A 111,366-nucleotide genomic window follows, 5' to 3' on the forward strand; every position below is an offset into this window, starting at 1 on the left:
CCGAGGTGCGTCTGCGCTACAAGCTGCCGGACAAGGACAGCAGCGAGCTCATCACCCGCCCGATTCTGGCCAGCAGCCTGCAGACCACGCCGAGTGAGTCGTTGCGCTTTGCCTCGGCAGTGGCCGGCTTTGCCGACGCCCTGCGCGGTGGTGAACGCATGCCCGGCTGGAGTTGGGAGCAGATAGAGGCAACGGCGCGCGGCGCACGTGGTGACGATCCCGAAGGCGAGCGTGCGCAGTTCATCCAGTTGCTGCGTGCGGGGCAGGCGATGATTGCGCCGGCCAAGCCGTCCGGCAACACGACGGATTGACGCCAACGGCGAGTGTCCATTGAGCGAGGAGCGCGGTTGGGTCAGCACTCTCACGTTTGGCCGAAGCGTGGCACCCAACCCGGCCGCGCGAAGCCCGTTCACAGCAGTACCGCTGGTCCCGGCGGTCGTCCACACGACACGCGACAAGCAGGGATGGCGGCCCTTCGTTCGACGGAGCAGGTGGCATGGAAATGGCGTTCCCTAGAGGACTGGCGTGGATGCTGTGGGTGGCGATGTGTGGCGTGGCTTCTTTACCCGCTGCGGCCGAACCGGGGCAGCTACTCAGCGCCAGACCTATGAACGATGCACCGGCGGGCGCAAACGCATGGCGCATCCGTTACGAAACCACCGACGTTGACGGCGACCGCACGCAATCCAGTGGCGTGCTGGTGGTACCGGAGGGCGCAGCGCCACCGGGCGGGCGCGAGGTGGTGGCATGGGCGCACGGCACCGTTGGCATTGATTCGTCCTGCACGCCCATCCGCACACTGGATCAGATTCCCGGTTTGGCCGACATGCTGGCGCGCGGCTGGGTGGTGGTGGCGACCGACTACCCTGGCCTCGGCACACGCGGCCCGCACGCGTATCTGGTGGGCGATGCAGCGGCGGCTGCGGTGTTGGATTCAGTTCGTGCGGCGCGCAACTTCGCCCAAGCACATGCCGGGCAGCGCTTTGTTGCCTGGGGTCATTCGCAGGGTGCCCACGCCGCGTTGTTCAGTGGGCGCCGCGCACTGGCCTATGCGCCTGAACTGCAGATCCTTGGCATCGCTGCGGTTTCGCCGCCGACCGAGCTGGCCGAGAACATGAAGCAGGCCGACGTCACCGTGCGCGCGGTGCTTACCGCCTTCACCGCCGAAAGCTGGTCGAAGGTGTATGGCGCTGATCTCTCCACCATTGCCGATCGCACCACACAAGGTGTGATCGAACGTGCCACCCGTGCTTGTGAAGGTGACCGCCTTTCGGCTGCCGCGTTGCTACGGGTGCTGCGCCTGCGTTTGCGGCTAGGCAATCTCGACCTCAGCGGACATGCGCCGTGGGATGCGTTGATGGCACGCAATTCGTTGAATGCACTGGACGCAGCCAGCCCACCATTGCTGATCGTCCAATCCGATGGCGACAAACTGGTGACCTCGCCGGTGACGCGCGGCTTCTTCGAGCGTAGTTGTCAGCGCGGTGCGGTCGCGCGCTATGTGTCATTGCCAGACACCGGCCATGCAACCACGGCCATCGCCTCGGCCAACGATGCGATTGGATGGATCGCGCAGCGCTTCTCCGCGCAGCCCATGCAGAATGATTGCCCCGATCCCATCTGATCGCTCGCCGCCCCGGTTGCACGGCCTGCGCCCTGACGTTACAACGGTCGCCGCCGGGGCGTGCATGCCCCAGGAGTCAAGCCATGTCGCTGGCGTTCTATGGTCACCCGTTTTCCTCGTACACGCAGAAAGTGCTGATTGCGTTGTATGAAAATGACATCCCCTTTGAGTTCCGCTGTCTGGGACCAGACACGCCGGAACATGCTGCCGAGTGGTTGCGGCGGTGGCCGGTAGGCAAGTTCCCGTTGCTGCTGGATGGCGACACTGCGGTGGTGGAGACCAGCATCATCATCGAGTACCTGCAGCAGACACGCCCCGGTGCCGTGCGGTTGCTGCCCGATGATGCGCGGCAGGCACTGGACGCGCGCTTCCTTGATCGCTTCTTCGACCTGCATGTGATGAGCCCGGTGCAGCATGCGGTGGGCGGCGCCTTGAGTGGCGATGCGGACAAGGCGCGGGACGCATTGGCACATGCTCGCGACAAATTGGAACTGAGCTACGCCTGGGCAGAGACCCAGTTGCCAGGGCGCAGCTGGGCCTGCGGTGATGCGTTCAGCCTTGCCGATTGCGCTGCTGCTCCGTCGCTGTTCTACGCCGATTGGGTGCACCGCATTGGCCCGGCCTATCCGCTGCTGCGCGCATATCGCCAACGCCTGCTGGCGCGGCCGTCGTTTGCGCGCGCCGTGGAAGAGGCGCGCCCTTATCGTCCGCTGTTTCCCTTGGGTGCACCTGATCGGGATTGATAGGCCGTTGCCATACCGCGAATCAGGTGTGCATCCCCTGCCAGTGCGCTACTTCGTCAGATCAAGCAGTGGCACGAAGCCGCCGTAGATCAGGCGTTTTCCATCGAACGGCATGGGATTGGTGGCTGGATCCATGCGTGGATCCTCCATCATCTTCTGCATGCCGACATCGCGCGTGGCTTTGTCGGGCCATTCAATCCAGGAGAACACCACCGTCTCGTCCTCTTTGGCCAGCACCGCGCGGAAGAAATCCGTGAGCTGGCCATGTGTCACGTCGTCGCCCCAACATTCCACGACACGCAAGGCGCCGAACTCAATGAACACTGCATCGCCGGTACGTGCATGGGCGAGAAACTTCTCTTTGTTGGCCGTGGGTACGGCGGCAATGAAACCATCAACATAAGACATGGAAAACCTCCGCTGGGGTGAATGGCAAACACGGCTTTCAGGCCCGCAGCGCTGGAAGTGCCGGGGCGGACAATGTCCTCCTTGGGGCGTTGTGAAAGTGTCGAGAGGATGCGAAGAATTGAAGCTGTCTGTGCGGCGGTGCCGATTCATGTTGCACCTGCGGATTACCATCAGGGCCACGTCCAATCACGTAGGGAGCACGTATGGAAATCATGAATCCGTATCGGCAGGGGCTGTTGGCAATGGCCTGTTTGCTGAGCCTGGCCGCCTGTGGCGGCGCCGCGCCGGCGCCGCAAACCGCCGCATCGCCGGACGTACCGGAAGCCACTGCACCGGCGGCAAGCCCGGGCAGCGTCGTACACACACCAGTAGCGCCCGTTGCCGCCACGCATGCCTGCATGATTGCCGGTGAATTCACGCTCATGGGCAGAACCATCCGCTCACGCGATTGCGTGCAGACCACCGCCGGATCCAGTGAGGCCGAGTTGCAGCGCATGTGTAGCGGGCTGGCGCAGACGTCCGCACAGATGGGCGGCAAGGCCGGTGAGGTCGATTACATGGACGCCTGCCCGTCACCGTCGCAGGGCAGCTGCAAGAAGTTGTTCGGTGGCAAGTTTGATGGCTACTACTACGAGCGCACATCGCAAGACCTTGTAGACCTGCCGGCAAGCTGCGCGCAGGGCGGCGGCACCTGGGTGGCGGGCTGATACCTCCCGGCAGTCGCTCAGCTGGGCTGCAGTTTGGCCCAGCGCCCACCGTGCTGCAGCTCCACTTCGAACCGCGCCCATTGGCGTAGATCGTCCGCAGTGGCATGGCCGATATTGCCAATACCGTTGCCGGCCACCACCGCGTACACCAGCCGCTGGGGGGTTGGTCCGTTGAGCGCCGGTGTCACTGACACACGGCGCACGCTCCATGCACGGCCCAGGCGGCCGTTGCTGTAGTAGCGGCCGGGCGCGATCAACGCCGGATGCAGCGCATCGCGTTCGGCATGCTGCTTGGCCAGCTCCAACAACTCGGTGAGGTTATCGTCGGTGATGTCCACGAACGAGTTGAGCTGGCTGATGGCGGCGTGGAAATCTTCCTGGGTGAGGTCAACGCTGCGCTGTGCCGACGCGACGGGCGCGGTTTGTTGCCGCCGTCGATGCAGGTGCACCGGGTAGCGGCGCCAGGCAAAGCAGGCGTTGAACAGCACCGCTGCGGTCAGGATGGCAGCGACATTGATCAACACCGGCGTCAGCAGATACTGGTAACCCAATGCGTGCACGTCACTGCCACCAATCACTGCTGCCAGCGCGGTCGCGCCACCAGGGGGATGGATGCAGCGCAGGTAATGCATGGCGCCCACTGCCAGACCCACCGCCAACGCGCCGGTCCAGACTTGATCGGGGGCCAGTTTCTGGCAGCTCACGCCGATGAAGGCCGAGACCAGATGGCCGGCCATCACCGACCACGGTTGTGACAACGCACCGTGTGGCACCGCAAATACCAACACCGCCGAGGCGCCCATCGAGGCCAGCAGGATCGCGCTACCGGGCGTGTCACCAAAGCCATGCGGGAAGCACCAGTGGGTCAACTGATAGACCACGGTGATGCCGATCAACGCCCCCAGTGCCGATATCCACTTCTCGCCATGGTTGGTCTGGTTGCGCTCGATGCTCAACCAGTTGCGCAGCGATTGCAGGAGCGAAGACAGGAACGTCATCAGCGTGGGTGAAGGGAGGGCGGGCCATTTTGCCGTTGAATCCGGCCGCCGTAATGTACTTTTGCGGGCCAATTGCAGATGCGCTGATACCGATCGGTTTGCTCGATATGGCGCCAGTGGATAAGCCGTATGCCGCAGGCAAGAGGCGCCTGCCTGGCCCAAGCCCGGCACGTATCACCGTAGTGCAATCGGCCATGCATCGGGCCGGTGCAGATGCCGCATGTGGTCGCTATCTGCAGGCTCGTGGTCCACGAGGCCGAGCCAGGTGGGTATCCGCGCGATTGAACGCGGTCCATTTTTACGCAGATTTGATAGTGCGACGCTCGCATCGCCATCGCCGGTTTATGGGCAGTGACGACATCATTTCCACAGGGCCGCGCAGGGTGCGTGGCCACTTTGGAAAACCGATGAAAGCCTTTCACTATTCCCAACGCCTGCTGCGCCGTAGCCGCGTTCTGTTGATCCTGCTGGCCGCCACGGGTGGTGCCGCCGCTCATGACGTCAGTGGCAGCGCCACCCTCACCAGTGATTATGTCTGGCGCGGCGCTACCCAAAGCCAGGGTGATGCCGCTGTGCAGGCAGGCTTCAAGGTCGCAGGCCAGAGCGGCTTTTATGCCTCGGCATGGGGCTCCAGCGTCGAATTCGTGCCACAAACCCACGCCAGCAGCGAGCTGGACTTCAGTGTGGGCTGGGGAAAACAGCTGAGCGAGCACTGGGCGCTGGATGCCAACGTGCTGCATTACCGCTATCCATCCACTGCGGTTGATCTGAACTGGACCGAGCTCAACACCACGCTGACCTGGAAGAACACCTATTGGTTGTCATTGGCGTGGTCCCCGGAGGCCCTGGGCACCACGCAGGACGGCCTGTACAGCCAGATCGGCGCGCGCGTACCGATTAATGAGCACCTGCGCATGGAGATGATGGCCGGCTACTACACGCTGCAGGACGCAGCCGGTGGCGGTTACGCACATGGGCAGTTGAGTGCGATCTGGGCGATCACCGCGCCGCTGGAACTGCGCGTCAGTACGCATGCCACCAACCATCATGCGCGTGAGCTGTTTGGCGATGACTTCGCCGGTAGCCGCTGGGAGGTGGCGCTGCAGGGCAGCTTCTGAGCACCGCGTGACGTTGTTTCGCTTTTACATCAAGGGTGGCCCGGTGCATTGCGATGCCCGGGCTGTTCGCCGTAGGCCGCATGCCGTCCGCCAAGCGGCCCCGCCGATACCCGGTGGGTACCACGCGTTGACCAGGGCAAGCTTCTGCTGTCTGCCGGAAGCTCACTGCGGTCCTCCGGAAGGGCGCCGGACACACCAGCCGGTGCGAGACCCTTCTCGTTCATCTTCGTCGTCACGCCTATGACGGACAAAGCGCCTATGCTGCAAAGACATTGAGTACTCCTTGTACTCAGGATGTGACGTATGAACTATGAAGAAGCTCGCGCTGACCTGGATGAACTGGCGCTTGAGATGGTCACATCCACGCACACGTGGTCGTATTCGCAACGATTGGACAAGCTTCGGTCGCTGGCAATTCTTACCAGACGTGCGTTGCAAGCCACTTCCGGTTCACCCAATGAAAGCGCACATCGCAGTAGTATCGATTCACTGCTTGATCGGATAGGCGGCATGATGGCCACCGCAGCGCAGCTTGAAGAACTGCAAGAGAGTTACAAGCACAGCTGATTCCGAAGTGACAGCGATAGCGCAAGGGAAGTACTTCCGGGCAAACCGGAATGGACCGCCGCACGAGGCCCCTCATCGACAATGCAGCTACTGTGCGTGAGCTGGCGGCATCAGGACACACACATGAATGGCTTGAGAGACCGTGACTTCGTCAATGTGGTCAGCGAACTGTCTTACTGGCAGGAGCGCTTCGACAGCGGATCAATGGTGGGCGACTCCTTCCGCAATGATTGCGCACCCGTGATCAAGCTTGCGTGCGACATCTACTTGCGGGACCCGCATGGCTCGCACCGTGCACGGCTTGCTGACCTGCAGGCACATCTTCCCCTGGCACAGACAGAGAACAGCGCTGAGGTCTCTGCCCAGATCGCGCAGCTCTGTTGGGACCGTCTCGGCGAAAATTCGAATCCGCCCTGCTTCGAACTCCAATAACGCCTGCGCGGAGACGACGAAGCGGGCTCACCATGAACCCGCGTGGCGGGGTGGGGTGAGCATGCAGGTCTCAATGCGTATCACCTCGCACAGGCTTGTACAGCTCAATCCAGCATCAATGCACGGCGGACGTGTGGCGATCCAGTCATCGATGTGAGCAAAGAGGAACAGGCTGACGACCGATGAGCTGCAACAGAAGTGATGCGGTCCGCAGTCTCGGTCGCCGTGCACTCAGGAGGCTGCAGGGTGAGTACGGCGAAGAGAGTGGCGAATATGAGGTTGAATCGCCGGCCAACTGCGCCCGCTTGACGCCGCGATGGTGGGTCCGTGCAGGGGGTGCGAAAGGAGCATTCCAGGCGGCGTGGTCGAGGTGCGAGCTGCACGGATGTTCGCACTCGCTGAAGCCGGTGTTTGTCCATATGGAGTCGATCTTTTCATCGCCTCCAGATTCATGCGTTTGAATTTCCCGGCAAAACTGCCGGACGTAACAGATATCTCCCGCATGACGGATCTCGTGTTGTTGTTTCAACACACGCCGGCCCTGCGGCTTTTTACGCTGTTATCCCAATGGCGTACAGGAAGAACGAGTGACCTATTGCTCGTCGTGACCACACAGGATCATCAATGACTCAAACCTTGGGTAGCTCCAATCAGTGGCTACGTGCCCTCGGACGCTTGTGGCGCTGGAACGGCTCTGCACGCATCAGTTCCAGCCATGCCGAGGCGCCACTCCGCGCGCAACTATTCAACGTGGACCAGATGGAAGTGCACGGACGTGCATTGGCGCGCGCACATAGCGTGCATGCCGTGTCAGGCCGTGAATATCTGCTTGGCCGTCTCGCTGAGAATGAACGTCTGCTGGATGATGCCTATTCGCTGCTCACCGGGCTGACGCGCGACGGTATGCGGGTCGCGCCTGCGGGCGAGTGGTTGCTGGACAACTACTACCTTGTTGAAGAGCAGATCCACACCGCGCGCATGCATCTGCCCACCGGTTACAGCCGTCAGCTTCCGTCCTTGAGCGTGGGCCCTTCGGCGGAGCTGCCGCGTGTGTACGACCTGTCTCTGGAGGCGATCGCGCATGGCGATGGTCGCATCGACGGGGAAACCATCAGCCGCTTCATCGCTGCCTACCAGTCCATCACGCCGTTGATGCTGGGCGAGCTTTGGGCGATACCGATCATGCTGCGGCTGGCCTTGATCGACAATCTGCGGCGCATGGCCGTGCGTGTGATGCATGACGGCACCGATCGCCGGCTGGCGAACGAATGGGCCGAGCGGTTGAACCAGACGGCAGCAGAAAGTCCGAAAGATGTAGTACTGGTGATCGCTGACCTGGCACGCTCGGGCCCACCGCTGTCGGGTGCTTTCGTTTCCGAGCTGGCGCGTGGGCTGCAGGGTCGCGGCGGTGTGTTCTCGATGCCGATCACCTGGCTTGAACAGTGGGTTGCTGCCGATGGCCATCGCATCGAAGAACTGGTGCATCTTGAGAGTCAGCAACAGGCCGCAGATCAGGTTTCGATCAGCAACAGCTTCAGCAGTCTACGTTTCCTGACCAACATGGATTGGCGCGAGTTCGTCGAAAGCATGAGCGAAGTCGAACGCATCCTGCGTCAGGATCCATCCTGCACCTATGCGTTGATGGACTTCAGTACACGTGACAGCTACCGCCATGTGGTGGAGAAGGTCGCGCGCCTGGCCAACGTCAGTGAGAGCGATGTTGCCGGCATGGCGCTGCGGTTGACGCAAGCCGCTGCCAAAGACGATCCACGCGGCTACCAGGCGCACGTGGGCTTCTATCTGGTGGACGATGGCGTGGCGCAGATGAAAGCCGCTGTGGGCGCATTGACGCCTTCGGGGCGCCCCGTATCTCTGCGGCCGCAGCGGGTCCCTTTGTTGGTGTATCTGTTGCCGATCGCGACCATCGTCGGGTTGTTCACCTGGGGGTTGATGAACACCGGCCCGCCATTGGACGGTGGGTTGGCGTGGTTGATCGTGGCATTGGCAGTACTGGTGTTCAGCGAGCTGGGTATCGCACTGGTCAACTGGGGCGCGACGCTTCTGGTATCGCCGCGACTGCTGCCACGCATGGATTTCTCCAAAGGCATACCCGCGCAGGCGCGCACACTGGTGGTGATTCCCTGCATGTTGGGAAACGTCGCCGACGTGGATAGCCTGGTGGAAGGGTTGGAAGTCCGCTTCCTTGCCAACCGCGACCCGCATCTGCATTTCGCGTTACTGACCGATTTTCTGGATGCGGACCAGGCGTCGCAGCCAACAGATGCGGCGCTGCTGGAGCGCGCCGTGTACTTGATCGAGCAACTCAACCAGCGCTATGCGCCGGAGCGCATCACTGAACACGGAGGTGATCTGTTCTACCTGTTCCATCGGCCGCGCCAGTGGAACCCCGGTGAGCAGCGGTGGATGGGCCTTGAGCGCAAGCGCGGCAAGCTGGCAGCCTTGAACCGGTTGCTGCGTGACGGCTCCACCGAGGATTTTCTGCAGGTGGTGGGCCGGGTCGCTGCACTGACGAGCGTGCGCTACGTCATTCCCCTGGATACCGATACCCGACTGCCCCGCGATGCCGCACGCGAGTTCGTCGGCACACTGTCGCATCCGCTCAATCGTGCCCACTTCGATGCGCGACGTCGTCGGGTGGTCCGTGGCTACGGCATCCTTCAACCCAGCGTTGGCACCAGCCTGGGCGGACGCCGTAGTTCGCGTTATGCGCGCATGTTCGGCAACGAACCGGGCATTGATCCGTACACACGCACCGTCTCGGATGTGTACCAGGATCTGTTCGGGGAAGGATCCTTCGTGGGCAAAGGCATCTACGATGTGGAAGCGTTCGAACTTGCGCTGGCGAACCGCTTCCCCGACAACCGCATCCTCAGCCATGACTTGCTGGAGGGCTGCTATGCGCGCGCTGGATTGATCAGCGATGTGCGGCTGTTCGAGGACTACCCCACGCGCTATGCCGCAGACGTGAAACGACGCTATCGCTGGATACGCGGCGACTGGCAACTGCTGCCCTGGCTGTTGCCCTGGGTGCCGCGCAATGACGGCGGCCATGAACGCAATCCATTGTCATGGCTATCGCGCGGCAAGCTGTTGGACAACTTGCGGCGAAGCCTTGTGCCGGTGGCCATGACGGCCCTGCTGGTGCTCGGCTGGGTGCTCTCGCCGGCGCCACTCGTATGGACAGCCTGGCTGTTGTGCTTGTGGATGCTGCCGGTGCTGATACCGGCACTGCGTGATGTTTTCTCCATGCCGGTCGACATGCCACTGAAGGCCCATCTGCTCCAGGTGGGTAGATCCACCTTGCGACAGCTGCTGCGCGCCGCGATAAATCTGTCATGCCTGCCTTACGAGGCGTTCTTCAGCGTGGCTGCGATTGCACGTACGTTGTGGCGGCTGTTGATCACGCGCACGCATCTATTGCAGTGGAATCCATCGGCAGAAGTGGAACGCAGTCTGGGCTCCGGCATGAAGGCCGAGTTGCACAGCATGGGGCCGGCCGCTTTGTCCGCCGTCATCGTCGTTGCTGCGTTGTTGGCGGTTGTGCAACCGGCCTCGCTATGGATAGCCATGCCGTTTCTTCTGCTGTGGCTGTCCTCGCCTGTGCTCATGGCGTGGCTGGGGCGGTCAGCACCACCACGCGATGCGAATCTGTCCGCATCCCAGTTGGTGTTTCTTGGCAAGCTGGCGCGCCGCACCTGGGCCTTCTTTGAGACCTATGTGCGCGCTGAAAATCACTGGCTGCCACCGGACAATGTCCAGGAGCATCCTGCACTGGTGGTGGCACGTCGCACGTCGCCGACCAACATCGGCCTGTCGTTGCTGGCCAATCTGTCCGCCTACGATTTTGGCTATCTGCAGGTCGCTGGCGTGCTGGAGCGCACACGGCTTGTGTTCGCCACGTTGGACGCGTTGCCGCGTCACCGCGGGCATTTCTACAACTGGTACGACACCGAAACACTGCAGTCCCTGCCGCCGGCCTATGTTTCCACCGTCGATAGCGGCAACCTGGCGGGGCACCTGCTGACCCTGCGTCAGGGCCTGTTGGCGCTGGCTGATGCGCCGGTACTTGCACCAGGTACCTTCGTGGGATTGGCTGACACGTTGGGCGTGCTGGAAGATTCACGCCTGACAATGCAGTTGAACGACAAGGAGCTGTCGAAGTCACTGGCCGATTTCCGCAGCACGCTTGCGCCGGCGCTGGAAGAATTGCCGGCCGGGGCGCGCGATGCAGAACGTATCCTGATGGCGTTGGTGGTGCATGCAGGTGATATCGCAGCCCGCTGGTCCGCGTCCGTGCCACCGGCTATACACGCGCTGCATTGGCCGACGGCGTTGCTTGATGCCTGCCAGTACGCACTGGCGGAGCTACGGTTATTTGTTGCCGGCCTGTCGCCAGTGGTGGCGTTTGACGGTGCCGTGGAAGACGAGCGCATCCCCACGTTGCGCGAGGTACTCACGCGGTCCACCAACCTGCTGGCGAAAGAGCATGCCCGTGAACGCATCCTTCAGCTTGAACAGCTGGCGCATCGGGCTGGGCAGTTCTCGCTGATGGACTATGAATTTCTCTATGACCCGGCGCGCCATCTGCTGGCCATCGGCTACAACCTGGACGAACATCGCCTGGATAGCGGCTTCTATGACCTGTTGGCCTCCGAAGCGCGCTTGTGCAGCTTCGTGGCCATTGCGCAGGGGAAGCTGCCACAGGAAACCTGGTTCGCATTGGGGCGGCTGCTGACCGAGGTCAACGGGGATGCGACGCTGTTGTCATGGAGCGGCTCGATGTTCGAGTACCTCATGCCGCAACTGGTGATGCCGAGTTACCCGGACACCCTGTTGGACCAGACATCACAGCACGCCGTGGAGGCGCAGATTGCCTACGGCGCCCTGCACAACGTTCCGTGGGGGATATCCGAGTCCGGCTACAACACGGTAGACGCTCGCATGAACTACCAATACCGCGCATTCGGTGTGCCCGGTTTGGGCCTGAAGCGCGGGTTGGGCCAGGACCTGGTGATTGCACCGTACGCCAGCATGATGGCGTTGATGGTGGCCCCTGAAGCTGCCTGCAAGAACCTGCAACGTCTGGATGCGCTGGGCTTCAATGGCGACTTCGGTTTCTACGAAGCTATTGATTACACGCCCACCCGTGTGCCACCGGGACAGGATCACGTGGTGGTGCGTTCCTTCATGGCCCATCACCAGGGCATGGGGTTTCTGTCGCTGGTTCATCTGCTCCGGCAGCAGCCGATGCAGCAACGTTTCGTGGCAGATGCCGAGTTCCAGGCGACCTTGCTGCTGTTGCAGGAGCGTATACCGCATACCGGCGTGTTCCATCCGCATGAAGCAGAAACCCCGGGGGCGCGCGCGGCCTCCACCGAACCTGAAACGCAGCTGCGGATATTCCGTAATCCCAGTACGTCACGCCCCGCCGTGCAGCTGCTGTCAAACGGCCGTTACCACAGCCTGTTGACCAGCGCCGGTGGTGGTTACAGCCGTCAGCGCGATATGTCCATCACACGCTGGCGCGAGGATGGCACCCGCGACCACTGGGGTAATTTCTGCTATCTGCGTGATGTCGACAGCGGTGAGTTCTGGTCCACGTCCCTGCAACCCACCGGTGTGCCGGTCGAGCAGTACGAAGCCATCTTCTCCGACGCAAAGGCCGAGTTCCGTGGACGTAAACGTGGCTACGAAAGCCATCTTGAAATCGCCATCTCCGCCGAAGACGACATCGAGCTGCGCCGGTTGCGGTTGAGCAACCGCAGCCGACATGCACGGACCATCGAGATCACCACCTATGCCGAAGTGGTGTTGGCGGCGCCCATCGTGGACGAGCTGCATCCGGCATTCAGCAATCTGTTCGTGCAGTCGGAGATCGTGCCCGAAAGGCAGGCCCTGCTGTGTACGCGTCGGCCGCGTTCGCACGACGAAGTGTCGCCATGGATGTTCCACCTGGTTGCGGTCCACGATGCCGATATCAGCGCGATCTCGTACGAGACAGACCGGGCCCGCTTCCTTGGCCGTGGTTGCACACCGCGTGCGCCACAGGCGCTTTCGAGCGACGAGGTTCTCTCCAACAGCGAAGGCTCGGTGTTGGATCCGATTGTGGCAATCCGTTGCCGTATCGAACTTGCGCCGGGACAGAGCGTGATGGTCGATATGGTGTACGGCGTCGGCGTGGACCGCGATGCGTGCCTTGGGCTGGTCGACAAGTACCGTGACCGTCGACTGGCGGACCGGGTGTTCGATCTTGCCTGGACCCACAGCCAGGTGGTGCGGCGCCAGATCAATGCATCACAGGCCGATGCACAACTGTATGAGCGGCTGGCGGGATTGATTGTCTACGCGCATCCGTTGCTGCGCGCCGACCCCGAGGTGCTGCTGCAGAACCAGCGTGGCCAGTCAGGACTCTGGGGGCATGCAATCTCGGGTGATCTGCCGATCGTGCTGCTGCAGGTTTCTGACGTCGACAATATCGAGCTGGTCCGGCAGATGGTGCAGGCGCATGCGTACTGGCGGCTGAAAGGCCTGCGTGCGGATCTGGTGATCTGGAACGAAAGCCAGGTGGGTTATCGGCAACAGTTGCAGGACCAGATACTGGGCATGATCTCGGCAGATCCGGAAGCCAATGTACTGGACCGCCCCGGCGGCATCTTCGTGCGGCCGGGTCACCAGATGTCACAGGAGGACCGCATTCTGCTGCAGTCGGTGGCCCGGGTGATCATCAGTGATCAGCAAGGCACGCTGGCCGCACAGATCGGCCGGCATGAACCTGCCGAGCGGGCGATCCCGGCGCTGCTACCTGAAGGGTCAGCGGACGATCATCAGCACGCTGCACCATTGGAGCTGTTCACCGGGCTGCCACCGGATCACGAGGCAACAGCGGCGGATGACACGAGCCCCTTCACTGAGGTGGCAAGCGACTTTATCCACGACAACGGCACCGGCGCTTTCGCTGCGGATGGTCGCGAGTACGTGATCGTTACGCGCGAGGGCATGCCGACACCGGCGCCTTGGTCCAACGTGTTGGCGAATGAAACGTTGGGTACGGTCGTCAGCGAGAGCATGCCCGGCTATACCTGGTTCGAGAACGCCCATGAGTTCAGGCTGACGCCGTGGCACAACGACCCGGTCAGTGACAGTGGTGGCGAGGCGTTCTACCTGCGGGATGAAGACAGCGGAAAGGTGTGGTCACCCACAGCGTTGCCCTGCCGAGGACGCGGTGCTTACCGTACGCGCCACGGCTTCGGCTACAGCGCGTATGAGCACGAGGAAGATGGCATCGCCAGCGAACTGTGGATCTATGTGGCGGTCGAGGACGCGGTCAAGTTCTCGGTGCTGAAGCTGCGCAATATTTCCGGGCGTGCTCGGCGGGTATCGGCAACCGGCTACGTGGAATGGGTGCTGGGTGACCTGCGGGTCAAATCGCAGATGCATATCGTGTGCGAGCAGGATGCTGCCAGCGGCGTGTTCACGGCACGTAATCCCTACAACACGGAATTCAACGGACGCGTGGCCTTCTTTGATACGGATGCCAGCGAGCGCAGTTTCACTGCCAGCCGAACAGAGTTCCTGGGCCGCAACGGTGGGTTGGACGATCCGGCGGCAATGCACCGCGAACGTCTGTCCGGGCGGTTGGGCGTGGCGCTGGACCCATGCACCGCCATCCAGGTTCCGTTGGTGCTGGCCGCCGGCGAAACACAGGAGGTGGTGTTCCGTCTTGGCATGGGCAAGGACCATGACGACGCCCTGCGGTTGGCCCGCAAAGTACAGGGCTCGCAGGCCGCCCGCGATGCGCTGAGCGCACTCCATCTGCATTGGCGTGGATTGCTGGACGTAATGCGGGTCGAGACGCCCGACCCCAGCGTTGATGCGCTGGTGAACGGCTGGCTGATGTATCAGACACTGGCCTGCCGCTGCGTGGCGCGCAGCGGTTATTACCAATCGGGCGGCGCATTTGGCTTCCGCGATCAGCTGCAGGACACCATGGCCAGCGTGCACGCGGCACCGCTGCGGACCCGCGCGCATCTGCTGCTCTGCGCAGCCCAGCAGTTTCCGCAAGGCGATGTTCTGCATTGGTGGCATCCGCCGCAAGGCCGCGGGGTGCGCACCCGCTGTTCGGACGATTACCTGTGGCTGCCGTTGGCTACCTGCCGTTACCTGGAGGTGACGGGCGATGTCAGTGTGCTGGAGGAAGACGTCCGCTTCATTGAAGGGCGCGCCGTCAATTCAGACGAGGAATCCTATTACGACATACCGATGCAGTCCCATCTTCGCCAGTCGTTCTATCAGCACTGCGTGCTGGCGCTGCGACGCGGGTGCGAGCTGCTCGGTGCGCGCGGATTACCCTTGATCGGCACCGGTGACTGGAACGATGGCATGAACCGCGTCGGGGAGGGCGGGCGTGGCGAAAGCGTATGGCTGGGCTTCTTCCTTTTCGACACACTGCAACGCTTCATGGCAGTGGCACGTGCACGTGGCGATGAGGCGTTTGCCAGCTATTGCGCCGATCAGGCGCAGCGCCTTCAGAAGAACCTCGAAACGCATGCCTGGGACGGACAGTGGTACCGCCGTGCCTGGTTCGATGACGGCACGCCGTTGGGCTCCACCGAGAGCGACGAATGCAGGATCGACTCCATCTCGCAGAGCTGGTCGGTGCTGTCGGGCGCCGCAGAACCCCTGCGCGCGGCGCGGGCCATGGCATCGCTGGATCAGCATCTGGTGGAACGTGAAGCGGGCTTGGTAAAGCTGCTGGATCCGCCGTTCGACAAGACGTTGAAGGATCCGGGGTACATCCGTGGCTACGTGCCCGGCGTACGTGAGAACGGCGGGCAGTACACCCATGCGGCGGTATGGGCGGCGATGGCGTTCGCCAAACAAGGCAACGCGGAGAAGGCATGGGAGCTTGCTCGCATGATCAACCCCATCCATCACGCTACAGATGGCGATGCGATGGCGATCTACAAAGCGGAGCCTTATGTCATGGCAGCCGATGTCTACGGCGTGGCACCGCACGTCGGACGTGGTGGCTGGACGTGGTACACCGGCTCGGCGGGCTGGATGTACCGGTTGCTGACCGAGTCGTTGCTGGGGCTGCAGCGCATTGCGGACAGTCTTGAGCTGTCCCCCTGCCTGCCACATGCGTGGCCTGGTTATGCGATGCGCTACCAGTTCGGAAGCAGCGTCTACGTGATTCGTGTTGACCAGCACGACGCGGGGCCTTGCAGGCTTACGTTGGACGGCATTGAGCAGGAGCAACGACGGATACCACTCGTGGACGATGGCAATGTCCATCACGTCAGTTTGGCTTGGTTGCGAGTGGAGCCATGAAACCGCGCGTAGAGCTGGATGCCGCGTTGGACCACCTCGGCGCGGAGCTTAATCACTGGCTGTGCAGAGTCAGGCACGAGGCGCAGTTCTGGCCCCAGTTCACGGCACTGTCCAGGACGATTCTGGATGAAGCGGAAACCTGGGACAGGCTGCATGTCCTGTACCGCTTGGACACGATGCTTGAACGCCACGGCAAGGTGCCGGTGATGCGTCCCCGCCGCTCTGGGTCGTTCAACCGTAGCGGTTGACGGGTGTTGTTTCGGAGGTCCGTGCAGGGGCGCGGGCCGAGGCTGTCGCCCTGTGGAAGCCCGGTCCCCTGCGGGCCGGGGATGATGAGCCACGCATGACCGAATGCCGCCGGCGCTGCTTAATTCGTCACAGGCAACTGTCTAGACTTGTCGCCTGTCTCGTGATGGCCGGCTGGGCTGGTCCGCACGGGTTTCCCGTTCTGCCCGTTACAGGATGCTGCCCATGAAAACCCTCGGTTATGCCGCTTTCGATACCACTTCGCCGTTGGCTGCCTATGCCTTCGAGCGCCGCGAACTGCGTGGCAACGATGTGGCGATGGAAATCCTTTACTGCGGCGTCTGCCATTCAGACCTGCATACCGCACGCAATGACTGGGGCTGGAGTTACTACCCGATCGTGCCGGGCCACGAAATTGTCGGCCGGGTGATCGCTACGGGCCCGCAGGTCAGCCGCTACAAGGTGGGAGACCATGTCGCAGTGGGTTGCATGGTCGACAGCTGCATGGAATGCGACCAGTGCCACAAGGGGGAAGAGCAGTTGTGCCGCGAAGGCAATACCGGCACCTACGCAGGCGCGGACCGCATCACCGGTGAGCACACCCAAGGGGGTTATTCCAAGCATCTGGTGGTACGCGAGGACTTCTGTCTGCGCATGCCTGCAGGGTTGGACCTGGCGCGCGCTGCGCCGCTGCTATGCGCTGGCATCACCACCTGGTCGCCCCTGCGTACCTGGAACGTGGGCCCGGGCAGCCGCGTTGGCGTGATCGGACTGGGCGGGCTGGGTCACATGGCGGTCAAGCTGGCGGTGGGCCTGGGCGCCGAAGTCACGGTACTGAGCCGCAGCCCGAACAAGCAGGAGGATGCCCTCGCGCTGGGTGCGGATCGCCTGCTGGTTTCCAGTGACGAGGCCGCGATGAAGCAGGCGCGGTCGGCGTTCGATCTGATCATCGACACCGTACCGGTCAAACACGAGCTTGGCCCCTACCTGCCACTGCTGGACGTGGATGGCACCTTGGTGATCGTTGGCCAGGTCGGCCCGATGGATGAGTTCAACAGTGTGCCGCTGCTGCTTGGCCGCCGCCGCATTGCCGGCTCGCCGATTGGCGGTATCCGCGAGACACAGGAAATGCTGGATTTCTGTGCCGAGAAAAACATCCTGCCGGACTGCGAAATGATCCGCATGGACGAGATCAACCATGCCTACGAGCGCATGGAAAAATCGGACGTGCGTTATCGCTTCGTCATCGACATGGCGTCACTGCCGGCGCAGCAATAAGAGGGCATCGCAATGCAGAAGCGCGTACTGGGAAACAGCGGGCTGGAAGTATCGGCACTGGGTCTGGGCTGCATGGGGTTGAGCCATGCGTACGGCCAGCCGCCGGACAAGGCCGATGGCATCGCGTTGATTCGCGCGGCGTTCGAACGTGGCGTGACGTTCTTCGATACGGCGGAAGTCTATGGCCCGTTCACCAACGAGGAACTGCTGGGTGAAGCACTACAGCCGATCCGCGACCAAGTGATCATCGCCACCAAATTTGGCTTCCGTGAAGGTGACGCCAGCAAGGGCGTGGACAGTCGTCCGGAGAACATCCGCGCGGTCGCCGAAGCCTCACTCAAGCGCCTGCGTACCGACCGTATCGACCTGTTCTACCAGCACCGCGTGGACCCTGCGGTACCGATGGAGGAGGTGGCCGGTACCGTGCGTGAGCTGATCGCCGAAGGCAAGGTCAAGCACTTTGGTTTGTCGGAAGCCGGGGTTGATTCAATCCGTCGCGCGCATGCGGTGCAGCCGGTGACCGCATTGCAGAGTGAGTACTCGTTGTGGTGGCGCGAGCCGGAAACCGAAATCCTGCCGCTGCTGGAAGAACTGGGTATCGGCTTTGTCCCGTTCAGCCCATTGGGGCGCGGTTTTTTGACCGGCGCGATGGATGCGAACACTGCGTTCGATGCCAATGATTTCCGCAACGGGCTGCCGCGATTTTCCGAAGAGAACCGTCGCGCGAATGCGGGATTGCTGGAGGTGATCGGCACGCTGGCCGACGCCAAAGGTGTGAGCCGTGCGCAGATCGCCCTGGCCTGGCTGTTGGCCCGCAAACCGTGGATTGTGCCGATTCCGGGCACTACCAAGCGGCATCGGCTGGATGAAAACATCGGTGCGATGGCCATAACGCTGGATGCACAGGACATGGCCGGCATTACCGCCGCACTGGATGCGATCACGGTGGTTGGCGAACGCTATCCGGCACAGCTGCAGCGGACGACCGGGCGCTGAACCCGCAGGCAGGACGGTGGCATCAACTGCCACCGTCCACTTGTCCGGTGCTGCGCTGAAAGCTGCGTTCCAACGACGGCAGCCGCGATCGTGCGAAGGCCGTGATGACGGCATGCGTACAGACCATGAGAAACAGGACCAACGCATCGAGGCCGCTGCTGGCCAGCCACGACATCAGCAAGAACATGAAGCTCAGCACCGCGAGTGCATCGAACGCCAAGCGGCTGAAGAAGCCGATAGCCAACAGCGCCATGAAGTAGAGCGCTGCGGGCAGTGCAACTATCGAGATCAGGACGTTCAGGATATCCATCGGGGGGCTCGGTGCGAAGGCGGGCGGCTTGCGCGGCATATGCCTGAAGTTACGGGCGCTCTGTGAGCTTTCGATGGGCCGACTGTGAAGTGGATGGGAAGTGGTGACACGGCTTCCATTGCTCGCACACCACCGTGGCGGGGCGACGGTTTGGCCTGCTAGTTTCAGCAACTGTCAGGTATCCGTAGGGCATGCAGTGAGTAAATCAGTGTCGTCGCGACTGGGAATTTTTGTCGTACTGGTGTTGGTGATCGTGTCCGGCGCATGGCTATGGCAACAGCCATTTGCCGTGGTGGCGCGAATGAGCTGGAAAATGATGCAACTCCCGGCGCCCACCGCGATCAGTGTGCCGGTACAGGGCATACGCCCGCGCCAGATCGGCGATACCTTCGGCGCACCGCGTGGCCGGGATCGCACGCACCATGGTGTGGATATTTTCGCCAAACGGGGCACCCCGGTGCGTGCCGCCACGCAGGGCGTGGTGGTCGCGGTTCGCGACAAAGGGCTGGGGGGAAAACAGGTATGGGTGATGGGCCCGGCCGGGCAGCGGCATTACTACGCGCATCTGGACGACTGGGCGCCCGGCCTGGCGATGGGCAGCCTGCTGCAGCCCGGTGACCTGCTGGGCACCGTCGGTGACACAGGCAATGCCAAGGGCACACCGCCGCACCTGCATTACGGCATCTACGGCCGCGACGGGCCGTTCGATCCCCTGCCGCTGATGCATGCAGCCAGCCCCGGCAAGCGGTAAGGTACCGCCCCTGCAAGCCGCCCATTCCGCGGTGTGATTGATGAACGATGTTGATTGATTCCTTCGACCAGGAGCACCTCTGGCACCCGTACAGCGCGCTGGGCAGTTCTGTGCCAGTGCTCAAGGTGGCGCGTGCCGATGGCGTGCTGCTGCAGCTGGAAGACGGCCCGCAGCTGATCGACGGTATGGCCTCGTGGTGGTGCGCCATCCACGGCTATAACCATCCGCTGCTGAATCAGGCGGCCATCGACCAGCTCGGGCGCATGTCGCATGTGATGTTCGGCGGTTTGACCCATGAGCCGGCCATCGCCCTGGGCAAGCTGCTGCTGGAGATCGTGCCCAAACCGCTGGATGCGATCTTCTATGCCGACTCCGGATCGGTGTCGGTCGAAGTGGCGCTGAAAATGGCCATTCAATACCAAGCCGCACGGGGTTTGCCGCGCAAGAACAACATCGCCACCACGCGCTCCGGCTACCACGGTGATACCTGGAACGCGATGTCGGTGTGCGACCCGGTCAATGGCATGCACGGTTTGTTTGGTGCGTCGCTGCCTTCGCGGTGTTTCGTGCCGGCGCCACAGACGCCCTTCGACGGCGAATGGGATGCGGCGGATATCGCGCCGGTGGAACAGTTGTTCGCTGAGCGTAGCGATGAGCTGGCTGCCTTCATCATCGAACCGATCGTGCAGGGCGCAGGCGGCATGCGCTTCTATCACCCGCAGTACCTGCGTGAGCTGGCGCGGCTGTGTCGCGAACACGCTGTGCTGTTGATCTGCGATGAAATCGCCACCGGCTTCGGCCGAAGTGGACGCCTGTTCGGTTGTGAACATGCCGGGGTCACGCCGGACATCTTATGCATCGGCAAAGCGTTGACCGGCGGCTACATGACCATGGCCGCGACGATCACGCGGCGCGACATCGCCGATGTGATTGCCGCCGGTGAGCCGGGTGTGTTCATGCACGGCCCGACCTTCATGGGCAACCCGTTGGCCTGCGCGGTGGCGTTGGCGTCGACGCAGCTGCTGCTGTCGCAGGACTGGCAGGGCCGAGTGGCGTCCATCGAACAGACCTTGCACGCGCGGTTGGCGCCCGCACGCGCGTTGCCGCAGGTGGCCGATGTGCGGGTGCTCGGTGCGATTGGCGTGATCGAGCTGACAGCATCGCTGCGGCTGGACCGCATCCAGCAACGCATGCTGGAGCAGGGCATCTGGATTCGTCCGTTCGGCCGACTGGTTTACGTGATGCCGCCGTACGTGATCAACGATGCACAGCTGCAGCAGCTGTGCGATGGCATGGTCGCGCTGGTGGCAAGCCTGGAAGAAGAGGATATGCGCGCATGAGCGGGCAGGTGATATTCGTCAGCGGCATCGACACAGAAATCGGCAAGACCGTGGTGACCGGCTGGTTGGCGCGGCAATGGGTAGAGCAGGGCGAGCACGTCATCACCCAGAAACTGGTGCAGACCGGTTGTGTGGGTGCGTCCGATGACATCCTGCTGCACCGTCGCATCATGGGCACGGGCTTGTTCGACGAAGACCGCGATGGCACCACGATGCCGGCCTTGTTCGCCTATCCGGCCTCGCCGCATCTGTCGGCACGACTGGAAGGACGCACGCTGGATTTTGCCGCCATCGAACAAGCGACGGCGCGGCTGTGCGAGCGCTATGAAAAAGTGCTGCTGGAAGGTGCCGGCGGCCTGATGGTGCCGTTGACTGAGCAGCGGTTGACGATTGATTACGTCGCCCAGCACGGTTGGCCATTGTTGCTGGTAACGTCCGGGCGCCTGGGCAGCATCAATCACACCTTGCTGTCGTTGGAGGCGATAGCCGCGCGCGGCATTGCGCTGCATGGCGTGGCATGGAACAGCCGCGATGACAGCACTGATGAAGTGATTGCCGCAGACAGCCGCAACTTCATCCGTGAGTGGGTAATGCAGCGCTTCCCGTTGGCACAGTGGTACGACGTGCCACAGATGGATCTGGGCTGACCCTGGGGTAAGGGGCGTGGCGAGGTTGCTGGCGAAACGCAGGCCTCACCAAGCCTCCCCTTCGTCGTGCGAAAGGGAGGCTTGCTCGCGGTTTCGCGGCTACTTCTTCAGCGTATACGCCAGCACATAGTCGCCCGCCTTGGTCCCGGTGGAGCCATGCCCACCGGCCACCAGCAGCACCATCTGCTCACCCTGGGTGTTGAGGTAGGTCATCGGTGTGGCCTGCCCGCCGGCGGGGATGCGCACGTCCCACAGCACCTTGCCGTTGGCCAGGTCATAGGCGCGGAAGTTGTTGTCAGTGGCCGCACTCATGAAGGCCACGCCGCTGGCGGTCAGCAACGGTCCGCCAATGCCCGGTACGCCGATACGGATGGGCAGTGGCAGTGGCGAAAGATCGCGGATGGTGCCGTTGCGGTGCTGGTAGGCAATCTTGCCAGTGCGCAGGTCCGCCGCCGCCACCGTGCCCCACGGTGGGACATGACAGGGCACGCCCAAGGGAGACATGAAGGGTGCCATTTCCACCGCGTAGTCGGCGCCCTTGTTTTCATTGAGGCCATGCTCGCCCTTGTTCATCTGGCGGCCACTGGCTTCATTCTTTGGCACCAGCTTTGAGACGAAGGCCAAGTAGGTTGGCATGCCGAACATCACCTGCCTGCGCGGGTCCACCGCCACGCTGCCCCAGTTGAAGGTGCCGAAGTTGCCGGGGTAGATAAGGCTGCCCTGCAGGGTTGGCGGGGTGTAACGGCCGTCGTAGCGCAGCGTGCGGAACTGGATGCGGCACAGCATCTGGTCGACCAGACTGGCGCCCCACATGTCGGCCTCACGCAGCGGCTTGGGCTCGAAACTCAATGCCGAGTACGGCTGCGTGGGTGAGGCGGTCTGTCCGGGGATATCCACATGCTGCGAGGCCGGGCGTTCGTTGACTGGCAGCAAGGCGCTGCCATCGCGACGGTCCAGCACATACACATCACCCTGCTTGGTAGGTGCCACCAGCGCGGGCGTGCGGCCTTGTGGCAGGTCCAGATCCACCAGCGTGGGTTGTGCCGGGGTGTCCATATCCCACAGGTCGTGGTGCACAAACTGGTGCACCCAGCGCACCTGGCCGGTGGCCAGGTCCAGTGCCACCACCGACGAGGCGTATTGCTCCTCGGCGGGAGAGCGGTACATGCCCAACTGGTCCGGGGTGCGGTTGCCCATCGGGAAATACGCCAGCCCCAGCGCTTCGTCGGCGCTGGCCACCGCCCAGCTGTTGGGTGAGCTGGCGGTGTAGGTCTGCGCGGCGTTGTTCGGGTCCAGTGGCGCGGTCTGGGTGGGGTTGCCTGAATCCCAGTTCCATACCAACTTGCCGGTGTGCACGTCGTAGGCGCGGATCACGCCGGATGGCGAGTCGATTGCGTAGTCGTCATTGACCGCGCCCGCCACGATCACCTTGCCACCGGCGACCAATGGCGGTGACGTGGAGTAGTAATAGCCGGGCTGCTTGAACGGCATGTTGTGCAGCAGGTCCAGCACGCCGTTGTTGCCGAAGTCCGTGCAGTGCTGGCCGGTCTGGGCATCCAACGCATGCAGTTTGGCGTCGGCGCTGGGCAGGAAGACACGCGAGGCACAGGTAGCGGTTGCTGTTGGCGCAGCCGGCGTCACTGGATCAACGAAGTACGACAGACCACGGCAGGTCTGGTGCTGACGCTGCGGCTCCATGCCTGCAGCCGGATCAAAGCGCCAGCGCTCCTTGCCGGTATCCGCATCCAGGGCGATGGCCAGGCTGTGCGGGGTGCACAAATACAGCGTGTTGCCGATCTTCAGTGGGGTGACTTCATACGTGGTTTCACCCACGTCTTCAGGCAGCCGCATGTCGCCGGTACGCATCTGCCAGGCCAGTTGCAGTTGGCCGACGTTGGCCGGGGTGATCTGCTCCAGTGGCGAGAAGCGTTGGCCGTAGTCACTGCGACCGTAGGCATGCCATTCGCCCGGGGGCGGGGCGTCGTCGCCCAGTGAGGCATCGGCGTTGACGATGTCCATTGGCAGCTGGCCGTCTATTTCATGCAGATGCCGTGGGATACCGGCAAAGGCCACTGCAGCCACCAGCAGGGTACACAGCAGCACCGGCCAGCCAGCCGGGCCGGTATAGCCATGCGGGCTGGAGCGGCGCGACGCCGGCAGTGCGATCAGCAGCCCCAACAACGCCGGCACGCCAAGGCGGGTAGCCAGCGGCCACCAGTACAGGCCGGCTTCCCACAACGACCATGCCAGCAGCACCAACAGCCAACCGGCATACAGCCAGCTCGCCCAGCGCCGGTGCCGCCACAGCCCCCAGGCCACCGCCAACAGCAGCAAGCCACTGAACAGGTAGAACGGGCTGCCCTGCAAGGCCAGCAGCCGCGTACCACCGACCGCCAGGGCAAGCCCGAACAGGGTAGTGAGAAGTAGTGTGAGTATCCGCATGGCGCGCTCCGGCAACCTCGACATTTCCGCCATGCTGCACCGTTGCCTGTATGCGCGGTGTCATCTCGGCGACGTGCAGCCGCTCGACGTAGAATCGGCGCTCTGTCCTCCGGGGAACCGCCATGAGCATTTTGGACTTCATCAAGAAGGAACTGATCGAGATCATCGAATGGACCGATGACTCGCGTGACACCCTGTCTTACCGCTGGCCGGATGACGACCGCCAGATCAAGAACGGCGCGCAGTTGATCGTTCGTGAGTCGCAGATGGTGCAGTTCGTCGCTGCCGGCCAGTACGCCGATCTCTTCGGCCCCGGCAAGCACACCCTCAGCACCCAGAACATCCCGGTGTTGTCGACCATCCTGGGTTGGAAGTACGGCTTTGAATCGCCGTTCAAGTGCGACGTCTATTACCTGAACACACGCCTGTTCACCGGCAACAAGTGGGGCACGTCCAACCCGGTGATGATGCGCGACGCCGATTTCGGCGTGGTGCGCCTGCGTGCGTTCGGCACCTACGATTTCCGCATTGTCGATCCGCCGAAATTCCTCAAGGAAGTCGCTGGCACCGACCAGAATTTCCGCCTGGACGAGTTCGCCGACACCATGCGTTCGCGCATCGTCAGCGTGTTCACCGAGGCGCTGGCCAAGGCTGGCGTGCCTGCGCTGGATGTGGCCACGCGTTACTCGGAACTGGGCGAAGCCCTGCTGCCGATCATCAACCCGGCCATGACCGGCAAGTACGGCATCGAGATCACCAGCTTCATTCTGGAAAACGTGTCCGTGCCGCCGGAAGTGGAACAGGCCATCGACAAGCGTTCCAGCATGACCGCGATTGGCAATCTCAACGATTACGTCAAATACCAGATGGGCCATGGCATGGGCGAGGGCGGCGAAGGTGCCGCAGCGGCTGCAGTGCCGGCACAAATGGCGATGGGCTTTGGCATGGCGCAGGAGATGATGCGCAGCATGCAAGGGGCTGCTCCTGCTGCTGGCGCTGCACCGTCGGGCCCGCCGCCATTGCCGGCGGCCGGTGATGCCGCTGCCACGCTTGATGTACTCACGCCGGAACAGGCAGCGCAGGCGTTGTCGGTATCGGTGGAGGACGTCATGGCTGCCATTGCGGCCGGCGACCTGAAAGCCCGCAAGATCGGCAACGCCACCCGCATTGCCCGTTCCGCACTTGAAGAGTTCCTGCGCGGCTGATGGGCAAAGTGACAGTGGGTAAGCATCCCTGCCCGGAATGCGGCGGGGATCTGCAATGGAATGCGGCCAAGCAGGCCTTGGCCTGCCCGTACTGCGGCACCATCGTGCCGTTGTCAGAGGCGGCCGAAGCCGTGGGCGATGGCAGTGTCGGCGTGGTCGAGCAGGATCTGCTCGACGCGCTTGCGCGCATGCAGGCACAAGACGCGCAACCCCCACCGTTGCCGCCGCAAGATGCGAAGCAGGCAGGTGTGCTGGGCATGCTGCAGAGCATGGCCGCCACCCCGCAGGCACAGCGCGGTTACGGTGCGCAGCCGCGTGAAGTGCAATGCCAGAGTTGCCACGCCATTTCAGTGTTCGTGGACGGCAAGGTGGCCGACCGATGTGAGTTCTGCGGCTCGCCGTCGATCATCGCGCATGAATCACTGGGCGATGCCATCACCCCGCAGAGCCTGTTGCCGTTCCGCATCAGCGACGGTCAGGTGCGCGATGCGATTCGCAAGTGGTATGGCAACCGTTGGTTTGCGCCAAGCCGGCTCAAGACCGCTGCGTTGACCGATACGCTCAAGGGCATGTACCTGCCGTACTGGACATTTGACGCCAACGTCGACGCGCGCTGGACTGCCGAAGCCGGTTACCACTACTACGTCACCGTGAGTTACCGCGACGCACAGGGCAACACGCAAACTCGCCAGGAGCAACGCACGCGCTGGGAACCGGCATCGGGTTCGCTGCAGCACTTCTTCGATGACGAACTGGTGCCGGGCACGGTGGGTGTGCATCCGGAGTTGCTGCAGAAGATCGGCAACTTCCCCACGACAAGCGATCTCAAGCCGTACTCGCCCGAGTTCGTGCGTGGCTGGACGGTGGAGCGCTACCAGGTGGATCTGCGCCAGGCCGCACAGCAGGGCGAAGCGCAGATGCAGTCGCAGACGCGCGCGCTGTGTGCCGAGCAGGTGCCCGGCGACACCTATCGCAACCTGCAGGTGCATGGCGATTACCGCAACCGCACCTTCAAGCACATTCTGGTGCCGGTATGGCTGGTCAGTTACACCTACGGCTCGCGCAGTTTCCAGGTGTTGGGCAACGGCTATACCGGGGAAATTGCCGGTGAACGCCCTTACAGCGCGTGGAAAATATTCTTCGCGGTGTTGTCGGGGGTGTTGGCGTTGTTGGTGCTGCTGTATGTGATGGGCATGCTGCAATAACCGGTTCGTTCAGCTACATGGCTTGAAATCGCGTGTGATGGCCCTCATATCCTGCAGGTTCGTATGGAAAGAAGAGGGAGGCTTATGGAAGCCAACACGACTGGAAGGGTCCAGTGCAACAAATGCAAGGCGGTGTATGAGCCGGTCATCAAGGTGCTGGAACGGGTTTGCCCGCAGTGCCTTTCGATGAAAACCGTCGTACTGCAAGCCCGCCAACAGTTCTGCAGCGCCATCGCCGCCGGCTGAAGCACGCAACAACCCAAAAGTACGAGGCCAGGCATTGCCTGGCCTTTTTTGTTGTTGCGTGACTGAGCGTTGCGACATGCGGTGCTGGCAAGCCTTGCCGCGCTTGGCACGGCACGCTATTGCATCTGCGCCGCCCGTTCGATGTGCCGCCCCGCTGCCAATTGCGTGGCTATTGATCTGGATCAGGGCGGCGGCTGGCAGGCCCTCTGACAATGGGTCAGCTTCAAATGAAAAGATGCAATGGGAAAGTTCTCAAAAGTAGTGCTGGTGATGGTGGTCGGTGCGGCAGCTGCGTATGGCATCGCACGTTCGACGCCATTGTGGTTTGCACCGCCGCAGCGCGCCACGGTGGATATCAATGATCCGCAGTTGATCCAGCGCGGCGAGTATTTGTCACGCGTCGCCGATTGCGCCGCCTGCCACACCGCACCGGGCGGCAAGCCCTATGCCGGTGGTTTGGGCATGCAGACGCCGATGGGCACGATCTATTCGACCAACATCACCCCGGACCGCGCGCAGGGTATCGGCAGCTACAGCTATGCCGATTTTGAGCGTGCGGTGCGTCGCGGCATCCGAGCCGACGGCCAACCGTTGTATCCGGCCATGCCGTACGTGTCGTACATGATCAGTTCCGATGACGAGATCAAGGCGCTCTATGCGTACTTCATGTCATCGGTGCAGCCGGTGGCGCAGGACAACGCCGCGTCAACCATCCCGTGGCCGGCGAGCATGCGTTGGCCGTTGTCGTACTGGCAGTTGATGTTCGCGCGGCCGCGCACTCACACGCCTGATCCGTCGCTGGACGCCAGCGCGCAACGTGGCGCCTACCTGGTGGAAGGCTTCGCGCATTGCGGCGCCTGCCATACGCCGCGTGGCCTGGCATTTCAGGAAAAGGCACTGAGCGATGACGACAGCCGCCACTTCCTGTCCGGCTCGGTACTCGAAGGTTGGTACGCCAAGAATCTGCGCGACGAAGGCACGGGCCTGGCGTCATGGAATGAAGACGAAATCGTGCAGTTTCTGCGTACCGGTCGTACCGAGCGTTCTGCTGCGTTTGGCGGCATGGCCGACGTGGTGGAGCACAGCACCCAGCACATGACGGCCGACGACCTGCAGGCGATGGCGCATTACCTCAAGCAACTGCCGCCACGCGAAGGCCACGCGCAGCAATGGCGGCCCAAGCAGGATCTCACCACCGACGCCTTGCGCAACGGTGACTACCGCGTGCCCGGCGCCTTGGCTTACTCGGAACATTGCCAGGCGTGTCACCGCGCCGACGGCAAGGGGGCGCCGCGTATCTACCCGGCGCTTGCGGGCAACTCCATCGTGTTCGCCGACGACCCCAGCTCGCTGATCCAGGTGACGCTGGCCGGCGGTGCCACACCGCATACGCCGCATGACCGCATGGCCTTCACCATGCCCGGCTTTGCGCATGTATCCAACCAAGAGCTGGCGCAGATCATGACGTTCATCCGCAACGGCTGGGGCAACCATGCCAGTGCGGTCAGTGCTGACGATATCGCGCGCATGCGCCGCGTGGTGGCTGACAAGCCCGTGCATTACCTGCCGGAGGAGGCCGCGCAATGAACGTCAAACTGATGATTGCTGCTGTCGTGGTGGTGTTGGCCGGCAGCGCCGGTGCGGCAGTCTGGTATGCACATGAGCATCCCAATCTGGACGCTCCCGCGCCGGTGTCGATGGACATCCTCGACAAGCAGGGCACGGTGATCGGCCATTACCTCGCGCCCAGCGCCGAGGAGATTGCCGCGCTGGCCAATGCCGAATCCGTGATGCTGGGCCGGCGTCTGCTCAGCGACACTGCCCGCCTGTTGCCGGACAACGTCGGCAATGGCCTGAACTGCAATTCTTGCCACATGGCGCAGGGCAAGTTCGCGCTGCGCAACCACTACATCAACACCGGCAGTAGCTACCCGCGCTACATGCCGCGCCCCGGCAAGGAAATTGACCTGCCCGAGCGCATCAACGGCTGCTTCGTGCGTTCGATGAACGGAACCAAGTTGGCGGTGGATTCGCCGGAAATGCAGGGAATGCTCGCCTACATGCGCTGGCTGGGTACCGGTGTGCCGCAGGGCGCCAAGGTGTCGGGCAAGACCGAAGGGCCCATCGATACCTCGTTGCAGCCGGACATGGCGCGGGGCGAGGTGATCTATGCCGCCCAGTGCGCCAGCTGCCACGGCGACAACGGCGAGGGCATGAAAGATCAGTTCAATGAATACCTCTTCCCGCCGCTATGGGGGGATGCCTCGTTCAACATCGGTGCCGGTATGGCCCGTCTGTACAAGGCTGCCGGGTTCGTCAAACACAACATGCCGCTGGGCGTGAACCGCGAGCCGCCATATGGGCAGGGCGTGATGAGCGACCAGGATGCGGTGGACGTGGCGGAGTACTTCATCAAAAAGCCACGGCCCGACTTCGCGGGCAAGGCCAATGACTGGCCCCGCGACAAGAAACCCAAAGACGCCCGTTACTGATCGCACAACGCCGGCAAAGCGCTGGCTCCAGGAGAGTAGTGATGCAGTTTGTTTCCCGTGGCACGCTGGCCGTCGCATTGGCCGCGGCCTGCCTGCCGGTATTGGTCCACGCCCAAGACGCTGCACCGGCCACCAAGGTGTCGGCGCAGATTTTCGTCAACGCCAGCCAGCTGGATCGCGACGGCGTGCAGACCGCCGACGAAGGCCTGGCGATGGACCTCAAGCGGACCTTCATCACCGTGGACCACCGCTTCAACGCGCGCTGGTCAGCACAGGTGACCACCGACGTGCAGTGGTTGCGCAACAGCGACGCCAGCGACCTGTGGCTGCGCCATGCTTATCTGCAGCGCAGTTTCGGCAAAGGCAGCTGGCTGCGGCTGGGCAACGCGCCGACGCCCTGGATCGCACAGGAATCGGTGCGCGAGGGTTTCCGTTATGTGGATGCCGGCCTGATCGCCCGCACCAAGCTGGGCACGCCTGCCGACTACGGTGTGCACGGCCAATACAGCCGCGGTGATTTCGTCTATGCCGCTTCGGTGGTAACCGGTGGTGGCTTCCAGAAGCCACGGCTGGGCAACCGTGCGGATGTGGAAGCCCGTGTCGGCTGGGCCCCGGCCAAGGGCGTGGAACTGGCGATGGGTGGCTATCGGGGCACCCGCGCGCAGGATTCAGGTGACCTGCCACACGAGCACACCGCGCAGCGCTGGAATGCGATGGCCAGTTGGGTCGGCGAGCGTGCACGGGTGGGCGGGCAGTATTTCCGCGCCGAAGATTGGACCCGCATCACCAAGCCGGGAAGCGACGACCAGCGTGGCTGGTCCGCCTGGAGCAGCTACCAGTTCACCCCGCAGTACGCGGTGTTCGCCCGCGTTGATGAAACCCGCATGAGTCTGGACATCGACCCGCGCACCCGCGAGCGTTATCAGCAGGTTGGCGTGGAGTGGAAGCCGAACAAGCACCTGCGCCTGGCCATGGTCGGTAAGCGCGTGGAGCAGGAAACGGTGAAAAAGAAACTGGAAAGCCATGAAGCCGGCTTGTGGGCTCAGGTAGCGTTCTAACGCAGTTTGAAGCCTTCCGCTTTAAGCCCCTCTTCCGCCTTGCGGGAGAGGGGGGAGGGGCGCCTCAGCTTCAGACGTCGCGATGACGAACGCGTCGCCACGCGCCTTGATGGAGAACCCGCAGCGTCTCCCTCATCCAGCCCTTCGGGCTACCTTCCCCGCGTGGGAGAAGGAATCGAAAGCAACCCTCACTCGCCCTGATACTGCTTCTCTTCCACCAACGCCGAACCCGCTACGCGGTTGATGTCGTTCTTCACCGCCACGCGCTCGCCGTTGGTGCCGTACACGCCGCGTGCCAGGGTGATGAATTCCGCGCCGAAATCCTGCACCGCTTCCTTGTCGCGCAGCCGATCCTGGATGTCCCACATACGCTCGTTGATTGCCTTGAGCTGGTCCTTGAGCGCGCCCAGCGTCGGTCGTGCGGTCTGCTGTTCCAACCACAGCGGCCACAGCCCGTCCAGCTCGGTGCGCACGTTGGCCAGCTTGGCTGCATCGGTGATGCGCTCGGCCTTGATTTCAAGGATGGTGATCTTGTCGATCAGTTCGCCAATCGATACCGGGGTCAGGATGGTCTGCACGTTGCTGCTGCCGTTTCAGGGATGGCGGCAATGATACCGCCCCCATATCGGCCTGCCTGAGCCAAAGGTTGCCGATGTACCGGTGTTGGTCTGCAAACGCGGGCACCACGCACAATGCCGGCTGTTCATCACAACGGAGTTGCCGATGTCATTGCGTGCCTGTCTGAGTGTGCTTGTGTTGGGTGCTGCTGCGTTCTGTGCCCGCGCGGACGAAGCCCCGTCGCTGCAGGGGGCCTGGCAGCTGCAGTCCGGTGAATTCATCAACAAAGAGGGCGTGCCAGTGGCGTACGCCAGCCAGAAACTGGCCGGCACCAAGTTGTTGGCCGATGGCCAGTTCGCCTTCACCACCACCAGTGACGGCAAGTTCTGGGCCGGCGGCTCGGGCACCTATCGCACGGAAGCCGGCCGCTATGTGGAAACGCCGCTGATGGCCTCCTACCCATTGGAAAACGGCGGTAGCTATGAATTTCGTTACACGCTGCAAGGCGATGTATGGACGCTGGAACGTTGGGAAGGCGAGCGCCGCGTAGAGCGTGAAATCTGGAAGCGCGCACCGACGCCGTAAAGCCCTATGCAAGCCGCGACGCTGACGGCCTCGCCCGACGGCGCGGCCAAGCCTCAGCGAGGGTCTGGCCCTCAGTTGCTTTGCGGCTCAGGCCGCTCCTGTCGCTGTAACGTCTGTTTACGGCGAGCCCTGCTGCAACTCGCGCAACTGTTGCTGCGCGCGTGCCAGGGAGCAGCCGGAAAGACTGTCCAGCAGGCGCTGCAGCGCATGTGTTTCAGGTAGGCGCTTCAGTACCCAACGTGCAAACGCGATGCTGCCCAGCATCGCCACCACGCCGAAGCCCAGCGTGCTCACAAACCAGCGTGGCGCCATCGCGTAAAGATCCACGCCCAGCCACTGCACGCCCAGCCACTGCATCGCCAGCAGCCACAGGCAGAACCACGGCAGGCCCAGCGCCAGCTCGGTGAGGGCGGTGAAGCGCCGCAGTTGCGCCAGCCGTGTCAATTGCTTGAGCAGTGGCACGTTGGCGGCGTCTACACGCATCGCCAGCATCGCGCGGGTGATCGACACCCAGATCGCGGCTATGCCATAGACGTGGAAAGCCAGACCGGTCAGCAGCAGTTGCGGCACCTGGCGGTGTTCAATCCAGAAGCCGGCCGCCATCACGGTGACGGCAATCCACACCAGCAGCCACGCCAACTGCACGCCGCTGAACCAGCGCAGCCGGTGACGGATATCGCGCTGGCGCGGTTGCTGCCACGCCTGCAGGGCGACGACTTCCAGCTGGTCGATACGCTGCGCCTGCTGAGCCCAGGCGGCTTTGAGTTGTTCCAGTTCCATCGCATCAACCTCGTGCGTTCGGGGTAGGGTTGGCCTGTTGCCGTAGTTGCTGGCGCAGGCGGTGCAGGCGGGTGGCGGCATTGCTCGCACTGATGCCGAGCACTTCGCCAATCTGTTGATGGCTGTAGTCGTCCAGATGCAGCAACAACAGCGCACGATCCATCGGTGGCAGCGAGTGGATCAGCGCATGCAGCTGGGCAAGCTGTGCGGCATCCTCGGCAGTGTCGGAGGTGGTCGCGAGCTGTTCGATGTAGCCCGGCTCGACATCGGCATGGTGGCGCTGCCGAAGACGCCGGCCGCGCTGCTGGGAGATGGCCACGTTCAACGCCACCCGGTACAGCCAGGTGCTGAACTGTGCTTTCTCCGGCGCAAAGGTGGGAAAGGCGCGCCAGGCCTGCACACTGATCTCCTGGATCAAATCCTGGCGGTCATCAATGTCGCGGGTCCAGGCACGCGCCACCTTGAGCACGATGCCCTGATGCTGGGCCAGCAAGCGCGCAAAGCGTTGCTGCAGGTCGATAGTGGCGTCAGTGGCAGTCACGGGGATGTCCATGCACAAGTGATTCGCACCAGTGCGGGGAATATCACAGTCATGGCTCGATCAATAGAGAAAGGATCGCCCGATCGCTGTAATTCCTCGCATTCCCGGAGCCGGCGCGTTCTGTTGGCAGTAAGTTCAAGGTCCATGGCCTGCGCCAATGGTTCGGGCTGGGAGTTCGCCGTCAGTCAATCTGCGGAAGATCGCTGCGCACTGAGTCATGCATGCCCAGATTCTTCTCGGGGACTCCATTTATCAGATCTTGCCTATGAGCATCCAGAGAATATCCCTATCTACGCATCCCGTAGGGAGCGCATAAGTTGATGTCGCGCCATGCGTTGCGCTTCGCAAAGAGTTGCTCCGCAGGGTGGGTGATTGGCTGGTTTATCCCAGGTCAACCAAATAACAGGGCACACCGGTGAAGACAGGCGTGCATAGCTTTAAAGGAGAGGATTTCAATGAGTCCATTGAGCGCATTTGAGGTGGATCTGGTTACGGGTGGTGTCTCCATGAGTGCAGATGGCAAAAGTTGTACCGATGGTCCGATGGTTGCAGCGATCAATCAGGCCCTCTCTAAGGCTGTCGGTGCGATCAGCTGAGATCGTCACAAGGAGGGGTTGCAACCAAGGGCCAGAGGTTGTGCAAGTTCAAGGAGAAGTGAATGCGTGAATTGACTGGTGGGGAAGTTCAAGCTGTTTATGGGGGAGTAAAGGGTTCCGTATCAGTTTCAAAGACAACGACCACAACTACGACCAATAACCCTGACGGGTCGACGACGACAACGGTGACGAAAGACTGGACTGCTTCGGTAAGCGTAGAGAAGTGATATTCGATGGAGGCTCCGTTGCTCGGGGCCTCCGTTTTCTTTGGAGGAGCTCTCAGTGAAACCAGCAATTCTCTTTGCCCTGATATTGCCTGCATTCAGCCCGGAATGCAGTGCGCAGTGGGCTCGAATCGACAGTGAAACCATCCGGCTTCAAGGCTCGATTGATGGGGATTCCTATGATTCCTATCTCGCCGCATCGCAGGGTGGCTATTCATCGGTGATATTGCAAAGTCCCGGAGGATCGGCCATGCCGGCGTTGATGATCGCCGAGGACATGCGACGCCATCAGCCGAAGGTACGGGTGGAAAGTCACTGTCTTTCTAGCTGTGCGAACTATCTTTTGATCGCATCGCCGGCACCCCAGGTGAATTGTGGCGGGCTTGTGGCATGGCATGGCTCACCGACATTGGATATTGACTCCTCAATCGAGGTTATGTTGATCGAGGATAAGGATCGCGGCCTGATTGAGAAATATGGCGCATGGGGACGGCGGATTCAGAAGATGGAGCGTGAGTTTTATGAAAGTGTGGGAGTGGATCAGGCACTGCTCGCCGATTCACTCGCGGTCATGCGGCGAGAAGGCGTGGGTGGAGTGTCGTCATTCTCTTTCAACGACATGACAGGCGATTATTCCGAGACTGTGTCGGCAGGCGTATGGGTGCCGACCATGGCGATCATGCAGAGGTATGGCATTGATACCCGTAACTTCTGTGAGAGCTACGACACGGACATCTCCGGCGCAGTAAAGCGATTGAAAATGAGCGCGCCATATACCTCAGCAGCTCCCGATTGATGATGTTGGTAGAGCGGTCGATGTTCAGAGATACTTTCGATCAGCGGAGCGATTCGCCACACCGATCAAATAGAATCTCGTAGCGGCCTCGACTTTGGTGCGAAGGAGGCCATCGCTCCAGGGTTGCAGGTTGCTTCCCGTCATCGGCGGAGGACCGGGTCTGAAGTCGAAATGCAGGTGCATTTTTGCCGTGCCGGTGGAATGGCACGGCAGGGCTCTGGAAAGACTCGTGGCAGTGGAGCATCCAGCCGAGGAGAGCCCGCTTTGATCTAGTCAGCGGTGCTTATGCGGTCGCGGCCGGATTCCTTGGCTGCATAGAGGGCGCGATCCGCTCGCTCCAGTAGACCTTCTGAAGACTCATTCGGATGTCGTTGCGCAATGCCCGCGCTGAAGCGCACGTGCACGCGTTGTTCCTCGTGCAGGAACGGGCGTTGAGCGAACGATTCCTGCAGGCGACGTAATAGAGCATTGGCCTGCAGCTGGTGCAGGTTTGGAAAAACCAGAACGAACTCATCACCGCCCAGGCGCGCTATATGGCATTGGCTGCTGAGTTGCATCTGTGTGATGGCCACAAGGTGGCGTAATGCACGGTCTCCACCGGCATGGCCGAACCTGGCGTTGGTCTGGCTGAAGTGGTCCAGGTCCAGCACCGCGACAGTGAGCGGGGCATCTGCATCGCGCATCGTTGTCGTCAACAACTCTTCCAGCCCGCGACGGTTCAAGGCGCCCGTCAATGCATCGGTACGCAGCTGGCTGCCGACGTCTTCCAGCTCGCGCTCTAGCTGCTGCACGCGCTGTTCGGCGGCCCTGGCTTCGGCGCGGGCGTTGGCCAGGTGGTCGCGCGCGCGAGCGGCCTGTGCCTGCACACGTACGGTGTCCTGCAGCACGTCCTGCAGCAGTTGGTTGAGGTCGGCAATGCTGCGTGCCTGGCGCACGGCAATGGCGTAGCTGGCAACGCGGTCGTGGTACTCGCCGGTTTCGATGGCCATGCCATCCACCTGGTCGAGGAAGCTGACCATCAACTGCTTCATCGCTTGCTTGGATTCGGTGATGCCCTGCCGCAGCAGCCCTTGGCGGTAGATCACCTCGCGCAGGTCGTTGCGCGTCTGCTCCAGCGAGCCGGTGTCCAGCGTGCCGGTCAGCAGTTGCCGCACATTGCGGATCTGACCCTGCAGCCAGCTCTCGCCGTCGAGCAGCTCGGTGATGTTCTCCAGCAGCATGTCGAACAGACTCAGCAGCAGGTCGTGTTGTTCCTGCATGCCGTCACTGCGCACGCCCACTTGATGACACAACTCGCGCAGGTGCTGTGCCACCGGTTCCAGCGGTTGGCCGCTGCGCCAGCCGCGCAGCTCCTGACCCATGCGTTGCGCCTGGTGCTCCAGTTCTGGCGAGTGCTGCATGAGCGGGGCCAACACCGCGCCGAGCGTATGCCCCAGCATGTCGCGCAGACGCTCGGCCTCGCTGTTGCCGGTGTTGGGTTGGTCCAGCTCGATGGTGCGGATGTATTTGTCGATCAACTGCCGCAGCAGGCGACCATAGCGGTCCCAGTCCTGGTCGCCATGCGCGCTGTGCAGGCGCTGGCCCATGTCACCCAACTCGCCAGGCAGCGTGCACATGCCTTGGGCGAAGGCATGCAGCAGCGGCTCGGGCGCGTTGCCGCCGACGAACAGGCGTTGCAGCATGGCCATGCCGCCACTCCCCGCCGGTGCCGGTGCTTCCGCCATTACCTGCGGCGCTGCGCGACGGGACAGGATGCGTCCCAGCCCAGCGCTGCCAGAAGGAGGAATGTCGTTGCTGTCGACCATTGCGGGAGGGTCCGGGCGGGAGAGCGGGCGCGCGGCTGCGCGTTCCGGGGCTGGTATCAAGGCTCCATTATCGGCAAGGTGAGGGCCGCCTTGAACTTATATAGAACACAGGAGGGCACATGCGAGTACTTCTGGCCGGATCCACCGGACTGGTGGGGGCACAGGTGTTGCGGCGCTTGCTGGCCGACCCGCGCTGCAGCGCGGTCATCGCCCCGACCCGGCGCGCGCTTACCCAGACCGCACCGAAGCTGCTGAACCCGGTCATGGATTTTGCGGCACTGCCGGCCGGAACCGCGGACTGGCAGGTGGATGCAGCCATCTGTGCATTGGGCTCGACGATGAAGCAGGCCGGGTCGCCAGAGGCATTCCGGCAGGTGGACCAGGGCTACCCGCTGGCGATCGCGCGGGCGGTGAAGGCACAGGGGTGTGACGTGTTCGCACTGAACTCGGCGATGGGCGCCAACGTGCGGTCCTGGTTCTTCTACAACCAGGTGAAGGGCGAGCTTGAACGCGACCTGCGTGCGCTGGGCTTTGCATCACTGGCCTTCGTGCGGCCGGGTTTGATTGGTGGCGAGCGGGCTGAACCCCGGCCGGGTGAGCAGTTGGCCAGCCGTGTGTTGGGGGTCTTGGCGCCGGTGTTGCCTCGTGCGTGGCGGATCAATCCGGCCGCGCGTATTGCCGATGCTTTGGTCGAAGCCGCGTTGAATCCGAAACCGGGTGTGCTGGTGATTGGATCCGCCCAACTGGCGTAGGAGTGGAATCAGACGCAAAGTCATCACGGCTCCCGGCAATGTGTAGCCCGCAATCAACTGATGCGAAATTGCAGTTGTATGCGTGGTTGGACGCACTTTCAGTGTTGCAGCTGACACTGCCCCTGCAGAAACTCAGGTGGGCAGCGATTGCCCACCGTCCACGGCCAGCACCTGCCCGGTGATCCAGCGTGCGGCCGGTGAGCACAGGAACACGGCTGCGCGCGCTACGTCATCAACCTCGCCGAAACCGCCGAACGGAATTTTGGCGCGGATCTGTTCGTACAAAGCCGGCTCCTCGCTGCGCCGTCGGTCCCACAGGCCATTGGGGAATTCGATGGAACCCGGGGCGATGGCGTTGACGCGGATGCGTTCGCGCGCCAGTTCGGTCGCCAGCGATGTTGTGTAGTAATTCAGTGCAGCCTTGGCGGCCGAATATGCCGCCGCGCGCGGTGTTGGCACCAGGGCATTGATCGAACTGATGTTGAGGATGGCCGGCATCGCGCTGTTGCGCAGGTGCGGCAATGCGGCGCGATTGGTGCGCACTGCTGCCATCAAGTCGATATCGAAGCCGGCTTGCCAACTGGCATCGTCGTTGCCGTTGCCATACCCGGAAGCGTTGTTGATGACGATGTCGATACCCCCGAGCGCGCTGGCGGCCGCGTCCACCCAGTGCTGAATCTGTGCGGGGTCGGCAAGGTCGCAGGGCTGCATATGCACGGCGCTTGCGCCGGCGTCTTTCAACGCAATGCCGGCGTGCTGCAATACAAGCGGATCGCGCGCGCAGATGCCAACGTGGGCGCCAGCTTCTGCAAAGGCGCGGGCGATTGCCAGGCCGATGCCGCGGCTGCCACCGGCAACCAGGACGCGCGCCTTGGCGAGGGGAGAGGAAGGCATCGTTGCAACTCCGATTGCAGAGAGATGCCGGCCATTATCCGCCTGCTGGCAGCATTACTCCCAGATGGTGGGCGCAGGACCGCGCTCGGGGTGTTTCATCTGCACGATGCAGAAGCGATGCCCCGTGGGCGCTTCCATCACCCACCAGCGTTTGACGAAGGCGATGCGTTTGGCGCCCAGTGTTTCGAGCCGATTGGCCTCGGCATCGATGTCATCGGCTTCGATATCCAGATGTACGCGCGAAGCGTGGTCGACACGCTGCACTTCAACATGCAAGCCGGCCGGTGCGCCGAGTAGCCCGGTGTACTGTGCGCCGTCTTCTTCTGTGTAGCCCGGCTCAACGGTCAGCCCCAAGGCGGCGGCCCAGAAGGTGGCGGCGCGGTCGCTGTCGGTGTCCTGACAATCAATGATGAAACCGGCCAAACGGCTGCGGTGACTCATGGCGTTGCTCCGGAAGCGTGGAGGTGCAGTTTATTCCGGGGTGAGCGAGCTTGCAGGAGAGGCCAGCCGCCATGCAGTGATGCTCAGCGTGCCATATACCAACCATTCGGCCAGGCGTTGCAGCAGCCCGCGCCAGTCATGCAGCGGCGGTGCGCCCATCAGCACGAACAGCAGCAGCCAGGCGATCGCCAGTGCGATCCACAGCAAGCGGGTGGTGCGTTTCATCTGCGGCGTGGTGGCCAGCAGCAACAAGCCAAGCGTGGTGCCCAGAAAAGTGAATACGCCGAGCAGATTGTGTAGTGCCTGCGACAGACTGCCCACTTGCGGACACCCCAGGTCGCAGGGCGCCAGGGCTGAGCCGACCCATGCCAATGGCTCGCACAGCAGCAACCAATAGCCGGCACGGCTGACTCCGGACACGGGTACGCGTGCAGCCATTGCCCACAGCAGCAACGCGGCCAGCACGCCAACTGGAATGAAGCCGCCGATGCTGATCAACCGCGCATGCGCGCTGCCGGTAGCGCCGAGTTCGCTGATGTACTGGGATAGTGCCGAGTAGCCCGGCTTCAGTGCTGCGCCGCCAAACAGCATGACGACGTAGACGAGCACGAACAACACGATGAGCCGGCGTGGGTTACGCATCGTCAGTAGGGTGTGCGGGAAAGGAACAACTCAACCTTGCCACAGGAGGCACAGGCATACAGGTCGAATGCTTCACCATGGACGAACAGTTCGCCCAGATCACCGAGCAGGAACGGCATCGCCTGTGTGTCCTCTTGGAGACGACGGCGTCCGATGAAATCCATCGTCGTGCCTGGACAGCGCGAGCATTCCATTTGCCGCGTTGATGGGCCGTTGCGCGTCTGTTGGTTCGCTTCGGGAGCGGCAGGGGAGCCATCCGCCTGCGTACTGCAACGCCAGCACTGGCGCGCGTCGGCCCCATTGCGTTCACCGCATTGCGTACAGATCCAGGCGTTCATGGGGATTCACCCAATCCTGTTTGTGGCCGGCCGGCGTAGGGTAACGCCGGCCGTTGCAAATGGCCGTGACAAACAGGGTAGTGCCGAGGGTGGAACGCCCGGTCCTGCCGCGGGCTGCTGGTGTATCAGTCGATGGGGGGCGCGTGCAGTTCGGTGAACAGCACGTTCTGCGCCTTGCGGGCCATCGAGCGCGGCACTTTGGCAACGAAGGTGCTGCCGCTCAGCGCCATGTCGCCCTTGATGATCAGGCCGTTGATGCGGGTGTAACTGCGGAACGTATAGCGATTAGCGTCACGAGTGACTTCCAGGAACATCGGCGACGTCAGGAAGCCCTTGCCCTTGCGATACCGCAGGGTCTGGCCGGTTTCGTTGTCCAGGTAATACCCGTTGGTCTGTGCCCATGCGGCGACCTTGCCCAGCACATCTTCATCGCTGGTCAGCGTTGTCTGGTCGAACGGCCGGCCACTGTTTTTGGCCATCAATGCCATCACGTTCAATGCACCCAGGCCGATAACCGCGCCGACCACCATCCCTGTCACCATCCCCATGCGTACTTCCTGTGTGTTGTGTTGTTAAGTGCGCAAGCATGCCAGCGGAATTGTTCGTTCGCGATGAATCGCTCGTATCGGTGCTCTTGAAAGTGATGCAGTCGACATAAAAAAAGCCCGCATTGCTGCGGGCTCATGTCTTGCTTCAAAACGGTTCGCTCAGTTCGCGCGTGCCAGATCGTCGATCAGCGCGCGCAGGAAGCGGGCGGCATCGCCGCCGGTGCAGGCGCGGTGGTCGAAAGTGACCGACAGCGGGATGACCTTGTGTGTTTCCACGCCGCCCATCACTGGGGTGAGCTGGAAACGCGCGCGGCCGGCAGCGACGATCGCCACGCACGGCGGTACGACGACCGGCGTTGCATAGCGGCCGGCGAACATGCCGAAGTTGGACAGCGAGATGGTATAGCCGCTCAACTCGGACGGGGCGATGGAGCGATCCTCGACTTGTTGACGCAGACGATTGATGCCTTCGCGCACGCCGCGTGCATCGAGCATGTCGGCATTGCGCAATGCCGGTACGAACAGACCGTCGTCGGTGTCCACGGCAATGCCGATATCGACCTGCGCATGCAGGGTGCGGGTGAGGTTGTCGCCGTCGAACCAGGCATTCATGGCCGGCACGGTCTGGCAGGCGACGACGATGGCACGCACCAGGCGCGAGGTCATGTCATTGCCCGGTGCCCAGGCATGGATGTCGGCATCGTCGTTCAGCGTGGTCGGTACAACCTTGCTGTGCGCGTCGGCCATCACCCGCGCCATATTGCGACGCACGCCTTTCAGTGGTTCCGGCTGGCCCTTGGCGACCACGCCCGGAGGCGCGGTACGCATCGGCTTGCCGGCAGCGGAGAGCGGGGTGCGGGTGGCTTCGGCGCGCGCAACCGGTGCCGGTGCGTTGACCGCCTGCGGTACGGCAGCGGGAGCGCTGCCAACCTTCGCGGTGCCAGCTTCGGCAGCCTGCTTCACATCATTCATCGTCACCGCGCCTTCGGCGCCGGTGGCGCGCACGCGGGTCAGATCAACGCCCAGCTTGCGTGCCATCGCACGCACCGCCGGCATCGCTTTGACGCCACCGACGGCCACGGCCTGTTCGGTGTGCACGGCGTTGGAACTGACCATTGCGCCTACCACGGTGCCTTCGTCGGCGCGTTCGGCAGCAGTAGCTGGCGCCGGTGTTGCAGCCGGTGCCGGCGCCGGGGCGGCCGGTGCCGGTGCGCCGTGGTGATGGCCGGTGTCCTGGCCTTCGGCACGCTGCGGCAGGTTCGGGTCGATCTCGAAGTGCGCCAGCATGTGGCCGGTCACCACGATGTCACCGGGCGCGCCCGCCAGTTTCAGTATCTTGCCGGACACCGGCGAAGGCACTTCCACCACCGCTTTGGCGGTCTCCATCGACACCAGCGGCTCGTCCAGCTTGATTACATCGCCTTCCTTGACGAACCACTCCACGATGGTGGCGTCCGGCAGGCCTTCGCCCAGGTCGGGCAGGTTGAAGCTTTTGGTCTGGCTCATGTGCAGTTCTCTTCCAGCAATTCAAGTTCGCGTGCCGGTACCCAGCCCTGCGCGCCATCGGCGCGTTCGGACCACCACCAGCCGCCATGTTCGTGATGCAGCCGCACCTGTTCGCCGCTATCCACATCCAGTTCCCGGGCACTGTAATCGCGCAGGGCTTCGGCGCGACCATCATCCAATGGTTGCAGCCATGCCACGGGTGCCCAGCCAGCGCTGCCTTCGTCGGTTTTCACCCAGGCGAAGGCAGGCCATTCTTCATCGCGCACGCCAAGTTCAACAATCTGCCCGGCGTGGAACTTCAGTGGATTTGGATATTGGCTGCGGTGGCTGCCATGCAGGCGTGCCAGCATGTCAGCCCGCCGCTACCGAACGTTTGGCCGCCGCCACAATCCGCTCAACGCTGGGCAGGTACTTCATCTCCAGGCGGAACAGCGGGATGTGGGTGTCATAGCCGGTAACGCGCTCAACCGGAGCCAGCAGGTCGTACATCGACTCTTCGGCCAGGCGTGCGGCGATCTCCGCACCAAAGCCCGCGGTCTTCGGGGCTTCCTGCACGATCACGCAGCGGCCGGTCTTGGCCACCGACTCGGCGATGGTGGCGAAGTCGAGCGGACGCAGCGTAGCCACGTCGATGACTTCGGCACTGATGCCTTCGCCGGCCAGTTTGTCGGCCGCTTCCAATGCTTCCTTCACCTGTGCGCCCCAGGTCACCAGGGTTACGTCGGTGCCGTCACGCAGCACGAAGCACACGTCCAGCGGCAGCGCTTCGCCGTCGTTGGCGACCACTTCCTTGTACTGGCGATAGATGCGCTTGGGCTCCATGTAGATCACCGGATCCGGATCGCGGATCGCGGCCAGCAGCAGGCCGTAGGCACGCTGCGGGCTGGATGGCAGTACCACGCGCAGGCCCGGCACGTTGGTGAAGATGGCTTCGTTGGCTTCGCTGTGGTGCTCCGGTGCACGGATACCGCCACCCCACGGCACGCGCAGCACCATCGGGCAATGCAGACGGCCGCGGGTACGGTTACGCAGGCGTGCGGCGTGGCAGATGATGTGGTCGACCATCGGGTAAACGAAGCCATCGAACTGCGCTTCGGCCACCGGCTTCATGCCCTGTGCGGCCAGGCCGACGGTGAGGCCGGCGATGGTGGTTTCGTCCAGCGGTGTATCCAGCACGCGCTGCGCACCGAACTGCTGCTGCAGGCCGGCGGTGGCGCGGAACACGCCGCCGTTCACGCCCACGTCCTCGCCCAGCACCAGCACCGAGGAGTCATGTTCCATTTCCCATGCCAACGCCTGTGTGACGGCTTCGATAAGGGTGATGGGAGTGGCGGTCATGGTGGTTTCTCCGCTGTTGCTCGCCGCACTGTGGGCGGTGCCGTGGTCATGGCTGACCGAAGTGCCGGGAACGGCGCGCTTGATGTCATCCATGACGCTGCTCCAGGGCGATGGCAGAAGCACGCTGGGCCAGCAGATCCGGCGGCGGATCGGCGTACAGGAAATCGAACATGGCTTCGACCGGCTGCACCGGGCAGTTGAGATAGGCGTTGACCTCCTCGTCCACACGGGTGCCGCATTCGGTGATCCAGTTCTTTTCTTCCTCTTCGCTCCACACGCCGTGTGCGGTGAGGTACTTGCGCAGGCGGATCAGCGGCTCGTTCAGCCAGGCTGCCTTCACTTCGGCATCGTCGCGGTAGCGGCGTGCGTCGTCGGCGGTGGTGTGGTCGGACAGGCGGTAGGTGAGGAACTCCAGCACCGTGCCACCTTCGCCGGACAGTGCACGCTCGCGTGCCTGCTCCATTGCGGCGAGTACGGCGATCAGGTCGTTGCCGTCCACCTGCAGGCAGAACAGGCCGCCAGCCAGGCCCTTCTGGGCCAGCGTCTCAGCGCCGGTCTGGGCCGAACGTGGTACCGAAATGGCCCAGCCGTTGTTGACGATGCACAGGATCAGCGGGAGCTTGTAGGCGCCGGCGGAATTGAGCGCAGCGTAGAAGTCGGTCTTGGAGCTGCCGCCGTCACCGCAGACGGTCACTGCCACCTGCGGCATGCCGCGCAGCTTGAACGACAGTGCCGAGCCGGCCGCGTGCAGGCACTGGGTCGAGATCGGCACGCAGATCGGGAAATCGCGCACGGCATCGCTGTCGCGGTCGTAGTCGCTGCCACGCTCGTCGCCGCCCCAGTACATCAGGACGTCACGCGGACGCACGCCGCGCATGAACATGGCGCCGTACTCGCGGTAGCTGGGAGCGAACACGTCACCGGTCTTCATCGACGCGCCGATGCCGACGTGGGCCGCTTCGTGGCCCAGGCAGGAGGCAAAGGTGCCGAGCTTGCCGGTGCGCTGCAGCGCCACGGCCTTGGTGTCGAACACCCGCGTGGCCAGCATCTGCCGGAACATCGGCAGCAGCGCACGGGGGTCGCGCAGCGACTCGGGGAGGTCATTGCGTACAAGGGCGCCGTCGGCATCCAGATACTGCAGGTATTCGATTTGGAACTGGGCGGAAACCGTCATTGCATCAACACCTTGAACAGATGGTTTCAAATGATAGGAATTGCACATGGTAAGGACTCAGTCCGAAAAAGCCGTCCTGCGGCGCAGCACGAATGACCGTACAAGGGTTGGCTTGGTTCCATGGGTCACGCGCTCGCTGAGCAAACACAACGTATTCAGTCAGATTGGGCGTGGCCGGTGCATTGTCGCGCCGGTCGCCGTTGCAAATGTTCTGATTCTGTTTGCGCGGGCGTGGGGTATGGCGGCCGTTCGGATTGGGGCCGGGCAAGCTCTCCGGATTCCGGATTCCGGATTCCGGGTTGCTCGGCTTGGCTCTTCCCCCACCCTCGGTGAAAGAGACGGGTAGGGGCCGGTCATCGAAGGCCATGCACGCCGGTGGCGCAGTGGTTCCGCGCCTTGCCCGGAAAGGGGCCTTCCCAGGGAAGCCATAACGCGGCCGGCTTCCCTTCACTGCATCTGGTTCCCGTGCCGGTATCGGCCTGCGTTACGCTTTGCGCCCCCGCGCAGATGGCAAGGCCGATGACCGTAGAAAAAAACCAGCGTGAGCTCGAAGCAGGTATCCACACTGACCTGCAGGGCCGGCTCACCTACGGCGGCTATCTGCGCCTGGATCAGTTGCTGTCCGCGCAGCAGCCGTTGTCCAACCCGCCGCACCACGACGAAATGCTCTTCATCATCCAGCACCAGACCTCGGAGCTGTGGCTGAAGCTGCTGGCCCACGAACTGCGTGCGGCCATGGCCCACCTGCAGCGCGATGAAGTCTGGCAATGCCGCAAGGTGCTGGCGCGCAGCAAGCAGGTACTGCGTCTGCTGACCGAGCAATGGGCGGTGCTGGAAACCCTCACCCCGTCCGAGTACATGGGCTTTCGGGATGTACTGGGACCGTCCTCGGGCTTCCAGTCGCTGCAATACCGCTATATCGAGTTCCTGCTGGGCAACAAGAACGCGGACATGCTCAACGTCTTCGCTCACGACCCGGACGGGCAGGCGCAACTGCGCCAGGTGCTGGAGGCGCCAAGCCTGTACGAGGAGTTCCTGGCCTACCTGTCGCGCTTCGGCCACCCCATCCCGGCCACATACGAAGGCCACGACTGGACCCAGCCACACGTCAGCGACCCGGCGTTGCGGCAGGTGTTCGAAGGCATCTACCAGGACACTGACCGCTACTGGCGCGAGTACTCGCTGTGCGAGGACATGGTGGACCTGGAAACCCAGTTCCAGCTTTGGCGTTTCCGCCACATGCGTACCGTGATGCGGGTGATCGGTTTCAAGCGCGGCACCGGCGGCTCCAGCGGGGTGGGCTTCCTGCGCCAGGCGTTGGAGTTGACGTTCTTCCCCGAGCTGTTTGAAGTGCGTACCAGCATCCGTACGGATCCCGCAGCGCCTGCAGGAACCTGATAATCAAACGCATTCAGTGCGTTATGTCATGCAATGACCGAATTTGCGGCATTGCAGCATCGCATTTGGCGGGTGTCTGGCCGATTGTGTGTCGATTTGACGTGAAGCCGACGCTTCTGTGATCCTCGCCCGTCGCGCCGGTTCCGGCCGACTTCTTCGTATTTGCCTACTTGCTTTCAGGGGACACCCGCATGAGCGCTGCCGCGCCGAATTCCGCATCAACCCCGGCGCCTGTGCCGGAGTTCAAGACCACCCTTGGTCACCCGCGTCCCTTGTGGATGCTGTTCATGACCGAGTTCTGGGAGCGTTTTGCTTTCTACGGCATCCGCTGGGCGCTGGTGTTGTACATCGTGTCGCAGTTCTACGGCGGCAACGCCTCGGGCGAGGAATCGGCCAGTCACACCTACGGTGCCTACCTGGCGCTGGTGTATGCGGGTGCGATCTTTGGTGGTTACGCGGCTGACCGGATCATTGGTTACCAACGCTCGATCCTGATGGGCGCGGTGATCATGGCCGCTGGCCTGTTCATGATCGCCATCCCCAACCAACAGGTGTTCAACCTGGGCCTGGCCACGATCATCGTGGGCAACGGCCTGTTCAAGCCGAACATCTCCACGATGGTGGGCAAGCTGTACAAGCTGGATGATGAGCGCCGCGACTCGGGCTTCACCATCTTCTACATGGGCATCAACATGGGTGCGATGATCTCGCCGATCCTCACCCAGATCCTGGCCGAGAAGGTATTCGGCACCGATGCGATGCCGGCTTACAAGATGGTGTTCATCGCCTCGGGCATCGGCATGCTGGTGAGCCTGTTGTGGTTCCAGCTTGAGCGCCGCCACCTCAAGGGCATCGGTGCACCGTTGCCGGACAAGCAGGGCAGTGGCCCGGTCATCAAGACCGCCATTGCCTGCCTGGTTGCCATCCCGGTGATGTACGGCCTGCTCAATGCCGGCGCCAACGTGCTGCAAGTGATCCTGACCGTGATGTTCATCGGCCTGGGCATCATGCTGCTGATCGAAGGTGTCCGCGAAGGCAAGGTCGCGCGCAACCGCGTGATCGCGATGCTGATCATCTTTACCTTCAACGTGCTGTTCTGGATGTTCTTCGAGCAGGCTGGCAGCTCCTTCACCTTCCTGGCAGACCGCATCGTCGACCGCCAGTTCGGTGACTGGACCTTCCCGACCGCATGGTTCCAGTCGGTCAACTCGGTGGCCATCATCACCCTGGCGCCGCTCCTGGCCTGGCTGTGGGTGCGCTTGGGCAAGGTCAATCCGTCGATCCCGCGCAAGTTCGGCCTGGGCCTGATCTTCAACGGCCTGGCGTTCCTGCTGCTGATGTTCGCCCTGTCCAGCCTGCTTGACCCGGGCACCAACAAAATCCCGTTCTGGACGCTGTTTGCGGTGTACTGGATCCAGTCCATCGGTGAGCTGTGCCTGTCTCCGATTGGTCTGTCGATGGTGACCAAGCTGGCACCCGTGCGTTTGGTCGGCTTTGCGATGGGCGGTTGGTTCTTGTCCACCGGCATCGGCAACAACCTGGCCGGTCTGTTCGCCGGCCACGTCAGCGGCGCCGGTGGCATGACGGTGCAGTCGGCCCATGCCGGTTACACGATGGGCTTCTGGATCCTGATCGGCGGCGGTGTGTTGCTGTTCCTGATCGCCCCGCTGGTGCAGAAACTGATGCATGGCGTGAAGTGAGGAAGCAATGATGAAAATTCTGTTCGGCGTGATTCCCCTGTTGCTCACCGTGGCACTGGCCGGTTGCAACCCGCCGCCAGCGCCGGCGCCGGAAAAGGTGCAGCCGCTGGATACTTCCGAACAGAAAGCGCCGGTGGCCGATACCAGCCAGCCGGTGGCATCGGGCAATACCCCCACTGCGGCGGACATCGCCGCAGTGGCGGGGCTCAACGCGCAGTTCGACCCAGCCCGTGACCCGGCCGCCGACCTGGAAACGGCCAAGGTCGAGGCCCAGCGCGGCGGCAAGCGGATCATGTTGGACGTGGGTGGCGAGTGGTGCTCGTGGTGCCACCTGCTGGACGCCTTCATGGAAGGCGATTCGGAGATCCGCCGCTTCCGCGATGCCAACTACGTGTGGATGAAGGTCAACTACAGCGAGGACAACGAGAACAGGGCGTTCCTGTCCCGCTTCCCGGCGATCAAGGGCTACCCGCACCTGTTCGTACTGGATGGCGAAGGCCAACTGTTGCACTCGCAGTTCACCGGTGAATTGGAGAAGGGCAAGGGTTACGACCGCACCAAGTTCTTTGCCTTCCTCAAGGAATGGGCGCCGCCGGCGAAGTAAGGCGGCCGTTCTGCAGTAGACAGCGGCGCCTCAGGGCGCCGTTGTTGTGTGCGGCATCGGCATCGGTACCGGCTTCGCTTCCTTGCCTTGCACAAGAGGGCATGAGGCGCTTGATTCGGTGGCCGCTGCACGGCAAAAACTTGCCTGGAACAATGCCGAGGTAGCTTTCAACTTTCGAGCGCTTATCGGGCGGCACACCAGAAGAGCACAAGCAGTTCTCTTCTCACCCACGCCTGCGGCAAAAGAGGATTGCAAACCTTTATTTCCCTGACGCCCGGCCGCTAACGAATCAATCCTTCTGCATCCGGCCAAGGCGTCTTTCACCATGCAGCCCGCTGCCAGCACTGATTCCAGCACTGACGAATCCCTCGTGCACGATCCCGCCGGGGTTAGCCTGCCGACCGTGGATGAATTGCTGGACGACGCTCCCGCCATTGATGACGCATTGCCGGCGCAACCGCATTCACGCCTGCCGCAGGCCGCGGTGCCACCCAACATCATGTTGCAGGCGGCCGTGACGCGGCTGGTGGAGCAGAAGGAACAGGTCGATCAGCTGGCCCGCAACGGCCTGCTGGCCGGGTTGTTGCCGTCGGAATGGAGCGCATCGCCGGGCAATGAGCTGCGCGCCTTTGTTGCCTCGGTGGTGCCGTTCGCCTCGGACAGCGCGCGCGGTGAAACCATCGCAGCGCGAGTACCGCTCAAATTCCTGTTGGGACATTCACAGCGCTGGGGCAGGCACGACGTCGCTGAGCCCAAATCGCTAACGGCCTATCTGGGCAGTGATGATCGCTCGGTCCCCGGCAATGCCGACCTGGCCGAGGTGATGTTGCTGTCACCACTCGGCTTGGCATGGGCGCATGCAGGGCGCGGCAGAGTGGGCTTTCTGCGCGCAATGGGGGCGGAAACCCTGGCCGCGCGCGTCACCGCCTTGCCGTATCCGGCGGCGGAACAGTTGGCGTTGTATCTGGCCGATTGCGATGGCGTGGCGCAAGTCTGGTGTGTACTGGACAAGCGCAAGTTGCGCGCGCTGTCGGTGCCGTCACTGACGCTGCCGCTACTGTCCGCGTATGGCGTGGGCGCGCCAGAACCCTGGCCGTCGAACTGGCCTGAGCCGGCTGAAGTTGGCGCCGAGTTGGCGCGGCTACGCAGCGGAAAGTCCATTGTCGAGGTGGATCTGGTCAGGCTGGTGGACAAAATCGGGCGTGACCGGGCGGGCGAGGCCTGGAGCGGCGCAAGCCTGATGCAGCTGCACACCTGGGTGCCACGCTGGCGCTTTTTCCTGACCTCGTTCATCGGCCTGCCCGCCGCCTTGCTGCTGATCGCGGCGCTGGCGCTGCCCGGCCGCGTGGAAGCGGCGGCAGTCGCGGCAGCGCTGGGCTTTGCCGGTGGCGCCATTGCCGCACTGGCCGCGCCGTGGATCTACGCGCGGCGCAAGCACCTGAGCTGAGCAACGCGCCTTCCGTGGAACCGCGTCAGGCGTGACGCTTCATCGGGATGCTTCGGCGGAGCAAGGCTCCGCACTCCCGGTGATGGGCCAGGGTGCCGGAGTCAGCCTTCAGCCATGCGTGATAGACCCGCTTCGGCCAGGCGTGTGATCAAGCGCTCCAGCACCTGTTCCTCTTCCTCGGTCAGCACCGACATCAAGCGGCGGTCCATCTCGATGACCATCGGCGCGATGGTCTCGTAGACCTCGAACCCGGCCGCCGACAGCGCCAGCACCGAGCGACGGCGGTCGTCCCCGTGTGTCTCGCGTTTGATGAAACCCCGCTCCAGCAGGCGCGCCACCGCGCGGCTGACGGCCACTTTGTCCATCGCCGTGCGCTCGGACACTTCGCTGGCCGAGGAGCCCGGATACAGCGCCAGAATGGTGATTACTCGCCATTCGGGAATGGCAAGGCCATAGCGCTCACCATAGAGCCGGGCGATGTTGCCGCTGACCCGGTTGGACAGGACGCTGATGCGATAGGGCAGGAATTGCTCCAGATCCAACAGGACATTTGAGGCCCGGATGCTGGTGGACTTGCTGTAGTCGGAAGAACTCATGCTGCAGTGCACCTTGATGGTGGTTTCATGTGAAACTATAACCTTCGACACTGATCCGTAAAATTGCGCGGATCTCCCTGTTTTCCTGTCGCCGCCCTTGGGCGACGGTCACGCTCCCGGAGGCAACCCATGAACACTGAAACCCACGCTGCAACCCACGCACCCAACCTGGGCATGCAGGTCACCACCTTCGAAAACCCGATGGGTATTGATGGTTTTGAGTTCGTCGAGTTCGCAGCGCCGGCCGGGCAGGCCGCCCAGCTGCATGCGTACTTCCGAAACATGGGATTCACTGCGGTACTTCGCCACCGGCAGCGTGCTATTACCGTCTACCGTCAAGGCGGCGTCAACTTTCTCGTGAACGAGGAGCCGGACTCCTTTGCCGCCGACTTCGCCGGCAAGCACGGCCCGAGTGCCTGCGGCTTCGCCATCCGCTTCCAGAAGCCGGCCGCCGAAGTACTGGCCGCCGCGCTGGGCAATGGTGCCGAGGAAGTCACCCTGCTGGCCGACTCGCGTGCGGTGCCGGCCCCGGTGATCAAGGGCATCGGCGATTGCATGCTTTACCTGGTGGACCGTTACGGCGACAAGGGCAGCATCTATGACGCCGATTACGTGCCGGTGGAAGGTGCCGATCAGAATCCGAAGGGCTTCGGCCTGACCTTCATCGACCACCTCACCCACAACCTCTACCTGGGCAACATGCAGCAGTGGTCGGACTACTACGAGCGTCTGTTCAACTTCCGCGAGATCCGCTACTTCGACATCAAGGGTGCCAAGACCGGCCTGGTGTCCAAGGCAATGACCGCGCCAGACGGCATCGTGCGCATCCCGCTCAATGAGTCGTCCGACCCGAAGAGCCAGATCAACGAATATCTGGACGCGTACAAGGGTGAGGGCATCCAGCACATCGCCTGTTTCACCGACAACATCTACGACACCGTTGAGGCAATGCGCGAGCAGGGCATTGAATTCCTGGACACGCCGGACAGTTATTTCGACGTGGTCGATCTGCGCATTCCAGACAACGGCGAAGACGTGCCGCGCCTGCGTCGGAACAAGATCCTGATTGATGCCGACCCGGAAACCAAACAGCGCAAGCTGCTGCAGATTTTCACCACCAACTGCATTGGCCCGATCTTCTTTGAGATCATCCAGCGCAAGGGCAATGAAGGCTTTGGCGAAGGTAACTTCCAGGCGCTGTTTGAGAGCATCGAGCGCGACCAGATGAAGCGTGGCGTGCTGTAAGACGTAACGGGCTGTAGGACCATGCCCCTCTCCCGCAAGGAGAGGGGCTTTAAAAAGCAAAATACAGGCAGGCAACCAGCATGGTCAGCAACGGTTATCAATCTGGCTTCGGCAATGAGTTCGCGACCGAGGCCGTGCCCGGCACCTTGCCGGTGGGGCGCAACTCGCCGCAACGCGTCGCGCATGGTCTGTATGCCGAGCAGCTGACCGGTACCGCGTTCACCGCGCCGCGCGGTAGCAATCGCCGCAGCTGGCTGTACCGTATTCGTCCGGCGGTGATGCACGGCGAGTTCACGCCGTTCGAGCAACCGCAACTACACAGCAATTTCAGCCACGCCGCAGTGTCGCCCAACCAGCTGCGCTGGGATCCACTGCCGCTGCCCACCGCGCCTACCGATTTCATCGAAGGCCTGTACACCATGGGCGGCAATGGCGGGCCCGAGGCGCATGCCGGTGCTGGCATCCACCTGTACGCGGCCAATGCCGACATGCGCGGCCGCTACTTTTACAACGCCGATGGCGAACTGCTGATCGTGCCGCAGCTCGGTCGCCTGCGTCTGCGCACCGAGATGGGTGTGATCGATATCGAACCGCAGCAGATTGCGGTGATCCCGCGCGGCGTGCGCTTTGCTGTCGATCTGCCGGATGGGCAGGCGCGTGGCTATGTGTGTGAGAACTTCGGCGCGCTGCTCAAGCTGCCCGATCTGGGGCCGATCGGCAGCAACGGTCTGGCCAATCCGCGTGATTTTGAAACGCCGGTTGCCGCTTACGAAAACCTGGAAGGCCAGTTCGAGCTGGTCGCCAAGTTCCACGGCCGGCTGTGGCGTGCGGACATCAATCACTCGCCATTGGATGTGGTGGGTTGGCATGGCAACTTCGCGCCGTATCGTTACGACCTGCGTCACTTCAACGCCATCGGTTCGATCAGCCATGACCACCCGGATCCGTCGATCTTCCTGGTGCTGCATTCGGCCAGCGACACGCCCGGTACCAGCAATCTGGATTTCGTAATCTTCCCGCCGCGTTGGCTGGTGGCGCAGAACACGTTCCGGCCGCCGTGGTTCCACCGCAATATCGCCAGCGAGTTCATGGGCCTGATCCACGGCGCTTACGACGCCAAGGCCGAAGGCTTCGTGCCCGGTGGCGCGTCGCTGCACAACTGCATGAGCGGCCACGGACCGGATGCGGCCACCTTCGACAAGGCGTCCAACGCGGACTTGTCCAAGCCGGACGTGATCACCGAAACCATGGCGTTCATGTTCGAGACGCGCGGGGTGATCTGCCCGACCGAGCAGGCCATCGCTGCCACGCATCGCCAGCGTGGCTACCAGGCCTGCTGGAGTGGCCTGCGCGACAACTTCACGCCGCCCAAGGGGTGATCAAACCGGCAGCGGTGCGTTATCGAGCACCGCTGCCAGATGCGCCTCAGGCAATACTTCCTGCAGGCGCCCGCGTACACGCTGCGCGTAGCCCTCGGAAGTCAGGGCCGGCAGGTGTGCCAGTGCCAGCTGCAGCGCATTGATGGTGTCCTCTTCCTCGCGCGTGGCCTGCAATACGCGATGCAACTGCGCAGCGGTCGGGTTGCGTTGCAGCGCCAGGATGTCCAGCACGTAGATGCGTGCGGCCACCATCGAGCGGCGGCGCTCGACCGGGGGCGCTGGGGTTGCCACCGTCGCAACGAGCGGCGCGGTACTAGCGTCATCGGTATCCAGGTAACCGCTGCGCTGCAGTTGTGTGATCAGCGTGGGAGCATCGGTGCCCAGCAGCACGCTCAGTTCGGCGAGGCTGCGCTTGCCGTCGCACAGGATCAGCGCGCGCCGCTGGCGTAGGTCCAGCGGGGCCCGGTGGGCTTGGAGCACGGTATGAGCGAGTTCGGTCTTGCGCGGATGCATGATCGGACGAGGCGACAGCGCGGGGGCCCCAGCCTGCTGGGCGCAGGTGAAAGCACGATGACAACTGGCACGCCAACGACAGGGTTGTGGTTAGACTCGGCCCGGTTTCCCTCTGGAGTCGCCGCATGACCCGCACCGCACTGTCCTTGACCGTATTGGTTGCCCTGCTGGCCGCGTGCAACCGCACGCCAGAGCCCGTCGCTGCGCCGCAGACGGCACCGGCTCCTGAGGCCGCTCCCGCTCCGGCGCCCGCCGCCGGGACCGTCGCCACAAGTGATGCTGATTGGCAAGGCTATGGCCCCGCACAGCTGGGTGTGGATGCCGAACAACTGGTCACGGCATGGGGCTCGGAGTTGCAGGGCGATGCTGCGGCCGATGGCGGCTGCTATTACCTGCAACCGGTCGGGCAGGGCGAGGGCGGCGTGGCCTTCATGATCGAGTCCGGGCATTTCGTTCGCTACGACCTGCGCACGGCCGACATCGCAGCGCCGGGGGGCGGCAAGGTGGGGCTGGATCTGGCACAGCTGCAGGCGCTGTATCCGCAGGCGGAGGCGCCGCAGCCGCATAAGTACGTGGAAGGCGGCAAAGTGCTGCGCGTGCCGGCAGCCGATGGCAGCCGGGGCGTGCTGGTGTTCGAGCTGGGCGCCGACGGCAAGGCCAGCGCATGGCGGGTGGGCGTGCCACCGCAGGTGGACTACGTCGAAGGCTGCGGCTGATACGCTTTGCCAGACCCATTCTGGTGCGACGTGATCAAGACGTTCGTGCCGCCGTCGCCGGGAGAGACGTGTGATGTTTGAAGCAATCGTGTGGTTTGTTCTGGGGCTGGTACTGCTGGCGTTGGGCGGTGACTCCATCGTCAAGGCGGCCTCGGGTCTGGCACAACGCTTCGGCGCTTCGCCCTTCGTCGCCGGCCTGCTGCTGGTGGCGTTCGGCACGTCACTGCCGGAGCTGGTGGTCAATGTGCGCGCGTTTGCCGTGGGGGCGCAGGAGTTGGCGCTGGGCAACGCGGTAGGCAGCAACATCGTCAACGTCGGCCTGACCCTGGCCCTGGCGGCAATGGCTTACCCGCTGGTGGTACGTACGCGGCTGTTGTCGCCCTTGCTGGTGTTGCTGGCGGTGGCGTCGCTGGCGTTGATCGTGTTTGGCCTGGACGGCGCCATCAGCCGCATTGAAGGCATCGTGTTGCTGCTGGGCTTTGTCGCCGTGCTGGCGTTCCTGTTGTCGCGTGCGCGCCGCGAACCGGTCGAACTGCAGGAAAGTATTGCCAACTACGCCACAACCCGCACCGTGCTCGGGTTGAACATCATTCGCTTGATCATTGCCGCCGTGGTGCTGTATTACGGCGCGCGCTGGGTGGTGCAGGCCGCACCGGTAATCGGTGCCGGCTGGGGCATGTCGCCGTTGCTGGCGGGTTTGTTGCCGGTGGCCATCGGCACCGCACTGCCGGAGATGGCTGCGGCCATCGCGGCGGCACGTCGTGGCCAGGGCGACATGGTGGTGGGCCACGTGATTGGTTCAAGCCTGTTCAATCTGCTGGTGGTGGTGGGGGGCATGGCGGCGCTGCGGCCGATGCCGTTGCCGGCCTCGTTCGTGCGGCTGGAACTGCCGGCGGCCATCGTCTTTGTACTGATGCTGTACCCGATGCTGCGCGGCGATTTGAAGATCACCCGTGGCGAAGGCGGCGTGTTGTTCGTCGCGTTCCTGGCATGGGTTGGCCTGGAGTTGGCGCTGCTGTATTGAGCGCAGCGGCGATGGCCTGCATTGTGAAGCCATCGAGGTACTTGCCCTCGTGGCTGGCTGCCTTTAGACGAATTCAGCTGTTTTGAAAGGGCGCATGCTGCGCGGCTTAAGCCGCTCCCAAGGCAGACGCCTGCGCAGCATCAGGGCTGCGGCGGGTCCGCTTCGGCGCTCTTTTTGGTCGGTGGCTCGGGCCGGCTTTCCATCATCAGCGACAGCGCGGCCTTGGCCATCAGGTGGGCGCTGATCGGTGCGGTGATGAACAGGAATACGGTGATCAGCAGTTCGCGTGGCTGCGGGTCCACGCCCAGGAAGATGTGGTACGCCACCGAGCACACCAGCACGCAGCCCACGCCCAGCGTGCTGGCCTTGGTTGGTGCATGCAGGCGCTTGAAGAAATCGGAAAAGCGCACCAGCCCCAGTGCGCCGACCAGGATGAAGAAGCAGCCGAACACGAGCAGTGCCGACAACGCAATCTGCAGGAAAGTAATCATTCGACGATGTCCCGACGCAGCACATATTTGCTCAGCACCACCGTGCTGCCGAAACCGAGCATGGCGATCACCAGCGCTGCCTCAAAGTAGATGGCCGAATCCAGATACAGGCCAAACAACATCAGCTCGGCGATAGCGGTGATGGACAGCGTATCCAGCGCAAGGATGCGGTCGGGCACGGTCGGGCCGCGCAGCAGGCGCCACAGCGACAGCAGCATCGCCACACCAACCACATGCATGCACACCACTACGGTGGTTTCAAAAATCTCGTATCCGTTCACGGGAAAATCTCCATCAGCGGCGCTTCGTAGCGGGCCTTGATCTCGGCAATCAGGCTGTCGGCGTCCTCAAGGTGCAGCACGTGCACCAGCAGGTGGCGACGGTCCTCGGACAGGGCGGCCGATACCGTGCCCGGCGTCAGGGTAATGAAACTGGTCAGCGCGGCGATGCCGTGGATGTTGTCGATATCCAGCGGCACCCAGACGAAGCCGGGCTTGAGTTTGCGTTCTGGGCCGAGCACCTGCATGGCCACGCGGATGTTGGACAGCAGAATGTCCCACAGCACCACGAACAACAATTTTGGTACGGGACGCAAAGTGCCGAGACTGGCGAACTCACGGTCCAGCCGCGTCGCAAACAGCGGGATCACCAAGCCCAGCAGCAGGCCCAGAACGAACTGGCCCAGGTCGAAGCTGGAGGACATCACCATCCAGAACAGCACCACGGTGATGGACAGGGCTGGCGACGGGAACAGCCGGCGCAGCAGAGGGCGGCGTGTACTCATGGCTGCCTCACCTGTGGCGTGGTGGCGCGAATGTCATTGACGTACTGCTCTGGCGCCAACAGCTGTGCGGCGATGGCATCGGTCTGGCGCATCAGGGGTGCGGCGAACACGGTCATCGCCACCACATAAGCCAGCAGCAGGCTGGCAGCGGCGGTTTCAAACGGGCGCGCGGGGGCTTCGATGGAAGGCTCCGGCACAGCGTCTTCGTCCCCGGGCACATGCCAGAACAAGCGGATGCCGGTGCGCGCCAGGCCCATGATCACCAGCAGGCTGCTGCCCAGCACAGCGGCCCAGACCACGCCGACCTGCGCGTCCGGTATCGCCGACAACAACGCCACCTTGGCCAGGAAACCGGCCAGCGGTGGCAAGCCGGCCACGGCCACGGCGGCTACCAGGAACAACAGGCCCGGCACGGTCTTGCCCGGCAGCACGGTGAGCTCACCATCGCGGCGCTCACCGGCGCGAATGCGGCGGCGGCGGATCAGGTCGGCGACCAGGAACATCGCCGCTGCGGTGAAGGTGCTGTGCGGCAGGTAGAACAGGCCTGCCGATAGGGTGCCGGCATTGCCGAGCGCGAAGGCGATGAACAACGTCGCTGCCGAGACCACCACCAGATACGCCACCAGTACGCTCATGCGGGTAGCAGCCAGAGCGCCCAGCGCTGCGACGACCAGCGTGGCAACGCCGGCCCACAGCAACCAGTCGGCACCGTAGCCGCTCATTGCACCGGCCGCAGCGCCGAACCACAACGTGCTCACCCGCAACACCGCGTACAGGCCCACCTTGGTCATGATCACGAACAGCGCAGCGACCGCCGCCGGCGCACGTGCATAGGATTCGGGCAGCCACAGGTACAACGGCAGCAGTGCGGCCTTGGAGCAGAACACCAGGAACAACAGCCCCAGCGCAGCCTTGGCCAGCTTCAGGTGCGACGGCGGCAATTCGGCGATGCGTTGGCTGATCTCGGCCATGTTCAACGAACCGAGCGTGGCGTAGAGCATGCCCAGCGCGATCAGAAACAGCGTCGAGGCGGCGATGTTGAACACCACATAGTGCAGGCCGATGCGCATGCGCAGGCCACGGCCACCGGACAACAGCAGGCCGTAGGAGGCGATCAGCAGCACTTCGAAGAACACGAACAGGTTGAAGATATCGCCGGTCAGGAACGCACCATTGAGGCCGACCAGCTGGAACTGGAACAACGCATGGAAGTGCGGCGCACGTCGGTCCCAGCCGGTGCAGGCATAGAGCAGGCAGGCGATGGCCAGCAGCGTCGTGGTGCCGAGCATCCAGCCGGCCAGGCGGTCGGCCACCAAGGCGATACCCAGGCGCGCCGGCCAATCACCGAGCAGATAAGCCGAAATATGGCCTTCGTTGGTCTGCGCGAACAGCAGCGCCACCACCACCGACAACGCGGCCATGCTCAACCACGCCACGCTGCGCTGCACCTTGGGCCCGTAGCGGCGGTGCTCGATGAACAGTGACAACGAGGCGCCGAGCAGCGGAATCAAAATGGGCAGGATCACCAGATGATTCATGCGCCGGCTCCCGGCTTGGCATCCGCATCCATCGGTGAGGCAGCCAGCTCAGGCTCATGTGCATCCACATGGTCGCTGTGGTTGTCGCTGCGGCTGCGCATGGCCAGCACGATGCTCACCGCAGTCATCGCGAAGGCGATGACGATGGCGGTCAGCACCAGGGCCTGCGGCAACGGGTCGGTGTAGTGCGCCAGGCTGGTGGCCACGCCGTCCTTGAGCACCGGCGCCTTGCCGATCACCGGCCGGCCGGCGCTGAAGATCAGCAGGTTGGTGGCGTAGGACAAAAAGGTCATACCGAGGATCACATCGAAGCTGCGCGCACGCAGCATCAGGTAGATGCCGATGCCAGCCAGTACGCCAATGGCGCTTGCCAGGGCCAGTTCCATCAGTGCATCTCCCCGGTGCGTGCCGAACGGCGGTTGATATCGATTTCGCCATGACGGGCGTTGCGGGTGCGGGAGGGCTTGATCGTGCCCATCATCGACAGGATCAGCATCACCCCGCCAAACACCACCAGGTACACGCCAGTATCAAACCCAATGGCGCTGGCCAGCGGCACGGTGCCGATCAGCGGCAGCTCCAGATCGAGGTGGCCGCTGGTGAGGAACGGCACGCCGAACAGCAGCGACGCAGCGCCACTGAGCAGGGCGATCAGCAGGCCCAGGCCGATGCAGCGGATGTAATCGAAGCCGAACCGCGACTCGACCGAAGCCGTGCCCTGGATCACGTACTGGATCAGCAGCGGCACCGCCAGCACCAGGCCGGCGACGAAGCCGCCACCGGGCGCGTTGTGGCCGCGCAGGAACAGGAAGATGGAGACGGTCAACGTCAGCGGGAACATGATCTGGGCCAGATCGGCCGGCACCGGCAGCTTGATCGGCGGGCCCGGCATGATCTGTTCCGGCGCCATCCGCGAGCGCCGCAGCAACGCATGCACGACCAGTGCGGCGATGCCGAACACGGTGATCTCGCCGAAGGTATCGAAGCCACGGAAGTCGACCAGAATCACGTTCACCACGTTGTGGCCGTAAGCCTCCGGCAGCGAGCGCACCAGCAGCTCGCCGGCCATGGTGTTGGGCGGCAGGGTCATCAGCGAATACGCCAGCGCAGCAAGACCGCCGCCGGCAACGATGGCAATCAACGCATCACGGCGTTTGCGCCAGCGCGAATGCTCGGGAGGTGACTGCGCGGGCAGGTAGTTCATGGCCAGCAGCATCAACGCCAGCGTCACCATCTCCACCATCAACTGGGTCAGGGCAAGATCCGGCGCGGACAGGAACACGAAAGTCAGCGCCACCATCAAGCCGGTGCCGCCCATCACGATCACCGCCAGCAGGCGCTGCTGGAACAGGAACAAGCCGCCAAACGCGCAGGCCAGCATCACCAGCCACAAGCTCCAGCCCAGCAGCGGGATCGGCTGCGGTGCCGGCCAGGCGGGCATCGCCGGGTTGGCGATGAACGGTGCCGCAGCCACGATCACGGCCACCAGCACCAGCGCCATCAACATGCGTTGCAGGCTGCCATTGGCCAGCGCAGTGGTAAGGCGATGGGCAAAGCCGAACAGCAGATCCAGACAGCGATGGAATAGATGCTTGCCCAGCGGCCGGTTGTGCACGGCGTACAGGTCGATGAAGCGACGCAGGCCGAAATACAGCGCAATGCCGCCGACCACGCCAATGGCACTCATCGCCAGCGGCAGGTTGAAGCCATGCCATACCGACAGGCTGTACGCCGGCATCGACGCGCCAAGGATCGAGCCAGCCGCCGCATGCAACACCGGGGCAACGGTCAACGCCGGCGCGATGCCGACGGCCAGGCAGACCACCACCAGTACTTCCACCGGCACCTTCATCCAGCGCGGCGGCTCATGCGGCACCACGTCCAGACCCACCGGGCCCTTGCCGAAGAACGTGTCATGGACGAAACGCAGGCTGTAGGCCACGCCGAGGACGCCGGCCAGCAATGCGGCAATGCTCACCGCGGTACGCATCCAATCCGGGCCACCGGTGGCCAAAGCCTCGGCGAACAGCATTTCCTTGGACAGGAAGCCATTGAGCAGCGGAATGCCGGCCATCGCCAGCGAGGCGACGATGGCCAGGGTGCTGGTGATCGGCATCAGGCGTCGCAGGCCGCCGAGCCGGCGCATGTCACGGGTGCCGGTCTCGTGGTCGATGATGCCGGCGGCCATGAACAACGAGGCTTTGAACGTGGCGTGGTTGAGGATATGGAACACGCCGGCCACCACCGCCATCGGCGTGGACAGGCCAAACAACAGGGTGATCAAACCCAGGTGCGAAATAGTCGAGTACGCCAGCAGGCCTTTGAGGTCGTGCTGGAAGATCGCATTCCACGCGCCAATCAACAGCGTGATCGCGCCGATGCCGCTGACCACGTAGAAGAACAGCTCGGTGCCAGCCAATGCCGGATGCAGGCGTGCGAGCAGGAACACGCCAGCTTTCACCATGGTGGCCGAGTGCAGGTAGGCCGACACCGGCGTCGGCGCGGCCATCGCATGCGGCAACCAGAAGTGGAACGGGAACTGCGCGCTCTTGGTAAAGATGCCAGCCAGCACCAGCAGCAAGGCCCACGGATACAGCGGGCTATTGCGGATCAGCTCGCCCGATGCCAGCACCATATCCAGGTCGAAACTGCCGACGATGCGGCCGATCAACAGCACGCCGGCAAGCAATGCCAGGCCACCGCCACCGGTGACAATCAAGGCCATGCGTGCGCCTTCGCGCGCGTCCTTGCGGTGCGACCAGAAGCCGATCAGCAGGAACGAGCTGATGCTGGTCAGTTCCCAGAACACCATCAACAGCAGCAGGTTGCCGGACAGCACCATGCCCAGCATCGCGCCCATGAACAGCAGCAGGTAGCTATAGAAGCGGCGCGCGCTGTCCCGTAGCGAGAGGTAGTAGTGTGCGTACAGCACCACCAGCGCACCGATGCCCAGCACCAGCCCGGCAAACATCCAGGCCAGCCCGTCCAGGCGCAGGCTGAAATCCAGGCCGATCTGCGGTAGCCATTGCCAGCTGTTGCGAATCACCTCGCCGTCCAGGATTGCCGGTGTCAGGCTGCCCAGGATGGCCACCCCCAGCACCGGTGCGGCGCCGGCCAGGCACGCCGCTGCGGCCCGGGACAGGCGGCCATTCAGAGCGATGACCGCCGCCAACAGGAAAGGCAACGCGAGGAGCAGCAACAGGACTGGCGTCATGCGGGAACGCAGGTGACAAGCGGGTCTTGGAGTCTAACAGGCGCTTTTTTAGCCTCGAAACCTTTTTATGAACAGGCCGTTCGGGTTCAAGGCGGGGAGTCAACCACCTCAGTGGCTGCCGCTGTTGAACGCGCATCGCGCACCAGCAACGTGTCGGTTTCCAATGCCTCAACCAGCTGGCGTGCCACGCTGCCGATGAGCAGATTGAACAGTGCGCCGCGCCCGTGCGTGGCCACCACGACCAGTTCCGTACCGGCAGCCTGAGCATGTTCGCTGACGACCCCGGCCGGGTCGCCGGGCTCGATCACCTTGTGCACATGGGCCTGACCGAGCAGCGGCCGCAACTCGGCCAGCAGCGCCTGCGCCTGTTCGCGGGCATCGGCGCGGGCGTGGCTCTGCATTGCCTCACGGTCGCCGGAGAACAGCAGGCTGCCCGAGGATTCCAGCGCATGCACCAGCGACAACTGCAACGGCGTACCGAACAACGTCAGTGCCTGATGGGTCGCGTAGCGAACGCTTTCGGAGAAGTCGCAGGCCACGGCAAGGTTGCGGTAGGGCCCGCGCTCGCGGTCATGCACGATCAGCACCGGCAGCAACGAATGCCGTGTCAGCCACAACACGGTGGAGCCGAGCATCGGCAGCTCGAACAACGGGTCACTGGAAATGCCGGTGATGATCAGCCCACAGCTTTCCTCAGCGGCCAGCTGCAACACGGTACGGCCGATATGGCCGTGGCCGATCCGCACATCCACCGCCAATCCCTCGGCCTGCCCATCGAGCAGACGCTGCAAGCGGCGTTCGGCGAGCTGTCGCGCGCGCAGGTCATCCAGCGGTGGCGCTGACGACAGCAGGTTGGAGGAAATCTCGCCGGCGACCCTGTCTGGCAGCACGGTCGCGACGACCAGCCGCGCGTTCCATTGGCGCGCCAGTTGCACCGCGCGGGCCAGGGCACGATCACAACGCGCACTCAGGTCGGTGGCGAGCAGCAGAGAGGTGGGCGTGGCAATGGGAAGCGTCATGATGTCCTCGTAGTTGGCTTTCGGAGTCTACCCACAGCGCGGACTGCACTTCATCTTCTATCCTATGCGGCATGGAAGAGTACGTACGAAATCAGCAAGAGCCTCTGCGGGCGTTGGTGTTTGGCGGCAGCGGGCAGATCGGTGAGCGGTTGTTGACCAATCTGCATGGCGCCGGTTGGCAGGTCACTGCGGTCTCCCGGCATGCGCAGCAATCGGGCCCCGGGCTGGAGTGGATTACTGGCGATCTTTCGGGCGCCTGGCAGGACGCAGCGAGTTTCGATGCGATTTTCAGCTGCGGGCCGCTGGACCATTTCGCCCGTTGGTTTGCCGACAACGCGGTCAATGCGCCGCGGGTGGTTGCGTTCGGTTCGACCAGCGTGGATGTGAAACAGGATTCCATCGAGCCGGCCGAGCGTGATGTCGCACGGCGGCTGCGCGAGGCCGAAGCCAGCCTTTTCGCCACGTCGCGTGAACGCGGTGTGGCCGCCACGGTGCTGCGCCCGACGCTGGTCTATGGTGCTGGCCGCGACAAGACGCTCACCGCCATCGCGGCCATGGCCCGACGCAGCGGCGTTTTCGTGTTGCCGTCATCGGCCAATGGTCTGCGCCAGCCGGTACATGTGCAGGACCTGGCCGATGCGGCTGTGCAGGTGCTGTCCTCGCCGGCAACGGCGGGGCAGGCTTACGCATTGGGCGGCGGCGAGGTGTTGGGGTACAGCGAGATGGTGCGGCGAGTGCTTGCCGCGCTGCAGCCACCGTCACGTCTGCTGCGTGTGCCTGCCCCCTTGTTTCGTCTGGCGCTGCGTGGCGCACATGCAGCGGGCCGACTGCGCGGCATGAACGCGGCAGCGCTGGCACGCATGCAGGAACCGCTGGCGTTCGACATCGAACCAGCACGCCGGGATTTCGGCTATGCGCCGCGCCCGTTTCTGATCGAGGCGAGCATGGTTACTGCGCCCGGAAGCACGCCATAGCTGTTTCCGCGTGCTGGACAAGAGGTCGATTGCGGCGCGGGGGAAGTGCCGTGCGCCGGGGAACGCAGCATGATTGGGGCGACGTTGCTGGCGCCGCAGCGTCGTGGAATTACGTGGTGCTGCCACTGGGCCGAACACGCGGCCTCATCGCGCTGCGAAACGCCCCTCTCCGCAACCCCGGATACCCCGCACTTACCCGGGTTATGACGCTACGCGCAGCTCAATAGTGCCAACCAAACTGCCGGAACAACTTGGCCAGTACCCAGATCGGTCCGATCAACAAATAGGTCAGGTCAGTGAGGAAGCTGGGGCGGCGGCCTTCGATCTTGTGGCCGACGAACTGTGCGACCCATGCCAGCACGAACACGCCGATGCCGATGCGCAGCAGCATGGAAATACCGAGGCGATCTTCCAGCAACCGGCAGACGCAGCCGCTGACGAAGAACAGAATCAGCATGCCGATACCCAGCGGGCGCGATAGGCGGTTGTAGTAGGCCCAGGTGCCGAACATCGCCAGTGCGGCCCAAATGCCGTGCTGGAACCACGGCAGCAGTGGTGGAATGCACCACAGCAGGGCAATTACGGACCAAAGAATGGCCGGTACCGCGACGACGTGGATGGCCTGGTTGGTGCTGTTGCGGTGATCGCCGGAATAACTCGCGAAATAGCGGTCGACCGGTCGCGCGGTGCTCATATCCATGGTCCCCTCCCGGGTTGGCTGACAGAGCATAGCGCGGCTTCCCTACGGACGCGCACGGTGGCCCGGGCGCGTCCGTCAGGGGTAGAGCGAGCAGGCTTCAGTCGACGCTGATGCCGGCCAGCTTTTCCAGCGCCTCGGCGTATTTGGCACGGGTGCGCTCGATCACTTCCGACGGCAGCTCCGGGCCTGGGGCGGTCTTGTCCCAGTCCAGTGTTTCCAGGTAATCCCGGATGAACTGCTTGTCGTAGCTCGGCGGGCTGATGCCTACCTGGTACTCGTCGGCCGGCCAGTAACGCGAGGAATCCGGCGTCAGCATCTCGTCCATGATGTACAGACGGCCATCGGCGTCGGTGCCGAACTCGAACTTGGTGTCGGCCAGCAGGATGCCGCGCTCGGCCGCGTATTCGGCGGCGAACTTGTAGATGCGCAGCGTTGCATCGCGGACCTTCTCGGCCAAGTCCGCGCCGACTGTCTTGACCATCGCGTCGAAGTCGATGTTCTCGTCGTGGTCGCCAACCGCTGCCTTGGTGGACGGGGTGAAGATCGCTTCCGGCAGCTTTTCGGCCTGCTGCAGGTTGTTGGGCAGCGGGATGCCGCTGACCTTGCCGGTGCGCTGGTAATCCTTCCAGCCGCTACCAATCAGGTAGCCGCGGGCGATGGCTTCCACCGGAACCGGCTTGAGCTTCTTGGTCACTACCGCACGCTTGGCATACAGCGCCGGGTCCACGCCTTCAGGCAGCACGCTGGCTACCTCGATGCCGGTGAGGTGGTTGGGCATCAGGTGCGCGGTCTTGGCGAACCAGAAATTGGACACTTGGCACAGCATCTCGCCCTTGCCGGGGATCGGGTCGGGCAGTACGACGTCGAACGCCGACAGGCGGTCGGTGGCCACAATCAGCAGGTACTCGCCAGGAGGAGTGCCGGCAGGCAGACGTTCGCGCGGGATATCGAACACATCACGCACCTTGCCGCGGTGGCGCAAGGGCAGGCCGGGAAGATCGGATTGCAACAGCGTGGTTGGCACGGGCACTCCTGGGACTTGGCTGTGAAGCCGCCGGCGTGGAGGACCCGTGGGGCCCGCGGCTGGTCGGCGGGCGGCCTAGTGTAAAGCCGGATTGGGCCGCTGTGGCATAAAATGCAAGGCCCTCCTGCCCAGACCCATTCACCTGCCCATGCGCTGGTACGGAAAATTACTTGGTTTTATCGCCGGAGCCCTGCTTTTCAGGCCGAATCCGCTATTTGGTGCGGTCATCGGCCTGCTCCTGGGGCACGCCTTCGACAACGACTGGTTCCGCCTGGGCAAGGACCTGCCTTACCGCGAGCTGGGGGTTACCCGCGACGCCACCGACGCGGAAATCGATCTGGCCTACCGCCGCCTGATGTCCCAGTACCACCCCGACAAAGTGGCTGGCGCCGCGCCCGAGCTGCGCGACCAGGCCGAAAAGAAGGCCCGGCAGATCAACGCCGCCTACGACCGCATCAAAACTCTGCGCAAACGCTGAAGGCCCTGCCATGTCCAACTGCATCATCGCCCCGTCCATCCTGTCGGCCAATTTCGCCAAGCTGGGCGAAGAGGTGGACAACGTCCTCGCTGCCGGCGCCGACTGGGTCCATTTCGATGTGATGGACAACCATTACGTGCCCAACCTGACCATCGGCCCGATGGTCTGCCAGGCGCTGCGCAAACACGGCGTAACCGCGCCGATCGACGTGCACCTGATGGTCGAACCGGTGGACCGCATCGTGCCCGACTTTGCCGAGGCTGGCGCCAGCATTATCAGCTTCCATCCGGAAGCCAGCCGCCACGTTCACCGCACGATCCAGCTGATCAAGTCGCACGGCTGCAAGGCCGGCCTGGTGCTGAACCCGGGCACCCCGGTAGAAGTGCTGGACTGGGTGCTGGAAGACCTGGACCTGGTGCTGCTGATGTCGGTGAATCCGGGCTTCGGTGGCCAGGCTTTCATTCCCTCCACGCTGGACAAGCTGCGCGCGGTGCGGTCGATGATCGACAAACTCGGCAAGCCGATCACGCTGGAAGTGGACGGCGGCGTGAAGGCCGACAACATCGGTGCGATCGCTGCCGCCGGTGCCGATGCCTTCGTTGCCGGCTCGGCTATTTTCAATACGCCCGACTACGCCGGCGTGATCGCGCAGATGCGCGGCAACGTCGCCGCGGCGCGGGGCTGAGCCGTGACCCCGTCGGGCCTCCACATTCGTCCTGCCAGCGGCGATGACGCACGTCTGATCCTGCAGTTCATTCGCGAGCTGGCCATCTACGAAAAGGCTGAATCCTCGGTGCAGACCGACGAGGCGGGCATTCGTGCCAGCTTGTTCGGAGCCGACGCAAAGGCACAGGCGCTGGTCTGCGAACGTGATGGCCGGGCAATTGGTTATGCGGTGTATTTCTACAATTACTCGACGTGGTTGGGCCGCAACGGCATCTACCTTGAAGACCTGTACGTGAGCCCGGAACATCGCGGCAGTGGCGCCGGCAAGGCGCTGCTGCAGCACATCGCAAAACTGGCGGTGGCGCAGGGCTGCGGCCGCTTTGAATGGTCAGTGCTGGACTGGAATACGCCGGCCATCGAGTTCTATCGCGCCGCAGGTGCGTTGCCGCAGGACGAGTGGACCGTGTATCGCCTGCAGGGAGATGCGTTACGCCGCTTTGCCGAGGGCTGAGCGACGCGTGCTGCCACATCCGGCAGTTGAGTGAGGACAAGTTGCAGACCAGATGTGGCAGGAATTTCATTCCAGCCAGCATCGCCTGCAACTTCCTGTTTTGCCGAAGCGCGCAACCGTGCGGGAACGTTTCCCGCCCGTTTCAACAGTAAAAAAAAGCCGCAGTGTTGCCACTGCGGCTGGGGAATCTATTCGGAGGCTGATCCTGCCTCCATCCGTCGTCCTTGCTATGGCCTTCAATTCTGCGGACGCACGGTGACAACCCTATGACATTCATCTAGGTACAGCGGCGGGCTTGCTAGGCTTCGCGACCTTATCTGGAGAACGGCATGCAAGCAGCCCCTTGGTTCCTCGTCCTCAATGGCAAATCCGCAGGCGATGAGGCCGTGCGCGACGCCGTTGCACAGCTGCGCGGCCAGGGCCAGCCGTTGCAGGTGCGGGTGACCTGGGAAGCCGGCGATGCCGAGCGTTATGTCCTCGAAGCCATCGCCGCACTTGCGCCGGTGGTGATTGCCGGTGGCGGCGACGGGACCTTGAGCGAAGTTGCCGAAGCCATGGCCCATACCGGCCTGGATGCCACGCAGTTACCGGAGCTGGCCCTGCTGCCCTTGGGTACAGCCAATGATTTCGCCACGGCAGCGGGAATCTCCGATGAGCCACTGGCCGCACTCCAACTACCTGCCCAGACGCCTGCGCGCACGATTGACCTGCTGCGCATCGACGGCGACGGCACTGTGCATTGGTGCGCCAATCTGGCCAGCGGCGGCTTCGGCACCGAGGTCACGGTAGAAACCCATGATGGCCTGAAGAAAATGCTCGGCGGCCTGGCGTATGTCATCACCGGCATTTCCCGACTGGGACGGATCGAGCCGATTCGCGCGCGCATTCATGGTGAAGGCTTCCAGTGGGAAGGTGGCTTCATTGCCTTGGGCATTGGTAACGGTCGCCAGGCGGGCGGCGGGCAGGTGCTGTGCCCGGACGCGCTGCTCGATGATGGCCTGCTGGACCTGACCATCGTTCCCGAGCTGTCCGGCGAGGTGATGCCAACCCTCAGCACCTTGTTCAGCGAAGGCAAGCATGCTGCGCTGGAGCAGGTGGCTGAACGCGTCCACCTGCGTGAGCTGTGGATCGAGGCCGAACAACTGATGACCCTGAATCTGGACGGGGAGCCACTGCAGGCACGCCATTTCCATATCCAGTGCGTGGCGGCGCGGGTGCGGATGCATCTGCCACTGGAAACGCCGCTGCTTAGCGGCTGAATCGTTGCTGCTGCAAGCATTTGCCCATGTTGCAGATGCACATCAATGCAATCTTGCGGTAGAGTTGCGCGGTGCCCAATTTGACGACCAAGCGTTCCCTTTCTTCCGCTCGCCGCTGGTGGCGATGGTGGCCCGTTGCCGTCGTCCATACCGCCACCGTCGTTTCCCGGAAGGAAAGCCGTCTTGATCACGCAAGAGCAGTTCCAGCAGCTGGCCGCTGAAGGCCACAACGCACACCCGCATAATTTTGTACCCGTCGTCCGTGAAGTGCTGTCCGATCTGGACACGCCGCTTTCGGTGTACCTCAAGCTCGCCGACGGCCCTTATACCTATCTGTTCGAATCGGTCGAAGGCGGTGAACGCTTCGGGCGCTATTCGATCATTGGCCTGCCTGCGCGCCGCATCTACAGCTTCCGTGGACACACGCTGGAAGTCAGCGAGCTGGGCGAAGTGGTCGAGCGCCGTGAAGTAGCCGATCCGCTGGCCGAAGTGGAAGTGTTGCGCACCCGCTATTCGGTGCCGCAGCTGGAGGGCCTGCCGGGCTTCACCGGCGGCCTGGTCGGCTGGTTCGGTTTTGAGTGCATCCAGTACATCGAGCCGCACCTGGGCGCAGGCGAAAAGCCTGACGAACTCGGGACGCCGGACATCCTGTTGATGCTCTCTGAAGAGCTGGCGGTGTTCGACAATCTCAAGGGCCGCCTCTACCTGATCGTGCATGCTGATCCCTCGCAGCCGCAGGCCTGGGCGCGCGCGAACCGCCGTCTGGACGAACTCGCGCATCGCCTGCGTCAGGCCGGTGCCGGTTACCCGCAGGCGCAGGTGTCCGATGCCATCGACGAGCAGGATTTCAAGTCGTCTTTCACGCGCGAGGAATACCACGACGTGGTGCGCAAGGCGCAGGAATACGTGCGTGCCGGCGACATCTTCCAAGTGGTGCCGAGCCAGCGCCTGCGCGTGCCGTTCCGCGCACGCCCGATTGACGTTTATCGCGCGCTGCGTGCGTTGAATCCGTCGCCTTACATGTATTTCATCGATGTCGGTGGCACTCAGGTGGTGGGTTCATCACCAGAGATCCTCGCGCGTCTGCGTGATGGTGTGGTCACCGTGCGCCCCATCGCGGGCACTCGCCCGCGCGGTGCAACACCGGAGCTGGACAAGGCATTGGAAGTCGAGCTGCTGGCTGACCCGAAGGAGCGCGCCGAACACGTGATGCTGATCGACCTCGGCCGCAACGATGTCGGCCGCGTGGCCGAGCCGGGCACGGTCAAGGTGGGTGAGCAGTTCGTGATTGAACGCTACAGCCACGTCATGCACATCGTCAGCGAAGTCACTGGCACGTTGAAAGCCGGGCTGAGTTACAGCGATGTACTGCGTGCCACGTTCCCGGCCGGCACCGTCAGCGGCGCGCCGAAGATCCGCGCGCTGGAAATCATTCGCGAGCTGGAGCCGGTCAAGCGCAATGTCTATTCCGGCGCGGTCGGTTACATCGGCTGGCATGGCGATGCCGACACCGCCATTGCGATCCGCACCGCCGTGATCCAGGACGGTTACCTGTACGTGCAGGCCGGCGGCGGCGTGGTGTATGACTCCGACCCGGATGCCGAATGGCAGGAAACCATGAACAAGGGCCGCGCGCTGTTCCGTGCGGTGGCGCAGGCCGCGAAGGGCCTGTAAATCTGGCGTCAACGCCAGTTTTTTTCGACGTACCTGCTGTTTCTCTCACCATGATAAGGAGTGCCGCATGAAGTTGTCCCACATGTTGCTGTGGTCATCGTTGCTGATTGCCGTTGTTCCGCAGGCGTGGGCGCAGGCCAACTCCATTCCGTCACAGCCGCATCTGCTGGTGAAGGGTGATGCCAGCCGCAAGGTGATGCCGGACCGCTTCGTGGTGAAGATCGCGCTGGAGTCGGTGGATATGCAGACCGACATCGCCCGGCGCAAGGTCCAGGCCAATGCGGAGCGGACCATGGCATTGTTCGCCAAGCACGGCGCCATCGCCGAGACGGTGCGCATGGACAACCTGAGCATCGCGCCATCCACGCGTTACAAGGACGATGAGGATGTGTTTGAAGGCACTGCCGTCAGCCGCGATCTGGAGGGCGCGTTCGAGAAGCCGGAGCAGTTGCAGGCCTTTCTTGGCGAGCTGAACGCCAGCAAGGAGGTTCAGGTGCGGACTGCTGCGCCGATCTATTCGGGTGAGTCGCGTCTGCGAGCTGAACTCAAGGCCGAGGCGGCTGCGCAGACGCGCGCATCGGCCAAGGGGCTCGCGGATGCCTATGGGGCGAAGATCATCGGCCTCTATACGATTTCCGACGTCGCCCCTAGTTTTGCTTACGGTGTACAGGCCGGTAGCTGGCCGAATGCAAACAGGGCGGACTCCTTCCTTAGGGAAAGCGATTCGCTGGACCGGGTGCAGGTTAGCGGTAATCGCAATTTTGGTTATGCAGCACCAGCGCCAGGTGAGCAGCTGATAGCCGGCGCGATCACCTACACCGAAAACGTCTACGCCATATTTCTGATTAGCGATGGAAACTGAATCATGCTGTTGATGATCGACAACTACGACAGCTTCACCTTCAACCTCGTGCAGTACCTGCAGATGCTGGGCGCCGAGGTGAAGGTGGTGCGCAACGATGCAATGAGCGTCGACGAGATTGCTGCGCTCAAGCCTTCGCATATCGTGGTTTCGCCCGGCCCGAAGACGCCGAACGAAGCCGGTGTGTCGTTGGAAGTCATCCGCCAACTGGGCCCGACGATCCCACTGTTCGGCGTGTGCCTCGGCCACCAGAGTATTGGTCAGGTATACGGCGGTGACGTGATCCGCGCCAGCAACATCATGCATGGCAAAACCTCGCCGATCCGGCATGAAGGCAAGGGTGTTTTCGCCGGGTTGCCGGACCGCTACGACGCCACCCGCTATCACTCGTTGGTGGTGGACAAGGCCACCTTGCCGGCCGAACTTGAAATCACCGCATGGACTGAAAATCCCGATGGTTCGATGGAAGAAATCATGGGCCTGCGCCACCGCCAGCATCCGGTGGAGGGCGTGCAGTTTCATCCCGAATCCATCCTCACGCAGCACGGCTACGCGCTGATGAAGAACTTCCTGGAGCGGACGTGCTGATCGAGCCGTCGCAATTGCTGTTGTTCATGCTTGCCGGCTGGGTGCTGAACCTGACGCCCGGGCCAGACGTGCTGTACATCATCAGCCGCTCGTTGCGGGGCGGGCGTCGCGCTGGCGTTGCCGCAGTTGCCGGCATCAGCGCCGGCTGTCTGGTGCATGTTGCATTGGCTTCGCTGGGGCTGGGTATGTTGCTGGCCACGTCGGCGACGCTGTTCACCGCGATCAAGTGGATCGGCGCGGCTTACCTGTTGTGGGTGGGCGTGCGCCTGCTGCGCAATCCTGGCGTGCCGGCCGCGTTGCAGGACGGTGTTGATGCCGCCAACAGCCCGGCCGGAACGGGTTGGCAGGTATTTGCCGGTGGCTTCCTGACCAACGTGTTGAACCCGAAAGTGGTGTTGTTCTTTCTCGCCTTCCTGCCGCAGTTCATTGCGCCGTCGGTGCAGAACAAGGCGCTGGCGTTCGCGCTGCTGGGTATCGTATTCACCATCAATGCCTTGCCGGTCAATGCGATCTACGTGTTGCTGGCTGATCGCATGCGCAGCAGCCGGTGGGCCGCACGCGGCATGCAATGGCTCGATCGTGTCGCCGGTGTGTTGTTCATCGGTTTCGGCCTGCGTCTGGCGCTGACCGCGAGGGCGGTGCCATGAGTCATGCTGATCTGCGTCTGTTCGTGGTGATGCTTGGTGGTCGCCACGCGCGTGCCAATACCGAAGTGCACGACGTGGTGTTCGCGGTGGCGCCCAGCATCGAACAGACCTACGCGCAGCTGCGCCAGCAGTGGTTTGGTGAAGCGGCGGGGTTGCACCTGGATTCGTGGATGACCGTTGATGGCGTCGAGCAGTGGCAGGTGCGTATGTCCGATGCCGTACCGGCGGACGGTTCGCCCACGCTGTATTTCGTCAACCTTGGCGGTTACGTGCCCGGTGCGTTCGGCGAAGACCACCGCTATCTGCTGGTGGTCGCCGACGATGCTGTCGAGGCCAAGCGCAAGGCGCTGCAGCAGGCACAGGCGGAGTGGGTCAAGCCGCACCGTGATGCGCTGCTGGAGGTGGACAGTTGTCTGCCTCTCGGCCCCATCGGCGGCTTACATGTGCAACTGATCCCCGGTACGCACGCTGGCGTCAGCAGCCAGAGCGACTACATCGTTATTTCCTGAGTTATCGGAGTTGTCATGACCATCACCGCGCAGGAAGCCCTGCAACGCACCATCGAACACCGCGAAATCTTCTTCGACGAGATGGTCGATCTGATGCGGCAGATCATGCGTGGCGAAGTCTCGCCGACCATGACTGCTGCCATCCTCACCGGCCTGCGGGTGAAGAAGGAAACCGTTGGTGAGATCGCTGGTGCGGCCACGGTGATGCGCGAGTTTGCATTGCCGGTTGCCGTTGCCGACAAGACGCATCTGGTTGATATCGTCGGTACCGGTGGCGATGGCTCGCATACCTTCAACATCTCTACCTGCTCGATGTTCGTGGTGGCCGCGGCGGGTGCCAAGGTGGCCAAGCACGGCAACCGCAGTGTGTCGTCGAAGTCCGGCAGTGCCGATGCGGTGGAAGCGCTGGGTGCGGCGATCGAATTGAACCCGACGCAGGTGGCGCAGGTCATCGAGCAGACGGGGATTGGCTTCATGTTCGCGCCGATGCATCACCCGGCAATGAAGGTGGTGGCCCCTGTGCGTCGCGAAATGGGCGTGCGCACCATCTTCAACATCCTTGGCCCGCTGACCAACCCAGTTGGTGCCACCAACATCCTGATGGGCGTGTTCCACCCGGACCTGGTCGGCATCCAGGCGCGCGTGCTGCGTGAGCTGGGCGCCGAGCGTGCGCTGGTGGTGTGGGGCCGCGACAACATGGATGAGATATCGCTCGGCGCCGGCACCCTGGTGGGTGAGCTGCGCGACGGCAAGGTGCGTGAGTACGAAATCCATCCGGAGGATTTCGGCATTGCCATGTCCGCCAGCCGCAACCTCAAAGTCGCCAACCCGGAAGAGTCCATCGCCATGCTGCGCGGCGTGCTCGACAATGTGCCGGGCCCGGCAAACGATATCGTCGCGCTCAACGCCGGTGCCGCGCTGTACGTTGCAGGTGTTGCCGACAGCATCGCAGACGGCCTGGTACGCGCCCGCGCGGTCATCGCCGACGGCAGCGCCCGTGCCCGCATGGAGCAGTACGTCGTCGCCAGCCGTGCGCTGGCGGCGGCCGTTTAGCCGTTCACTCCCGATCACCCGCGCCCGCAACGCCCGTCTTCCAGGAAGCAGAACCATGAGTGACATCCTCAACGCCATCCTCGCTCGCAAGTCGCAGGAGGTGGCCGAGCGCAGCGCCCGCGTGCCGTTGGCCGAGCTGAAGGCGCGCGTGGCCGATGCCTCGCCGGTGCGCGGCTTTGCCAATGCACTGCAGGCGGCCATCGCCAATGGCGACCCGGCGGTGATCGCCGAGATCAAGAAGGCCAGTCCGTCCAAAGGCGTGATCCGCCCGGACTTCCGTCCGGCCGAGATTGCGGTGAGCTACGAATTCGGCGGCGCCAGCTGCCTGTCGGTGCTGACCGATGTGGATTTCTTCCAGGGCGCCGACGCCTATCTGCAGGAAGCTCGCGAGGCGTGCACGCTGCCGGTGCTGCGCAAGGATTTCGTCATCGACCCGTACCAGGTGGTCGAGGCGCGCGTGCTGGGTGCGGACTGCGTCCTGCTGATCGTCTCGGCGCTGGACGACCGCCAACTGGCCGAACTGTCTGACCTGGCCATGCAGCTGGGCATGGACGTGCTGGTGGAAGTGCACGACATCGACGAGCTGGAGCGCGCCATCCAGGTGCCGGTGCCGCTGGTGGGCATCAACAACCGCAATCTGCGCACCTTCGAGGTCTCGCTGGACACCACGTTGGCGATGAAGGACGCGGTGCCGCGAGACCGCCTGCTGGTCACCGAAAGCGGCATTCTCGGCCCGGCCGACGTCAAGGTCATGCGCGACGCCGGGGTCAATGCGTTCCTGGTGGGTGAGGCTTTCATGCGCGTGGAAGAGCCAGGCGAGGGTCTGCGTCAGCTATTCTTTACTGCATGACCAATTCTTACCCCGTTCCCCGGGACGACGCGCAGCTGGTCGTCTTCGATTTCGACCACACCCTGTACGACGGCGATTCGGGCAGTCACCTGTTCGCTTGGTTGATCAAGCGCAATCCCCTGCGGATATTGGCGGCGCTGCTCATCACCCCGTTGTTCGGGCCGCTGGTGGCGATGTTGCCCACCCGCCGTTTCGGTATTTCCGGCTACGTGTGGATCGCCACTTTCGGCCTGCATAAGGCACGTGAGTTCAACAGCATCATCGACCAGTACGTGCTCAGGCACGAGTCGGAAATCCGCAGCAAGCTGTTGCCGCATGCGTTGGATGTGTTCGCCGCGCATCGCAAGGCCGGCGACCGGGTGGTCGTGGCTACCGGCGCACCGCCGGAACTGGCCCGTGCCATCCTGGCTTTTGTCGCCCACCAAGGCGTGCCGGTGATTGGCAGTGAAGTCGGCCCGCGTCTGGGTGCGGTGGGCGCCACCCGTCACTGCCACAACGAAGAGAAAATGCGCATGTTGCGCGAGCGGGGCTATGGCGACATTGCCATCGCCTATTCCGACAGTACCGCCGACCTGCCGTTGCTCAAGGCGGCCAAGGCGCCGGTGGTGGTCAACCCCAAACGCTCACGCGTGGAGTACTTCGGCAAAGTCCTGCCGGCCGGCACGCCGATCCTCAACTGGGGCTGCGTCGACCGCGGCGGCAATCCGCTGCCCTGACACAAAACAGGAAGATCCCGGCTTCTCTTCTCCCGCATGCGGGAGAAGGCGCCCGGAGGGCGGATGAGGGGGGCGTTTGACGTTTGCCTGATTACCGCAGGAACCAACGCAAGCCCCCGCGCTCACCCCGCGCGCAACTTCAGCAGCGCAGTGCCGATCTGGAACACGCTGATCGACAGCACCAGCACGCCCACCGCGATCAGCACCCAGCGCTCCTTAACGCGCTTGACCAGTAGTGCCGCCACTGGCGCGGCCATCATGCCGCCGACCAGCAGGCCGGCGACGATGGACAGGTGCTGCAGGCCCATCGAAAGCAGAAACGTGGCTGAAATCGACAGCGTCACCACGAACTCGGCCGCATTGACCGAGCCAATGGTGGTCCGTGCCTGGCCACCACGGGCCAACAGAGTGGAGGTCGCCACCGGCCCCCAGCCGCCGCCACCACTGGCGTCCAGCAAGCCGGCAAAGAAGCCCAGCAGCGGCACCCGCTTCACTTCCTGCCGTGAGGCGAACCGGCCTGCAGCGCGGGCGAGGATGAAGATCGCCAGCACGAACAGATACAGATAGATGAAAGGCCGCACGACGTCGCCCGGCAACTGGGTCAGCGCATAAGCGCCTATCGCGCCGCCTATCGCGCCGGGAATGGCCAGGCGAAGGAACAAGCGTTTGTCGACATTGCCAGCCACCAGGTGAGATACGCCCGACGCGCCGGTAGTGAACACCTCAGCGGTATGGATGCTGGCGCTGACCGCCGCGGGCGGCAGGCCCATGCTGAGCAGCACCGAGGACGAAATGAGCCCGAACGCCATCCCCAGTGCGCCATCCACCAGCTGCGCACCCAAGCCGATCAGGATGAACCAGTAAAATTCATTGCCAAATTCCATGCGCGCAGCCTGCGGGCAGGGCGCAGCGGGGTCAAGGCGGCCCCCCCGAACCGGCCAAGTGTGATGACCAAAGCCGCAATGCGGCAGGGTTTCCGCTATACCCCGGTACAGCGGGCTGCCGCTTGCAGCTTCAACCCTCCGGGGAATCGCCGTGCGCTTGAATCAGCGCGTTCCGTACAGAACCACGGTCTTGCCGCGGGCATGCAGGATGCCGTCCACCTGCAGCTTCTTCAGCACACGGCCGGCCATTTCGCGCGAACAACCCACCAAGCGGGCGATTTCCTGGCGGGAAACGCGCAACTGGGTGCCCTGCGGGTGGCTCATCGACTCCGGCTCTTTGGCCAGGTCATGCAGGGTGCGGATGATGCGGTCGGTCACGTCCAGGAAGGCCAGGCGGCTGGCCTTGCGGCTGGTGTGCAGCAGGCGCCGGGAAATCTGGGAGCCGATGGCGTACAGCAGCTTCGGAGCGTCTACCGACAGCGGCCCCAGGAACAGCTGGTGCAGCCGCTCGTAGCTGATTTCGGCCAGCTCACACGGCGTCCGGGTGCGCAGGATGACTTCACGTTTTTCAGACTCGATGAACAGGCCCATTTCGCCGACGAACTCGCCAGAACCGAAGTAGCCCAGCACAAGTTCGCGGTCGTCATCTTCCTCGGCGATGATGCTGACCGAGCCGCTGATCACGTAATACATGGTCCCGGCGGGGTCGCCAGGGCGAAACACGTCCGTCCGGGCGGGGTAGCGCCGGCGGTGGCTGTGGGCCAGAAAGCGGTCGATGGTGGCTATATCCAGAGCCAGCGGACTGGAGGCGAGTCGCACGTTGGACACTGTGTTGGCGTTCCCTGAGCTCATGATGGCGTTCACATAAAGAATGAACTTGCTTAACGGGCAAGCTTAACGAGACCAATCATAAGCGGCAAACCCGGTTGACGGGGGACACGTTTCACAGGGGGACACTTTGCCCCATACTTCCCCCTTTCCCACCATCTACAGGATCGACCGCCGTGGTCAAGCCGTTGCCTCGCCTGAGGTTGCAAGGATTCAACAACCTCACCAAGGCCTTGAGCTTCAACATCTATGACGTCTGCTATGCGCGTACAGAAGAAGAGCGCCAGCGTTATATCGAGTACATCGACGAAGAGTACAACGCCGATCGTCTCACGCAGATTCTCACTGATGTGGCCGAGATCATCGGCGCCAACATCCTGAACATCGCGCGTCAGGACTACGATCCTCAAGGTGCGTCGGTCACAATTCTCATTTCCGAGGAGCCGGTGATCGACAAGAAGGCTGCGGGCAAGGAGTTGATCTCCGACGCCGTGGTCGCCCACATGGACAAGTCGCACATCACGGTGCACACCTACCCGGAGACCCATCCCCAGGAAGGTATCGCAACGTTCCGTGCCGACATCGACGTGGCCACCTGTGGCGTCATCTCGCCGCTGAAAGCGCTGAACTACCTGATCGAGAGTCTGGAATCGGACATCGTGATCATGGACTACCGCGTGCGTGGTTTTACTCGTGATGTGAAGGGCAAAAAGCATTACATCGATCACAAGATCAACTCGATCCAGAACTTCCTGGCCAAGAACATCAAGTCGCGTTACGAGATGTTCGACGTCAACGTCTATCAGGAAAATATCTTCCACACGAAGATGCACCTGAAAGACTTCGACCTGGACCAGTACCTGTTTGAAGAGAAGGCAAAGAACCTTTCCTTCAAGGAGCGTATGAAGATCGAAGCACTGCTGCGCCGTGAGATTGAAGAGCTGTTCCACGGCCGCAACCTGGCCGAGTAAGCATCAACACGGCGGCGGGCCTGGCCCGCTGTCGTGACAACAGGCGGGACGGCCCGCCCTGCACGCAATGCAGACGTTTGCCGACGGCGGCCCGGTGGAGACATCGGGCTGCCGTCTTTTTTTTGGGTTGTAGAGGACGTACGGCAATGCCTTGGATCTACCTGCTGCTGGCAGGCCTGTTTGAAATTGGTTTCGCGTTGGGCCTGAAGTACAGCGAGGGTTTCACCCGCTTGTGGCCCAGCGTGATCACGGTGGTGTTTGCTGCCATCAGCTTGTGGCTGCTGACCCAGGCGCTGCGCACCATCCCGGTGGGCACCGGCTATGCGGTGTGGACCGGCATCGGCGCAGTTGGCGTGGCAATGGCTGGGGTGTTCCTGTTCGGCGACAGCGCTTCATGGCCGCGACTTCTGTGCATCGGCCTGATCGTGGCCGGTGTCATGGGCTTGAAGTTCGTCAGCTGATTGCGCAATGCGGGCTCGGCACAGGCATTCACCAGCAAGGCCTTAACCGGAATGCAGGAGCCGTGCTCGGTCGGTGCTTCACCGGTAACGCTTAAGCGGAGCATGGCTCCGCGCTACGGTGTTCCCGTGCCGGGGTGTCTTCCTGTCAGATTCGATAGGCGATGGTCTTCATCGCTTTGGATGCCAGTGCCATCACCGATGGAATCGGGAAGGGCAGCTTGCGTGCGCCCGCATGTTCGGCGTGATCGGCATGGCGGGCTTCGTCGATCTTCATCACCTTGAGGATCTCGCGGCTGCGTTGGTCGGCGGGCGGAAGGGTTTCCAGGTGTTCGTCCAGATGGGCCTCCACCTGGCGCTCGGTCTCCACCACAAAGCCGAGGTTCCAGCCATCACCGCGCAGTCCTGCCAGCGTGCCGATGGTGTAACTGCCGGCGTACCACAGCGGATTGAACAGGCTGGGACGGCTGCCCAGCTCGCGCAGACGGTCGGCGCACCAGCTCAGGTGGTCGGTTTCCTCTTGTGCGGCCGCCAGCAGATGCTCTCGGGTGGCGGGGTCGCGAGCGACGGCCGCCTGGCCGAAGTACAAGCCCTGCGCGCAGACTTCGCCCACATGATTGATGCGCATCAGCCCGGCGGCATGTTGTGTTTCCGCAGGATCCAGAACCACTTCCGGCGTGTCACCGGCCGGATTGGGGCGGGCTGCTGCGGGATTGCCGAAGACCGTGTCCAGCGCGCGCTGCGCTTCGGTGAGCAGGTGGTCCAGTGGGGTCTGTACGCGTGCGATGGTCATGGCAGCAGCAGGAGTGGGGTGTCTGGATTCTCGCCGCTGGCCCCCGGCCTGCCAAGGCCGCTCATTCACGAAGGGTAGGGCTGGTTGCGTCGGAACCATTGGTCAAGTACAATTCCGCGCTTCTGTTTCACCTTCACAACGCGTGGCAGAGTTCCGGCAGCCCACCGCCGCAATGAGCCCGACCTACTAGAGTTCTTTATGAGCACTTTCACTGCAAAGAACGAGACCGTCCAGCGCGACTGGTACCTCGTTGACGCCGCCGGCAAGACGCTGGGCCGTCTCTCCACCGAGCTGGCTCGCCGCCTGCGTGGCAAGCACAAGCCGGTCTACACCCCGCATGTTGACACCGGTGATTACCTGGTCGTCATCAATGCCGACAAGATCACTGTTACCGGCAAGAAGCTGAAGGACAAGAAGTACCATCGCTTCACCGGCTACATCGGCAACCTGAAGACTGAGACTCTGGAGCAGGCGCTTGAGCGTCACCCGGAGCGCGTGATCGAGATCGCCGTCAAGGGCATGCTGCCGAAGGGCCCGCTGGGCCGTCAGATGTACCGCAAGCTCAAGGTCTACGCTGGCACTGAGCATCCGCACGCCGCACAGCAGCCGCAGGTTCTGGATATCTAATCATGGCTATCACTCAAAACTACGGCACTGGCCGCCGCAAGTCCTCCACCGCTCGCGTGTTCCTGCGCAAGGGCGCCGGCAACATCACCGTCAATGGCCGTCCGCTGGACGAGTTCTTTGGCCGTGAGACCGCACGCATGATCGTGCGTCAGCCGCTGGAGCTGACCAAGAACACCGAAACCTTCGACATCCTGGTCACCGCCGCTGGCGGCGGTACCACCGGTCAGGCCGGTGCGATCCGTCTGGGTATTGCTCGTGCGCTGGTTGAATACGACGAAACCCTGAAGTCCGAGCTGCGCAAGGCTGGCTTCATGACCCGTGACGCCCGTGAAGTCGAGCGTAAGAAGGTCGGCCTGCACAAGGCACGTCGCGCCACCCAGTTCTCCAAGCGCTGATCCATCGCGCCTGGCGTGGGATTCTTCGGAATCCCGCTGGGAGGAAAGCAAAAGCCCGGCTTCGGCCGGGCTTTTGTCGTTTCTGGATGTTGGGATGTGGTGGTGAATGAGTTGTCGGCGGGTGTATGACGCCTTGTCTCATTTCATATCCATATCTCCAGCATTGACTGCGGGCTTGTCTGGCTTCGGATGCCGGGATTCGTCACTGCTGTGTGGGTGGGTTCTCGGCTGGCGAAGGCCGTGCCTTCCGCCGCTGCGATTGCGTGGTGCTTAGAATCGTCATTCCCGTGTGGTCGGGAGCTGCTCTGGGCTTTTGCTTTTGCCTCTGCTGAGGGTCGAAAAGCTGAGGGCTCGGGGGCGATTCCCTAGCGGCAAGGGCGAGGGCAAAAGGTGGAGTGGCCCCCGCTGCTGTGCAGTCGGGAAATGCCTCGCTTTGAATCTGCTGAGGCATTCAGAATCAGGCAAAAGAAAAGGCCCGATCTTTCGATCAGGCCTTTCTATGTTTGGCTGCCCCGGATGGATTCGAACCACCGAATGCCTGAGTCAGAGTCAGGTGCCTTACCGCTTGGCGACGGGGCAAAGTAGGCGATTATTATCGCATTTCCCTGAGTGGATGCCAATGTTTGGCAACCGTGGTGGCTATGGGTGGACTCGAACCACCGACCCCAGCATTATGAGTGCTGTGCTCTAACCGGCTGAGCTACATAGCCTCAGGGAGCCGGCAATTCTGGGGATTTGAAGAAGAACTGTCAATAGTTTTTTCTTTGCTTGTGGCCCGGGCAAGGCCATGGCAGAGTCCCTGACAGTAGAAATTTTAGGAGTCCGCATCGTGATCGATCCGGACGGCTATCGACCGAACGTCGGCATTGTGCTGATGCGGGAGGATGGGCAGGTGTTCTGGGCACGACGTGTGCGCCGGGATGGCTGGCAGTTCCCGCAGGGTGGTATGAACACTGACGAGACGCCTGTCGAGGCCATGTACCGCGAGCTGCAGGAAGAAACCGGCCTGCTGCCTGAACATGTCGAAGTGCTGGGGGCTACCCCTGGCTGGCTTCGCTATCGGCTGCCCAGTAGGGCGATCCGTCGCAATGAGCGACAGGTCTGCATCGGTCAGAAGCAGGTCTGGTTCCTGCTGCGTCTGACTGGCGACGAAGCCCATGTGCGCTTGGATCTAACCGAGACGCCAGAGTTCGATAGCTGGCGTTGGGTGGATTTCTGGTACCCGGTTGAGCATGTAGTGATGTTCAAACGCGGGGTTTACGCACGCGCATTGAGGCATCTGGCACCGCTCGCGCGCGGGATTGCCAGCGCGGATGTGCAATCGATGCCGGCGGCCGCGCAGGAAGCCTGGCTGCCGGGCAACACGGCCGGACATGACCGGCCACGCAAGCTGCAGCGGCGGCAAGGTGGTTGGCGAAAGCAGAGTTAATAATGATTAACGCTCGAAATTGACAACCATTCGCATTTGCGTTTGAATGCCCTGCAGCCAACTCGGCTGCTTGAAGAGCACCGCACCGTGTACGTCTGTATCTGCAATGGGGTAACCGATCACCAGATCCGTGAAGCCGCGCTTGCTGGTTGTGACAGCGTGGCTGAGCTGACCATGCGTACTGGCTGCGGCTCCAACTGCGGGTCCTGTCTGGACATGGCTGCCGGCTTGCTGGACCAGGCGCGCGCCACACGCGAGTTGCCGCTGCCCTTGTTGCGGGCCGCCTGAACCTGCCATGCCGCGCCCGCCGGCTGCGGCGGCTAGTAATGATCACGATTCGCGTTCCTTCATGGCACCCCGGCAAGGGGTAAAGTGCGCGCAGTTACAACTGCGGGAGCTAACGCAATGAAAGGCGACGCCAAGGTCATCGAATTCCTCAATAAGGTCCTCTACAACGAGTTGACCGCCATCAACCAGTACTTCCTGCACGCCAAGATGCTGAAGAACTGGGGGCTGAAGGAATTGGCCGAGCACGAGTACAAGGAATCGATCGACGAGATGAAGCACGCCGACGTGCTTTCCGATCGCATCCTGTTCCTTGAAGGTCTGCCGAATTTCCAGGCGCTGGGCAAGCTGCGTATCGGCGAAAACCCCACCGAAATCCTCAAGTGCGATCTGGCGCTGGAGACCGAAGGAGTGACGGTGCTGCGCGATGCGGTGGCTTATGCCGAGTCGATTGGTGATTACATCAGCCGCGAGCTGTTCGTGAAGATCCTCGATTCGGAGGAAGAGCATATCGACTGGCTGGAAACCCAGCTGGATCTGATCGAGCGTATCGGCGAGCCGAATTATCTGCTCACCAAGCTCGACGACTGACCAACAACAAGGCGACGCTGCTGACGAAGCATGTCCAGCAGCGGGCGCTGAAATCTGGAAGTAGCTACCGCAGGAACCGCCGTCCATACGGCGGTTCCTGTTGCGTTTATGGGCGTCGCGATGTGATCTGCGTCGGCCCGGTTGGCACCGGGATCCGTCGCGCGTTGGCCATGCAGCCGGTGTTGGTCGTCAGCCTTGCGGGAGCTGTTCGCCACGCATGTCGGCTTGATAGCCGAGCAGTACCGGGCGCGCGCGGGAGAACTCGGCGATTACCTGGGCGACCATGCTTGCGGGCTGCTCCAGCGTGCCGGTGCGAACGGCATGTTCCAGCTGCCTTGCTGCTTCGGACAAGGCCAGCACGCCGACATTGGCGCTGGATGACTTGAGGCTGTGCGCCACTTCGCCCAGACGACGCGTGTCGCTGTTGGCGATCGCCACCTGTAGTTGCTGCAGCAGGATGGGTGTCTCGTCGAGGAACAGTTTGATGATCGTGTGCGTGTCGTCGCCAGCGATCTCCACCAGTTCGTCCAGCACCGCGCGTTCAAGCGTCGGGGCAGTGATGGCAGCAGGTGCTGCCGGAGCGCCGCTGGCAGCGCGTGCGTGGTCAAGGGGAGTGCTCATGGTGGCTACCGTGGGGCTGACGGGGGGCGCAGGCTTGAAGGCTTGCAGGCAGGCCTGCAGTTGGCTGCGGGAAATGGGTTTGGAAAGGTACTCGTCCATGCCGCTGTCCAGGCAGCGCTGGCGGTCGCCAGCCATGGCATTGGCGGTCATGGCAATGATCGGCAGACGCGGCGTGCCGCTATCGGCTTCGTACTGGCGCCAGCGCTGGGTGGCGGCATAGCCGTCGAGTACCGGCATCTGACAATCCATCAGCACCGCGTCGTAGCGTCGCTTGTGCATTTTTTCCAACGCGATGGCGCCGTTCTCTGCGCGCTCGGTGCGGCAGCCGATGGCTTCGAGCAGCTTCTGCGCGACGAGCAGGTTGATCGGGTTGTCTTCCACCACCAGTACCGACATGCCGGTCAGATCAGTGTCGCCGGGTGTGTCGATGACAGTGGGAGCATGGGCAGCTTCAGCCGCCGCCGATGATGCATGTACCGGTGAAGGCCCGATGGAGGCGGTCAATGCATTACGTAGTTCGCTGTCCGGCAACTGGCGCGGCAGCAACGTGGCGTTCTCGCGCAACAGGTCGGGGACGGAAGCGTCGCCGTACAGCCACAGCATGCGCGGCATGTCGGTGTCCATGCGGTTGATGGCGCGCTGCAGTGCCGCGGCGCCGTGACGCAGCGAGACAAGGTCGCCGATGACCGCGTGCCAGCCACCCGACAATGCCGGATTGCGCAGGCGTTCCAGTGCTTCCTGCAGGTTGTTGGCGACGCGCGGTTGGTAGCCCCAGGTGGGCAGTACCAGCTCCAGGCGTTGCCGCAGGCGCGGTTCGGGGGCGACCAACAGCACCTGCCGGGCGTTACGCAGGTGCTCCGGGCGGTGCAGGTCGCCAATGACCTTCAGCAGTGGAATCTCGAACCAGAACGTTGAGCCGCGCCCTGGATGCGACTGCACACCAATGGTGCCGCGCATCAGCTCGATGATGCGTTTGCAGATGGCCAGGCCAAGCCCGGTGCCGCCGTACAAACGGGTGGTGGAGGCATCAGCCTGGGTGAAGGACTCGAATACCCGCTCGCCCTGGCTGTCATCCAGGCCGATGCCGGTGTCACGCACCTCAAAGCGCAGATGATGTTGCGCCGGAGTTTCGCCCAGCCGCTTGACCCGCACCTGGATGCTGCCGCGCTCGGTGAACTTGATGGCGTTGACCAACAGGTTGCCCAGCACCTGACGCAGGCGTACCGGGTCGCCACGCACCGACAGACGCACGGACGGGTCGATATGCAGCGAAATGCGCAGGCCCTTGTGCTCGGCGGTGCGTTGCATCAGCTGCAACATGCCATCCAGCGTCTCGCGCAGATTGAAGGTGGTGACTTCCAGCTCCAGCCGATTGGCTTCCAGCTTGGAGTAATCAAGGATGTCATCAACGATACGGAACAGCTGGCGTGAGCTTTCAGTGGCCGTGGACAGCATGTTGCGCTGTTCCATCTCCAGCGGCCCCTGTGCGACCAGTTCCAGCATTGGCAGGATGCCGTTGAGCGGCGTGCGGATTTCGTGGCTCATGGTGGCCAGAAACTCGCCCTTGGCCAAGGTGGCTGCTTCGGCGATTTGTTTGGCCTGCAACAGTTGCTGTTCCAGCTTGCTGTGACCGACTTCGGCCTGACGCAACTGTTTGCATTGCAGTTGCAGCTCTTCACTGTGCAGCTGCAATGCGTGACGACGACGACGCTCGCCATTGGCGCGCCACGCAGCCAGCAATGCAGCCAGGACGCTGACCGAACCCGCAACCGTGCCGGCGATGGCCGGCAGCGGTGGCAGGAAAGGCACCGCAACCGCCATCGCGGCGCACACCGCTGCTACCAGCGCCCAGTTTCGCGTCCCCCCCGAGACGCTCACTTCAGAGCACCGCGTTCTGGAAGTCGAAATTCAGCTCGTTGCCCGCGCGCTGTACAACATTGCCCTGGATGAAATCCACGCCGCCCATCCACATCGCCGCAGCGGCCTGCGGATCTTCGATCTGCTGGCCGATGATCTGCAGGTTGGCGCGGTGTGCGTGGTCGATGGAATTGCGCAGCTCGTCGCGTAGCGTCTGGCTGGTATGGCTGCCGGCATAGCGTGCGGCCATGCGGATGAAGCTCAGCGGCAACTGGGTGAGCAGGGCATTGGCCTCGTCGCCGGGCTCAAACTGGCTCAGGCAGAACTGCACACCGGCCGGCATCAACTGCGCGCAGAACTGCTGCAGGCTCACCGCATGCACCAGCGCATCGGACAGGCGCACATCGATCACCAAGCCATTGCCGGCTACCTGACGCTCCTGCAGTGCTTTGAGCAGCCATTCCGCATACGCACTGCGCGAAAGCGTGCGCAGCGACTGCGATACGAACAAACGCAGCGGTGGTTGTGCGAATTGATAAAGGTGCAGCAGACCCAGTGCGTGTTCGACAACCTGTTGATCAAGGTCGGCGATGCGGCCGGCCGCTTCTGCGGCCGGAATCACCTGCCCGGCAGAAAGCAGCGTGCCGTCACTTTGACGCAGCCGCAGCAGTACCTGGTACTGCGCGGTATCGCCACCGGCAACGGCGACGATGGGCTGATATGCCAGCTCAAGTTGACCGTCCAGCAGCGCCAGATGTTCGTCGTTGAGCGTGGCTTCTTCGGGTGTGTAAGCGGCGACGCCGTTGTTGCTCAGACGTGCCTGCAGCGCAGTGCGTTCCACGGCTTCCAAAGCGTTGTCCGCGTCGCTGAAACTGCCCGGCAGCGGCGCATGGCCGACGGCGCAGCGAAGGAAAACGGATTCATCGTCGCGCGCTGCGAACGGCTGGGCCGACAGGCGCTCGCGGATGCGCTGGGCCAGCGGCTCGACCGCATCGGGTGCGATGCCCCGAGCCAGCAGCAGGAAACTGTTGTCGTTGAGGCGCGCCAACAGATGTGGCTCCAGGTTGTCGGCCAGACGCTGCCCTGCCTGCACCATCAACCGCTCGAAACTGGCATAGCCGTAACGTTCGCGCAGGCCCAGGGCGCTGGCGATCTCGATGAACATCAAACCGCCGGGTTGCTGATCGGTAAGCGTTGCCTGCAGCTGCCGCATCACGTTGTGACGCGTGGGTAGCCCGGTTTCCGGGTTGTTCAACATCGGGCCGTTGTCGATCTTGCCTTGCGCCTGCAGCCGGTTGCGGCGGATGCGGTTGGCAACGGCGGCGACCAGATGGCGTGGCCGGATGGGTTTCACCAGCACGTCGTCGGCGCCGCAATCGAGCACTTCAAACTGCCGGTCCGGATCGGCCTCGCCGGTGAGGAACACGATGGGCAGCAGTTGCTGGTGCGGCTGCTGGCGGATCATTGCGGTCAAGCGCATGCCATCCAGGCCGGGCATGTGCAGATCCATCAGGATCAGATCCGGGCGGTGTGCGCTGATGGCCTGCTGCACGCCTTCGGCCTCCATCTGCACAAAAGCCTGCATGCCAGCGCCGTGCAGCACACTCTGTGCGAACAGCGCCTGCGAGCGGTTGTCTTCGACGATCAACACGCGGTACGGCGTGTCGTCGGCAATGGACGGTGCGGTATCGGTTGCAGCGCCCGTGCCGGCGGTCTTGAGCTGGGCCTGCACGACTTCGGCTGGCGGCGCATTGCGCACGCTCCAGCGCTGCCAATAGTCGGCAGGCGGTGTTTCCGCGCGGATCGAGCGGGTGCTGGAGATCAGGGTGTCGGTGCTGGCCATCGGTACTCCCGGTAGACCGGGGATTATGCGTTCAAGGAGCGGGTGGGAGCGAATGATCGCCACCGGGCCGTAACGTGGTTGTGGTGGATTCGGGCGCTGCAAAAAGGCGCTTGATGCCACGCCACAACGTGCGCCACACCAGCCAGACCACTACCGCGCCGATGATGCTGGTACCCAATACGAGGATCAGCGCCAGCCATGGGTGGGCCAGTGCCAAGGCCAAGCCACCCACCACCAGCCCGTCTTCGACGATGGACGCCATCCAGTTGCTGGCCGGCTCCGGTGAGGTGTTGAGCAACGCTCGGGTGCCAGCCTTCAGGCCATGGCTCGCCAGGGCGACACCGGCGCCGGCCGCCAACACGCCCGTGCTCAGTTGGCCGTCGGAAGAAAGTGTGGCCGCAGCCAGGAACGCACCGGCCGGCACGCGGGTGAGGGTTTGCAGCAGGTCCCAGATCGAATCCACGCCTGGAATCTTGTCGGCAAAGAATTCGGTGATGGCCAGGACGCCCGAGGTGCCCAGCACCCACCACGATTCGGTGGCCTGCAGCGCGGGTGGCAGGTCGACCCAGCCCATCAGCCCAGCCACGCCCACACCGAATACGGTGAGATAGACGCGGATACCGGCCATCCAGGCCAACAGGATGCCGATGACGAAAACATGGGCTTCTGTCATGGAAGCGGGCTCCGGCGGGAAACTGTGAGCAGGATCGCAACTATCGAGCATGGTTGGCGTGATTGCCAGATGTGATGAGCCCTGAGGCGCGACCGAGCGATGGTCGTTTACACTGGCCCGTCGTTTCAGACGGAGCACAGGCGCGCCCTTGCCGGGCGATGCCGGAGCCTGCCATGGCCCACCGATCGGCTTCACGTTTCCAAATCACGCCACGTGGCACCGGCGGCGCCCGCCCGGGCTGGGTGCCTGTCGCCCTTGTCGCCGGAGCCTGGCTGTTGTCCTTGTTGCTGGTGGGCTGGCTGGCGTCTCGCTATGCCTCCCCGGATGCCGGCGGGCTGCGCGAAAAGCTGCGGCAAAGCGAGCAGCTGGTGGAACAGCAGCGCAGCCAGCTGGAAGAGCAGCGCCAGCGCCAAGCAACGCTGGAAGCCTCGGACAAAATCAGCCGAGCGGCCAACACCGAAGTGCAGGCCTCGCTGGGCGAGCGCGACGAGGAAATCGCCGGGCTGCGAGCCGACGTAGCCTTCTATGAGCGCCTGGTGGGCTCCACCAGCCAGCGCAAGGGGCTGAATACGCATTCGGTGGAGTTTTCACCCGAAGCCGCCGGCACCTGGCACTACAGCGTGGTGCTCACCCAGAATCTGAATCGCGGTGCCATCAGCCAAGGGCAGATGCGCTTTTCGGTCGAGGGCGTGAAGGACGGCAAGCTGACCACGGTCAGCTGGGATCACCTTCACCAGCGCAAATCGGTACCAGGGCAGGAATATTCGTTCCGATATTTCCAACAACTGGACGGTAGCGTGATGCTGCCCCGGGATTTCACACCGCAACGTGTGCGAGTCTCCCTGTCCGGGCCTGGGGGGGGCGCGACACAGACATTTGATTGGAAACTCGCCGGCAACGGCAGAGGGGAGTAGGCATGTTCAAGAGTAAGTCCAAGAGCAGCGGTGAGCTGTCCGTGGATGCCCTGATCGGGTCCCAGGTTGAGATCCGCGGCGACGTGGTGTTCAGCGGTGGCCTGTATGTGGATGGCCGCATCATCGGCAAGGTGGTTGCCGCCGAAGGCAGCGAGGCGATGCTGACGCTGGCCGAGCACGGCTACATCGAGGGCGAAATCCGCGCCGCGGTGGTGGTGCTCAGTGGCCGTATGGATGGTGACGTACACGCGACCGAGCGGGTCGAACTGACCCCGAGTGCCCGGGTCAACGGCAACGTTCACTACCAAGTGGTGGAAATGAACGCCGGTGCGCAGCTCAATGGCCGCCTGGTGCATACCGCCACGATGGCTGCCCTGCCGGCACCGGATGACAAGGCCGCTGACCGAAAATCGAAGAAAGCTGAAGCCGCCGAAGCTTGAAACAGCGTCGGCGCGCCCCCATGCTGAGCGCATGAGCACGCTAGTTTCCCTGCCCGGCGCAAAGCCGGCACCTGATTACCAGTCCCTGGACCGCCCGTTGAACTTCACCGCGGCGGCTGCGGCCAAGGTACATGAGCTGATCCAGGACGAAGGCAACGATGCCCTGGCATTGCGTGTGTACATCCAGGGCGGCGGCTGTTCGGGCTTCCAGTACGGTTTCGAATTCGATGAGAACCGCGACGACGATGATCTGGCGGTGGTCACCAATGAGGTGACCCTGTTGGTGGATCCGTTGAGCCTGCAGTACCTGATGGGGGCTGAGGTGGATTACAGCGAAAGCCTGACCGGCGCGCAGTTCGTGATCCGCAACCCCAATGCCCGCACAACCTGCGGTTGTGGCAGCAGCTTCTCGGTCTGATTCCCGCGTCGTTATCAAGTTCTACATGCAATCCAATCTCGAAGAACAGTTCCACGCCGCCATGCTCGGCATCCATGAGCAGGCCGCACGGCTCAAGCCGCCTTACCGGGCCACGCGATTCCGGCAGCTCGTCCTGAGCAGCGGGGGCAAAGCAGCGGCTGACCAGCTGTTGGCAGCGCCCAATGTGTCCGATGGCTTCACCGAGTTATTCCTGCGTGGGCGTGAGCATCTCAAGCTCAGCGTCGAATACCTGGTGCTGCAGGAGGCGTGGCGGCCGTTGTTCACCGACGAGCAGCTGGCCGTGGCGCGCAGGCGGCTTTGCGACATGGGCGTGGAGCTTCCCGAAGGCGCAGCCTGAGCCACCGCAGCCACTGCGCCATCGAATGGCAGCTTATCCGCGCTTGCGATGGACACGCTTTGGCGGCAGGCTCTGACGGATGTCCAATCCTGATCGTTCCTTTTCTGGATACGCCTTCGCCGGCGCAGCGCTGAACCGCGGTGACGCCCTGCGCGACGACCCCGATGCATTGAGCCGGCTCTGGCCTGAGGCGCACGTCCTGGTACTCGATGCCGACGGCACTGCGTTCGCCGATGCCGAAGGTCAACCTTTCCTTGTAACTGGCCGTGAACTGGGCGGTGGCCCGGGTGCGGCGGTGTTCCTGGGCCTGACGGCCGGTGGCCGCGCCTGGTTCGTGGCCGAGGCAGGCACCCTCACCGCACATGCGCCGAGCCGCATCGATCTGCGCCAGGCGGCAGCCAGTTGGCCAGCGGAAGTGGCCGATGTGTTCTGTTATGCACGTGGCATGTCCTACTGGCATTCGCGCAACCGCTTCTGTGGTGTCTGTGGCGCAGCGGTGCGTTTTGGCCGTGCCGGCTTCATTGGCCATTGCGACCAGTGCGGCACCGAACATTACCCGCGTGTCGATCCTGCCGTCATCGTTGCGGTGGAGAACAACAACCGGCTGCTGCTCGGTCGCCAGAGCAATTGGGTGGCGCGCCGTTACTCGGTGCTGGCCGGCTTCGTGGAGCCGGGCGAAACATTCGAGCAGACCGTGGCCCGTGAAGTGTTCGAGGAGTCCAAGGTGCGGGTGAACGAGGCGCGCTACATGGGCACTCAGCCCTGGCCATTTCCGGGTGCGTTGATGGTGGGCTTCTTTGCCACCGCACAGGACGACACCCCGACGGTGAACGGAGAGCTGGAAGACGCGCGCTGGTTCAGCGTCGAAGAAGTGGGCGCTGCGTTGCGCCGCGACTCCGATGACGACGGGCAGGGCATCCTGCTGCCGCCCCGGATATCCATCGCGCGCACGCTGATCTCGCACTGGTACCAGGGAAAGACAGCGTGACGATGCGAGACGACATGCGTCCCCTTGCACGGCGTTGGCAGGGCCTACAATCGCAGGCCGGAGGAAACGCATGTTCACGACTTTGGTAGCAGTGATCACGGCATTGGTGCTGGGCCATCTGGCCCCGGCGGCGATGGCGTCGCTGCGTGACTGGCGCTGGTACGGCCGTTGGCTGCAATGGTGGCAAGGCCACACCGGAGAGGCCACGGGCAGCCGCTATGGGTTGGTCATGGCCATCGTCTTGTGCGTCTTGGTGGTGGCACTGCTGCAATGGGCATTGGACGAGCGTGTGTATGGCCTGCCGTCGCTGCTGTTCGGCATTGTCGTGCTGACCCTGTGCTGGGGCCCGCGCGACCTGGACCGTGATGTCGAGGCGGTGATCGACGCCGATGATGCGGGTGCTCGTGATGTCGCCATCTCCCACCTGCAGGCAGGCGGCGGCAGCATGCGTGAGGACGCGCCTTCATTGGTTGAGGCGACGGCTACCGACGCGTTGCGACGCTGGTTTGCGCCGTTGTTCTGGTTCCTGCTGCTCGGGCCGCTTGGCGCGGTGCTCTACCGTTTGTTGGCGCAATCGCTGCAGGGTCCGCAATCGGCACGGGTGTCCGACGCCGCGCGGCACGGTGGTGCGACCGCCCTGGCATTGCTGGAATGGCCAGTGGCACAGCTGATGACGCTGTCGATGGCCCTGGTGGGCAATTTCGACACCGTGTTTTCCGCCTGGCGAGGTGCTGGTGGCAACCGTCTGGCGCTGGAGTTGGGTTTCCTGACCCAGGCCGCGCGCGCTAGCGTAGGCGCCGAGCTGGTGGAAGATGCCGATGAGGCACGCCTGACCGGCATGGCGCCGGTGGACGAACGCTACCCCGAGCTGCGCGACGCGATGAGCCTGGTGTGGCGGATGTTGCTGCTGTGGATGGCCCTGCTGGCCCTGTTGGTGATCGCTGGCTGGGTGGGTTGAAGCAGCCGTAGAAACGGCTTGGGCCCGCGATGCTTGTCGTGGCAACAAGCCGCAACCGTGATGATCCCTTGATTACCGATGTCCCCTGCGCTGCATGGCAGGGGCTTGGTGACGTATGCCCGTTCCAGCCAGGAGCGACGCCTTCAGCCTGGCGCGAGCAGGGTGAAGGGGAACCATGGCAAATTGCGGGCGATCCAGTACGTGGGCAACAGCACCAGCCAGAGCTTGGGTTCCATCACCCACCGCATGATCGGCTGCAGCCAACGCGGCTGCCAACCTGCTGACCACAGCGTCATCAGCGGAATCAGCCCCAACACGACCAGGCCCAGCGGATTCATGGACAGTGCGCCGAGCACATCGCCATGAACCAAGGCATGCAATGCGCGGGTGAGCCCGCAACCGATGCAGTAATGGCCGGTGATGGCGTAGAACATGCACGGCGGAAACGGATTGCCGGCGACGTTGGGATCAAACTTCCATAGCAACGCCACGCCGGCCGGGACGGCGACTGCCATCCCGGCCATTGCAAGTTTGTGGTTCGTTTTGAGCGTGAGCGCCAAGGTCTTACTGGTACTGCTGCAGCATTTCCATGTAGCCGGCGCTGCCGACCGTGGCGAAGTAGATGGCGTTGATGATCAGGCCGAGGATAGCCAGGCCGGTTGCCACCCAGCACCAGATCTTGGCGTTGTTGGAAGCGCGGCGGGCGCCGTCGATATCACCCTGTGCCAACAGCGAATTCACCTTGCTGGAGAACACGATGGCGACGATGCCGACCAGGCCCAGCGGGCAGCACAGGCAGGTGGCAAGGACGGTGGCGATGATCGACCACGCCAGGTGGTTGGGAATGCTGCTGGTGGGATTGACGGTGTTCATCCATTTCTCCGGTTGATATGTAAAACGGTCAGCGTGACTTGCAGGCATTTGCCGCAGTGAGCGGCGAAATGATCATGGCGGCCACCCAGCACAGCGGCCAGGTAATCCAGCCGATGAAGACGAAAAGCAGCAGGAAATTGATGAAGGCCAAGGCCCAATAGCCAAACATGAAGATCAGGCCGGTGCCAACATTGCCGGCATACATGTGGCCGATGCCGAAAACCTGGAACAGGCCCGGGATCACTTCCAGCAGGGCGGCGACGCCGCCGGATTTCTCCGGATGGTGATAGTGATGCACCACCTGCGGCGCAGCCGGCGCGTTGAATGCAGGCGGCGACGGTGGTGTGGGTGGTGGCGATGGTGTGGAACTATCCATGTATTCCCCAGAGCTAAGTGGCATGCCGCCCGATCATGGCAGCATGCAATGGGGAATAGCCTAGCTAGTTGTCCTACATCTGGAAAGCGCAAATCCCTACGCTTGGTCCCCGCGCAGCGCACGCACCAGCGTTTCCAGCTGGGTGGCATCGGTGTTGGCGCCATCCACGGCGGGTGCTGCGGCCACGTTGACGTGTGCGCGGAAACGGCGCGGTACCCGCATCCGCCCCAGCCGTGTATCGCGCCGGCTCCACATGCTTGACCACATGCCCTTGAGCGCCATGGGCACCACCGGCACCGGGCGTCGGGCCAGGATGCGCTCCACGCCTGACTTGAAGGCGGCCATCTCACCGTCCTTGGTCAGCGCGCCCTCGGGGAAAATGCAGACCAGCTCGCCCTCGGCCAAAGCCGCGTCCACGTCATCGAAGGCACGCTGCATGAGGGCCGCATTTTCTTTGGGGCTGGCGATGGGGATGGCCTTGGCGGTGGTGAATATCCAGCGCATTACCGGGATGTTGAAGATTTTGTAGTACATGACGAAGCGCACCGGGCGCGGAATCGTCGCTGACAGGATCAGCGCATCCATGTAGCTGACATGGTTGCAGACGATCAGCGCAGCGCCTTCGTCGGGCACATTGGCTTCCACGCCATTGACCCGCAGCCGGTACAACGTGCGCACCATCACCCAGCTGAGGAAGCGCATCAGGAATTCGGGGACGATGCTGAAGATGTAGACCGCGACCAGCACGTTGCCGATGGCCAGGGTCAGGAACAACTGCGGCACGGTCAGGCCCGGCATGGGCAGCGTGTAGCCGAACAGCGACAGCTGCTTGAGCTGCAGCAGCAGGCCCAGCATTGCCGCCAGCACGATGAAGCCGGAGTTCTGGATGTTGAGCGCAGCGAACACGCGCGACATCTCCGACTTGTCGGTGCGGCTCTGGATCAGCGCGAACAACGGCACCACGAAGAAACCGGTGAACAAGCCGATGCCCAGCAGGTCGATGACAATGCGCCAGCTGCCCGGTTGCTGCAGGAAGCTGAAACCATTCAAGCCACTGATTTCCACCGCGCCGGTTCGGGCGAAGTACAGATCCAGCAGGAACGCGCTCATGCCGAATGCGCCCAGCGGTACCAGGCCAATTTCGACAATGCGTCCGGAGAGCTTTTCGCACAGCAGCGAACCCACGCCAGTACCCAGCGAGAACAGCGCCAGCGCGAAGATGTACAGCGTCTCGTCTCCTCCCAGATTGACTACCGCATAGGTGGGCAGCTGCGAAGTCAGCACGGTGCCGAAGAACCAGAACCAGGACACGCCGAGGATGGCGTTGCGCACGGCCTTCTGCTTCTTGGCCATGCGCAGCACTGCCAGCGATTCGCTCAGCGGGTTCCAGTTGATCTTCAGTTCGGGCGCGCCTGCATCCACGCGCGGGATCATGCGTGCGGCGATGTTGCCGGCCAGCGCCAGCGCGATGATGGCCACCGCCGCGACGATGGGCCCATAGCTGCCGGCCAGGGCAAATATCATGCCGCCGGCAATCATGCCGGTGAGGATGGAAATGGACGTGCCCATCTCGACCAGACCGTTGCCACCGGTCAGTTCCTCCGGCTTGAGGATCGACGGCAACACCGAGTACTTCACTGGCCCGAACAACGTGGATTGCAGGCCGGTGCAGAACAATGCGATCAACAGCACCGGCATGTTCTGCGTGAGGAAGCCGATGGCGGCCAGCGACATGATCACGATTTCCATCACGGTGGTGATCACGATCAACCGCTGCTTCTCCAGCTTCTCAGCGATCTGCCCGGCCAGGGCAGAGAACAGGAAGTACGGCAGGATGAACAATGCCGGCGCCAGGTTGGTGTACAGCGTGCGTTCTTCGGTGCTGACGCCCAGGTAGAACAGCAGGCCGATGATCGCCTGGCGATAGATGTTGTCGTTGAACGCGCCCAGCGCCTGGACGATGAAGAACGGGAGGAAGCGCCGTTGCTTGAGCAGCGCGAATTGGTTGTGGCCTGACATCGTGTCTCCTCGGTTCTGCGCGGCACCTTAGCAGACCGCGATCACGCTGCCAGCGGGGGCAGCAGCGCGAGCAGGGCGCGTGCGGCAGGGGTGGGATCGGCCCGCCATACCGCACAGGTCCGGAAGTGAAAGGTCTCGGCCAATGGCCGCACGCTCACGCCTTCCATGCGTTCGGCCATGCTGGCTGGCACTACTGCGACCGCCAAGCCTGCTGCCACCAGTTGCCGCTGGATTTCGCTGTGGGTGACTTCGTACTGCAGCTGTGGGCGGATGCCCCGACCGACCAGGGCGTCATCGACCATGCGGCGCACACCGGCACCGGCTACCAGTGCCGCCAGCGGGATGCCATCGAGCGCTTCCAGCGGAATTTCCTGGCACGCGGTTAGCGCGTGGTCCGGTGGCATCACCAGCGACAGGCCTTCCTCGTGCAGCAACCGGTGCTGCGGCGGCAGCGCCAGTTGCGGGCCGACGCCGATCAGGGCGATGTCCAGCCGGCCTTCGTCCAGGTCGGCCAGCAACACCTCGCTCATGCCCACCCGCAGGTGCACATCAACGGCGGGATGGGCGGTACGGAAGGTCGCCAGCAGGGCCGGCACATCGACCACGTTGAGCGAGGTGATCTGGCCGATGTTGATCCGGCCGCGCACCGTGCCCAGCGCCAGCGCCATCTCCTCCTGCAGGCGGGCGGCGGCCTGCAACGTAAGCCGGGCATTGCGTAGGAATACCTCGCCGGCGGCGGTAGGCCGCACCCGACGAGGTCCGCGCTCGAACAGTCGCGCCCCAAAGGCTTCCTCCAGCCGTGCCATCTGATGGCTCAGCGCCGACTGCACGGTGTGACAGCGGGCAGCGGCGGCCGTGAAGCTGCCCTCTTCGGCCACGGCGACGACGAACTCAAGCTGGCGCAAGGTAAACATGCCATCACTGAAACAGATGGGTTGGATGAAAACAATGCATTTGTGTCATCTCGATGGCGGGAACAGACTGGCCCCCGGTTTCCTGATTCCCCACCTTCATGTCCTCCAAAATCTCCACCGCGAACGTCCTTCCCCAGTCGCGGGTACTGCTGCTGGCTACCGCCACCGGCTTGATCGTGGCCAGCAATTACTACGCCCAACCGTTATTGCAGCTGCTGGCCGGTGTGTTCACGGTGAGTGCCAGCCAGGCGGGTTGGGTGGTCACGGTGGCGCAGTTGGCCTATGCCACTGGTTTGTTGCTGATCGTGCCATTGGGCGACCGGCTGGAGCGGCGTGGGTTGATCGTCGGCCTGTTCGTGCTGGCAGCGGTGGGGCTGGCGATCAGCGCCAGCGCGGGCAATCTCACCCAGCTGCTGATCGGCACCGCCCTGAGTGGGCTGAGTGCGGTGGCGGCACAGGTAATCATTCCGCATGCCGCGACGCTGGCCGCGCCGGAGCAACGCGGACGGGTGGTCGGCACGATCATGGCCGGCCTGTTGCTGGGCATCCTGCTGGCGCGCACCGCCTCGGGCGTGCTGGCCGGAGTCGGCTCGTGGCACACCATCTATTGGGTCGCGTGCGTGGCCTTGTTGCTGTTGGCAGTGTTGCTGGCGAAGTTGCTGCCAGCACATCAGCCGACCGCCACGTTGTCGTATCCGCGTTTGATCGGCTCGGTGCTGGCGCTGCTGCGTGATGAGCCGTTGCTTCGTCAGCGTTCGTTGCTGGGTGGGGTGTTGTTTGCCGGCTTCAGCGTGTTCTGGACGCCGCTGGCATTCCTGCTGTCTGGGCCGGCCTATGGGTATTCCATCGGCACCATTGGGCTGTTCGGCCTGGTGGGCGCGGCCGGCGCATTGGCTGCCAGTCGTGCCGGCCGCCTGAGCGACCGCGGCCATGGTCGCTGGGTGGCCGGTGGCGGTCTGGTGATGCTGCTGGTGTCGTGGTTGGTGCTGGTGTTGGCACCGGTATCGCTGGCGGCGTTGGTTATCGGCGTGTTGCTGCTGGATGTCGCGGTGCAGGCGGTGCACATCAACAACCAGAGCGTGATTTACCAGTTGGATGAAGGCGCACGCAGCCGCATCACCTCGGCCTACATGACCTGCTATTTCATCGGCGGCGCCAGTGGCTCGGCGTTGGGTACTGCCGCATGGACGCAATACGGCTGGAACGGTGTGTGCGCGCTGGGCGGATTGCTGGCGGTGCTGGGATTGGGAGTGTTCTTCATGCCGGTGCGCGGGCCGCGCCGCCAGCGGGCCTGATGCGGCATGGGGCGACCTGGGTCGCGACGCAGATGATGCGTGGTGATTCGGCGCAGATGCGAGTTGCGCCCCCGGTGCATCGGTTGTCTTCAATGTCACGTGTTTCTCTACGCGGCTTGCTCCTGCATGGTGCCGGTGCGGGTGTTGAGAGCGGCTTATGCCGCTCCTGCAGCAGCGTTGGCCGGGATCTGCAATTGGATTGCTTCGGCCGCCGTGCTGCGCAGCTTCGGCATCAGCCGCAGCATCAACGCCAGTTGGGTGCGAACCAGGCGCGCCTTTTCGTCGATGTCATCGGGCAGCTGTTCCAGCGCGTCGGCCAGGGCGATTTCTTCTTCCTGCGGCGGCGCGGTGTCGCGCTTGGCCAAGGCATCGGCCAGTTGCGACAGCGATTGCTGTAGTTGCTGATGGCCAGCGGTGATTACCGGGTCTTCGTCCACCAGCGTCGATTGCGCGCGGTGTGCACCCAGCGCTGACAAATAACCCAGCAAGGTGTTGGACAGCGCCAGAAAGCGGAAGCCACCCTCCAGGTTGCCGCGCGCATAGCCGGGTTCGCGCAGCATGTGGGCCAGTGCGACGGACAGTGCGACGTCAGCGTTGTGCATATCGCGGCGGGCAACGCGGTAGGGCAGGTCGTCGCGCATGCCGCTGCGGTATTGGCCCAGCACCGCGTCCAGGTAGGCGGTACTGGTGGCGACCACCTGTGCCATCACCCGGTGCAGGCGACGGCCCTGCCAGTCGGGCAGGATCAGCAGCGATGCGATAGCGGCAATGGCGCAGCCGATCAGCGTGTCCAGCAGGCGCGGCCAGATCAGCACGAACCCATCGCCCAGCAAGTTGAAGCACACCAGCGCCATCACCGTGATCGCGGCGGTGGCCAGCAGGTAGCGATCGGTGCGGTTGAAGAAGAACACCAGCGCAGCGGCCAGGGCCACCAGCAATTGCAGGTGGGTGCCAGGGAACAACTGCATCAACGCCCACGTTGCGCCCAGGCCCACCAACGTACCGGCGATGCGTTCGACCAGACGCCGCCGGGTGGCGCCAAAGTGCGGGCGACACACGAACAGGATGGTCAGCAGGATCCAGTAGCCATTTTCTGGATGCACCAGCTTGAGCACGACATAGCCAGCGATCAGCGCGAGCGCGATGCGCACGCCGTGGCGGAACAACAAGGAACCCGGTGTCAGTGATTGACGCAGGCGCGTGGCCATCTCGCGCAGCGTGTGCGGCGAAGAATCGCGCAGGCGTGTGTCGATGCCTTCCAACGGCACGTCGGCCAGCGAGGCTTCGGAGAGTTGCCGCTCGATGCTGGACAGGTTGTGCGCCAGCAGCTGCAGCGAGCCGAGCAGGCGCCGCCATTGTGGGCGCTGGTGTTCGCGCAGGTAGCGCAGCGATTCAGTCAGGTCCTGCCCGGCCTGCCGCGCCTGCTCACCATAGGTGAAGGGCTGGCGCAGGCGGATGGCCTGCCCCAATGCTTGGCAGGCTTTGCCTTGCAGCGACAGCAGGCGTCGGCAGCGGTACAGCACGTCGCTGTGGAAAAAAGTGTCGGCCAGTGCTTCATAGGGATAGTGCGAAGAGCTGGCGCGCTCGTGGAAATCCTGGGCCATGTAGTACAGGCGGAAATACAGGCCTGATTGCACACCGGGCCGGCCGGAGCGGCCGAAGCGGCTGAGGATGGCGGTCTTGGCGGTGTTCAGGGTTTCGACCACGCGCACGTTCTGCTCGGCCAGTGCCAGCCGCCGCGCTTCCAGGTTGCCGTGCCGCACCGGCTCGAACAGATCGGCCTTGAGCTGCAGGTAATGGCCCAGCTCGAAGAACAGCCGCGCCAGCCGTTCGCGCACGGGGCGGTTTGCGAACATGGCCGTCCACAGGATCGACAACATGCCGTACCACGCTGCGCCGATCAGCAGGTTGGAGACCTCGTGCCACGCCACGCCGGGTGACTTGAGCTGGTCCATCGCGAGCATGGTGTAGATGGCCAGCGTCACCGTGGCCTGGCCGATGGAAGCGTAGCGCTCGCCCAGCGCACCGAGCAGGGTCAGGCAGAAGGCGGCCAACGCCAGCGCGGTGATGAAGGGCAGTGGATACGCAAACAGCCACACCACCGAGGCAGCCGCCAGGCTGAAGCACAGCAGCGACAGCAGCACGGATTTGGTGCGGCCCCACCAGTTGTCATCTGTCTCGGCGATGGCGCTGGCGATGATGCCCAGGAACAGGCTGGGAATGGCGCCGATGCGGTCGTAGTACCAGCCGTAAGCCATCACGCTGGTCAGCGCGATGAAAACGCGCAATCCATAACTGGCTTTCTCGTGGGCCCAGAGTTGGCCCAGGTGGCGTTCGAGACGGGGCATGCCGATGATGTGGCCTTATGCGGTCAGTAGAGGGCCAGCTTGCGACGCTGTTGTTGCACAGGCAAGCGTGGACGGCGTGGGGGACGCATCAGTTGAATGCCGCAGCATTGGCTGCACGCATGAAATCGATGAACACCCGCAACTTCGGTGCAAGTTGTTCGCGCGAGGGGTAGTACAGATGGAAACCGGCGAACGGCAGCTGCCATTCGTCGAGCACGCGCAGCAGGCGCCCGTCTTCCAACTCCGCACGTGCGCTGTGTGAAAACACCTGCAGCAAGCCCAGTCCGTCGCGTGCGGCGTGCAGTGCGAGCTGGCTGTCGTTGAGCAGCAGGGGGCCATCGACTTCAACGTGGAAGTCGTGGCCATCGCGCGTGAACTCCCAGGGGAAGATGCGTCCGTCGCTGCTGCGGTGGCGCAGGCAGGCATGGTTGACCAGGTCCTCCGGCCGGGCAGGCACACCGCGTTGTTGCAGATAGGCAGGCGCGGCGACCACCGCCAGCCGCAAGGGCGGACCGAGTGGCACCGCGATCATGCCGGCCGCCAGTGATTCCCCCAGGCGGATGCCGGCATCAAATCCTTCGGCCACCACATCGACCATCGCCGACTGGATCGCCAACTCGACCTGCACCTGCGGGTACTGGCGATGGAAGGCCGGCAGAAAGGGCAGCAGCAGGTGCTCGGCGGCAAACCGCGGTGTGGTGATGCGCAGCTGGCCGACGGGTAGGTCGCGGCTTTCTTCCATGGCCTGCAACGCACCGCCGATGCGTTCCAGTGCCGGTAGCATTTCCTGCAACAGGCGCTGGCCGGGCTCGGTCAGGCCGACGCGGCGGGTGGTCCGCTGCAGCAGGCGCGTGCCCAGCCGGCGTTCGAGGTTGCGGATGGTCTGCGACAGCGCCGACGGCGACACCCCCAGCTCGATGGCGGCCTGGCGGAAACTGGCCTGCCGGGCCACGCAGGCAAAGGCGGCCAGCGCAGGCAGCAGGGCGGGATCGATTGTGCGATCTGGCTTCATGGTCAGTCCCAATTATGCGGGTTTATCGGCGTAGTGATGTCGGCCTACAGTGGCGTCCCCCTTCGTTGATGGACGCATGGCAATGCAAACCCGCATGTTGGGCCGTGATGGCCCGGTTGTTTCCGCCCTTGGCCTTGGTTGCATGGGCATGAGTGCGTTCTATGGCGGTCGTGGTGATGACAGTGCCTCGATCGCGGTCATCCACCGCGCGCTGGAGCGCGGTGTCACCTTGCTTGATACCGCTGACATGTATGGCCCGCACACCAATGAAGTATTGGTGGGGCGCGCCATTGCCGATCGTCGTGAGCAGGTGTTCCTAGCGACCAAGTTTGGTATCCAGCTCAATCCGGATGATCCGCAGGCGCGCGGTGTTGATGGCCGCCCGGAGTACGTACAGGCCGCCTGCGAGGCGAGCCTGCAGCGGCTGGGCGTTGATCACATCGACCTGTACTACCAGCACCGCGTGGACCCGCAGGTGCCGATTGAAGACACGGTAGGCGCGATGGCGCGGTTGGTCGAGCAGGGCAAGGTGCGTTACCTGGGTCTGTCCGAAGCGGCGCCGGAGACGATCCGTCGTGCGCATGCGGTACACCCGATCACCGCATTGCAGACCGAGTACTCGTTGTGGTCGCGCGAGCCGGAACACAACGGCTTGCTGGCGACGGTGCGCGAGCTGGGCATCGGCTTCGTGCCGTACTCGCCGCTGGGCCGTGGCTTCCTGACCGGTGCGATTCGCAGCCCGGCGGATTTTGAAGAAGGCGATTACCGCAGCAAGTCACCGCGTTTCCAGGGGGAGAACTTCGCCCGCAACCTGGCATTGGTAGAGCAGGTCAACGCGATTGCCGCGAGCAAGGGGGTGAGCCCGGGGCAGCTGGCATTGGCGTGGGTGCTGGCGCAGGGCGATGATCTGGTGCCCATTCCGGGCACCAAGCGGCTGACGTATCTGGAAGAAAACCTGGGTGCGCTGGACGTGGTGCTGGATGCGGATGATCTGGCGCGGATTGATGCGGTGTTCCCGGTGGATGCGGCGGCCGGTGCGCGGTATCCGGCGGCAAGTATTGGGAGTGTGCATCGCTGAGGGGGGGGAGTGACGGCTGAGAGGTAGGAGCAGAAGCAAAGGCCACCCTCATCCGCCCTCCGGGCACCTTCTCCCGCGTGCGGGAGAAGGGATGGGTCTCAGGCTTCGGCAATCGTGCTAGCACTTCATTTTCTTGCATTCGGCCTGTCAGGCATGAACTGCGCGGCAATGCAGAGGAGCCAAGAAATGGTAGGCGCACTCCCTTCTCCCGCACGCGGGAGAAGGTGCCCGTAGGGCGGATGAGGGCAGCTCTGCGCTTTGTTCCATCTGAATCAAGGTGCTGCGCTTCATCCCCCGCCTGCGAATGGAGGCAACAAAAAAGGGCGGCCTTGAGGCCGCCCTTTTCATCATCCATCACACGAATGACTTACTGCTGCTCACGCGCAATCGCGCGCCAGCCAATATCGTTGCGATGGAACTCGTTGGCCCAGTGAATTTTCGCCACACCGGCATAGGCATGCTGCTGCGCATCGGAGACGCTGTCGCCGAGCGCTGCCACGCACAACACACGGCCGCCGGCACTGATCACATTGCCGTCCGCATCCAGCGCAGTACCGGCATGGAACACCTTGGCGCTGCCCGGCACATCGGCCAGACCGCTGATGACATCACCCACAATTGGCGTTTCCGGATACGGCTTGGCCGCCAGCACCACACCCAGCGACGGGCGCGGATCCCACTGCGCTTCCACGCCAGCCAAGGCGCCATCGATGGCCGCTTCAAGCAGATCCACCAGATCCGACTGCAGGCGCAGCATTACCGGCTGGGTTTCCGGGTCGCCGAAGCGCACGTTGAATTCGATCACCTTCGGCGCGCCTTCCGCGTCGATCATCAGCCCGGCATACAGGAAACCGGTGAACGGTACGCCGTCGGCGATCATGCCGGCCACGGTCGGCTCAACCACGTCGCGCATCACGCGTGCATGCACCTCCGGCGTGACCACCGGGGCGGGCGAGTACGCACCCATGCCACCAGTGTTGGGGCCGGTGTCACCGTCGCCTACGCGCTTGTGGTCCTGGCTGGTGGCCATCGGCAGTGCGATGCGGCCATCCACCATCGAAATGAAGCTGGCTTCTTCGCCGTCGAGGAATTCCTCGATCACCACACGTGCGCCAGCATCGCCAAATGCGTTGCCGCTGAGCATGTCGTGCACCGCAGCTTCGGCTTCTTCCATCGTCATCGCCACGATCACGCCCTTGCCGGCGGCAAGACCATCGGCCTTGATCACGATGGGCGCGCCCTTCTCATGCAGATAGGCCAGCGCCGCATCCACCTCGGTGTGCACGGCGTAGTACGCGGTGGGAATGCCGTGGCGTGCGAGGAAATCCTTGGCGAATGCCTTGCTGCCTTCCAGCTGCGCCGCCGCTGCGGTTGGCCCGAAGATGCGCAGGCCCGCCGCACGGAACGTATCCACCACGCCGGCGACCAGCGGCACTTCCGGCCCGACCACGGTCAGGCCGACTGCTTCGTCCTGCGCCAGTTTCAGCAGCCCGGCGATATCGGTGACCTTGATCGCGACATTGCGGCACTTGCCTTCGGTGGCGGTGCCGGCATTGCCCGGGGCGACGATCACTTCGCTGACCTTCGTGGACTGGGCCAGCTTCCAGGCCAGCGCGTGTTCGCGGCCGCCGGCGCCGATGACGAGGATTTTCATGGGGTCAGTTCCTGTGGAGCGTTCAATGGGAAATGCAATGAGAAGACTTCAGCGTGACTTCGAAGAACACCGCGCCATTGGCATCGACGAAGCGCCGGCGCACATTGCCGCCAGCGGCGTAGACCGGAGCCAGCGACGGCGTCGCGCACAGTTCGGTGATGGCTTCATCTTCGTCGCGACGTAGCGCTTCAAATACCTCGGGCTTGGCCTTGGCCATGTCGACGGTGGCATCGGGGGAGCGGATCACCTGCACCAGGTCATCGCCATGGCGGTGCACCGAATCGATGATCAAACCATCGCGGTACGGCGCAGGCAGTTGCTTGCTCATGGTGGCCACGGCGGTGCGCTGTGCGTCGGCAAGCTTGCCGTTGCCACATCCGGCCAGCAGGGCCGCGCAGCTGCCGACGAACAGGAAAATCAGAGTGTTGCGCATCAGCTGCAGCCCTTTGCGTGAGTGGAAACGGGAATGCGGTAGTGCGTTGTAGCAATCGCGTGGCGTGTCGCCGGCACGTGGTGTGTGTTGCCAAAGCGATGCCACCGTTGCGCGTTGTACGCGCCCTGCGAACATCTCGCTCGCAGGGCCGCAACGATCAGGGGCGATGTTGCCGATTGCCCCTGTCAGCATGGTCTGTGTCAGTGACGGAAGTGGCGTATGCCGGTGAATACCATGGCGATGCCATGTTCATCGGCAGCGGCAATCACTTCGGGATCGCGCATTGAACCGCCCGGCTGGATCACCGCCGTGATGCCTGCGTCGGCAGCGGCGTCCAAACCGTCACGGAACGGGAAGAACGCATCCGATGCCATCACCGAACCCGGCACCACCAGCCCTGCATCAGCGGCCTTGATACCAGCGATGCGCGCGGAGTACACACGGCTCATCTGGCCTGCGCCCACGCCGATGGTGCGCTCGTCTTTCGCGTAGACGATCGCATTGGACTTGACGTACTTGGCCACGCGCCAGGCGAACAGCAGATCGCGCAGTTCAGTGTCGCTCGGCGCGCGCTGGGTCACGGTCTTCAGTTCTTCCAGCGACATGCCACGGTTGTCGGCGCTCTGGATCAGCAGGCCGGACCCCACGCGCTTGGTGTCGTAGTTGTTGCGCCCGTCACCGGCCGGAATGCGCAGCACGCGCACGTTGGCTTTCTTGGTGGCGTATTCCAGCGCGGCCGGCTCGTAATCCGGAGCGATCAACACTTCAACGAACTGACGGTCGAGGATGGCCTTGGCCGTCGCCACATCCAGTGTGCGGTTGAAGGCGAGGATGCCGCCGAACGCGCTGGTCGGGTCGGTGTTGTAGGCCATTTCATACGCGGCGCCGACGTCGGCAGCCACGGCCACGCCACACGGGTTGGCGTGTTTGACGATGACGCAGGCCGGCACGTCGAACTGACGCACGCATTCCCACGCGGCATCGGCATCGGCCAGGTTGTTGTAGCTCAGCTCCTTGCCCTGCAGCTGCACGAAGGTGGCCAGCGTACCCGGCACCGGCCACAGGTCGCGATAGAACGCGCCGTTCTGGTGCGGGTTTTCGCCGTAACGCAGGTCCATCACTTTCACGAAGGAGGAGTTCATCTGCGCCGGGAATTCGGCACGCAGCGGCACAGCCGCATCGGTCGTGGTCACGGCCGACAGGTAGTTGCTGATCGCCGCGTCATACTGCGCTACGCGGTTGAACGCAGCGACGGACAACGCAAAGCGCTGTGCGGCCGAGAGTTTGCCGTCGTTGCCATCGAGTTCGGCCAGCAGCGCGTCGTACTGGTCCGGGCTTGTCGCCACGGCCACGCGGGCGAAGTTCTTGGCGGCGCTGCGCAGCATTGCCGGGCCACCGATGTCGATGTTCTCCACGGCATCGGCGAGTGTGCAATCGGCCTTGGCGGTGACTGACTCGAACGGATACAGGTTCAGCACCAGCAGATCGATCGGTGCGATGCCATGTTCAGCCATCACCGCATCGTCGGTGCCGGCACGGCCGAGTAGGCCGCCATGCACCATCGGGTGCAGGGTCTTGACCCGGCCATCCATCATTTCCGGGAAACCGGTGACGTCGGAGACATCCTTCACCGGCAGGCCGGCGTCGCGGATTGCCTTGGCGGTACCGCCGGTGGACAGCAGCTCGACATTGCGGGCGGCCAGGGCACGGGCCAGTTCGACCAGACCGGTCTTGTCGGAAACAGACAGCAGGGCCCGGCGGACGGGCAGCAGATCAGCAGACATGGGGGCAGGGGGGCAGCGGAAGCGGGCCGATATTGTAGCCGCGTGGTCACAGCCGTGGCCGCAGAGGGGCGGTTGTCGTGCCGAGCAGTGGTCGGCAGAGGCTTTCCCGGTAACGCTCAAGCCGAGCATGGCTCGGCGTTGCAGGAAGGACGAGGCGTTACGCCAGCCCGTATTCCTTCAGCTTCTTGCGCAGGGTGGCACGGTGAATGCCCAGCAGTGCGGCGGCGCGGCTCTGGTTGCCTTCGCAATGGTTCAGTACTTCCACGAACAACGGGATTTCCATTTCGCGCAGGACGATTTCGTAGACATCGTCAGCATCACAGCCGTCCAGGTCACGCAGGTAGCGGCGCACGGACTGTGCGACGTGTTCGCGAAGCGGCGGCTTGGCGGCGCCACGACTGGTGTCAGGACGGGTGGGGGCAGCGTTCAAGGAAAGATCCCGGATTCAGCAGAGACGGGCACAGTGGCCCGGCGTGGGGGGAGGAGTCTAGCGCGTGGACCGGCGGCCTGCCATGCCGTGCGGCCTTACTTATTGAAATTCGAAGCTGAAAGCGACCGTCGCAGCGGCCGGTTCATGCAGCTGGAACGACACCTGCGCGCTCTGCCCCTGTTCCAGCCGTGCCTGCGGATCTGCCGTGGGCCCGAGGTACTCGGCCGGTTGGAAGGTGCGGCGGCCAATCACCCGGCCATCGGCGTCGGACAGGGACAAGCGCAGCGCCGGCCAGGCCTGCGCCCAGCGCGCTTCGTTGCGGAAACTGGCGTGCACCTGCAGCACGCCGGGTTGACCGGGCGCGGGGCGGATGTCTCGGCTGAGCATCGTGTAAGCAGACGGCTCATGCCAGGCCGGCAGGCTGCAGCGAAACACCGCGCACAGACCGCTGACCAGCGGGCGCGTGCCGGCGTCGGCAGCCAGCCGTGCGCGGTCGGCGATCAGAATCTGGATGCCCAGCAGCAGCGCCAATCCCGCGATCAGCGCCCACTGCCAGCGCGGCGTGACGTGCGCTGCGGCGGTAGCCGCCCGTGCGCTGCGGCTGAAGCTGGGGGCGGGCCCTGAAGCGGCTTCACCATCGGCCTCGTCTATGACATCGACGCGGTTGATGGTGGGCTCGGCGGCCTCAGGCGCAATCACGTTGGCAGCGTTCAATGGCGCTGCCAGCGGGGCATCTGGCTCGGCGACAGGCAGCAGTTCCGCAGTCTGCGGTGCTGCTGCGCCATCGGCATCGGCTGCACGCGTGTCGTCCGGCTTGGGGGCCGGCTTGCCGTGCAGAAAAGTAGCCAGCGAGGGGCGAGAGGGCGTGGTTTCGTCGCTCATGTCAGGCGATGCTGGGGCGTTGCGCCCATTCAAGCACGGCGCACGCCGGTGATGCGCATCCAGTCGCCGTCCTGCACGGCTTCAAGCTGGTCGAACCAGGCGGCGTAGCGTTCCAGCAGTTCATCTTCCTGGCCATGCAGGATGCCCGACAGTGCGATACGCCCGCCGGGTGCGACACGGGCGGCCAGCAGTTCGGCCAGCGCGTCCAGGGCCGAGGCCAGGATGTTGGCAACCACGACCGGATACGTTGCCACTGGTTCGTCCTGCGGCAGGTAGGCGGCAATGTGCATGCCGTTGCGCTCGCCGTTGTCGGCAGTGGCGATCAGTGCCTGCGGGTCATTGTCCACGCCTACCGCTGCGGCCGCGCCCAGCTTCAGGGCGGCCAGGGCGAGAATGCCCGAGCCGCAGCCGAAGTCGAGCACGGTCTTGCCGGCCAGTTCGCCATCGGCAGCCAACTGGTCCAGCCAGCGCAGGCATAGCGCGGTAGTCGGGTGGGTGCCCGAGCCGAATGCCAGGCCTGGGTCCAGCCGCACGATGGCGGCGTTGGCGGCCTGTGCTTCTTCAGGTAATTCGTGGTTCCACGGCACGATCCAGGCGCGCTCGCCGAAACGCATCGGCTGGAACTGGTCCAGCCAGGCACGTTCCCAGTCTTCATCTTCGACCGCGCGGAAGCTGGCGTTGGCCCAGTCCAGGCCGGCATCGAATGCCTCCAGTGCAGCCAGCAGCGCCAGCGCATTGGTATCGGCCGGGAACAGGGCGGTCAGCACCAGGTCGTTCCACAGCGGCGTTTCGCCCACGCCCGGCTCCAGAATCGCGCGCTCGTTGCTGGTGTCAGCGTCGGCGTCGAGCATGGTCACCGCCAGCGCGCCCACGTCTTCGAGCGCGTTCTCGTAGCGGGGCTGGGTGGTTTCGGTGCAGCGCAGGGTCAGTTCAAGGAAGGGCATGGCGGGGGACAGCAACGGCGGGACAGGGCACGCATCCTAGACGAGCCCGGCCTTGATTGCGCGCCCGTGAGCACCGGGTTCATGGTCGTCAAGCACTTGCTTGCTAGAATCCGCACTTCATCACCTGCCCTTTCGTGCCGGTTACCGATGCTCTCCCTCTTGGCCAGAAAACCTTGGTACCTGTTGGCACTGCCTGCGGCGGTGCTGCTTGCCGTACTGGGTTTGCGCGGCGGCGGTCTGCATGCAGCCGACAGCCAGGAAATGGCTGCGGCAATGAATGTAACGGTGGAGCAGGTTTCCGACGCCACCGGTTCAGCCGGCGACAGCCCGTTGAGCGGGCGTGAATTGGGCGCCGCGGTCGGCCCGGGCCTACCACTGGACCTGCGTGCGGCCTTCGAAGGTGGGCGCGGCCTGTTTGAATACGCGCGCCAGTTGCGCACGGCTGCAGCCGCCGGTGATGCGGAGGCGGGCTGGATGGTCAGCCGCATTTATGACTATTGCGGTGTGTATGCCATGGATCCGCAGGGCTACGCGCTGGACAGCGCCACGCTGGCGAGCATGGGTTTGAAGGACGTGCCGGGCCTGACGGCGGCACGTGAGCAGGTCAGCCAGGGATGCGTGGGCTTTACCGCCGCCGATGGACTGGGGCGCGCACTGATGTTGCAGCAACGGCGCGACTCGGCCGCTGCCGGCAACCTTGCTGCCGAGGCTGCGCTGCTGTCGATGGGTGAGCCGTTACGCACGGATGCCGAGTACCGCCGTGGCTTGGTGGAGCGGGTGTTGAACTCGCAGGATCCGGAAGCGTTTCTGGCCGTGTCCACCGCGATGGGTGTGGCTGCTGCGGGTGACGAGGCGTATAGCGGCCTGGTTGCGGGTGACCAGTTCACGCAGCTGGCCTGGCAACTGGCGGCCTGCCAGTTGGGCCTGGCGTGCGGGCCGGGCAGTGCATTGATGACCGGCTACTGCGCCAATGGCGGGATTTGCTCGCGCGATCCCAATCAGGATTTCGAGACATTTGTGTACGACGCTGCGGTATCGCGGCAGGGTATGGAAAAAATGAACGAACTAGTCAAACGCCTGCGCCGCGCGCGGGGAGGTAAACAATGAACTACCGTCGTTTCCTTCACGGAGCAAAATTCTGGGTCTGGGTGGTGTTGTTTGTTGCCTATTCGGCAGGCGCCGTAGGCGTGGTGCTGATCGACACCTACGAAGACCGTTCCCGCGAGATGAGCAAGGTCAAGCTGACCACCGTGAAATCCGACGCCGATCTGCGTCGTGCCGGTGCCAGCCAGGCCGCTGCCATTTACCGCGCACAGAGCGGCATGCCGTTCTCCACGTTGCAGCCGGGCACCCGCTTCCAGATCGTCTGGCCGGATGGCTCGGTGGAAACGGTGACCGTGGTGGATCCGTCTTCGCCGCTGGGCACCGAGCCAGTCAAGGGCACTGCCGTGACCAGTGAGTAATGACGCATCTGCAGGCGTGTCGGGGCGGCGTAAGCCGCCAGGCATGCATTACCTGAGGCGTGTCGGCTTTGACGCAAAGAAGAGCGGGGTTCCCCCGCTTTTTCTTTGGGCGATTGTCAGCTGCCGAAAGTTTTTCCGTTGCGGGCCGATACCTCGGCGATTTATTGGGTTTGTGTTGATGGAATTGCAATGTTGATTGCCACCTACGACCAGACGTTGGTCGTGTTTTCGATTGTGGTGGCCGTACTGGCTTCCTACACCGCTCTGGACATGGCCGGCCGCCTGGCAACCGCACAGGGCAGCGTGGCGCGCTGGTGGCTGGTCGGCGGCGCCACGGCGATGGGCCTGGGCATCTGGTCCATGCATTTCATCGGCATGTTGGCGTTTGACCTGCCGATTCCGCTGGGCTACGACCTGGCCATCACGCTGTGGTCGCTGGCGGTCTCGGTGGGTGCCTCGGCCTATGCGCTGTGGTTGGTGTCGCGGTCCCGCCTGCCGGGCTGGCAATTGCTGGCCGGTGCGGTGTTGATGGGTCTGGCCATTGCGGCCATGCATTACCTGGGCATGTCGGCGTTGCGCATGCAGCCGGGTATCGACTATCACCCCGGCTGGTTCATCGCTTCCATCGCGCTGGCCATCGTTGCTTCGGGCGCGGCACTGTGGATTGCCTTCCGCCTGCGCAATGAGCACCGCAGAACCCACCGCATGCGCGGGCTGGCATCGCTGCTGATGGGCCTGGCCATCGTTGGCATGCACTACACCGGCATGGCGGCGGCACGTTTCCCCGAGGGCAGTGTGTGTGGCGCGGTACGTGCCGGCGGCATCGATACGCAGTGGTTGGCGGTGCTGGTCATCGTCACCACGGTGGCGACCCTGGGCATCGCACTGATCGCTTCCCTGTTCGACCGCCGCATGCGCGAGCGTACCGGCGTGCTGGCCGACTCCCTGGCCGATGCCAACCAAAAGCTGGTGCAAGCCGCACTGCATGATCCGCTGACTCAACTGCCCAACCGCATGTTGTTGCAGGACCGCATGGAACAGGCGATCAAGCGCGCGCAGCAGGAAGCGCACGCGGTGGCGGTCATCTTCTGCGACCTGGATGGTTTCAAGACCATCAATGATGCCTACGGCCACCAACTGGGCGACCGCTTGCTCACCGCCGTGGCGCGCCGTATCGGCGCCTTGCTGGGGCCGCAGGATACGTTCGCGCGGCTGGGCGGCGATGAGTTCGTCCTAGTGTTGACTGTGGACAGCCCGGACGATGCACTGGTGATTGCCGAGCGGGTCGTGGAAGCGGCTGCACGGCCCTTCGTCATCGACACCGCCGAACTGCAGGTCAGCGCCAGCCTCGGCATCGCGTTGTATCCCAACGATGCCAGCAACGAGCGCGAACTCATGGCGCATGCCGACGTGGCCATGTACCACACCAAGCAGCTCGGCCGGAACGGCTACACGTTTTTCACCCCGGCGATGCAGGTCAATGCCAACCGGCAACTGCGCCTGTTGCAGGATCTGCGCAAAGCGGTGGAGCGCGATGAGCTTGTGCTGCATTACCAGCCCAAGTTCGATGCCTCTGAACAGGGCGTCATCGGCGCCGAAGCCTTGCTGCGGTGGCAGCACCCCGAGCTGGGCCTGCTGGCACCGGATGTGTTCATTCCGATGGCCGAGCGCAGCGGCCTGATTCTCTCGATGGGTGAATGGGTGCTGGACCAGGCCTGCGGGCAGCTGCGGCAGTGGCATGACGCGGGCCACAACCAGTGGTCGATGGCGGTGAATCTGTCGTCGTTGCAGTTCGATTCGCCGGGGTTGGTGGAGACCGTGCGCAGCATCATTGAGCGCCACGGCATCGACGCGCAGTACCTGACGTTGGAGGTCACCGAGACCACGGCGATGAAGGATGTCGATGCCAGCCTGGAAGTGCTGAACAGCCTGACCGCGATGGGCGTGAAAATCGCCATCGACGACTTCGGCACCGGCTACTCCAGCCTGCTGTATCTCAAGCGCATGCCAGCGGCGGAACTGAAAATCGACCGGGCGTTCGTGCGCGACCTGGAGAGCAATGAGGAAGATGCGGCCATCGTCTCTTCGATCATCGCTCTGGCCCGTGCACTGAACATCAAGGTGGTGGCCGAGGGGGTTGAGACCGCCGCGCAGCGTGAGTTCTTGCTGTCGCTGGGTTGCGACACCTTGCAGGGGTTTTTCCTTGGACGCCCTGCAGAGGCGGCGGCGTTTGGCAGCTACAAGGTTCAGACAGAAGAGTGAGCCTGCATGGCTTGGTGGTTTTCATCGCGCGCACCGGCGCGGATGGCTGCGTCGCCTGATTGCAGAAAGTTTTGACGGCAGGTTTGTGCGCCCGATCGGGCTTGCCTGGGCTGCGCTGACCTGCAGGTGCTGCGGCTTAATAAGCGTCTGCAACCCGAAACGCCGGGCAAAGAAAAAGGCGGGTTTCCCCGCCTTTTTCATGCCGGTTGATGCGCTTGATCAGGTCAAGGCGATCGACTGGTTCTTGCGTTCGGCCAAGCGCTTTTCCAGATAGTGGATGTTCTGCCCACCGGCCTGGAAGCCCTTGTCACGCATGATGCGCTGCTGCAGGGCGACGTTGGTCTTGATGCCGTCCACCACCATCTCGCTCAGCGCCACGCGCATGCGGGCGATGGCGGTGTCGCGGTCCGGGCCGTGCACGATCAGCTTGCCGATCATCGAATCGTAGTTCGGCGGCACCTTGTAGCCAGCGTAGATATGCGTATCCACACGCACACCCGGGCCACCCGGCGGATAGAAGCCGGTGATCAGGCCGGGGCTGGGAATGAAGGTTTCCGCGTCCTCGGCGTTGATGCGGCATTCAATGGCGTGGCCATGCAGCACCACGTCGCTCTGCTTGATGGTCAGCTTCTGGCCCGACGCGATGCGCAGCTGCTCGGCGACCAGATCGATACCGGTCACCATTTCCGTCACCGGATGTTCCACCTGCACGCGGGTGTTCATTTCGATGAAGTAGAAGTGGCCGTCTTCGAACAGGAACTCGAAAGTGCCGGCGCCGCGATAACCGATACGCACGCAGGCTTCCACGCACACCTTGCCGATCTGCTCACGCAGTTCAGCGGTGATGCCCGGTGCCGGTGCTTCTTCCACCACCTTCTGGTGGCGGCGCTGCATCGAGCAGTCGCGCTCACCCAGGTGGATGGCGTTGCCCTGGCCATCGGCCAGCACCTGGATTTCCACGTGACGCGGATTTTCCAGGTACTTCTCCATGTAGACCTCGCCATTGCCGAACGCGGCCTTGGCTTCGGACTTGGTGGTTTCGATGGACGCCTTCAGCGAGGCCTCGGCATGCACTACGCGCATGCCACGACCGCCGCCGCCGCCCGATGCCTTGATGATGACCGGGTAGCCGATCTCACGGGCAATCTTGGTGTTGGCGACGATGTCTTCACCCAGCGGGCCGCCCGAGCCGGGCACGCACGGCACACCGGCGGCCTTCATCGCGCGGATGGCTTCCACTTTGTCGCCCATCAGGCGGATGGTTTCCGCGCGCGGGCCGATGAAGATGAAGCCGGATTGCTCCACGCGCTCGGCAAAGTCGGCGTTCTCGGAGAGGAAGCCGTAACCCGGGTGGATGGCCTGGGCGTCGGTGACCTCGGCCGCAGCGATCAGCGCCGGGATGTTGAG

General features: G+C 63.4%; 112 protein-coding genes and 2 tRNA genes (2 of these 114 running past the window's edge). 64 read left to right on the forward strand and 50 right to left on the reverse strand.

Features of this window, described 5'->3' with window-relative positions:
- The 3 genes from PAN08_RS16970 to PAN08_RS16980 form a co-directional block, all read left to right on the forward strand.
- A protein-coding gene (locus PAN08_RS16970) for a VWA domain-containing protein (protein WP_269792702.1) crosses the window boundary here: on the forward strand, nucleotides 1-311 show its 3' portion. It extends 1,315 nt beyond the left edge of the window; 311 of the gene's 1,626 nt are visible here — the last part of the coding sequence; its start codon lies beyond the left edge, outside the window; the stop codon is at nucleotides 309-311.
- Nucleotides 312-496: 185 nt separating this feature from the next.
- Nucleotides 497-1,624 carry an alpha/beta fold hydrolase gene (locus PAN08_RS16975; RefSeq protein WP_269792703.1) on the forward strand — a complete coding sequence of 376 codons (1,128 nt, stop codon included), beginning with the start codon at nucleotides 497-499 and terminating at the stop codon, nucleotides 1,622-1,624.
- An 83-nt stretch (nucleotides 1,625-1,707) separates the two neighbouring features.
- Nucleotides 1,708-2,367 carry a glutathione S-transferase family protein gene (locus PAN08_RS16980; RefSeq protein ID WP_269792704.1) on the forward strand — a complete coding sequence of 220 codons (660 nt, stop codon included), beginning with the start codon at nucleotides 1,708-1,710 and terminating at the stop codon, nucleotides 2,365-2,367.
- Nucleotides 2,368-2,415: 48 nt separating this feature from the next.
- Here PAN08_RS16980 and PAN08_RS16985 read toward each other — a convergent pair whose 3' ends face one another.
- On the reverse strand, nucleotides 2,416-2,775 hold the full coding sequence (locus tag PAN08_RS16985; RefSeq protein ID WP_269792705.1) for a DUF1428 domain-containing protein: 360 nt from the start codon (nucleotides 2,773-2,775) through the stop codon (nucleotides 2,416-2,418).
- A gap of 203 nt (nucleotides 2,776-2,978) precedes the next feature.
- Here PAN08_RS16985 and PAN08_RS16990 point away from each other — a divergent pair, with 203 nt between their 5' ends.
- The gene (locus PAN08_RS16990) at nucleotides 2,979-3,482 is read left to right on the forward strand and encodes a hypothetical protein (protein ID WP_269792706.1); all 504 of its coding nucleotides are present in this window, start codon (nucleotides 2,979-2,981) and stop codon (nucleotides 3,480-3,482) included.
- A gap of 17 nt (nucleotides 3,483-3,499) precedes the next feature.
- Here the strand turns inward: PAN08_RS16990 and PAN08_RS16995 are convergent, their stop codons facing one another.
- On the reverse strand, nucleotides 3,500-4,480 hold the full coding sequence (locus PAN08_RS16995) for an HPP family protein (protein ID WP_269792707.1): 981 nt from the start codon (nucleotides 4,478-4,480) through the stop codon (nucleotides 3,500-3,502).
- A 407-nt stretch (nucleotides 4,481-4,887) separates the two neighbouring features.
- Between PAN08_RS16995 and PAN08_RS17000 the strand changes: the two genes are divergently transcribed.
- The 8 genes from PAN08_RS17000 to PAN08_RS17035 all read left to right on the forward strand — a co-directional run bounded on the left by PAN08_RS17000 (nucleotide 4,888) and on the right by PAN08_RS17035 (nucleotide 18,468).
- Nucleotides 4,888-5,598 (forward strand): TorF family putative porin, encoded by a 711-nt coding sequence (locus PAN08_RS17000; RefSeq protein WP_269792708.1) that lies wholly within the window; start codon nucleotides 4,888-4,890, stop codon nucleotides 5,596-5,598.
- Nucleotides 5,599-5,901: 303 nt separating this feature from the next.
- Nucleotides 5,902-6,165, forward strand: a complete 264-nt coding sequence (locus PAN08_RS17005; RefSeq protein ID WP_269792709.1) for a hypothetical protein — start codon at nucleotides 5,902-5,904, stop codon at nucleotides 6,163-6,165.
- A 123-nt stretch (nucleotides 6,166-6,288) separates the two neighbouring features.
- Nucleotides 6,289-6,597 carry a hypothetical protein gene (locus tag PAN08_RS17010; RefSeq protein ID WP_269792710.1) on the forward strand — a complete coding sequence of 103 codons (309 nt, stop codon included), beginning with the start codon at nucleotides 6,289-6,291 and terminating at the stop codon, nucleotides 6,595-6,597.
- Between the two features lie 385 nt (nucleotides 6,598-6,982).
- Nucleotides 6,983-7,225, forward strand: coding sequence for a hypothetical protein (locus PAN08_RS17015; RefSeq protein WP_269792711.1), 243 nt, complete (start codon nucleotides 6,983-6,985; stop codon nucleotides 7,223-7,225).
- Entirely contained in the window at nucleotides 7,222-15,948 is an 8,727-nt protein-coding gene (locus tag PAN08_RS17020; protein WP_332840114.1) for a glucoamylase family protein, read from the forward strand. The genes PAN08_RS17015 and PAN08_RS17020 overlap by 4 nt, the downstream gene beginning before the upstream one ends.
- Nucleotides 15,945-16,196 carry a hypothetical protein gene (locus PAN08_RS17025; RefSeq protein WP_269792712.1) on the forward strand — a complete coding sequence of 84 codons (252 nt, stop codon included), beginning with the start codon at nucleotides 15,945-15,947 and terminating at the stop codon, nucleotides 16,194-16,196. Before PAN08_RS17020 ends, PAN08_RS17025 begins: the two co-directional genes overlap by 4 nt.
- A 223-nt stretch (nucleotides 16,197-16,419) precedes the next feature.
- Nucleotides 16,420-17,472, forward strand: coding sequence for an NAD(P)-dependent alcohol dehydrogenase (locus tag PAN08_RS17030; protein WP_269792713.1), 1,053 nt, complete (start codon nucleotides 16,420-16,422; stop codon nucleotides 17,470-17,472).
- Between the two features lie 12 nt (nucleotides 17,473-17,484).
- Nucleotides 17,485-18,468 carry an aldo/keto reductase gene (locus tag PAN08_RS17035; RefSeq protein ID WP_269792714.1) on the forward strand — a complete coding sequence of 328 codons (984 nt, stop codon included), beginning with the start codon at nucleotides 17,485-17,487 and terminating at the stop codon, nucleotides 18,466-18,468.
- 22 nt (nucleotides 18,469-18,490) lie between these two features.
- Here PAN08_RS17035 and PAN08_RS17040 read toward each other — a convergent pair whose 3' ends face one another.
- Nucleotides 18,491-18,778, reverse strand: a complete 288-nt coding sequence (locus PAN08_RS17040) for a hypothetical protein (protein WP_269792715.1) — start codon at nucleotides 18,776-18,778, stop codon at nucleotides 18,491-18,493.
- A 238-nt stretch (nucleotides 18,779-19,016) separates the two neighbouring features.
- On the opposite strand from PAN08_RS17040, the gene PAN08_RS17045 reads away from it, so the two are divergent.
- From PAN08_RS17045 to bioD, 3 genes are read left to right on the forward strand one after another with little or no spacing between them, the layout of a single operon-like run.
- Complete coding sequence (locus tag PAN08_RS17045; RefSeq protein WP_269792834.1) at nucleotides 19,017-19,529, forward strand: M23 family metallopeptidase; 513 nt, start codon at nucleotides 19,017-19,019, stop codon at nucleotides 19,527-19,529.
- Between the two features lie 47 nt (nucleotides 19,530-19,576).
- Nucleotides 19,577-20,869, forward strand: coding sequence for an adenosylmethionine--8-amino-7-oxononanoate transaminase (gene bioA / locus PAN08_RS17050; RefSeq protein ID WP_269792716.1), 1,293 nt, complete (start codon nucleotides 19,577-19,579; stop codon nucleotides 20,867-20,869).
- On the forward strand, nucleotides 20,866-21,516 hold the full coding sequence (gene bioD, locus PAN08_RS17055) for a dethiobiotin synthase (RefSeq protein ID WP_269792717.1): 651 nt from the start codon (nucleotides 20,866-20,868) through the stop codon (nucleotides 21,514-21,516). The genes bioA and bioD overlap by 4 nt, the downstream gene beginning before the upstream one ends.
- Nucleotides 21,517-21,615: 99 nt before the next feature.
- Here the strand turns inward: bioD and PAN08_RS17060 are convergent, their stop codons facing one another.
- The gene (locus PAN08_RS17060) at nucleotides 21,616-23,958 is read right to left on the reverse strand and encodes a glucose/quinate/shikimate family membrane-bound PQQ-dependent dehydrogenase (protein ID WP_269792718.1); all 2,343 of its coding nucleotides are present in this window, start codon (nucleotides 23,956-23,958) and stop codon (nucleotides 21,616-21,618) included.
- 122 nt (nucleotides 23,959-24,080) lie between these two features.
- Between PAN08_RS17060 and PAN08_RS17065 the strand changes: the two genes are divergently transcribed.
- From PAN08_RS17065 to PAN08_RS17090, 6 genes are all read left to right on the forward strand, one after another.
- Entirely contained in the window at nucleotides 24,081-25,163 is a 1,083-nt protein-coding gene (locus PAN08_RS17065; protein WP_269792719.1) for an SPFH and helix-turn-helix domain-containing protein, read from the forward strand.
- Complete coding sequence (locus tag PAN08_RS17070) at nucleotides 25,163-26,368, forward strand: hypothetical protein (RefSeq protein ID WP_269792720.1); 1,206 nt, start codon at nucleotides 25,163-25,165, stop codon at nucleotides 26,366-26,368. Before PAN08_RS17065 ends, PAN08_RS17070 begins: the two co-directional genes overlap by 1 nt.
- 84 nt (nucleotides 26,369-26,452) lie before the next feature.
- Nucleotides 26,453-26,614 carry a hypothetical protein gene (locus PAN08_RS17075; protein WP_269792721.1) on the forward strand — a complete coding sequence of 54 codons (162 nt, stop codon included), beginning with the start codon at nucleotides 26,453-26,455 and terminating at the stop codon, nucleotides 26,612-26,614.
- A 240-nt stretch (nucleotides 26,615-26,854) separates the two neighbouring features.
- The gene (locus tag PAN08_RS17080) at nucleotides 26,855-28,201 is read left to right on the forward strand and encodes a cytochrome c (RefSeq protein ID WP_269792722.1); all 1,347 of its coding nucleotides are present in this window, start codon (nucleotides 26,855-26,857) and stop codon (nucleotides 28,199-28,201) included.
- Entirely contained in the window at nucleotides 28,198-29,106 is a 909-nt protein-coding gene (locus PAN08_RS17085) for a c-type cytochrome (RefSeq protein WP_269792723.1), read from the forward strand. The genes PAN08_RS17080 and PAN08_RS17085 overlap by 4 nt, the downstream gene beginning before the upstream one ends.
- A gap of 41 nt (nucleotides 29,107-29,147) precedes the next feature.
- Nucleotides 29,148-30,164, forward strand: a complete 1,017-nt coding sequence (locus PAN08_RS17090) for a hypothetical protein (protein ID WP_269792724.1) — start codon at nucleotides 29,148-29,150, stop codon at nucleotides 30,162-30,164.
- Nucleotides 30,165-30,352: 188 nt separating this feature from the next.
- On the opposite strand, the gene PAN08_RS17095 is transcribed toward PAN08_RS17090, so the two are convergent.
- Nucleotides 30,353-30,742 carry a DUF6165 family protein gene (locus PAN08_RS17095; protein WP_269792725.1) on the reverse strand — a complete coding sequence of 130 codons (390 nt, stop codon included), beginning with the start codon at nucleotides 30,740-30,742 and terminating at the stop codon, nucleotides 30,353-30,355.
- Between the two features lie 145 nt (nucleotides 30,743-30,887).
- Between PAN08_RS17095 and PAN08_RS17100 the strand changes: the two genes are divergently transcribed.
- Entirely contained in the window at nucleotides 30,888-31,307 is a 420-nt protein-coding gene (locus PAN08_RS17100; protein WP_269792726.1) for a hypothetical protein, read from the forward strand.
- A 117-nt stretch (nucleotides 31,308-31,424) separates the two neighbouring features.
- Here the strand turns inward: PAN08_RS17100 and PAN08_RS17105 are convergent, their stop codons facing one another.
- Complete coding sequence (locus PAN08_RS17105) at nucleotides 31,425-32,087, reverse strand: hypothetical protein (RefSeq protein ID WP_269792727.1); 663 nt, start codon at nucleotides 32,085-32,087, stop codon at nucleotides 31,425-31,427.
- Between the two features lie 4 nt (nucleotides 32,088-32,091).
- On the reverse strand, nucleotides 32,092-32,640 hold the full coding sequence (locus tag PAN08_RS17110; protein ID WP_269792728.1) for a sigma-70 family RNA polymerase sigma factor: 549 nt from the start codon (nucleotides 32,638-32,640) through the stop codon (nucleotides 32,092-32,094).
- A 443-nt stretch (nucleotides 32,641-33,083) separates the two neighbouring features.
- Between PAN08_RS17110 and PAN08_RS17115 the strand changes: the two genes are divergently transcribed.
- Both PAN08_RS17115 and PAN08_RS17120 read left to right on the forward strand, forming a co-directional pair.
- Nucleotides 33,084-33,224, forward strand: coding sequence for a hypothetical protein (locus PAN08_RS17115; protein ID WP_269792729.1), 141 nt, complete (start codon nucleotides 33,084-33,086; stop codon nucleotides 33,222-33,224).
- A 282-nt stretch (nucleotides 33,225-33,506) separates the two neighbouring features.
- The gene (locus tag PAN08_RS17120) at nucleotides 33,507-34,244 is read left to right on the forward strand and encodes a hypothetical protein (protein WP_269792730.1); all 738 of its coding nucleotides are present in this window, start codon (nucleotides 33,507-33,509) and stop codon (nucleotides 34,242-34,244) included.
- Between the two features lie 269 nt (nucleotides 34,245-34,513).
- Here the strand turns inward: PAN08_RS17120 and PAN08_RS17125 are convergent, their stop codons facing one another.
- Nucleotides 34,514-36,049 carry a GGDEF domain-containing protein gene (locus tag PAN08_RS17125; protein WP_269792731.1) on the reverse strand — a complete coding sequence of 512 codons (1,536 nt, stop codon included), beginning with the start codon at nucleotides 36,047-36,049 and terminating at the stop codon, nucleotides 34,514-34,516.
- Between the two features lie 119 nt (nucleotides 36,050-36,168).
- On the opposite strand from PAN08_RS17125, the gene PAN08_RS17130 reads away from it, so the two are divergent.
- Nucleotides 36,169-36,801, forward strand: coding sequence for an NAD-dependent dehydratase (locus PAN08_RS17130; protein WP_269792732.1), 633 nt, complete (start codon nucleotides 36,169-36,171; stop codon nucleotides 36,799-36,801).
- 132 nt (nucleotides 36,802-36,933) lie between these two features.
- Here PAN08_RS17130 and PAN08_RS17135 read toward each other — a convergent pair whose 3' ends face one another.
- From PAN08_RS17135 to pdhA, 9 genes are all read right to left on the reverse strand, one after another.
- Nucleotides 36,934-37,695, reverse strand: a complete 762-nt coding sequence (locus PAN08_RS17135) for an SDR family NAD(P)-dependent oxidoreductase (RefSeq protein ID WP_269792733.1) — start codon at nucleotides 37,693-37,695, stop codon at nucleotides 36,934-36,936.
- 54 nt (nucleotides 37,696-37,749) lie between these two features.
- Nucleotides 37,750-38,136 carry a VOC family protein gene (locus PAN08_RS17140; protein WP_269792734.1) on the reverse strand — a complete coding sequence of 129 codons (387 nt, stop codon included), beginning with the start codon at nucleotides 38,134-38,136 and terminating at the stop codon, nucleotides 37,750-37,752.
- Between the two features lie 30 nt (nucleotides 38,137-38,166).
- Nucleotides 38,167-38,778, reverse strand: coding sequence for a DUF998 domain-containing protein (locus PAN08_RS17145; RefSeq protein ID WP_269792735.1), 612 nt, complete (start codon nucleotides 38,776-38,778; stop codon nucleotides 38,167-38,169).
- Between the two features lie 2 nt (nucleotides 38,779-38,780).
- A complete protein-coding gene (locus PAN08_RS17150) occupies nucleotides 38,781-38,942 on the reverse strand; it encodes a hypothetical protein (protein WP_269792736.1) in 162 nt (53 codons plus the stop codon).
- A gap of 299 nt (nucleotides 38,943-39,241) precedes the next feature.
- The gene (locus PAN08_RS17155) at nucleotides 39,242-39,664 is read right to left on the reverse strand and encodes a hypothetical protein (protein WP_269792737.1); all 423 of its coding nucleotides are present in this window, start codon (nucleotides 39,662-39,664) and stop codon (nucleotides 39,242-39,244) included.
- 159 nt (nucleotides 39,665-39,823) lie between these two features.
- Nucleotides 39,824-41,170 (reverse strand): dihydrolipoamide acetyltransferase family protein, encoded by a 1,347-nt coding sequence (locus tag PAN08_RS17160; RefSeq protein ID WP_269792738.1) that lies wholly within the window; start codon nucleotides 41,168-41,170, stop codon nucleotides 39,824-39,826.
- Nucleotides 41,167-41,520: an SH3 domain-containing protein gene (locus PAN08_RS17165; protein ID WP_269792739.1), complete on the reverse strand. Its 354-nt coding sequence runs from the start codon at nucleotides 41,518-41,520 to the stop codon at nucleotides 41,167-41,169. The genes PAN08_RS17160 and PAN08_RS17165 overlap by 4 nt, the downstream gene beginning before the upstream one ends.
- A 1-nt stretch (nucleotide 41,521) precedes the next feature.
- Nucleotides 41,522-42,601 carry an alpha-ketoacid dehydrogenase subunit beta gene (locus PAN08_RS17170; protein WP_269792740.1) on the reverse strand — a complete coding sequence of 360 codons (1,080 nt, stop codon included), beginning with the start codon at nucleotides 42,599-42,601 and terminating at the stop codon, nucleotides 41,522-41,524.
- Nucleotides 42,594-43,682, reverse strand: coding sequence for a pyruvate dehydrogenase (acetyl-transferring) E1 component subunit alpha (pdhA, locus tag PAN08_RS17175; protein ID WP_269792741.1), 1,089 nt, complete (start codon nucleotides 43,680-43,682; stop codon nucleotides 42,594-42,596). The genes PAN08_RS17170 and pdhA overlap by 8 nt, the downstream gene beginning before the upstream one ends.
- A 519-nt stretch (nucleotides 43,683-44,201) precedes the next feature.
- Here pdhA and PAN08_RS17180 point away from each other — a divergent pair.
- The 4 genes from PAN08_RS17180 (at nucleotide 44,202) to PAN08_RS17195 (ending at nucleotide 48,831) form a co-directional block, all read left to right on the forward strand.
- Entirely contained in the window at nucleotides 44,202-45,080 is an 879-nt protein-coding gene (locus PAN08_RS17180) for a tryptophan 2,3-dioxygenase family protein (RefSeq protein ID WP_269792742.1), read from the forward strand.
- Nucleotides 45,081-45,271: 191 nt separating this feature from the next.
- Complete coding sequence (locus tag PAN08_RS17185; protein ID WP_269792743.1) at nucleotides 45,272-46,780, forward strand: oligopeptide:H+ symporter; 1,509 nt, start codon at nucleotides 45,272-45,274, stop codon at nucleotides 46,778-46,780.
- Nucleotides 46,781-46,790: 10 nt separating this feature from the next.
- Entirely contained in the window at nucleotides 46,791-47,384 is a 594-nt protein-coding gene (locus tag PAN08_RS17190; protein ID WP_269792744.1) for a thioredoxin family protein, read from the forward strand.
- Between the two features lie 325 nt (nucleotides 47,385-47,709).
- Complete coding sequence (locus tag PAN08_RS17195; RefSeq protein WP_269792745.1) at nucleotides 47,710-48,831, forward strand: hypothetical protein; 1,122 nt, start codon at nucleotides 47,710-47,712, stop codon at nucleotides 48,829-48,831.
- A gap of 101 nt (nucleotides 48,832-48,932) precedes the next feature.
- On the opposite strand, the gene PAN08_RS17200 is transcribed toward PAN08_RS17195, so the two are convergent.
- On the reverse strand, nucleotides 48,933-49,427 hold the full coding sequence (locus tag PAN08_RS17200) for a MarR family winged helix-turn-helix transcriptional regulator (protein ID WP_057634639.1): 495 nt from the start codon (nucleotides 49,425-49,427) through the stop codon (nucleotides 48,933-48,935).
- A 174-nt stretch (nucleotides 49,428-49,601) separates the two neighbouring features.
- On the opposite strand from PAN08_RS17200, the gene hppD reads away from it, so the two are divergent.
- Entirely contained in the window at nucleotides 49,602-50,672 is a 1,071-nt protein-coding gene (gene hppD / locus PAN08_RS17205; RefSeq protein ID WP_269792835.1) for a 4-hydroxyphenylpyruvate dioxygenase, read from the forward strand.
- An 80-nt stretch (nucleotides 50,673-50,752) separates the two neighbouring features.
- On the forward strand, nucleotides 50,753-52,051 hold the full coding sequence (gene hmgA, locus PAN08_RS17210) for a homogentisate 1,2-dioxygenase (RefSeq protein ID WP_269792746.1): 1,299 nt from the start codon (nucleotides 50,753-50,755) through the stop codon (nucleotides 52,049-52,051).
- Here hmgA and PAN08_RS17215 read toward each other — a convergent pair whose 3' ends face one another.
- Nucleotides 52,052-52,564 carry a hypothetical protein gene (locus PAN08_RS17215; protein WP_269792747.1) on the reverse strand — a complete coding sequence of 171 codons (513 nt, stop codon included), beginning with the start codon at nucleotides 52,562-52,564 and terminating at the stop codon, nucleotides 52,052-52,054. It lies immediately after the preceding gene.
- Nucleotides 52,565-52,689: 125 nt separating this feature from the next.
- On the opposite strand from PAN08_RS17215, the gene PAN08_RS17220 reads away from it, so the two are divergent.
- Complete coding sequence (locus PAN08_RS17220; RefSeq protein ID WP_269792748.1) at nucleotides 52,690-53,280, forward strand: lectin; 591 nt, start codon at nucleotides 52,690-52,692, stop codon at nucleotides 53,278-53,280.
- Nucleotides 53,281-53,350: 70 nt separating this feature from the next.
- Nucleotides 53,351-54,304 (forward strand): calcium/sodium antiporter, encoded by a 954-nt coding sequence (locus PAN08_RS17225; protein WP_269792749.1) that lies wholly within the window; start codon nucleotides 53,351-53,353, stop codon nucleotides 54,302-54,304.
- Between the two features lie 140 nt (nucleotides 54,305-54,444).
- Here PAN08_RS17225 and PAN08_RS17230 read toward each other — a convergent pair whose 3' ends face one another.
- The 7 genes from PAN08_RS17230 to PAN08_RS17260 form a co-directional block, all read right to left on the reverse strand.
- Nucleotides 54,445-54,795, reverse strand: coding sequence for a Na+/H+ antiporter subunit G (locus PAN08_RS17230; RefSeq protein WP_269792750.1), 351 nt, complete (start codon nucleotides 54,793-54,795; stop codon nucleotides 54,445-54,447).
- Entirely contained in the window at nucleotides 54,792-55,034 is a 243-nt protein-coding gene (locus PAN08_RS17235) for a K+/H+ antiporter subunit F (protein ID WP_232151176.1), read from the reverse strand. Before PAN08_RS17235 ends, PAN08_RS17230 begins: the two co-directional genes overlap by 4 nt.
- A gap of 38 nt (nucleotides 55,035-55,072) precedes the next feature.
- Nucleotides 55,073-55,579 (reverse strand): Na+/H+ antiporter subunit E, encoded by a 507-nt coding sequence (locus tag PAN08_RS17240; RefSeq protein ID WP_269792751.1) that lies wholly within the window; start codon nucleotides 55,577-55,579, stop codon nucleotides 55,073-55,075.
- Nucleotides 55,576-57,117: a monovalent cation/H+ antiporter subunit D gene (locus PAN08_RS17245; RefSeq protein ID WP_269792752.1), complete on the reverse strand. Its 1,542-nt coding sequence runs from the start codon at nucleotides 57,115-57,117 to the stop codon at nucleotides 55,576-55,578. Before PAN08_RS17245 ends, PAN08_RS17240 begins: the two co-directional genes overlap by 4 nt.
- The gene (locus tag PAN08_RS17250) at nucleotides 57,114-57,503 is read right to left on the reverse strand and encodes a Na+/H+ antiporter subunit C (protein ID WP_269792753.1); all 390 of its coding nucleotides are present in this window, start codon (nucleotides 57,501-57,503) and stop codon (nucleotides 57,114-57,116) included. Before PAN08_RS17250 ends, PAN08_RS17245 begins: the two co-directional genes overlap by 4 nt.
- Nucleotides 57,503-60,331, reverse strand: coding sequence for a monovalent cation/H+ antiporter subunit A (locus tag PAN08_RS17255; protein WP_269792754.1), 2,829 nt, complete (start codon nucleotides 60,329-60,331; stop codon nucleotides 57,503-57,505). The genes PAN08_RS17250 and PAN08_RS17255 overlap by 1 nt, the downstream gene beginning before the upstream one ends.
- 86 nt (nucleotides 60,332-60,417) lie before the next feature.
- Nucleotides 60,418-61,350 (reverse strand): universal stress protein, encoded by a 933-nt coding sequence (locus PAN08_RS17260; protein ID WP_269792755.1) that lies wholly within the window; start codon nucleotides 61,348-61,350, stop codon nucleotides 60,418-60,420.
- 71 nt (nucleotides 61,351-61,421) lie between these two features.
- On the opposite strand from PAN08_RS17260, the gene PAN08_RS17265 reads away from it, so the two are divergent.
- Nucleotides 61,422-62,324 (forward strand): NAD-dependent epimerase/dehydratase family protein, encoded by a 903-nt coding sequence (locus PAN08_RS17265; RefSeq protein ID WP_269792756.1) that lies wholly within the window; start codon nucleotides 61,422-61,424, stop codon nucleotides 62,322-62,324.
- A 220-nt stretch (nucleotides 62,325-62,544) separates the two neighbouring features.
- Here the strand turns inward: PAN08_RS17265 and PAN08_RS17270 are convergent, their stop codons facing one another.
- Both PAN08_RS17270 and PAN08_RS17275 read right to left on the reverse strand, forming a co-directional pair.
- The gene (locus PAN08_RS17270) at nucleotides 62,545-63,024 is read right to left on the reverse strand and encodes an Mpo1-like protein (protein WP_269792757.1); all 480 of its coding nucleotides are present in this window, start codon (nucleotides 63,022-63,024) and stop codon (nucleotides 62,545-62,547) included.
- 97 nt (nucleotides 63,025-63,121) lie between these two features.
- Nucleotides 63,122-64,048, reverse strand: a complete 927-nt coding sequence (locus tag PAN08_RS17275; protein WP_269792758.1) for a phosphoribosylaminoimidazolesuccinocarboxamide synthase — start codon at nucleotides 64,046-64,048, stop codon at nucleotides 63,122-63,124.
- Nucleotides 64,049-64,196: 148 nt separating this feature from the next.
- Between PAN08_RS17275 and PAN08_RS17280 the strand changes: the two genes are divergently transcribed.
- The 12 genes from PAN08_RS17280 to PAN08_RS17335 all read left to right on the forward strand — a co-directional run bounded on the left by PAN08_RS17280 (nucleotide 64,197) and on the right by PAN08_RS17335 (nucleotide 73,861).
- Nucleotides 64,197-64,526, forward strand: coding sequence for a DnaJ domain-containing protein (locus PAN08_RS17280; protein ID WP_269792759.1), 330 nt, complete (start codon nucleotides 64,197-64,199; stop codon nucleotides 64,524-64,526).
- 10 nt (nucleotides 64,527-64,536) lie between these two features.
- Entirely contained in the window at nucleotides 64,537-65,211 is a 675-nt protein-coding gene (gene rpe / locus PAN08_RS17285; protein ID WP_269792760.1) for a ribulose-phosphate 3-epimerase, read from the forward strand.
- Nucleotides 65,212-65,214: 3 nt separating this feature from the next.
- Nucleotides 65,215-65,703: a GNAT family N-acetyltransferase gene (locus tag PAN08_RS17290; protein WP_269792761.1), complete on the forward strand. Its 489-nt coding sequence runs from the start codon at nucleotides 65,215-65,217 to the stop codon at nucleotides 65,701-65,703.
- Between the two features lie 329 nt (nucleotides 65,704-66,032).
- A complete protein-coding gene (gene yegS, locus PAN08_RS17295; RefSeq protein ID WP_269792762.1) occupies nucleotides 66,033-66,962 on the forward strand; it encodes a lipid kinase YegS in 930 nt (309 codons plus the stop codon).
- A 183-nt stretch (nucleotides 66,963-67,145) separates the two neighbouring features.
- A complete protein-coding gene (trpE, locus tag PAN08_RS17300; RefSeq protein ID WP_269792763.1) occupies nucleotides 67,146-68,636 on the forward strand; it encodes an anthranilate synthase component I in 1,491 nt (496 codons plus the stop codon).
- Between the two features lie 67 nt (nucleotides 68,637-68,703).
- On the forward strand, nucleotides 68,704-69,498 hold the full coding sequence (locus PAN08_RS17305; protein ID WP_269792764.1) for an SIMPL domain-containing protein: 795 nt from the start codon (nucleotides 68,704-68,706) through the stop codon (nucleotides 69,496-69,498).
- A 3-nt stretch (nucleotides 69,499-69,501) separates the two neighbouring features.
- Nucleotides 69,502-70,086: an aminodeoxychorismate/anthranilate synthase component II gene (locus PAN08_RS17310; RefSeq protein WP_269792765.1), complete on the forward strand. Its 585-nt coding sequence runs from the start codon at nucleotides 69,502-69,504 to the stop codon at nucleotides 70,084-70,086.
- Nucleotides 70,080-70,733: a LysE family translocator gene (locus PAN08_RS17315; protein ID WP_269792766.1), complete on the forward strand. Its 654-nt coding sequence runs from the start codon at nucleotides 70,080-70,082 to the stop codon at nucleotides 70,731-70,733. Before PAN08_RS17310 ends, PAN08_RS17315 begins: the two co-directional genes overlap by 7 nt.
- On the forward strand, nucleotides 70,730-71,242 hold the full coding sequence (locus PAN08_RS17320) for a DUF1543 domain-containing protein (RefSeq protein ID WP_269792767.1): 513 nt from the start codon (nucleotides 70,730-70,732) through the stop codon (nucleotides 71,240-71,242). The genes PAN08_RS17315 and PAN08_RS17320 overlap by 4 nt, the downstream gene beginning before the upstream one ends.
- Before the next feature lie 15 nt (nucleotides 71,243-71,257).
- Nucleotides 71,258-72,295, forward strand: coding sequence for an anthranilate phosphoribosyltransferase (gene trpD, locus PAN08_RS17325; RefSeq protein ID WP_269792768.1), 1,038 nt, complete (start codon nucleotides 71,258-71,260; stop codon nucleotides 72,293-72,295).
- A 55-nt stretch (nucleotides 72,296-72,350) separates the two neighbouring features.
- Complete coding sequence (gene trpC / locus PAN08_RS17330; RefSeq protein WP_269792769.1) at nucleotides 72,351-73,145, forward strand: indole-3-glycerol phosphate synthase TrpC; 795 nt, start codon at nucleotides 72,351-72,353, stop codon at nucleotides 73,143-73,145.
- Entirely contained in the window at nucleotides 73,142-73,861 is a 720-nt protein-coding gene (locus tag PAN08_RS17335; protein WP_269792770.1) for an HAD-IB family phosphatase, read from the forward strand. The genes trpC and PAN08_RS17335 overlap by 4 nt, the downstream gene beginning before the upstream one ends.
- Nucleotides 73,862-73,983: 122 nt before the next feature.
- On the opposite strand, the gene PAN08_RS17340 is transcribed toward PAN08_RS17335, so the two are convergent.
- Both PAN08_RS17340 and crp read right to left on the reverse strand, forming a co-directional pair.
- Entirely contained in the window at nucleotides 73,984-74,745 is a 762-nt protein-coding gene (locus PAN08_RS17340) for a sulfite exporter TauE/SafE family protein (protein WP_269792771.1), read from the reverse strand.
- Nucleotides 74,746-74,907: 162 nt separating this feature from the next.
- The gene (crp, locus tag PAN08_RS17345) at nucleotides 74,908-75,597 is read right to left on the reverse strand and encodes a cAMP-activated global transcriptional regulator CRP (RefSeq protein WP_057631588.1); all 690 of its coding nucleotides are present in this window, start codon (nucleotides 75,595-75,597) and stop codon (nucleotides 74,908-74,910) included.
- A gap of 152 nt (nucleotides 75,598-75,749) precedes the next feature.
- On the opposite strand from crp, the gene speD reads away from it, so the two are divergent.
- Together speD and sugE are read left to right on the forward strand one after the other, a co-directional pair.
- Nucleotides 75,750-76,544 carry an adenosylmethionine decarboxylase gene (gene speD / locus PAN08_RS17350; RefSeq protein ID WP_057506052.1) on the forward strand — a complete coding sequence of 265 codons (795 nt, stop codon included), beginning with the start codon at nucleotides 75,750-75,752 and terminating at the stop codon, nucleotides 76,542-76,544.
- 146 nt (nucleotides 76,545-76,690) lie between these two features.
- Entirely contained in the window at nucleotides 76,691-77,005 is a 315-nt protein-coding gene (sugE, locus tag PAN08_RS17355) for a quaternary ammonium compound efflux SMR transporter SugE (RefSeq protein ID WP_269792772.1), read from the forward strand.
- A gap of 145 nt (nucleotides 77,006-77,150) precedes the next feature.
- Here the strand turns inward: sugE and coq7 are convergent, their stop codons facing one another.
- Nucleotides 77,151-77,795 carry a 2-polyprenyl-3-methyl-6-methoxy-1,4-benzoquinone monooxygenase gene (gene coq7 / locus PAN08_RS17360; RefSeq protein ID WP_269792773.1) on the reverse strand — a complete coding sequence of 215 codons (645 nt, stop codon included), beginning with the start codon at nucleotides 77,793-77,795 and terminating at the stop codon, nucleotides 77,151-77,153.
- A 198-nt stretch (nucleotides 77,796-77,993) separates the two neighbouring features.
- Here coq7 and rplM point away from each other — a divergent pair, with 198 nt between their 5' ends.
- Both rplM and rpsI read left to right on the forward strand, forming a co-directional pair.
- Complete coding sequence (gene rplM, locus PAN08_RS17365) at nucleotides 77,994-78,422, forward strand: 50S ribosomal protein L13 (RefSeq protein ID WP_062170141.1); 429 nt, start codon at nucleotides 77,994-77,996, stop codon at nucleotides 78,420-78,422.
- A gap of 2 nt (nucleotides 78,423-78,424) precedes the next feature.
- The gene (rpsI, locus tag PAN08_RS17370; RefSeq protein WP_057631526.1) at nucleotides 78,425-78,817 is read left to right on the forward strand and encodes a 30S ribosomal protein S9; all 393 of its coding nucleotides are present in this window, start codon (nucleotides 78,425-78,427) and stop codon (nucleotides 78,815-78,817) included.
- A gap of 504 nt (nucleotides 78,818-79,321) precedes the next feature.
- Here rpsI and PAN08_RS17375 read toward each other — a convergent pair.
- A tRNA-Gln gene (locus tag PAN08_RS17375) sits at nucleotides 79,322-79,396 on the reverse strand.
- 54 nt (nucleotides 79,397-79,450) lie between these two features.
- A tRNA-Met gene (locus tag PAN08_RS17380) sits at nucleotides 79,451-79,527 on the reverse strand.
- A gap of 119 nt (nucleotides 79,528-79,646) precedes the next feature.
- Between PAN08_RS17380 and PAN08_RS17385 the strand changes: the two genes are divergently transcribed.
- The 3 genes from PAN08_RS17385 to bfr all read left to right on the forward strand — a co-directional run bounded on the left by PAN08_RS17385 (nucleotide 79,647) and on the right by bfr (nucleotide 81,122).
- Nucleotides 79,647-80,246, forward strand: a complete 600-nt coding sequence (locus PAN08_RS17385) for an RNA pyrophosphohydrolase (protein ID WP_152982481.1) — start codon at nucleotides 79,647-79,649, stop codon at nucleotides 80,244-80,246.
- Nucleotides 80,247-80,333: 87 nt separating this feature from the next.
- Nucleotides 80,334-80,534, forward strand: a complete 201-nt coding sequence (locus PAN08_RS17390) for a (2Fe-2S)-binding protein (protein WP_057631586.1) — start codon at nucleotides 80,334-80,336, stop codon at nucleotides 80,532-80,534.
- Nucleotides 80,535-80,651: 117 nt separating this feature from the next.
- Nucleotides 80,652-81,122, forward strand: coding sequence for a bacterioferritin (bfr, locus tag PAN08_RS17395; protein ID WP_269792774.1), 471 nt, complete (start codon nucleotides 80,652-80,654; stop codon nucleotides 81,120-81,122).
- A 189-nt stretch (nucleotides 81,123-81,311) separates the two neighbouring features.
- Here the strand turns inward: bfr and PAN08_RS17400 are convergent, their stop codons facing one another.
- The 3 genes from PAN08_RS17400 to PAN08_RS17410 are packed head-to-tail and all read right to left on the reverse strand — an operon-like array spanning nucleotide 81,312 to nucleotide 86,116.
- Nucleotides 81,312-83,621: an ATP-binding protein gene (locus PAN08_RS17400; RefSeq protein WP_269792775.1), complete on the reverse strand. Its 2,310-nt coding sequence runs from the start codon at nucleotides 83,619-83,621 to the stop codon at nucleotides 81,312-81,314.
- A 1-nt stretch (nucleotide 83,622) separates the two neighbouring features.
- The gene (locus tag PAN08_RS17405) at nucleotides 83,623-85,443 is read right to left on the reverse strand and encodes an EAL domain-containing response regulator (RefSeq protein WP_269792776.1); all 1,821 of its coding nucleotides are present in this window, start codon (nucleotides 85,441-85,443) and stop codon (nucleotides 83,623-83,625) included.
- 31 nt (nucleotides 85,444-85,474) lie between these two features.
- Entirely contained in the window at nucleotides 85,475-86,116 is a 642-nt protein-coding gene (locus tag PAN08_RS17410; protein ID WP_269792777.1) for a DUF4126 domain-containing protein, read from the reverse strand.
- A 173-nt stretch (nucleotides 86,117-86,289) separates the two neighbouring features.
- Between PAN08_RS17410 and PAN08_RS17415 the strand changes: the two genes are divergently transcribed.
- The 6 genes from PAN08_RS17415 to ampE all read left to right on the forward strand — a co-directional run bounded on the left by PAN08_RS17415 (nucleotide 86,290) and on the right by ampE (nucleotide 90,192).
- Complete coding sequence (locus PAN08_RS17415) at nucleotides 86,290-87,030, forward strand: DUF6776 family protein (RefSeq protein ID WP_332840115.1); 741 nt, start codon at nucleotides 86,290-86,292, stop codon at nucleotides 87,028-87,030.
- Between the two features lie 2 nt (nucleotides 87,031-87,032).
- Nucleotides 87,033-87,470, forward strand: a complete 438-nt coding sequence (locus PAN08_RS17420; RefSeq protein ID WP_269792779.1) for a polymer-forming cytoskeletal protein — start codon at nucleotides 87,033-87,035, stop codon at nucleotides 87,468-87,470.
- 31 nt (nucleotides 87,471-87,501) lie between these two features.
- The gene (gene erpA / locus PAN08_RS17425) at nucleotides 87,502-87,888 is read left to right on the forward strand and encodes an iron-sulfur cluster insertion protein ErpA (RefSeq protein ID WP_269792780.1); all 387 of its coding nucleotides are present in this window, start codon (nucleotides 87,502-87,504) and stop codon (nucleotides 87,886-87,888) included.
- 25 nt (nucleotides 87,889-87,913) lie between these two features.
- A complete protein-coding gene (locus PAN08_RS17430; protein WP_269792781.1) occupies nucleotides 87,914-88,246 on the forward strand; it encodes a hypothetical protein in 333 nt (110 codons plus the stop codon).
- 79 nt (nucleotides 88,247-88,325) lie between these two features.
- Nucleotides 88,326-89,234 carry an NAD(+) diphosphatase gene (gene nudC, locus PAN08_RS17435; RefSeq protein WP_269792782.1) on the forward strand — a complete coding sequence of 303 codons (909 nt, stop codon included), beginning with the start codon at nucleotides 88,326-88,328 and terminating at the stop codon, nucleotides 89,232-89,234.
- A gap of 70 nt (nucleotides 89,235-89,304) precedes the next feature.
- The gene (gene ampE, locus PAN08_RS17440; RefSeq protein ID WP_269792783.1) at nucleotides 89,305-90,192 is read left to right on the forward strand and encodes a regulatory signaling modulator protein AmpE; all 888 of its coding nucleotides are present in this window, start codon (nucleotides 89,305-89,307) and stop codon (nucleotides 90,190-90,192) included.
- A 143-nt stretch (nucleotides 90,193-90,335) separates the two neighbouring features.
- Here ampE and PAN08_RS17445 read toward each other — a convergent pair whose 3' ends face one another.
- From PAN08_RS17445 to PAN08_RS17465, 5 genes are all read right to left on the reverse strand, one after another.
- Nucleotides 90,336-90,716 (reverse strand): DUF2752 domain-containing protein, encoded by a 381-nt coding sequence (locus PAN08_RS17445; protein WP_269792784.1) that lies wholly within the window; start codon nucleotides 90,714-90,716, stop codon nucleotides 90,336-90,338.
- A 40-nt stretch (nucleotides 90,717-90,756) separates the two neighbouring features.
- Complete coding sequence (locus PAN08_RS17450; protein ID WP_269792785.1) at nucleotides 90,757-91,065, reverse strand: CD225/dispanin family protein; 309 nt, start codon at nucleotides 91,063-91,065, stop codon at nucleotides 90,757-90,759.
- Between the two features lie 28 nt (nucleotides 91,066-91,093).
- Nucleotides 91,094-91,441 (reverse strand): hypothetical protein, encoded by a 348-nt coding sequence (locus PAN08_RS17455; protein WP_269792786.1) that lies wholly within the window; start codon nucleotides 91,439-91,441, stop codon nucleotides 91,094-91,096.
- Nucleotides 91,442-91,537: 96 nt separating this feature from the next.
- Nucleotides 91,538-93,460, reverse strand: a complete 1,923-nt coding sequence (locus PAN08_RS17460; protein ID WP_269792787.1) for an MFS transporter — start codon at nucleotides 93,458-93,460, stop codon at nucleotides 91,538-91,540.
- A 41-nt stretch (nucleotides 93,461-93,501) separates the two neighbouring features.
- Nucleotides 93,502-94,374: a LysR family transcriptional regulator gene (locus PAN08_RS17465; protein WP_269792788.1), complete on the reverse strand. Its 873-nt coding sequence runs from the start codon at nucleotides 94,372-94,374 to the stop codon at nucleotides 93,502-93,504.
- A 98-nt stretch (nucleotides 94,375-94,472) separates the two neighbouring features.
- Between PAN08_RS17465 and PAN08_RS17470 the strand changes: the two genes are divergently transcribed.
- Nucleotides 94,473-95,669 (forward strand): MFS transporter, encoded by a 1,197-nt coding sequence (locus PAN08_RS17470; RefSeq protein WP_269792789.1) that lies wholly within the window; start codon nucleotides 94,473-94,475, stop codon nucleotides 95,667-95,669.
- Nucleotides 95,670-95,824: 155 nt separating this feature from the next.
- Here PAN08_RS17470 and yccS read toward each other — a convergent pair whose 3' ends face one another.
- Nucleotides 95,825-98,017, reverse strand: coding sequence for a YccS family putative transporter (gene yccS, locus PAN08_RS17475; protein WP_269792790.1), 2,193 nt, complete (start codon nucleotides 98,015-98,017; stop codon nucleotides 95,825-95,827).
- An 88-nt stretch (nucleotides 98,018-98,105) separates the two neighbouring features.
- Nucleotides 98,106-99,029: a LysR family transcriptional regulator gene (locus tag PAN08_RS17480; protein ID WP_269792791.1), complete on the reverse strand. Its 924-nt coding sequence runs from the start codon at nucleotides 99,027-99,029 to the stop codon at nucleotides 98,106-98,108.
- A gap of 82 nt (nucleotides 99,030-99,111) precedes the next feature.
- Between PAN08_RS17480 and PAN08_RS17485 the strand changes: the two genes are divergently transcribed.
- Nucleotides 99,112-100,107 carry an aldo/keto reductase gene (locus tag PAN08_RS17485; protein WP_269792836.1) on the forward strand — a complete coding sequence of 332 codons (996 nt, stop codon included), beginning with the start codon at nucleotides 99,112-99,114 and terminating at the stop codon, nucleotides 100,105-100,107.
- A gap of 367 nt (nucleotides 100,108-100,474) precedes the next feature.
- Here the strand turns inward: PAN08_RS17485 and purD are convergent, their stop codons facing one another.
- From purD to prmA, 6 genes are all read right to left on the reverse strand, one after another.
- Entirely contained in the window at nucleotides 100,475-101,761 is a 1,287-nt protein-coding gene (gene purD, locus PAN08_RS17490) for a phosphoribosylamine--glycine ligase (protein WP_269792792.1), read from the reverse strand.
- A 22-nt stretch (nucleotides 101,762-101,783) separates the two neighbouring features.
- The gene (locus PAN08_RS17495; RefSeq protein WP_269792793.1) at nucleotides 101,784-102,194 is read right to left on the reverse strand and encodes a hypothetical protein; all 411 of its coding nucleotides are present in this window, start codon (nucleotides 102,192-102,194) and stop codon (nucleotides 101,784-101,786) included.
- 200 nt (nucleotides 102,195-102,394) lie between these two features.
- Complete coding sequence (purH, locus tag PAN08_RS17500) at nucleotides 102,395-103,978, reverse strand: bifunctional phosphoribosylaminoimidazolecarboxamide formyltransferase/IMP cyclohydrolase (RefSeq protein WP_269792794.1); 1,584 nt, start codon at nucleotides 103,976-103,978, stop codon at nucleotides 102,395-102,397.
- Nucleotides 103,979-104,135: 157 nt separating this feature from the next.
- On the reverse strand, nucleotides 104,136-104,408 hold the full coding sequence (gene fis, locus PAN08_RS17505; RefSeq protein WP_057631483.1) for a DNA-binding transcriptional regulator Fis: 273 nt from the start codon (nucleotides 104,406-104,408) through the stop codon (nucleotides 104,136-104,138).
- 99 nt (nucleotides 104,409-104,507) lie between these two features.
- Nucleotides 104,508-105,290, reverse strand: a complete 783-nt coding sequence (locus tag PAN08_RS17510; RefSeq protein WP_269792795.1) for a DUF3426 domain-containing protein — start codon at nucleotides 105,288-105,290, stop codon at nucleotides 104,508-104,510.
- Between the two features lie 29 nt (nucleotides 105,291-105,319).
- Complete coding sequence (gene prmA / locus PAN08_RS17515) at nucleotides 105,320-106,234, reverse strand: 50S ribosomal protein L11 methyltransferase (RefSeq protein ID WP_269792796.1); 915 nt, start codon at nucleotides 106,232-106,234, stop codon at nucleotides 105,320-105,322.
- Nucleotides 106,235-106,381: 147 nt separating this feature from the next.
- Here prmA and PAN08_RS17520 point away from each other — a divergent pair, with 147 nt between their 5' ends.
- The 3 genes from PAN08_RS17520 to PAN08_RS17530 all read left to right on the forward strand — a co-directional run bounded on the left by PAN08_RS17520 (nucleotide 106,382) and on the right by PAN08_RS17530 (nucleotide 109,959).
- Nucleotides 106,382-107,341 (forward strand): hypothetical protein, encoded by a 960-nt coding sequence (locus PAN08_RS17520; protein WP_269792797.1) that lies wholly within the window; start codon nucleotides 106,382-106,384, stop codon nucleotides 107,339-107,341.
- The gene (locus tag PAN08_RS17525) at nucleotides 107,338-107,697 is read left to right on the forward strand and encodes a hypothetical protein (protein ID WP_269792798.1); all 360 of its coding nucleotides are present in this window, start codon (nucleotides 107,338-107,340) and stop codon (nucleotides 107,695-107,697) included. The genes PAN08_RS17520 and PAN08_RS17525 overlap by 4 nt, the downstream gene beginning before the upstream one ends.
- Nucleotides 107,698-107,889: 192 nt before the next feature.
- On the forward strand, nucleotides 107,890-109,959 hold the full coding sequence (locus PAN08_RS17530) for a bifunctional diguanylate cyclase/phosphodiesterase (RefSeq protein ID WP_269792837.1): 2,070 nt from the start codon (nucleotides 107,890-107,892) through the stop codon (nucleotides 109,957-109,959).
- A gap of 219 nt (nucleotides 109,960-110,178) precedes the next feature.
- Here the strand turns inward: PAN08_RS17530 and accC are convergent, their stop codons facing one another.
- Nucleotides 110,179-111,366, reverse strand: the 3' portion of a protein-coding gene (gene accC / locus PAN08_RS17535; protein WP_269792799.1) for an acetyl-CoA carboxylase biotin carboxylase subunit. The gene runs 180 nt beyond the window's last position; 1,188 of the gene's 1,368 nt are visible here — the last part of the coding sequence; its start codon lies off the right edge, out of view; the stop codon is at nucleotides 110,179-110,181.

The organism is Stenotrophomonas sp. Iso1, from assembly GCF_027497995.1.
In the GTDB taxonomy this organism is placed as follows: domain Bacteria; phylum Pseudomonadota; class Gammaproteobacteria; order Xanthomonadales; family Xanthomonadaceae; genus Stenotrophomonas.

Coding starts and splice junctions, on each gene's coding strand:
- PAN08_RS16975 (WP_269792703.1), top strand. CDS start 497: ATGGAAATGGCGTTCCCTAGAGGACTGGCGTGGATGCTGTGGGTGGCG.
- PAN08_RS16980 (WP_269792704.1), top strand. CDS start 1,708: ATGTCGCTGGCGTTCTATGGTCACCCGTTTTCCTCGTACACGCAGAAA.
- PAN08_RS16985 (WP_269792705.1), bottom strand. CDS start 2,775: ATGTCTTATGTTGATGGTTTCATTGCCGCCGTACCCACGGCCAACAAA.
- PAN08_RS16990 (WP_269792706.1), top strand. CDS start 2,979: ATGGAAATCATGAATCCGTATCGGCAGGGGCTGTTGGCAATGGCCTGT.
- PAN08_RS16995 (WP_269792707.1), bottom strand. CDS start 4,480: ATGACGTTCCTGTCTTCGCTCCTGCAATCGCTGCGCAACTGGTTGAGC.
- PAN08_RS17000 (WP_269792708.1), top strand. CDS start 4,888: ATGAAAGCCTTTCACTATTCCCAACGCCTGCTGCGCCGTAGCCGCGTT.
- PAN08_RS17005 (WP_269792709.1), top strand. CDS start 5,902: ATGAACTATGAAGAAGCTCGCGCTGACCTGGATGAACTGGCGCTTGAG.
- PAN08_RS17010 (WP_269792710.1), top strand. CDS start 6,289: ATGAATGGCTTGAGAGACCGTGACTTCGTCAATGTGGTCAGCGAACTG.
- PAN08_RS17015 (WP_269792711.1), top strand. CDS start 6,983: ATGTTCGCACTCGCTGAAGCCGGTGTTTGTCCATATGGAGTCGATCTT.
- PAN08_RS17020 (WP_332840114.1), top strand. CDS start 7,222: ATGACTCAAACCTTGGGTAGCTCCAATCAGTGGCTACGTGCCCTCGGA.
- PAN08_RS17025 (WP_269792712.1), top strand. CDS start 15,945: ATGAAACCGCGCGTAGAGCTGGATGCCGCGTTGGACCACCTCGGCGCG.
- PAN08_RS17030 (WP_269792713.1), top strand. CDS start 16,420: ATGAAAACCCTCGGTTATGCCGCTTTCGATACCACTTCGCCGTTGGCT.
- PAN08_RS17035 (WP_269792714.1), top strand. CDS start 17,485: ATGCAGAAGCGCGTACTGGGAAACAGCGGGCTGGAAGTATCGGCACTG.
- PAN08_RS17040 (WP_269792715.1), bottom strand. CDS start 18,778: ATGGATATCCTGAACGTCCTGATCTCGATAGTTGCACTGCCCGCAGCG.
- bioA (WP_269792716.1), top strand. CDS start 19,577: ATGTTGATTGATTCCTTCGACCAGGAGCACCTCTGGCACCCGTACAGC.
- bioD (WP_269792717.1), top strand. CDS start 20,866: ATGAGCGGGCAGGTGATATTCGTCAGCGGCATCGACACAGAAATCGGC.
- PAN08_RS17060 (WP_269792718.1), bottom strand. CDS start 23,958: ATGCGGATACTCACACTACTTCTCACTACCCTGTTCGGGCTTGCCCTG.
- PAN08_RS17065 (WP_269792719.1), top strand. CDS start 24,081: ATGAGCATTTTGGACTTCATCAAGAAGGAACTGATCGAGATCATCGAA.
- PAN08_RS17070 (WP_269792720.1), top strand. CDS start 25,163: ATGGGCAAAGTGACAGTGGGTAAGCATCCCTGCCCGGAATGCGGCGGG.
- PAN08_RS17075 (WP_269792721.1), top strand. CDS start 26,453: ATGGAAGCCAACACGACTGGAAGGGTCCAGTGCAACAAATGCAAGGCG.
- PAN08_RS17080 (WP_269792722.1), top strand. CDS start 26,855: ATGGGAAAGTTCTCAAAAGTAGTGCTGGTGATGGTGGTCGGTGCGGCA.
- PAN08_RS17085 (WP_269792723.1), top strand. CDS start 28,198: ATGAACGTCAAACTGATGATTGCTGCTGTCGTGGTGGTGTTGGCCGGC.
- PAN08_RS17090 (WP_269792724.1), top strand. CDS start 29,148: ATGCAGTTTGTTTCCCGTGGCACGCTGGCCGTCGCATTGGCCGCGGCC.
- PAN08_RS17100 (WP_269792726.1), top strand. CDS start 30,888: ATGTCATTGCGTGCCTGTCTGAGTGTGCTTGTGTTGGGTGCTGCTGCG.
- PAN08_RS17105 (WP_269792727.1), bottom strand. CDS start 32,087: ATGGAACTGGAACAACTCAAAGCCGCCTGGGCTCAGCAGGCGCAGCGT.
- PAN08_RS17110 (WP_269792728.1), bottom strand. CDS start 32,640: ATGGACATCCCCGTGACTGCCACTGACGCCACTATCGACCTGCAGCAA.
- PAN08_RS17115 (WP_269792729.1), top strand. CDS start 33,084: ATGAGTCCATTGAGCGCATTTGAGGTGGATCTGGTTACGGGTGGTGTC.
- PAN08_RS17125 (WP_269792731.1), bottom strand. CDS start 36,049: ATGGTCGACAGCAACGACATTCCTCCTTCTGGCAGCGCTGGGCTGGGA.
- PAN08_RS17130 (WP_269792732.1), top strand. CDS start 36,169: ATGCGAGTACTTCTGGCCGGATCCACCGGACTGGTGGGGGCACAGGTG.
- PAN08_RS17135 (WP_269792733.1), bottom strand. CDS start 37,695: ATGCCTTCCTCTCCCCTCGCCAAGGCGCGCGTCCTGGTTGCCGGTGGC.
- PAN08_RS17140 (WP_269792734.1), bottom strand. CDS start 38,136: ATGAGTCACCGCAGCCGTTTGGCCGGTTTCATCATTGATTGTCAGGAC.
- PAN08_RS17145 (WP_269792735.1), bottom strand. CDS start 38,778: ATGCGTAACCCACGCCGGCTCATCGTGTTGTTCGTGCTCGTCTACGTC.
- PAN08_RS17150 (WP_269792736.1), bottom strand. CDS start 38,942: ATGGATTTCATCGGACGCCGTCGTCTCCAAGAGGACACACAGGCGATG.
- PAN08_RS17155 (WP_269792737.1), bottom strand. CDS start 39,664: ATGGGGATGGTGACAGGGATGGTGGTCGGCGCGGTTATCGGCCTGGGT.
- PAN08_RS17160 (WP_269792738.1), bottom strand. CDS start 41,170: ATGAGCCAGACCAAAAGCTTCAACCTGCCCGACCTGGGCGAAGGCCTG.
- PAN08_RS17165 (WP_269792739.1), bottom strand. CDS start 41,520: ATGCTGGCACGCCTGCATGGCAGCCACCGCAGCCAATATCCAAATCCA.
- PAN08_RS17170 (WP_269792740.1), bottom strand. CDS start 42,601: ATGGATGACATCAAGCGCGCCGTTCCCGGCACTTCGGTCAGCCATGAC.
- pdhA (WP_269792741.1), bottom strand. CDS start 43,682: ATGACGGTTTCCGCCCAGTTCCAAATCGAATACCTGCAGTATCTGGAT.
- PAN08_RS17180 (WP_269792742.1), top strand. CDS start 44,202: ATGACCGTAGAAAAAAACCAGCGTGAGCTCGAAGCAGGTATCCACACT.
- PAN08_RS17185 (WP_269792743.1), top strand. CDS start 45,272: ATGAGCGCTGCCGCGCCGAATTCCGCATCAACCCCGGCGCCTGTGCCG.
- PAN08_RS17190 (WP_269792744.1), top strand. CDS start 46,791: ATGAAAATTCTGTTCGGCGTGATTCCCCTGTTGCTCACCGTGGCACTG.
- PAN08_RS17195 (WP_269792745.1), top strand. CDS start 47,710: ATGCAGCCCGCTGCCAGCACTGATTCCAGCACTGACGAATCCCTCGTG.
- PAN08_RS17200 (WP_057634639.1), bottom strand. CDS start 49,427: ATGAGTTCTTCCGACTACAGCAAGTCCACCAGCATCCGGGCCTCAAAT.
- hppD (WP_269792835.1), top strand. CDS start 49,602: ATGCAGGTCACCACCTTCGAAAACCCGATGGGTATTGATGGTTTTGAG.
- hmgA (WP_269792746.1), top strand. CDS start 50,753: ATGGTCAGCAACGGTTATCAATCTGGCTTCGGCAATGAGTTCGCGACC.
- PAN08_RS17215 (WP_269792747.1), bottom strand. CDS start 52,564: ATGCATCCGCGCAAGACCGAACTCGCTCATACCGTGCTCCAAGCCCAC.
- PAN08_RS17220 (WP_269792748.1), top strand. CDS start 52,690: ATGACCCGCACCGCACTGTCCTTGACCGTATTGGTTGCCCTGCTGGCC.
- PAN08_RS17230 (WP_269792750.1), bottom strand. CDS start 54,795: ATGATTACTTTCCTGCAGATTGCGTTGTCGGCACTGCTCGTGTTCGGC.
- PAN08_RS17235 (WP_232151176.1), bottom strand. CDS start 55,034: ATGCATGTGGTTGGTGTGGCGATGCTGCTGTCGCTGTGGCGCCTGCTG.
- PAN08_RS17240 (WP_269792751.1), bottom strand. CDS start 55,579: ATGAGTACACGCCGCCCTCTGCTGCGCCGGCTGTTCCCGTCGCCAGCC.
- PAN08_RS17245 (WP_269792752.1), bottom strand. CDS start 57,117: ATGAATCATCTGGTGATCCTGCCCATTTTGATTCCGCTGCTCGGCGCC.
- PAN08_RS17250 (WP_269792753.1), bottom strand. CDS start 57,503: ATGGAACTGGCCCTGGCAAGCGCCATTGGCGTACTGGCTGGCATCGGC.
- PAN08_RS17255 (WP_269792754.1), bottom strand. CDS start 60,331: ATGACGCCAGTCCTGTTGCTGCTCCTCGCGTTGCCTTTCCTGTTGGCG.
- PAN08_RS17260 (WP_269792755.1), bottom strand. CDS start 61,350: ATGACGCTTCCCATTGCCACGCCCACCTCTCTGCTGCTCGCCACCGAC.
- PAN08_RS17265 (WP_269792756.1), top strand. CDS start 61,422: ATGGAAGAGTACGTACGAAATCAGCAAGAGCCTCTGCGGGCGTTGGTG.
- PAN08_RS17270 (WP_269792757.1), bottom strand. CDS start 63,024: ATGGATATGAGCACCGCGCGACCGGTCGACCGCTATTTCGCGAGTTAT.
- PAN08_RS17280 (WP_269792759.1), top strand. CDS start 64,197: ATGCGCTGGTACGGAAAATTACTTGGTTTTATCGCCGGAGCCCTGCTT.
- rpe (WP_269792760.1), top strand. CDS start 64,537: ATGTCCAACTGCATCATCGCCCCGTCCATCCTGTCGGCCAATTTCGCC.
- yegS (WP_269792762.1), top strand. CDS start 66,033: ATGCAAGCAGCCCCTTGGTTCCTCGTCCTCAATGGCAAATCCGCAGGC.
- PAN08_RS17305 (WP_269792764.1), top strand. CDS start 68,704: ATGAAGTTGTCCCACATGTTGCTGTGGTCATCGTTGCTGATTGCCGTT.
- PAN08_RS17310 (WP_269792765.1), top strand. CDS start 69,502: ATGCTGTTGATGATCGACAACTACGACAGCTTCACCTTCAACCTCGTG.
- PAN08_RS17320 (WP_269792767.1), top strand. CDS start 70,730: ATGAGTCATGCTGATCTGCGTCTGTTCGTGGTGATGCTTGGTGGTCGC.
- trpD (WP_269792768.1), top strand. CDS start 71,258: ATGACCATCACCGCGCAGGAAGCCCTGCAACGCACCATCGAACACCGC.
- trpC (WP_269792769.1), top strand. CDS start 72,351: ATGAGTGACATCCTCAACGCCATCCTCGCTCGCAAGTCGCAGGAGGTG.
- PAN08_RS17335 (WP_269792770.1), top strand. CDS start 73,142: ATGACCAATTCTTACCCCGTTCCCCGGGACGACGCGCAGCTGGTCGTC.
- PAN08_RS17340 (WP_269792771.1), bottom strand. CDS start 74,745: ATGGAATTTGGCAATGAATTTTACTGGTTCATCCTGATCGGCTTGGGT.
- crp (WP_057631588.1), bottom strand. CDS start 75,597: ATGAGCTCAGGGAACGCCAACACAGTGTCCAACGTGCGACTCGCCTCC.
- sugE (WP_269792772.1), top strand. CDS start 76,691: ATGCCTTGGATCTACCTGCTGCTGGCAGGCCTGTTTGAAATTGGTTTC.
- coq7 (WP_269792773.1), bottom strand. CDS start 77,795: ATGACCATCGCACGCGTACAGACCCCACTGGACCACCTGCTCACCGAA.
- rplM (WP_062170141.1), top strand. CDS start 77,994: ATGAGCACTTTCACTGCAAAGAACGAGACCGTCCAGCGCGACTGGTAC.
- rpsI (WP_057631526.1), top strand. CDS start 78,425: ATGGCTATCACTCAAAACTACGGCACTGGCCGCCGCAAGTCCTCCACC.
- bfr (WP_269792774.1), top strand. CDS start 80,652: ATGAAAGGCGACGCCAAGGTCATCGAATTCCTCAATAAGGTCCTCTAC.
- PAN08_RS17405 (WP_269792776.1), bottom strand. CDS start 85,443: ATGGCCAGCACCGACACCCTGATCTCCAGCACCCGCTCGATCCGCGCG.
- PAN08_RS17410 (WP_269792777.1), bottom strand. CDS start 86,116: ATGACAGAAGCCCATGTTTTCGTCATCGGCATCCTGTTGGCCTGGATG.
- PAN08_RS17415 (WP_332840115.1), top strand. CDS start 86,290: ATGGCCCACCGATCGGCTTCACGTTTCCAAATCACGCCACGTGGCACC.
- PAN08_RS17420 (WP_269792779.1), top strand. CDS start 87,033: ATGTTCAAGAGTAAGTCCAAGAGCAGCGGTGAGCTGTCCGTGGATGCC.
- erpA (WP_269792780.1), top strand. CDS start 87,502: ATGAGCACGCTAGTTTCCCTGCCCGGCGCAAAGCCGGCACCTGATTAC.
- PAN08_RS17430 (WP_269792781.1), top strand. CDS start 87,914: ATGCAATCCAATCTCGAAGAACAGTTCCACGCCGCCATGCTCGGCATC.
- nudC (WP_269792782.1), top strand. CDS start 88,326: ATGTCCAATCCTGATCGTTCCTTTTCTGGATACGCCTTCGCCGGCGCA.
- ampE (WP_269792783.1), top strand. CDS start 89,305: ATGTTCACGACTTTGGTAGCAGTGATCACGGCATTGGTGCTGGGCCAT.
- PAN08_RS17445 (WP_269792784.1), bottom strand. CDS start 90,716: ATGGCCGGGATGGCAGTCGCCGTCCCGGCCGGCGTGGCGTTGCTATGG.
- PAN08_RS17450 (WP_269792785.1), bottom strand. CDS start 91,065: ATGAACACCGTCAATCCCACCAGCAGCATTCCCAACCACCTGGCGTGG.
- PAN08_RS17455 (WP_269792786.1), bottom strand. CDS start 91,441: ATGGATAGTTCCACACCATCGCCACCACCCACACCACCGTCGCCGCCT.
- PAN08_RS17460 (WP_269792787.1), bottom strand. CDS start 93,460: ATGTCAGGCCACAACCAATTCGCGCTGCTCAAGCAACGGCGCTTCCTC.
- PAN08_RS17465 (WP_269792788.1), bottom strand. CDS start 94,374: ATGTTTACCTTGCGCCAGCTTGAGTTCGTCGTCGCCGTGGCCGAAGAG.
- PAN08_RS17470 (WP_269792789.1), top strand. CDS start 94,473: ATGTCCTCCAAAATCTCCACCGCGAACGTCCTTCCCCAGTCGCGGGTA.
- yccS (WP_269792790.1), bottom strand. CDS start 98,017: ATGCCCCGTCTCGAACGCCACCTGGGCCAACTCTGGGCCCACGAGAAA.
- PAN08_RS17480 (WP_269792791.1), bottom strand. CDS start 99,029: ATGAAGCCAGATCGCACAATCGATCCCGCCCTGCTGCCTGCGCTGGCC.
- PAN08_RS17485 (WP_269792836.1), top strand. CDS start 99,112: ATGCAAACCCGCATGTTGGGCCGTGATGGCCCGGTTGTTTCCGCCCTT.
- purD (WP_269792792.1), bottom strand. CDS start 101,761: ATGAAAATCCTCGTCATCGGCGCCGGCGGCCGCGAACACGCGCTGGCC.
- PAN08_RS17495 (WP_269792793.1), bottom strand. CDS start 102,194: ATGCGCAACACTCTGATTTTCCTGTTCGTCGGCAGCTGCGCGGCCCTG.
- purH (WP_269792794.1), bottom strand. CDS start 103,978: ATGTCTGCTGATCTGCTGCCCGTCCGCCGGGCCCTGCTGTCTGTTTCC.
- PAN08_RS17510 (WP_269792795.1), bottom strand. CDS start 105,290: ATGAGCGACGAAACCACGCCCTCTCGCCCCTCGCTGGCTACTTTTCTG.
- prmA (WP_269792796.1), bottom strand. CDS start 106,234: ATGCCCTTCCTTGAACTGACCCTGCGCTGCACCGAAACCACCCAGCCC.
- PAN08_RS17520 (WP_269792797.1), top strand. CDS start 106,382: ATGCTCTCCCTCTTGGCCAGAAAACCTTGGTACCTGTTGGCACTGCCT.
- PAN08_RS17525 (WP_269792798.1), top strand. CDS start 107,338: ATGAACTACCGTCGTTTCCTTCACGGAGCAAAATTCTGGGTCTGGGTG.